This window comes from Stenotrophomonas sp. RIT-551 (genome assembly GCF_026241915.1).
Classification (GTDB): Bacteria; Pseudomonadota; Gammaproteobacteria; order Xanthomonadales; family Xanthomonadaceae; genus Stenotrophomonas; species Stenotrophomonas bentonitica_A.
The window spans coordinates 227,948-339,061 of record NZ_JAPJIU010000004.1 but is presented as its reverse complement, the minus strand read 5'-3'; the positions used below and the strand labels follow the sequence as shown (position 1 = coordinate 339,061).

The 111,114-nt window shown below is 66.3% G+C and carries 112 protein-coding genes and 11 tRNA genes (1 of these 123 running past the window's edge); 93 read left to right on the top strand and 30 right to left on the bottom strand.

Annotation, left to right across the window (positions count from 1 at the left end):
• From ORK51_RS07860 to ORK51_RS07845, 4 genes are all read left to right on the top strand, one after another.
• A protein-coding gene (locus ORK51_RS07860) for a cytochrome b (RefSeq protein WP_019186260.1) crosses the window boundary here: on the top strand, nucleotides 1–734 show its 3' portion. It extends 526 nt beyond the left edge of the window; only the last 734 of its 1,260 coding nucleotides appear in the window; the start codon falls outside the window, past its left edge; it ends in the stop codon at nucleotides 732–734.
• A gap of 37 nt (nucleotides 735–771) precedes the next feature.
• Complete coding sequence (locus ORK51_RS07855; RefSeq protein ID WP_390328394.1) at nucleotides 772–1,473, top strand: cytochrome c1; 702 nt, start codon at nucleotides 772–774, stop codon at nucleotides 1,471–1,473.
• Nucleotides 1,474–1,633: 160 nt separating this feature from the next.
• Nucleotides 1,634–2,269 carry a glutathione S-transferase N-terminal domain-containing protein gene (locus ORK51_RS07850; RefSeq protein WP_019186262.1) on the top strand — a complete coding sequence of 212 codons (636 nt, stop codon included), beginning with the start codon at nucleotides 1,634–1,636 and terminating at the stop codon, nucleotides 2,267–2,269.
• A 152-nt stretch (nucleotides 2,270–2,421) separates the two neighbouring features.
• Nucleotides 2,422–2,865, top strand: coding sequence for a ClpXP protease specificity-enhancing factor (locus ORK51_RS07845; RefSeq protein ID WP_019186263.1), 444 nt, complete (start codon nucleotides 2,422–2,424; stop codon nucleotides 2,863–2,865).
• 232 nt (nucleotides 2,866–3,097) lie between these two features.
• On the opposite strand, the gene ORK51_RS07840 is transcribed toward ORK51_RS07845, so the two are convergent.
• The 4 genes from ORK51_RS07840 to ORK51_RS07825 all read right to left on the bottom strand — a co-directional run bounded on the left by ORK51_RS07840 (nucleotide 3,098) and on the right by ORK51_RS07825 (nucleotide 5,807).
• Nucleotides 3,098–3,454, bottom strand: a complete 357-nt coding sequence (locus ORK51_RS07840) for a DUF3301 domain-containing protein (RefSeq protein ID WP_019186192.1) — start codon at nucleotides 3,452–3,454, stop codon at nucleotides 3,098–3,100.
• A gap of 84 nt (nucleotides 3,455–3,538) precedes the next feature.
• Nucleotides 3,539–4,588: a DUF2272 domain-containing protein gene (locus ORK51_RS07835; RefSeq protein ID WP_070426999.1), complete on the bottom strand. Its 1,050-nt coding sequence runs from the start codon at nucleotides 4,586–4,588 to the stop codon at nucleotides 3,539–3,541.
• 95 nt (nucleotides 4,589–4,683) lie between these two features.
• Complete coding sequence (gene nadC / locus ORK51_RS07830) at nucleotides 4,684–5,541, bottom strand: carboxylating nicotinate-nucleotide diphosphorylase (protein ID WP_266084675.1); 858 nt, start codon at nucleotides 5,539–5,541, stop codon at nucleotides 4,684–4,686.
• The gene (locus tag ORK51_RS07825; RefSeq protein WP_019186189.1) at nucleotides 5,538–5,807 is read right to left on the bottom strand and encodes a Trm112 family protein; all 270 of its coding nucleotides are present in this window, start codon (nucleotides 5,805–5,807) and stop codon (nucleotides 5,538–5,540) included. Before ORK51_RS07825 ends, nadC begins: the two co-directional genes overlap by 4 nt.
• Nucleotides 5,808–5,866: 59 nt before the next feature.
• Here ORK51_RS07825 and purE point away from each other — a divergent pair, with 59 nt between their 5' ends.
• Together purE and ORK51_RS07815 are read left to right on the top strand one after the other, a co-directional pair.
• Complete coding sequence (gene purE / locus ORK51_RS07820; RefSeq protein WP_019186188.1) at nucleotides 5,867–6,370, top strand: 5-(carboxyamino)imidazole ribonucleotide mutase; 504 nt, start codon at nucleotides 5,867–5,869, stop codon at nucleotides 6,368–6,370.
• Nucleotides 6,367–7,515 (top strand): 5-(carboxyamino)imidazole ribonucleotide synthase, encoded by a 1,149-nt coding sequence (locus ORK51_RS07815; RefSeq protein ID WP_266084674.1) that lies wholly within the window; start codon nucleotides 6,367–6,369, stop codon nucleotides 7,513–7,515. The genes purE and ORK51_RS07815 overlap by 4 nt, the downstream gene beginning before the upstream one ends.
• Before the next feature lie 129 nt (nucleotides 7,516–7,644).
• Here the strand turns inward: ORK51_RS07815 and ORK51_RS07810 are convergent, their stop codons facing one another.
• Nucleotides 7,645–8,226 (bottom strand): superoxide dismutase, encoded by a 582-nt coding sequence (locus tag ORK51_RS07810; protein WP_261997345.1) that lies wholly within the window; start codon nucleotides 8,224–8,226, stop codon nucleotides 7,645–7,647.
• Between the two features lie 162 nt (nucleotides 8,227–8,388).
• On the opposite strand from ORK51_RS07810, the gene grxD reads away from it, so the two are divergent.
• The 11 genes from grxD to ORK51_RS07755 all read left to right on the top strand — a co-directional run bounded on the left by grxD (nucleotide 8,389) and on the right by ORK51_RS07755 (nucleotide 21,996).
• A complete protein-coding gene (gene grxD / locus ORK51_RS07805; protein WP_019186185.1) occupies nucleotides 8,389–8,709 on the top strand; it encodes a Grx4 family monothiol glutaredoxin in 321 nt (106 codons plus the stop codon).
• Nucleotides 8,706–9,446: an SDR family NAD(P)-dependent oxidoreductase gene (locus ORK51_RS07800; RefSeq protein WP_070470683.1), complete on the top strand. Its 741-nt coding sequence runs from the start codon at nucleotides 8,706–8,708 to the stop codon at nucleotides 9,444–9,446. Before grxD ends, ORK51_RS07800 begins: the two co-directional genes overlap by 4 nt.
• A gap of 405 nt (nucleotides 9,447–9,851) precedes the next feature.
• Nucleotides 9,852–13,034: a TonB-dependent receptor gene (locus ORK51_RS07795; protein WP_266084673.1), complete on the top strand. Its 3,183-nt coding sequence runs from the start codon at nucleotides 9,852–9,854 to the stop codon at nucleotides 13,032–13,034.
• A gap of 298 nt (nucleotides 13,035–13,332) precedes the next feature.
• The gene (gene ppnN, locus ORK51_RS07790; protein WP_026070247.1) at nucleotides 13,333–14,721 is read left to right on the top strand and encodes a nucleotide 5'-monophosphate nucleosidase PpnN; all 1,389 of its coding nucleotides are present in this window, start codon (nucleotides 13,333–13,335) and stop codon (nucleotides 14,719–14,721) included.
• A 161-nt stretch (nucleotides 14,722–14,882) separates the two neighbouring features.
• Nucleotides 14,883–15,398, top strand: coding sequence for a GspH/FimT family pseudopilin (locus ORK51_RS07785; RefSeq protein ID WP_261997347.1), 516 nt, complete (start codon nucleotides 14,883–14,885; stop codon nucleotides 15,396–15,398).
• Nucleotides 15,395–15,877, top strand: a complete 483-nt coding sequence (pilV, locus tag ORK51_RS07780; protein ID WP_070427004.1) for a type IV pilus modification protein PilV — start codon at nucleotides 15,395–15,397, stop codon at nucleotides 15,875–15,877. The genes ORK51_RS07785 and pilV overlap by 4 nt, the downstream gene beginning before the upstream one ends.
• Complete coding sequence (locus ORK51_RS07775) at nucleotides 15,874–17,043, top strand: PilW family protein (RefSeq protein WP_070427005.1); 1,170 nt, start codon at nucleotides 15,874–15,876, stop codon at nucleotides 17,041–17,043. Before pilV ends, ORK51_RS07775 begins: the two co-directional genes overlap by 4 nt.
• Before the next feature lies 1 nt (nucleotide 17,044).
• Nucleotides 17,045–17,563, top strand: coding sequence for a pilus assembly PilX family protein (locus ORK51_RS07770; RefSeq protein ID WP_266084672.1), 519 nt, complete (start codon nucleotides 17,045–17,047; stop codon nucleotides 17,561–17,563).
• 10 nt (nucleotides 17,564–17,573) lie between these two features.
• Complete coding sequence (locus tag ORK51_RS07765) at nucleotides 17,574–21,389, top strand: pilus assembly protein (RefSeq protein ID WP_266084671.1); 3,816 nt, start codon at nucleotides 17,574–17,576, stop codon at nucleotides 21,387–21,389.
• The gene (locus ORK51_RS07760) at nucleotides 21,386–21,841 is read left to right on the top strand and encodes a type IV pilin protein (protein ID WP_429000630.1); all 456 of its coding nucleotides are present in this window, start codon (nucleotides 21,386–21,388) and stop codon (nucleotides 21,839–21,841) included. Before ORK51_RS07765 ends, ORK51_RS07760 begins: the two co-directional genes overlap by 4 nt.
• Nucleotides 21,842–21,919: 78 nt before the next feature.
• Nucleotides 21,920–21,996: transfer RNA gene (locus ORK51_RS07755), tRNA-Asn, on the top strand.
• A 69-nt stretch (nucleotides 21,997–22,065) separates the two neighbouring features.
• Here the strand turns inward: ORK51_RS07755 and ORK51_RS07750 are convergent.
• A complete protein-coding gene (locus ORK51_RS07750) occupies nucleotides 22,066–22,596 on the bottom strand; it encodes a GspH/FimT family pseudopilin (RefSeq protein ID WP_266084670.1) in 531 nt (176 codons plus the stop codon).
• A 154-nt stretch (nucleotides 22,597–22,750) separates the two neighbouring features.
• Here ORK51_RS07750 and uvrB point away from each other — a divergent pair, with 154 nt between their 5' ends.
• Nucleotides 22,751–24,781: an excinuclease ABC subunit UvrB gene (gene uvrB, locus ORK51_RS07745; protein WP_266084669.1), complete on the top strand. Its 2,031-nt coding sequence runs from the start codon at nucleotides 22,751–22,753 to the stop codon at nucleotides 24,779–24,781.
• Between the two features lie 107 nt (nucleotides 24,782–24,888).
• Nucleotides 24,889–24,963: transfer RNA gene (locus ORK51_RS07740), tRNA-Val, on the top strand.
• A gap of 84 nt (nucleotides 24,964–25,047) precedes the next feature.
• On the opposite strand, the gene ORK51_RS07735 is transcribed toward ORK51_RS07740, so the two are convergent.
• Nucleotides 25,048–26,511 (bottom strand): MASE1 domain-containing protein, encoded by a 1,464-nt coding sequence (locus tag ORK51_RS07735; RefSeq protein ID WP_266084668.1) that lies wholly within the window; start codon nucleotides 26,509–26,511, stop codon nucleotides 25,048–25,050.
• Between the two features lie 224 nt (nucleotides 26,512–26,735).
• On the opposite strand from ORK51_RS07735, the gene ORK51_RS07730 reads away from it, so the two are divergent.
• The 11 genes from ORK51_RS07730 (at nucleotide 26,736) to ORK51_RS07680 (ending at nucleotide 38,411) form a co-directional block, all read left to right on the top strand.
• Nucleotides 26,736–29,144 (top strand): DNA internalization-related competence protein ComEC/Rec2, encoded by a 2,409-nt coding sequence (locus ORK51_RS07730; RefSeq protein WP_266084667.1) that lies wholly within the window; start codon nucleotides 26,736–26,738, stop codon nucleotides 29,142–29,144.
• 3 nt (nucleotides 29,145–29,147) lie between these two features.
• A complete protein-coding gene (locus ORK51_RS07725) occupies nucleotides 29,148–29,822 on the top strand; it encodes a MotA/TolQ/ExbB proton channel family protein (RefSeq protein ID WP_070427010.1) in 675 nt (224 codons plus the stop codon).
• Between the two features lie 3 nt (nucleotides 29,823–29,825).
• Nucleotides 29,826–30,248, top strand: a complete 423-nt coding sequence (locus ORK51_RS07720; protein WP_019183376.1) for an ExbD/TolR family protein — start codon at nucleotides 29,826–29,828, stop codon at nucleotides 30,246–30,248.
• Nucleotides 30,245–31,993, top strand: a complete 1,749-nt coding sequence (msbA, locus tag ORK51_RS07715; protein WP_070470672.1) for a lipid A export permease/ATP-binding protein MsbA — start codon at nucleotides 30,245–30,247, stop codon at nucleotides 31,991–31,993. The genes ORK51_RS07720 and msbA overlap by 4 nt, the downstream gene beginning before the upstream one ends.
• On the top strand, nucleotides 31,993–33,015 hold the full coding sequence (gene lpxK, locus ORK51_RS07710) for a tetraacyldisaccharide 4'-kinase (protein WP_019183374.1): 1,023 nt from the start codon (nucleotides 31,993–31,995) through the stop codon (nucleotides 33,013–33,015). Before msbA ends, lpxK begins: the two co-directional genes overlap by 1 nt.
• 66 nt (nucleotides 33,016–33,081) lie before the next feature.
• Nucleotides 33,082–33,855: a 3-deoxy-manno-octulosonate cytidylyltransferase gene (gene kdsB / locus ORK51_RS07705; RefSeq protein ID WP_266084666.1), complete on the top strand. Its 774-nt coding sequence runs from the start codon at nucleotides 33,082–33,084 to the stop codon at nucleotides 33,853–33,855.
• A gap of 46 nt (nucleotides 33,856–33,901) precedes the next feature.
• Nucleotides 33,902–35,317 carry a hypothetical protein gene (locus tag ORK51_RS07700; protein WP_266084665.1) on the top strand — a complete coding sequence of 472 codons (1,416 nt, stop codon included), beginning with the start codon at nucleotides 33,902–33,904 and terminating at the stop codon, nucleotides 35,315–35,317.
• Complete coding sequence (gene uvrC, locus ORK51_RS07695; RefSeq protein WP_266084664.1) at nucleotides 35,314–37,161, top strand: excinuclease ABC subunit UvrC; 1,848 nt, start codon at nucleotides 35,314–35,316, stop codon at nucleotides 37,159–37,161. The genes ORK51_RS07700 and uvrC overlap by 4 nt, the downstream gene beginning before the upstream one ends.
• A gap of 9 nt (nucleotides 37,162–37,170) precedes the next feature.
• Nucleotides 37,171–37,794: a CDP-diacylglycerol--glycerol-3-phosphate 3-phosphatidyltransferase gene (pgsA, locus tag ORK51_RS07690; protein WP_019183370.1), complete on the top strand. Its 624-nt coding sequence runs from the start codon at nucleotides 37,171–37,173 to the stop codon at nucleotides 37,792–37,794.
• A gap of 46 nt (nucleotides 37,795–37,840) precedes the next feature.
• Nucleotides 37,841–37,916: transfer RNA gene (locus ORK51_RS07685), tRNA-Gly, on the top strand.
• A 228-nt stretch (nucleotides 37,917–38,144) separates the two neighbouring features.
• The gene (locus ORK51_RS07680; protein ID WP_266084663.1) at nucleotides 38,145–38,411 is read left to right on the top strand and encodes an Arm DNA-binding domain-containing protein; all 267 of its coding nucleotides are present in this window, start codon (nucleotides 38,145–38,147) and stop codon (nucleotides 38,409–38,411) included.
• Nucleotides 38,412–38,453: 42 nt separating this feature from the next.
• On the opposite strand, the gene ORK51_RS07675 is transcribed toward ORK51_RS07680, so the two are convergent.
• Together ORK51_RS07675 and ORK51_RS17920 are read right to left on the bottom strand one after the other, a co-directional pair.
• A complete protein-coding gene (locus tag ORK51_RS07675) occupies nucleotides 38,454–38,897 on the bottom strand; it encodes an SMI1/KNR4 family protein (protein WP_266084662.1) in 444 nt (147 codons plus the stop codon).
• A 262-nt stretch (nucleotides 38,898–39,159) separates the two neighbouring features.
• Nucleotides 39,160–39,558: an RHS repeat-associated core domain-containing protein gene (locus tag ORK51_RS17920; RefSeq protein WP_429000633.1), complete on the bottom strand. Its 399-nt coding sequence runs from the start codon at nucleotides 39,556–39,558 to the stop codon at nucleotides 39,160–39,162.
• Between the two features lie 380 nt (nucleotides 39,559–39,938).
• Here ORK51_RS17920 and ORK51_RS07670 point away from each other — a divergent pair, with 380 nt between their 5' ends.
• The 14 genes from ORK51_RS07670 to ORK51_RS07610 all read left to right on the top strand — a co-directional run bounded on the left by ORK51_RS07670 (nucleotide 39,939) and on the right by ORK51_RS07610 (nucleotide 48,960).
• Complete coding sequence (locus ORK51_RS07670) at nucleotides 39,939–40,241, top strand: contractile injection system protein, VgrG/Pvc8 family (RefSeq protein WP_266084661.1); 303 nt, start codon at nucleotides 39,939–39,941, stop codon at nucleotides 40,239–40,241.
• Nucleotides 40,242–40,249: 8 nt separating this feature from the next.
• Complete coding sequence (locus tag ORK51_RS07665; RefSeq protein ID WP_323053986.1) at nucleotides 40,250–40,867, top strand: PAAR domain-containing protein; 618 nt, start codon at nucleotides 40,250–40,252, stop codon at nucleotides 40,865–40,867.
• Nucleotides 40,762–41,058: a DUF6402 family protein gene (locus tag ORK51_RS17915; RefSeq protein ID WP_429000629.1), complete on the top strand. Its 297-nt coding sequence runs from the start codon at nucleotides 40,762–40,764 to the stop codon at nucleotides 41,056–41,058. Before ORK51_RS07665 ends, ORK51_RS17915 begins: the two co-directional genes overlap by 106 nt.
• Nucleotides 41,059–41,068: 10 nt before the next feature.
• Nucleotides 41,069–41,479 carry a hypothetical protein gene (locus ORK51_RS07660; protein WP_266084659.1) on the top strand — a complete coding sequence of 137 codons (411 nt, stop codon included), beginning with the start codon at nucleotides 41,069–41,071 and terminating at the stop codon, nucleotides 41,477–41,479.
• A gap of 146 nt (nucleotides 41,480–41,625) precedes the next feature.
• A complete protein-coding gene (locus tag ORK51_RS07655; protein WP_266084658.1) occupies nucleotides 41,626–42,042 on the top strand; it encodes a hypothetical protein in 417 nt (138 codons plus the stop codon).
• A gap of 7 nt (nucleotides 42,043–42,049) precedes the next feature.
• A complete protein-coding gene (locus tag ORK51_RS07650) occupies nucleotides 42,050–42,256 on the top strand; it encodes a type VI secretion system baseplate subunit TssF (RefSeq protein WP_266084657.1) in 207 nt (68 codons plus the stop codon).
• 938 nt (nucleotides 42,257–43,194) lie between these two features.
• Nucleotides 43,195–43,521: a hypothetical protein gene (locus tag ORK51_RS07645; protein WP_266084656.1), complete on the top strand. Its 327-nt coding sequence runs from the start codon at nucleotides 43,195–43,197 to the stop codon at nucleotides 43,519–43,521.
• Nucleotides 43,522–43,693: 172 nt separating this feature from the next.
• Nucleotides 43,694–43,769 (top strand) — tRNA-Gly (locus tag ORK51_RS07640).
• Nucleotides 43,770–43,915: 146 nt separating this feature from the next.
• Nucleotides 43,916–43,991 (top strand) — tRNA-Gly (locus ORK51_RS07635).
• 77 nt (nucleotides 43,992–44,068) lie between these two features.
• Nucleotides 44,069–44,142 (top strand) — tRNA-Cys (locus ORK51_RS07630).
• A gap of 132 nt (nucleotides 44,143–44,274) precedes the next feature.
• Entirely contained in the window at nucleotides 44,275–45,774 is a 1,500-nt protein-coding gene (locus tag ORK51_RS07625; protein WP_070427071.1) for a DUF7125 family protein, read from the top strand.
• Nucleotides 45,764–47,818, top strand: coding sequence for a hybrid sensor histidine kinase/response regulator (locus tag ORK51_RS07620; RefSeq protein WP_266084655.1), 2,055 nt, complete (start codon nucleotides 45,764–45,766; stop codon nucleotides 47,816–47,818). The genes ORK51_RS07625 and ORK51_RS07620 overlap by 11 nt, the downstream gene beginning before the upstream one ends.
• A 151-nt stretch (nucleotides 47,819–47,969) precedes the next feature.
• On the top strand, nucleotides 47,970–48,431 hold the full coding sequence (locus tag ORK51_RS07615; RefSeq protein ID WP_266084654.1) for a BLUF domain-containing protein: 462 nt from the start codon (nucleotides 47,970–47,972) through the stop codon (nucleotides 48,429–48,431).
• Between the two features lie 280 nt (nucleotides 48,432–48,711).
• Nucleotides 48,712–48,960 (top strand): hypothetical protein, encoded by a 249-nt coding sequence (locus ORK51_RS07610; protein WP_019183363.1) that lies wholly within the window; start codon nucleotides 48,712–48,714, stop codon nucleotides 48,958–48,960.
• Nucleotides 48,961–49,014: 54 nt separating this feature from the next.
• On the opposite strand, the gene ORK51_RS07605 is transcribed toward ORK51_RS07610, so the two are convergent.
• Nucleotides 49,015–50,100: a 4Fe-4S dicluster domain-containing protein gene (locus tag ORK51_RS07605; RefSeq protein WP_266084653.1), complete on the bottom strand. Its 1,086-nt coding sequence runs from the start codon at nucleotides 50,098–50,100 to the stop codon at nucleotides 49,015–49,017.
• A 2-nt stretch (nucleotides 50,101–50,102) separates the two neighbouring features.
• On the bottom strand, nucleotides 50,103–50,396 hold the full coding sequence (locus ORK51_RS07600) for a hypothetical protein (RefSeq protein ID WP_070427074.1): 294 nt from the start codon (nucleotides 50,394–50,396) through the stop codon (nucleotides 50,103–50,105).
• Nucleotides 50,397–50,578: 182 nt separating this feature from the next.
• On the opposite strand from ORK51_RS07600, the gene ORK51_RS07595 reads away from it, so the two are divergent.
• The 8 genes from ORK51_RS07595 (at nucleotide 50,579) to ORK51_RS07560 (ending at nucleotide 58,154) form a co-directional block, all read left to right on the top strand.
• The gene (locus tag ORK51_RS07595) at nucleotides 50,579–51,022 is read left to right on the top strand and encodes a group III truncated hemoglobin (protein WP_019183360.1); all 444 of its coding nucleotides are present in this window, start codon (nucleotides 50,579–50,581) and stop codon (nucleotides 51,020–51,022) included.
• 44 nt (nucleotides 51,023–51,066) lie between these two features.
• Nucleotides 51,067–52,476: an oxygen-independent coproporphyrinogen III oxidase gene (hemN, locus tag ORK51_RS07590; RefSeq protein ID WP_070470663.1), complete on the top strand. Its 1,410-nt coding sequence runs from the start codon at nucleotides 51,067–51,069 to the stop codon at nucleotides 52,474–52,476.
• A gap of 66 nt (nucleotides 52,477–52,542) precedes the next feature.
• Nucleotides 52,543–52,629, top strand: a tRNA-Leu gene (locus ORK51_RS07585).
• A 184-nt stretch (nucleotides 52,630–52,813) separates the two neighbouring features.
• The gene (locus ORK51_RS07580) at nucleotides 52,814–53,869 is read left to right on the top strand and encodes a TraB/GumN family protein (protein ID WP_266084652.1); all 1,056 of its coding nucleotides are present in this window, start codon (nucleotides 52,814–52,816) and stop codon (nucleotides 53,867–53,869) included.
• A 109-nt stretch (nucleotides 53,870–53,978) separates the two neighbouring features.
• Nucleotides 53,979–54,434: a BLUF domain-containing protein gene (locus ORK51_RS07575; protein ID WP_070427077.1), complete on the top strand. Its 456-nt coding sequence runs from the start codon at nucleotides 53,979–53,981 to the stop codon at nucleotides 54,432–54,434.
• Nucleotides 54,435–54,737: 303 nt separating this feature from the next.
• Nucleotides 54,738–56,024: a nucleotide sugar dehydrogenase gene (locus ORK51_RS07570; protein WP_266084651.1), complete on the top strand. Its 1,287-nt coding sequence runs from the start codon at nucleotides 54,738–54,740 to the stop codon at nucleotides 56,022–56,024.
• Nucleotides 56,025–56,055: 31 nt separating this feature from the next.
• Nucleotides 56,056–57,678 carry an FMN-binding glutamate synthase family protein gene (locus tag ORK51_RS07565; protein WP_266084650.1) on the top strand — a complete coding sequence of 541 codons (1,623 nt, stop codon included), beginning with the start codon at nucleotides 56,056–56,058 and terminating at the stop codon, nucleotides 57,676–57,678.
• 14 nt (nucleotides 57,679–57,692) lie between these two features.
• A complete protein-coding gene (locus ORK51_RS07560) occupies nucleotides 57,693–58,154 on the top strand; it encodes a GNAT family N-acetyltransferase (protein WP_070427579.1) in 462 nt (153 codons plus the stop codon).
• Between the two features lie 104 nt (nucleotides 58,155–58,258).
• Here ORK51_RS07560 and ORK51_RS07555 read toward each other — a convergent pair whose 3' ends face one another.
• Together ORK51_RS07555 and ORK51_RS07550 are read right to left on the bottom strand one after the other, a co-directional pair.
• Nucleotides 58,259–59,506, bottom strand: a complete 1,248-nt coding sequence (locus ORK51_RS07555; RefSeq protein WP_266084649.1) for a TIGR03862 family flavoprotein — start codon at nucleotides 59,504–59,506, stop codon at nucleotides 58,259–58,261.
• 10 nt (nucleotides 59,507–59,516) lie between these two features.
• Entirely contained in the window at nucleotides 59,517–59,957 is a 441-nt protein-coding gene (locus ORK51_RS07550) for an FKBP-type peptidyl-prolyl cis-trans isomerase (RefSeq protein WP_019183352.1), read from the bottom strand.
• Between the two features lie 67 nt (nucleotides 59,958–60,024).
• On the opposite strand from ORK51_RS07550, the gene ORK51_RS07545 reads away from it, so the two are divergent.
• From ORK51_RS07545 to ORK51_RS07530, 4 genes are all read left to right on the top strand, one after another.
• Entirely contained in the window at nucleotides 60,025–60,390 is a 366-nt protein-coding gene (locus tag ORK51_RS07545) for a DUF6164 family protein (RefSeq protein WP_019183351.1), read from the top strand.
• A gap of 49 nt (nucleotides 60,391–60,439) precedes the next feature.
• Nucleotides 60,440–61,192 (top strand): sulfurtransferase, encoded by a 753-nt coding sequence (locus ORK51_RS07540; protein ID WP_046273691.1) that lies wholly within the window; start codon nucleotides 60,440–60,442, stop codon nucleotides 61,190–61,192.
• A 138-nt stretch (nucleotides 61,193–61,330) separates the two neighbouring features.
• The gene (locus ORK51_RS07535) at nucleotides 61,331–62,323 is read left to right on the top strand and encodes an LLM class flavin-dependent oxidoreductase (RefSeq protein WP_266084648.1); all 993 of its coding nucleotides are present in this window, start codon (nucleotides 61,331–61,333) and stop codon (nucleotides 62,321–62,323) included.
• Nucleotides 62,324–62,421: 98 nt separating this feature from the next.
• Nucleotides 62,422–62,931: a pyridoxamine 5'-phosphate oxidase family protein gene (locus ORK51_RS07530; RefSeq protein WP_261997354.1), complete on the top strand. Its 510-nt coding sequence runs from the start codon at nucleotides 62,422–62,424 to the stop codon at nucleotides 62,929–62,931.
• Nucleotides 62,932–63,029: 98 nt separating this feature from the next.
• On the opposite strand, the gene ORK51_RS07525 is transcribed toward ORK51_RS07530, so the two are convergent.
• Nucleotides 63,030–63,689 carry an exopolysaccharide biosynthesis protein gene (locus ORK51_RS07525; RefSeq protein WP_019183347.1) on the bottom strand — a complete coding sequence of 220 codons (660 nt, stop codon included), beginning with the start codon at nucleotides 63,687–63,689 and terminating at the stop codon, nucleotides 63,030–63,032.
• Entirely contained in the window at nucleotides 63,673–64,983 is a 1,311-nt protein-coding gene (locus tag ORK51_RS07520) for a hemolysin family protein (RefSeq protein WP_026069803.1), read from the bottom strand. The genes ORK51_RS07525 and ORK51_RS07520 overlap by 17 nt, the downstream gene beginning before the upstream one ends.
• A gap of 282 nt (nucleotides 64,984–65,265) precedes the next feature.
• On the opposite strand from ORK51_RS07520, the gene ORK51_RS07515 reads away from it, so the two are divergent.
• Together ORK51_RS07515 and ORK51_RS07510 are read left to right on the top strand one after the other, a co-directional pair.
• On the top strand, nucleotides 65,266–65,892 hold the full coding sequence (locus tag ORK51_RS07515) for a DUF47 domain-containing protein (protein ID WP_019183345.1): 627 nt from the start codon (nucleotides 65,266–65,268) through the stop codon (nucleotides 65,890–65,892).
• Between the two features lie 13 nt (nucleotides 65,893–65,905).
• Nucleotides 65,906–67,027 (top strand): inorganic phosphate transporter, encoded by a 1,122-nt coding sequence (locus tag ORK51_RS07510; protein ID WP_019183344.1) that lies wholly within the window; start codon nucleotides 65,906–65,908, stop codon nucleotides 67,025–67,027.
• A gap of 117 nt (nucleotides 67,028–67,144) precedes the next feature.
• Here ORK51_RS07510 and ORK51_RS07505 read toward each other — a convergent pair whose 3' ends face one another.
• Nucleotides 67,145–67,717 (bottom strand): GNAT family N-acetyltransferase, encoded by a 573-nt coding sequence (locus tag ORK51_RS07505; protein ID WP_266084647.1) that lies wholly within the window; start codon nucleotides 67,715–67,717, stop codon nucleotides 67,145–67,147.
• Nucleotides 67,718–67,840: 123 nt separating this feature from the next.
• Nucleotides 67,841–69,730 carry a DNA topoisomerase IV subunit B gene (parE, locus tag ORK51_RS07500; RefSeq protein WP_046273688.1) on the bottom strand — a complete coding sequence of 630 codons (1,890 nt, stop codon included), beginning with the start codon at nucleotides 69,728–69,730 and terminating at the stop codon, nucleotides 67,841–67,843.
• Between the two features lie 163 nt (nucleotides 69,731–69,893).
• Here parE and ORK51_RS07495 point away from each other — a divergent pair, with 163 nt between their 5' ends.
• The 10 genes from ORK51_RS07495 to truD all read left to right on the top strand — a co-directional run bounded on the left by ORK51_RS07495 (nucleotide 69,894) and on the right by truD (nucleotide 77,509).
• Entirely contained in the window at nucleotides 69,894–70,133 is a 240-nt protein-coding gene (locus ORK51_RS07495; protein WP_176989627.1) for a hypothetical protein, read from the top strand.
• A gap of 121 nt (nucleotides 70,134–70,254) precedes the next feature.
• Nucleotides 70,255–70,515: a hypothetical protein gene (locus ORK51_RS07490; RefSeq protein WP_261997356.1), complete on the top strand. Its 261-nt coding sequence runs from the start codon at nucleotides 70,255–70,257 to the stop codon at nucleotides 70,513–70,515.
• On the top strand, nucleotides 70,512–72,176 hold the full coding sequence (gene pyrG / locus ORK51_RS07485; RefSeq protein WP_070427084.1) for a CTP synthase: 1,665 nt from the start codon (nucleotides 70,512–70,514) through the stop codon (nucleotides 72,174–72,176). Before ORK51_RS07490 ends, pyrG begins: the two co-directional genes overlap by 4 nt.
• Nucleotides 72,177–72,281: 105 nt before the next feature.
• A complete protein-coding gene (gene kdsA / locus ORK51_RS07480; RefSeq protein WP_019183338.1) occupies nucleotides 72,282–73,112 on the top strand; it encodes a 3-deoxy-8-phosphooctulonate synthase in 831 nt (276 codons plus the stop codon).
• Nucleotides 73,112–73,525, top strand: a complete 414-nt coding sequence (locus ORK51_RS07475; protein ID WP_019183337.1) for a hypothetical protein — start codon at nucleotides 73,112–73,114, stop codon at nucleotides 73,523–73,525. Before kdsA ends, ORK51_RS07475 begins: the two co-directional genes overlap by 1 nt.
• Before the next feature lie 69 nt (nucleotides 73,526–73,594).
• A complete protein-coding gene (gene eno / locus ORK51_RS07470) occupies nucleotides 73,595–74,881 on the top strand; it encodes a phosphopyruvate hydratase (protein ID WP_019183336.1) in 1,287 nt (428 codons plus the stop codon).
• Between the two features lie 4 nt (nucleotides 74,882–74,885).
• Nucleotides 74,886–75,236 (top strand): cell division protein FtsB, encoded by a 351-nt coding sequence (gene ftsB / locus ORK51_RS07465; protein ID WP_019183335.1) that lies wholly within the window; start codon nucleotides 74,886–74,888, stop codon nucleotides 75,234–75,236.
• Complete coding sequence (gene ispD, locus ORK51_RS07460) at nucleotides 75,233–75,931, top strand: 2-C-methyl-D-erythritol 4-phosphate cytidylyltransferase (protein ID WP_026069800.1); 699 nt, start codon at nucleotides 75,233–75,235, stop codon at nucleotides 75,929–75,931. Before ftsB ends, ispD begins: the two co-directional genes overlap by 4 nt.
• Nucleotides 75,932–75,968: 37 nt before the next feature.
• Nucleotides 75,969–76,466 (top strand): 2-C-methyl-D-erythritol 2,4-cyclodiphosphate synthase, encoded by a 498-nt coding sequence (gene ispF, locus ORK51_RS07455; protein ID WP_019183333.1) that lies wholly within the window; start codon nucleotides 75,969–75,971, stop codon nucleotides 76,464–76,466.
• Complete coding sequence (gene truD / locus ORK51_RS07450; RefSeq protein ID WP_070427086.1) at nucleotides 76,463–77,509, top strand: tRNA pseudouridine(13) synthase TruD; 1,047 nt, start codon at nucleotides 76,463–76,465, stop codon at nucleotides 77,507–77,509. The genes ispF and truD overlap by 4 nt, the downstream gene beginning before the upstream one ends.
• A 127-nt stretch (nucleotides 77,510–77,636) precedes the next feature.
• On the opposite strand, the gene ORK51_RS07445 is transcribed toward truD, so the two are convergent.
• Nucleotides 77,637–78,176 carry a Smr/MutS family protein gene (locus ORK51_RS07445; RefSeq protein ID WP_266084646.1) on the bottom strand — a complete coding sequence of 180 codons (540 nt, stop codon included), beginning with the start codon at nucleotides 78,174–78,176 and terminating at the stop codon, nucleotides 77,637–77,639.
• A gap of 186 nt (nucleotides 78,177–78,362) precedes the next feature.
• Here ORK51_RS07445 and surE point away from each other — a divergent pair, with 186 nt between their 5' ends.
• The 4 genes from surE to ORK51_RS07425 are packed head-to-tail and all read left to right on the top strand — an operon-like array spanning nucleotide 78,363 to nucleotide 81,226.
• Nucleotides 78,363–79,142: a 5'/3'-nucleotidase SurE gene (gene surE / locus ORK51_RS07440; RefSeq protein ID WP_019183330.1), complete on the top strand. Its 780-nt coding sequence runs from the start codon at nucleotides 78,363–78,365 to the stop codon at nucleotides 79,140–79,142.
• Nucleotides 79,139–79,816, top strand: coding sequence for a protein-L-isoaspartate(D-aspartate) O-methyltransferase (locus tag ORK51_RS07435; protein WP_070427088.1), 678 nt, complete (start codon nucleotides 79,139–79,141; stop codon nucleotides 79,814–79,816). Before surE ends, ORK51_RS07435 begins: the two co-directional genes overlap by 4 nt.
• 19 nt (nucleotides 79,817–79,835) lie before the next feature.
• Entirely contained in the window at nucleotides 79,836–80,450 is a 615-nt protein-coding gene (locus ORK51_RS07430; protein ID WP_070427089.1) for a YqaA family protein, read from the top strand.
• On the top strand, nucleotides 80,447–81,226 hold the full coding sequence (locus tag ORK51_RS07425) for a peptidoglycan DD-metalloendopeptidase family protein (RefSeq protein ID WP_070427090.1): 780 nt from the start codon (nucleotides 80,447–80,449) through the stop codon (nucleotides 81,224–81,226). The genes ORK51_RS07430 and ORK51_RS07425 overlap by 4 nt, the downstream gene beginning before the upstream one ends.
• 144 nt (nucleotides 81,227–81,370) lie before the next feature.
• Here the strand turns inward: ORK51_RS07425 and ORK51_RS07420 are convergent, their stop codons facing one another.
• Together ORK51_RS07420 and yhbY are read right to left on the bottom strand one after the other, a co-directional pair.
• Nucleotides 81,371–81,745: an Mth938-like domain-containing protein gene (locus ORK51_RS07420; protein ID WP_019183326.1), complete on the bottom strand. Its 375-nt coding sequence runs from the start codon at nucleotides 81,743–81,745 to the stop codon at nucleotides 81,371–81,373.
• Nucleotides 81,746–81,758: 13 nt separating this feature from the next.
• Entirely contained in the window at nucleotides 81,759–82,064 is a 306-nt protein-coding gene (yhbY, locus tag ORK51_RS07415; protein ID WP_019183325.1) for a ribosome assembly RNA-binding protein YhbY, read from the bottom strand.
• A 65-nt stretch (nucleotides 82,065–82,129) separates the two neighbouring features.
• Here yhbY and rlmE point away from each other — a divergent pair, with 65 nt between their 5' ends.
• The 19 genes from rlmE (at nucleotide 82,130) to ORK51_RS07320 (ending at nucleotide 102,565) form a co-directional block, all read left to right on the top strand.
• Nucleotides 82,130–82,762, top strand: coding sequence for a 23S rRNA (uridine(2552)-2'-O)-methyltransferase RlmE (gene rlmE / locus ORK51_RS07410; RefSeq protein WP_019183324.1), 633 nt, complete (start codon nucleotides 82,130–82,132; stop codon nucleotides 82,760–82,762).
• 53 nt (nucleotides 82,763–82,815) lie between these two features.
• Complete coding sequence (ftsH, locus tag ORK51_RS07405; protein WP_019183323.1) at nucleotides 82,816–84,756, top strand: ATP-dependent zinc metalloprotease FtsH; 1,941 nt, start codon at nucleotides 82,816–82,818, stop codon at nucleotides 84,754–84,756.
• A gap of 100 nt (nucleotides 84,757–84,856) precedes the next feature.
• A complete protein-coding gene (locus tag ORK51_RS07400) occupies nucleotides 84,857–85,042 on the top strand; it encodes a hypothetical protein (protein ID WP_019183322.1) in 186 nt (61 codons plus the stop codon).
• 107 nt (nucleotides 85,043–85,149) lie between these two features.
• Nucleotides 85,150–85,653 carry a hypothetical protein gene (locus ORK51_RS07395; RefSeq protein WP_156785769.1) on the top strand — a complete coding sequence of 168 codons (504 nt, stop codon included), beginning with the start codon at nucleotides 85,150–85,152 and terminating at the stop codon, nucleotides 85,651–85,653.
• Between the two features lie 57 nt (nucleotides 85,654–85,710).
• Nucleotides 85,711–86,610 (top strand): dihydropteroate synthase, encoded by a 900-nt coding sequence (folP, locus tag ORK51_RS07390; protein WP_266084645.1) that lies wholly within the window; start codon nucleotides 85,711–85,713, stop codon nucleotides 86,608–86,610.
• Complete coding sequence (gene miaA, locus ORK51_RS07385; protein WP_266084644.1) at nucleotides 86,610–87,563, top strand: tRNA (adenosine(37)-N6)-dimethylallyltransferase MiaA; 954 nt, start codon at nucleotides 86,610–86,612, stop codon at nucleotides 87,561–87,563. Before folP ends, miaA begins: the two co-directional genes overlap by 1 nt.
• Before the next feature lie 107 nt (nucleotides 87,564–87,670).
• A complete protein-coding gene (gene hfq, locus ORK51_RS07380; RefSeq protein WP_019183319.1) occupies nucleotides 87,671–87,952 on the top strand; it encodes an RNA chaperone Hfq in 282 nt (93 codons plus the stop codon).
• 26 nt (nucleotides 87,953–87,978) lie between these two features.
• On the top strand, nucleotides 87,979–89,289 hold the full coding sequence (gene hflX, locus ORK51_RS07375; protein WP_070427094.1) for a ribosome rescue GTPase HflX: 1,311 nt from the start codon (nucleotides 87,979–87,981) through the stop codon (nucleotides 89,287–89,289).
• A 138-nt stretch (nucleotides 89,290–89,427) separates the two neighbouring features.
• The gene (locus ORK51_RS07370; protein WP_019183317.1) at nucleotides 89,428–89,922 is read left to right on the top strand and encodes a CinA family protein; all 495 of its coding nucleotides are present in this window, start codon (nucleotides 89,428–89,430) and stop codon (nucleotides 89,920–89,922) included.
• Between the two features lie 36 nt (nucleotides 89,923–89,958).
• Nucleotides 89,959–91,638 carry a 2-polyprenylphenol 6-hydroxylase gene (ubiB, locus tag ORK51_RS07365; RefSeq protein ID WP_019183316.1) on the top strand — a complete coding sequence of 560 codons (1,680 nt, stop codon included), beginning with the start codon at nucleotides 89,959–89,961 and terminating at the stop codon, nucleotides 91,636–91,638.
• A gap of 476 nt (nucleotides 91,639–92,114) precedes the next feature.
• The gene (gene lexA, locus ORK51_RS07360; RefSeq protein WP_019183315.1) at nucleotides 92,115–92,765 is read left to right on the top strand and encodes a transcriptional repressor LexA; all 651 of its coding nucleotides are present in this window, start codon (nucleotides 92,115–92,117) and stop codon (nucleotides 92,763–92,765) included.
• 203 nt (nucleotides 92,766–92,968) lie between these two features.
• Complete coding sequence (recA, locus tag ORK51_RS07355) at nucleotides 92,969–94,009, top strand: recombinase RecA (RefSeq protein WP_026069798.1); 1,041 nt, start codon at nucleotides 92,969–92,971, stop codon at nucleotides 94,007–94,009.
• Nucleotides 94,010–94,119: 110 nt separating this feature from the next.
• Complete coding sequence (recX, locus tag ORK51_RS07350) at nucleotides 94,120–94,611, top strand: recombination regulator RecX (RefSeq protein ID WP_019183313.1); 492 nt, start codon at nucleotides 94,120–94,122, stop codon at nucleotides 94,609–94,611.
• Nucleotides 94,612–94,718: 107 nt separating this feature from the next.
• Nucleotides 94,719–97,367 carry an alanine--tRNA ligase gene (gene alaS / locus ORK51_RS07345; protein ID WP_070427095.1) on the top strand — a complete coding sequence of 883 codons (2,649 nt, stop codon included), beginning with the start codon at nucleotides 94,719–94,721 and terminating at the stop codon, nucleotides 97,365–97,367.
• A 144-nt stretch (nucleotides 97,368–97,511) separates the two neighbouring features.
• Nucleotides 97,512–97,715, top strand: coding sequence for a carbon storage regulator CsrA (gene csrA, locus ORK51_RS07340; protein ID WP_019183311.1), 204 nt, complete (start codon nucleotides 97,512–97,514; stop codon nucleotides 97,713–97,715).
• Nucleotides 97,716–97,796: 81 nt separating this feature from the next.
• Nucleotides 97,797–97,889, top strand: a tRNA-Ser gene (locus ORK51_RS07335).
• Between the two features lie 301 nt (nucleotides 97,890–98,190).
• A complete protein-coding gene (locus ORK51_RS07330; protein ID WP_266084643.1) occupies nucleotides 98,191–98,871 on the top strand; it encodes an ankyrin repeat domain-containing protein in 681 nt (226 codons plus the stop codon).
• Nucleotides 98,872–98,985: 114 nt separating this feature from the next.
• Entirely contained in the window at nucleotides 98,986–100,134 is a 1,149-nt protein-coding gene (locus ORK51_RS07325; protein ID WP_266084642.1) for an aldo/keto reductase, read from the top strand.
• Nucleotides 100,135–100,435: 301 nt separating this feature from the next.
• On the top strand, nucleotides 100,436–102,565 hold the full coding sequence (locus ORK51_RS07320) for a TonB-dependent siderophore receptor (RefSeq protein WP_490723228.1): 2,130 nt from the start codon (nucleotides 100,436–100,438) through the stop codon (nucleotides 102,563–102,565).
• 74 nt (nucleotides 102,566–102,639) lie between these two features.
• Here the strand turns inward: ORK51_RS07320 and ORK51_RS07315 are convergent, their stop codons facing one another.
• The gene (locus ORK51_RS07315; RefSeq protein ID WP_070427099.1) at nucleotides 102,640–103,341 is read right to left on the bottom strand and encodes a pirin family protein; all 702 of its coding nucleotides are present in this window, start codon (nucleotides 103,339–103,341) and stop codon (nucleotides 102,640–102,642) included.
• Between the two features lie 140 nt (nucleotides 103,342–103,481).
• On the opposite strand from ORK51_RS07315, the gene ORK51_RS07310 reads away from it, so the two are divergent.
• Both ORK51_RS07310 and ORK51_RS07305 read left to right on the top strand, forming a co-directional pair.
• Nucleotides 103,482–104,408, top strand: coding sequence for a LysR family transcriptional regulator (locus ORK51_RS07310; RefSeq protein WP_266084641.1), 927 nt, complete (start codon nucleotides 103,482–103,484; stop codon nucleotides 104,406–104,408).
• 155 nt (nucleotides 104,409–104,563) lie between these two features.
• Nucleotides 104,564–105,712 carry an alpha/beta fold hydrolase gene (locus ORK51_RS07305; RefSeq protein WP_266084640.1) on the top strand — a complete coding sequence of 383 codons (1,149 nt, stop codon included), beginning with the start codon at nucleotides 104,564–104,566 and terminating at the stop codon, nucleotides 105,710–105,712.
• A 59-nt stretch (nucleotides 105,713–105,771) separates the two neighbouring features.
• Here the strand turns inward: ORK51_RS07305 and ORK51_RS07300 are convergent.
• The 9 genes from ORK51_RS07300 to ORK51_RS07260 all read right to left on the bottom strand — a co-directional run bounded on the left by ORK51_RS07300 (nucleotide 105,772) and on the right by ORK51_RS07260 (nucleotide 111,053).
• Nucleotides 105,772–105,848, bottom strand: a tRNA-Arg gene (locus ORK51_RS07300).
• Nucleotides 105,849–105,930: 82 nt separating this feature from the next.
• Nucleotides 105,931–106,007, bottom strand: a tRNA-Arg gene (locus tag ORK51_RS07295).
• Nucleotides 106,008–106,061: 54 nt separating this feature from the next.
• Nucleotides 106,062–106,138 (bottom strand) — tRNA-Arg (locus tag ORK51_RS07290).
• Between the two features lie 62 nt (nucleotides 106,139–106,200).
• Complete coding sequence (locus tag ORK51_RS07285; protein ID WP_266084639.1) at nucleotides 106,201–107,040, bottom strand: alpha/beta hydrolase family protein; 840 nt, start codon at nucleotides 107,038–107,040, stop codon at nucleotides 106,201–106,203.
• Complete coding sequence (gene thiD / locus ORK51_RS07280) at nucleotides 107,037–107,846, bottom strand: bifunctional hydroxymethylpyrimidine kinase/phosphomethylpyrimidine kinase (RefSeq protein ID WP_019183302.1); 810 nt, start codon at nucleotides 107,844–107,846, stop codon at nucleotides 107,037–107,039. Before thiD ends, ORK51_RS07285 begins: the two co-directional genes overlap by 4 nt.
• Before the next feature lie 43 nt (nucleotides 107,847–107,889).
• Nucleotides 107,890–108,561: a YoaK family protein gene (locus ORK51_RS07275; RefSeq protein WP_019183301.1), complete on the bottom strand. Its 672-nt coding sequence runs from the start codon at nucleotides 108,559–108,561 to the stop codon at nucleotides 107,890–107,892.
• A 30-nt stretch (nucleotides 108,562–108,591) separates the two neighbouring features.
• Nucleotides 108,592–109,098, bottom strand: coding sequence for a hypothetical protein (locus tag ORK51_RS07270; protein ID WP_429000626.1), 507 nt, complete (start codon nucleotides 109,096–109,098; stop codon nucleotides 108,592–108,594).
• Complete coding sequence (locus tag ORK51_RS07265; protein WP_019183299.1) at nucleotides 109,095–110,492, bottom strand: PhoH family protein; 1,398 nt, start codon at nucleotides 110,490–110,492, stop codon at nucleotides 109,095–109,097. The genes ORK51_RS07270 and ORK51_RS07265 overlap by 4 nt, the downstream gene beginning before the upstream one ends.
• An 81-nt stretch (nucleotides 110,493–110,573) precedes the next feature.
• Entirely contained in the window at nucleotides 110,574–111,053 is a 480-nt protein-coding gene (locus tag ORK51_RS07260; RefSeq protein ID WP_019183298.1) for a peroxiredoxin, read from the bottom strand.
• Between the last annotated feature and the right edge of the window lie 61 nt (nucleotides 111,054–111,114).

Here is a 111,114-nt window from a genome sequence, read left to right as displayed (position 1 = left end):
CCGAATGGATCATGGGCGACTACCTGCCCAGCGACGCCACCCTCAACCGCTTCTTCGCCCTGCACGTGATCGCCCTGCCGCTGGTGCTGTTGCTGCTGGTGGTGCTGCACCTGGGCGCGCTGCACGAGGTGGGCTCCAACAACCCGGACGGCGTGGAGATCAAGAAGGGACCGAAGGGCAACCGCTGGTCGGCCATCGCGCCTACCGACGGCATTCCCTTCCACCCGTACTACACGCTCAAGGATGCGGTCGGCGCCGGCTTCCTGCTGATCATCGCCGCCTTCATCATCTTCTTCGCGCCGGCCTTCGGCGGCCTGTTCCTGGAGCACGACAACTTCACCGAGGCCAACCGCCTGGTGACACCCGAGCACATCAAGCCGGTCTGGTACTACACCCCGTACTACGCGATGTTGCGCGTGGTGCCCAACAAACTCGGCGGCGTGATCGTGATGTTCTCGGCGATCGCCATCCTGTTCCTGGTGCCGTGGCTGGATCGCGCGCGGGTGAAGTCCTACCGCTACCGCGGCCTGCTCTCGCGCGGTCTGCTGGGCATGTTCGCGGTGTGCTTCGTGTGGCTGGGCGTGATCGGCTCCGGCCCCGGTACGGATGCGCACGAGACCTACATCGGGCGCGTGCTGACCTTCCTGTACTTTGCCTTCTTCATCACCATGCCGCTATGGACCAAGCTGGACAGGACCAAGCCGGTACCGGACCGGGTGACCACGCATGACTGACCACTGGATTGTCCGGCTGGCCTGCGCGGCCGCCCTGATGCTCGGTGTTGCGGTGGCCGATGCCGCCGAGGGCGCCAAGACCCTGCAGGCCGGCAACGACCTCAGCGACCGTGCGTCGCTTCAGCGTGGCGCACAGCTCTACATGAACTACTGCTCCGGCTGCCACGCGCTCAAATACCTGCGCTACTCGCGCATGGCCGCCGATCTCGGGCTGAGCGAAGAAGAGGTCATGAACAACCTCAACTTCACCGGTACGCCGGTCGGTGAGCCGATCCCGGTGACGATGCCCAAGGCGCAGGCGGAAAAGTGGTTCGGCAAGATGCCGCCGGACCTGAGCCTGATCTCGCGGGTGCGGGGCAGTGACTGGGTCTACACCTACCTCAAGTCGTTCTACCTCGATCCCACGCGTCCGCTGGGGTGGAACAACACCGTGTTCCCGAATGCCTCCATGCCCAACCCGCTGTGGGAAATGCAGGGGCTCCAGCACGCCGTGCACGGCAAGCCGGAGAATCCCGGCGAAGACCCGCCGGTGGTCGGCCTGAAGATCGAACAGCCCGGCAACATCGATGCCGGCCAATACGACCAGGCGGTGCGCGACATCACCAATTTCCTGGAGTATGCCGGTGAGCCGGCCGCCCTGAAGCGGCAGAAGCTGGGGGTATGGGTGATCCTGTTCCTGGCACTGCTGACCTTCCTGGCCTATCTGCTCAAGAAGGAATACTGGAAGGACGTCCACTGAGCGGTCCGGCGCCTTCCCGCGGCGATCGTTCCCCACGTGGGACGATCGACCTATTGGCTTTTGTGATGTGCGGTTGCACACTCGGGTACTGTGACGACCGTCAGCAATGGGCTGGCGGCGCCGATACGACCGGCGGTTACCGGACGTTGGAGAGCCTTTGATGGCGGCGAGCGTACGCATGCGGAATACCCTGACGCTGTTTTCCTCGAACGACGATGTCCTGTGCCATCGCGTACGGCTGGTACTGGCGGCCAAGGGCGTCACTTATGACTCCGTGCCGGTCGACCCGCAGAACCCGCCCGAAGATCTCATCGATCTCAATCCGTATCACTCCGTGCCCACCCTGGTGGAACGCGAGCTGGTGCTGTACGCGGCCTCGGTGGTCAGCGAGTACCTGGACGAGCGCTATCCGCACCCGCCGCTGATGCCGGTCGATCCGCTCTCGCGGGCCCGCATCCGCCTGGCGATGCTGCGCATCGAACACGACTGGGTGCCGCAGGTGCAGGCCATCCAGCTGGGCAACAAGACCCAGGCCGAGGCCGGGCGCAAACGTCTCAAGGAACTGCTGACCAGCGCGGTGCCGCTGTTCAAGGCCAGCAAGTTCTTCCTCAATCCGGAAATGAGCCTGGCCGACTGCGCGATGGCGCCGATCATCTGGCGGCTGCAGGCGCTGGACGTGCCGTTGCCGAAGGATGGCAAATCGATCGAAGACTACGGCAACCGCATTTTCCGGCACCCGGGCTTCATCCGCAGCCTGACCGATCAGGAAAAGAAGCTGCGCGATCTGCCGGTCTGATCGGCAGTGGCGAGTGCCGCGTGCGGCACGGCTGTACTGAACGAAATCGCGGTGCCGGTACGCGCCATGGCTGACCTGCGGGTGGGCGGGCGCGTACACTTGCATCAGGCAATCCGGATCAAGAGCAGCCGAGCACGGCTCGGCTCTACCACATGACAGAAGACACTTTTCGCATGACCAGCCACCGCCCGTACCTGTTGCGGGCCCTGGTGGAATGGATCAATGACAACGACCTGACGCCGCACATCCTGGTCGACGCCGGCATGCCCGGCGTGCAGGTTCCGCAGAGCGCGGTCAAGGACGGTCGCGTCGTGCTGAACATCGCCGAGCGCGCCGTGGTACGCCTGCATATCGACAATGAGAGCGTGAGCTTCTCGGCCCGTTTCTCCGGCACCAGTTACCCGGTGCAGGTGCCGATCTCGGCCGTGCTGGCGGTGTATGCCCGCGAGACCGGGCAGGGCATGGCGCTGCCCGATGACATCCCCGGCCATGAGCCGGGCCCGGACGACGAGCTGCCGCCGGACGATTCACCGACCCCGCCGGACGACGCACCGCCCAAGCCCAGCGGTCGCCCGCATCTGCGGGTGGTCAAATAAGACACACGATGGCCGCCGCAAGGCGGCCATTTTCATGGGTAAAGCCGACCGTTGGTCGGCTGCTCTCCGCAGCCATCGGCGGCAACGCCCCGGTAGAGCCGACCGTTGGTCGGCTGCTCTTCACGCCCATTGACGGCGACGGCCTAGTAGAGCCGACCGTTGGTCGGCTGCTCTCCACGCCCATTGACGGCGACGGCCAACCGCAGCCGACCAACGGTCGGCTCTACCGGGGTCAGACGTCTTCGGCGTCGCGGGTATCGATGTCGCGCCGGATCTCGCTGATCCGCGCCGCCGACGGCCCCACGAAGGTGATCAGCTGATCGCCGCGCAGCACCATGCGCCCGCTGTGGCGGTCCACGCCATCGTGCGAGTACTCGAACTTGAAGGTGCGCTCCCAGCCCAGCCAGCCATTGTCCTTGCGGCATACGCGCAGGCCGGTGGCATGCACGCTCTGGTCCAGCCACTGCACGTCGGCTGCGCGGCAGGCGTTGCGCCCGAGTACGCCGGCGCGTTCGGCGGCGGCACGCGAGGAATTCCAGAAGGCGTAGGCGAACGCGCCGGCAATCATCAACAGGATCAAACTGGGCATCGGTGACTCGGCGCGGTCAGGGAGGTCGGTGACTCCAAGATGGCGACGAACGCGGCGCGGATCAAGCCATGCGCCTGATCAAGATCAGGGTGTGCGGGGTGGCGGGACCGGCGGGCGGGGCGGCACCACGGTGGGAGCCCGCATCGGTGCCTGGGAAGCCGGCGATGCCATCGGCGGTGCCGTGGCACCAGTACCGGCAGCGGGCGGGGTCACCGGGTCCGGGGTGACCGTCGGCATCGGCGCGGGCGCGGTGGCCACCAGTTTCAGCAGGGCGGCCCAATCCTGGCGATTGAAGCTGCACTCCTCTTCGCGGCCGGGCGTGCAACCCAGGTCCATGCCGTCGCTCGCCGTGGCTTTGGCCGGCGGCAGCTCGATCCGGCCACTGCGGTCCAGCGAGAGCTTGCGCATCGCCACGGTGTTCATGACGTTGCCGCCGATCAGATACAGCGTGCGGTCACCGCCCATGTTGGCCGCGATGACCACTTCGCAGTGCGATTTCCAGTGCGTGACCGAGCCGTTGGACAGCGACTGGACCAGGCCGCTGTAGCTCAGCGTTTCGCGCCGGTCGCGGAGGTAGCACAGCAGGTCGCCCGGTGCAGGCTTCTCCTGCGCGGGATCGGCCATGCGGTACGGGCCGCTGTTCTGGAAGGCGGCCCGGATATAGTCGATGTGTCGGGGCGAACGGGTGAAGCCGGGTACCGAGGCGCGGGTCATGACCCATGAGATGAAGGCCGCCGACCATGGGTTGTCGATCAGGAAAGCACGGCAATCGGTATCGGTATAGCGCGTACCCGGCGGGGCCATGCAGCTCGATGCGCCGGGCTGGCTCCCCATCGGCGACAACGTGCCGCTCTGCCGCCAGTACCCGACCACGCGCTGCCAGGCGACCAGGCCGTTGTCGGCCAGGTGGACGTCCTCGGCTTCAGTGACGCTCAGGCTGGCCGCGCGTCCATCGCGGTCGATGAAGGGCCGATACCAGAGGCGATGTTCAGTGCAGGCGGTCCGGACGATGTTGATCGCCACCGGGCTGAGCCCGAAGCGCGGGGGCACATCGCAGACCTCGGCTGCGGATGCCTGGCGCGGCAGCAGCGCGAGCAGGGGAGACAGGCAGGCGAGAAGCGGCAGGCAGCGCATGCGTGCATTCCAGATGGGGGCAGACGCAGCCTCGCAGACCGCATCTGCCCATACCGTGAAAGCGGGGAGGCATCGCCCGTGGATCGGCACGCGCTTCAGCCGGGGGGCGGGCCCAGTTTCAACGACAGGTCGATCGCCTGCACGTGCTTGGTCAACCCGCCGATGGAGATGCAGTCCACGCCGTCCTCGGCGATCGCGCGCAGCCCGTCCAGGCCGACGCTGCCGGAGACTTCCAGCGGAATCCGCCCGGCCGCGATGCGCACGGCCTCGCGCCGGGTGGCGGCATCGAAGTCATCGATCAGGATGCGGGTGCAGCCCACCTCCAGCGCCTCGCGCAGCTGGTTCAGGTCTTCAACCTCGACCACCAGCGGCAACGCCGGCCACTGCACGCGCGCTGCCTGCACCGCCGCGGTCAGCGAGCCGGCCGCGCGGATGTGGTTTTCCTTGAGCATGACCGTGTCGAACAGGCCCAGGCGGTGGTTGTCACCGCCGCCACAGCGCACCGCGTACTTCTGCGCGACGCGCAGGCCGGGCAGCGTCTTGCGGGTGTCCAGGATCCGCGCGCCGGTGCCGGCCACCGCCGCGACGTACTGCGCGGTGGTGGTCGCCGTGCCCGACAGGGTCTGCAGGAAATTCAGCGAGGTGCGTTCGGCGCTCACCAGGCTGCGGTTGCGGCCCTGCAGGAGGGCCAGCACGGTGCCGGCGGCGACACGGTCGCCCTCGGCCACGCGCCAGTCGATCCGCACCTGCGGATCCAGCGCCTTGTGGGTCGCATCGAACCAGGGGCGGCCGGCGATCACCGCGTCCTGCTTGCACAGCAGGTAGGCAGTGTCGGGGCGGTCCGGAAGCAGGGCGGCGGTGACATCACCGCTGCCGATGTCCTCGGCCAGTGCACGGGCCACATCGGCGGCCACCAGGGCGGCCTCGGGGGCCGGCACGGGGAGGTGGCTCATTTTTCCGGGAAATCGGCGATCTGGGCGGTGGCAATGGCCTCTTCGGCCAGCAGCACCGGGATGCCATCGTCCACGCGGAACACCTGCTTGCGGTCGCGGGTCAGCAGGGCCTCGCGCAGCGTCTGCGCCTGCGGGCTGCCATCGGCCTTGAGCACGGCGCCGCTGCCGATCGCGCGGTTGAGCGCGTCCAGACCGGTGGCATCGAGCAGGGACAGGGGCTGGCGCGTATCGGGCGAGCACAGGAGGTCGAGCAGCTTGCGATCCATGGATTCTTCGTCTTGCGTGGAAGACGGCTAGAATACGTCTTTAAGGCAGGTGACGGCCAATGACCCTCAACCAAACCGCGCCGCTCGTCGGCATCGTCATGGGTTCCCGCTCGGATTGGGAAACCATGCAGCACGCCGCCCAGAAGCTGGATTCGCTGGGTGTTCCCTATGAAGTGAAAGTGGTCTCGGCGCACCGCACGCCGGACGTGCTGTTCACCTACGCCGAGCAGGCGGGCCAGCGTGGCCTGCGCGCGATCATCGCCGGTGCCGGCGGGGCCGCGCACCTGCCGGGCATGATCGCCGCCAAGACCGCCGTGCCGGTGCTGGGCGTGCCGGTGCAGTCCAAGGCCCTGAACGGCATGGATTCGCTGCTCTCGATCGTGCAGATGCCGGCCGGCATCCCGGTCGCCACCTTCGCCATCGGCAACGCCGGCGCTTCCAACGCGGCGCTGTTCGCCGCGGCGATGCTGGCCTCGGACCAGCCGGCGATCGGCGAGGCGCTGGAGGCCTTCCGCGCCCGCCAGACCGAAGACGTCATGGCCCACGACGACCCGCGTCAATGAGCGTCAGGACCGTTGGCATTCTGGGCGGCGGTCAGCTGGCCCGCATGATGGTCCTGGCCGGTGCGCCGATGGGGCTGCGCTTCGAGCTGTTCGACCCCGCCGCCGATGCCTGTGGCGGCCAGGTCGCGCCACTGCAGGTGGCCGCGTTCGAGGATGAGGCGGCCCTGGCCGCGTTCGCCGCCCGCGTGGACGTGGTGACCTTCGATTTCGAGAACGTGCCGGCGCGCAGCGCCAAGTTCCTGGCCGAGCGCGTACCGGTGCATCCCCATCCGGATGCGCTGGCCGTGGCCCAGGACCGGCTCAGCGAGAAGACCCTGTTCCAGTCGCTGGGCATCCCGCTGCCAGCCTTCGCCGATATCCGCAGCCGTGACGAACTGGCCGCCAAGGTCGCCGAGTTCGGCATGCCCTGCATCGTCAAGACCCGCCGCCTGGGCTATGACGGCAAGGGCCAGTTCCGGATCCGCAGCGCCGCCGATATCGACGCGGCCTGGGACACCCTCGGCAGCCAGGTCGACAAGACCGGGTTGATCCTGGAGGGTTTCGTCGCCTTCGATCGCGAGGTCAGCGTGGTGGCGGTACGGGCGCAGGACGGCGAGTTCCGCGCCTGGCCGATCACCGGCAACTGGCACGTCAATGGCGTGCTCTCGGCCAGCCTGGCCCCGGCGCAGCTGTCAGCGGCGCAGCACGAGGCGGCCATCGGCTACGCACGCACCCTGGCCGAGCGGCTGGACTATGTCGGCGTGTTCGCGCTGGAGCTGTTCTGCCGTGGCGATGAGCTGCTGGCCAACGAGATGGCCCCGCGCGTGCACAACTCCGGCCACTGGACCATCGAAGGCAGCGAGACCTCGCAGTTCGAAAACCACCTGCGCGCCGTGCTGGGCCTGCCGCTGGGCGATACGCGCATGCTGGGTCATGCCTGCATGCTCAACTGGATCGGGCAGATGCCGGAGGCCAACGCCGTGCTCGCCCAGGCCAGCGGCCATTGGCACGATTACGGCAAGCAGGCCCGGGACGGCCGCAAGGTTGGCCATGCCACGCTGCGTGATGACGATGCGGCGGTGCTGGCCGATGCATTGGAACGTGTCGGTGGGCAGCTTGATCGCGGCGAGCAGGTCGCGCGGGTGATCGAGATCCTGCGCGGTTAGAGGTCCGGTGGTGCCGGCCGCTGGCCGGCTCCCGCGGTGCAAGGTACAAGGGGAGCCGGCCAGCGGCCGGCACTACCTGCCAGGGCGCATGACCGGGACGCACGACCAACGGCCGTGCGCTGCCGGGCATCAGTCGCGCAGCTGCGCGGTAACGAAGTCCCAGTTCACCAGTTTCCAGAACGCCTCCAGATAGCGCGCGCGCTCATTCTGGTAGTCGGGGTAATACGCGTGCTCCCACACATCGCAGGCCAGCAGCGGGGTGCTCTCGCCGGTAAGGGGCGTGCCCGCATTGCGCGTCACCTGGATCGCCAGCGCGCCGTTGGGATGCTGTACCAGCCACACCCAGCCTGAGCCGAACAGGCTCAACGCCGCCCGGTCGAACGCCTCGCGCAGCCGTTTGGCATCGCCGAAATGACGGGTCACCAGTTCGCCCAGCCGACCCTGCGGCTCGCCACCGGCGCGCGGGTGCAGGCAGTGGAAATAGAACTGGTGGTTCCAGGCTTGGGCCGCGGCATCGAACAGGCTGCCTTGGCTCTGGCGGACGATGTCCTCCAGTGGCAGCTCGGCCAGTTCCGTGCCTTCGATACGTGCGTTGACCGTGTCCAGATAGCCGCGCAGGTGCCGCCCGTGATGCAGGTCCAGCGTCTGCGCCGACAGGTGGGGTTGCAGGGCGGTGCGGTCGTAGGGGAGGCGAGGCAGTTCGAGGGGCATGGGCACGACAGATTGGGAAGGGAAAGCGCCGCGCGATCGCGGATCGGCATCAGTGTGGCCGATGGCAGGGTGCCCACCACGCGAAGGTAGGGCATACAATGGCGGCCAGGGAAGTCTATCCGACCGGTGAGGCCGGGTTGTCCCATTGGAGGGAGAGTCGTTGTGGCGGTGATGCAGCAGATCCAGTCCGAAGTCGAACGTTACCCCCTCGTGTTGTTCATGAAGGGCACTCCGCAATATCCCATGTGCGGCTTTTCCAGCCGTGCCATCCAGGCATTGATGGCCGCCGGCGCGATCGCGCTGCGCACGGTCAACGTGCTGGAAGAACCCGAGATCCGCGCCAACCTGCCGCGCTTCTCCAACCTGCCGACCTTCCCGCAGCTGTTCATCCACGGCGAGCTGATCGGTGGCTGCGACATCGTGCTGGAGCTGTTCGAATCCGGCGAGCTCAAGCGGATCGTCGAAGAGGCCTCCCAGCCGTGAGCGCGGTCCCGTCCGTGGTGGTCGGGACCGGATCGCTCGCCGATCGCGTGATTCTCATCGCCGGGGCCGGGGGAGGCTTTGGCAGTGCCGCAGCCGTGGCCTGCGCGCAGGCCGGGGCAACCGTGGTCCTGCTGGGGCGCAAACCGCGCCGCCTGGACCGGGTCTATGCCGCCGTCGAGGCGGCCGGTCCCGAGCCGCTGCTGTATCCGCTGGATCTGGAAGGGGCTACCCCCGACGATTACGCGACCCTGGCCGAGCGCCTGCAATCCGAACTTGGCCACCTGGATGGGGTGCTCTACTGCGCGGCCGATTTCGCCGGGCTGACCCCGTTCGAGCTGGCTGACCCGGCCGCCTTCGCCCGCGCCGTGCACGTGAACCTGACCGCGCCGGCCTGGCTGGCCCAGGCCTGCCTGCCGCTGCTGCGCCAGAGCGACGATGCCGCGCTGGTGTTCACCGTGGACGATCCGGCACGGGTGGGGCAGGCCTATTGGGGGGGCTACGGCGCCGCCCAGCACGGCCTTCGTGGGCTGATCGCCTCGCTGCATGACGAACTCGGCCGCAGCCCGGTCCGGGTCAGTGGCCTGCAGCCGGGCCCGATGCGCACGGCCCTGCGCGCCCGTGCGTTCTCGCTGGATGAGGACCGCACCGCCCGTGACCCGGCCGAGTGTGCCGCCGCCGCGGTCCTGCTGTTGTCCGCTGCCGGCGCGGCGTATCGCGGCCAGATTCTCGACGCCTGAGCGCGGCAAAGGCGTCACCGCTGGCGCGAACGTGCCCCGGGCCTCCTCAACGTGCCCAGAGCCTCCTGAATGTGTCCCGGGCCTAGTAGGTAGTGCCGGCCGCTGGCCGGCTCCCCAGCCAACCCGCAGAACGCCAACCAAACACCGGTGAGGCCCTCGGTAGCCCGCATTCAGCCGGTCACAATCAAATGTGAAGATGGCGTCATGATCCCGTTGTGATGGCGTGTGTTTTGTCGCCAAACCGTCACAATCCGAGGCTATCGTGTTAATCTAGTGTTAACCGTTGCGGCTGAAACCAGCTCGCGGCTAGGGAACCCAGATAAAAGTCCAGTCAGCCGCCAGCAAGGCTGCTTGGGCGCGTTTTTTTCTCCGCCATCGCCAATCTCGCATCGAGGCTACTCCCCAATGACCCACTCCCGTTGTCTCCGGATGTCCAAGCTCACGCTTGGTCTCGTGGCTGCACTTGCCGCCGCTCCCGCCTTCGCCCAGAGCACCTCTTCCGGTGTGGGCGGTCAGGTCACGTCGGCTGCAGGCGCGCCTGTCGTCGGTGCAGAAGTCACCATCACGCACACCGAGTCGGGCACCGTCAGCCGCGCCACGACCGATGCATCGGGTCGTTACAACGCGCGCGGCCTGCGCGTGGGTGGTCCGTACACCATCACCATCAACAAGCCGGGTGAAGGCACCAAGACGGAAGAGGGTGTGTACCTCGGCGTCAACCAGATCGGTACCGTCAATGCGGCACTGACCGGCGACCTCGCTGCAACGAACCTCGATGCCGTGCAGGTCACCGCCGTGGCCGCAGGCTCGGAAGTGTTCAGCGCCACCAAGATGGGCTCGGGCACGTCGATCAGCCAGGAAACGATCGAAGCCATGCCGTCCGTCGGCGGCAACATCCAGGACATGATGCGCCTGGACCCGCGCGTCGCTTTCGTTGACCGTGCTTCGGGCAGCATCAGCGCCGGCGGCCAGAACCCGCGCTACAACGCCGTCCGTATCGATGGCGTGTCCGCCAGCGACACCTTTGGCCTGGAAGGCAACAGCTTCCCGACCCGTCGCCAGCCGGTTTCGATGGAAGCCATCGAAGCCATCAACGTCGACCTGTCCAGCTACGACATCACCATCACCGGCGCCACCGGCGCTGTGGTTGATGCCGTGACCAAGTCGGGTACCAATGAGTTCCACGGCTCGGTCTACGGCTACATGCGTGACGGCAGCTGGTTCGGTGACAACCCGGGTGGCGGCAAGTTCAACGGTTTCGAAGACGAGAAGACCTACGGCTTCACGCTGGGTGGCCCGCTGGTGAAGGACAAGCTGTTCTTCTTCGCCAACTATGAGAAGTTCGAGCAGTCCGCCCCGGGCGCCGACATCGCCGGCAGCGCCATCGGCGCCGGCACCATCACCGATGCCCAGATCGCGCAGGCCCAGCAGATCTTCCAGGAGCGCTATGGCGTGTCGGCGGGCAGCTACGACGCCGCTTCGGACACCAACCTCGAAGAGTACGCGCTGAAGCTGGACTGGAACATCACCGACAATCAGCGTGCGAGCTTCCGCTACAGCAAGCTGGAGCAGGACAAGCTGCGCATCAACGGCTACGGCCAGACCACCGGTGCCTCGATCAGCTCGTACTGGTACCAGCACGACAAGAAGATCGAGTCCTACGTCGGCCAGCTGTTCAGCGACTGGAGCGACAACTTCTCGACCGAAATCAAGGCCAGCTACCGCGATTACTCGGCCATCCGTAATCCGTCGGCTCCGGGTACTCCGGCGATCCTGATCGGTTTCGGCGGTCTGAACTCGAACCGTGAGTCGGTCGCCAACCCGACCCTGTACCTGGGTACCGAAGCCAACACCCAGTACAACGAGCTGTACACCAAGACCTGGAACTACTTCGCCTCCGGCACGCTCACCCTGGGCGACCATGACGTGAAGTTCGGTGCGGATTACAGCAAGAACGAAATCTACAACCTGTACGCACCGAACATTGACGGTTACCTGGTCTACAGCGGCATCGAAGGCTTCCGTAACAACACGCCGGTGGTCAGCACCTGGCGCAACCCGGTGGACGGTGGCGTGGAGAGCCTTGCGGCCGACTACGACTACACCACCCTGGGCCTGTTCGTGCAGGACACGTGGTACGTCAACAACAACCTGACCCTGACCCTGGGCGTGCGTGCGGACAAGTACGACACCAACAAGGACACGGCCTACAACCAGCGCGCCAGCGAGTTCTTCGGTTACGACAACCGTTCGATCGGCGACAACGGCTTCCTGGTGCAGCCGCGCGTGGGCTTCAACTACACCTTCGACAGCGATCGCCCGACGCAGCTGCGCGGTGGCGTTGGCCTCTTCCGTGGTGAAGCGCCGCAGGTGTGGCTGGGCAACATCTACGCCAACAACGGCGTGAACTTCACCCAGGGCACCGATTACCCGTACAACAACCGCAACCGTCCGGCACAGCAGGTCGTGAACTTCGTCTCCGACGATTTCCGCACCCCGTCCGTGTACAAGGCCAATCTGGCGTTCGATCACGAACTGCCGTGGAACGGTCTGGTCGCATCGGCCGAGCTGCTGGTGACCAAGGTCAAGGATGGTCTGTACTTCAAGCGCCTGGAACTGATGCAGCCGAGCTACACCGGCGGTCCGGACGGTCGCAACTTCTACTGGGGCAACGTTGCCAACGCCTCGACCTCCAAGTCGACCACCCCGAGCTGGGTGAGCGATGCCGTGCTGCTGGACAACACCGACAAGGGCCGCACCGCGCAGTTCACCGTGTCCCTGGCCAAGCCGTTCAGCCCGGACAGTGACTGGGCCTGGAACCTGGGCTACACCTATACCGATGCGAAGGAAGTTGCCAGCAACACCTCCTCGGTGGCGACCTCGAACTGGAACAACAACTACATCTTCCAGGCCAACGAGAACGCGCTTGCGCGCTCGCGTTACGAGATCCGCAACCGCATCTCGGGTTCGGTGAACTGGAAGCATGCGTTCTTCGGTGACTACGAGACCCAGGTCGGCATGTTCTATGAAGGCCGTACCGGTCGTCCGTACAGCTTCGTGTACTCCAACGACATGAACGGCGACGGCCGCACCTACAACGACCTGTTCTATGTGCCGAAGGGTCGTGGCGACGTGCTGTTCACCGGCGGTGCCGCCATGGAAGAAGCCTTCTTCGCATGGATGGAGAACAATGCACAGCTGAACCGTTACGCCGGCCAGGTGACCCCGCAGAACTCGGCTCGCGCCGGTTGGGTCAACACCTTTGACGTGCGTATCACCCAGCAGTTGCCGGGCTTCATGAAGGGCCACAAGTCCGAAATCTGGCTCGATATCCAGAACGTGGGCAACCTGCTCAACAAGAAGTGGGGTCGCATCGACGACTTCGGCTTCTATGCTGACCAGGGCATCGCCAACTTCCGCGGCATCGACCCGACCACTGGCAAGTACCTGTACGAGTTCCGTGCAGAGCGCCAGGGCAACACGAGCGCCACCGTGACCGACAGCGCCTTCGCCAACGCGGACGCCGACGGTTTCAACACCGGTGTGTCGCAGTGGTCGCTGCAGCTGGGCTTCCGCTACAAGTTCTGATGCGTCGGACCTAGTGGATGATTGAAAAGCGGCCGGGGTAACCCGGTCGCTTTTTTTTGTCTGTCAGGACGGGGGCGGCTGGAGCGCCCCAGTCTCCATCGGCCGCCCCACTGAGTGTTGTGCTGGGTAGTGCATGCCTGTATATTCAGTTGGTTGCGCGGAAATCAGTGCAATTGCGACGGCCCAGTGCCCCTGTCGCGGTCAGGACACATCCAAACGGTCGGGTTTCCCGGCCGTTTTGCTTTTTAAGGGGGCAGCGGTACAGTCGGTAACCTTGAGGAAAGCGAACAAGATGGACATGACGATCAACGAAAAGCCGGCGCGTACGCTGCCGGTGCAGGACGCGCGGATCTACCCGCGCGGTGGGCTGGATGTGTTGTCGCGCGCTGAAGTGGCACGCCTGCGCGACGCCTCCGGCGGCGGCATGCACGAGCTGCTGCGCCGTTGCGCGCTGGCCGTGCTGACCAGCGGCAGCGCCTCGGACGATCCGCGCGCGGCGCGCGATCTGTATCCCGATTTCGATATCCAGGTGGCGCAGCAGGACCGCGGCGTGCGCATCGATCTGGTCAACGCCCCGGCGATGGCCTTCGTCGATGGCGAGATCATCCGCGGCGTTGCCGAGCTGCTGTTCGCCGTGGTCCGCGACCTGGCCTACATGGCCATCGAGATGGGCCCGGCCTACGCGGCCGAGCTGGAATCGTCCGAGGGCATCACCAATGCGGTGTTCGGGCTGCTGCGCAATGCGCGCATCCTCAACCCCGGCGACCCGAATCTGGTCGTCTGCTGGGGCGGTCATTCCATTGGCCGCGATGAGTATCTGTACACCAAGCAGGTCGGCTACGAGCTGGGCCTGCGCGGGCTGGATATCTGCACCGGCTGCGGTCCGGGCGCGATGAAGGGCCCGATGAAGGGCGCCACCATCGCCCATGCCAAGCAGCGCAAGACCACCACGCGCTACATCGGCCTGACCGAGCCGGGCATCATCGCCGCCGAGTCGCCGAACCCGATCGTGAACCATCTGGTGATCATGCCGGACATCGAGAAGCGTCTGGAAGCGTTCGTGCGCATCGGCCACGGCATCATCGTGTTCGCCGGTGGCGTCGGCACCGCCGAGGAGATCCTGTACCTGCTGGGCATCCTGCTGCGCGAAGAGAACAAGGACCTGCCGTTCCCGCTGATCCTGACCGGCCCGACCGTGGCCGCGCCGTACTTCGAGCAGATCGACCGCTTCATCCGCCTCACGCTGGGTGAAGAGGCCGCCAGCCGCTACGAGATCATCATCGGCGACCCGGTCAACGTCGCCCGCAAGATGGCCCAGGGCATCAAGCGCGTGCGCGAGCACCGCCTGGCGCAGAAGGATTCGTTCTTCTTCAACTGGTCCATCGAGATTCCGTGGGAGTACCAGCAGCCGTTCGTGCCGACCCACGAGGCGATGGCGTCGCTGGACCTGCACCACGGCCGTCCGCCACATGCCCTGGCGGCCGACCTGCGCCGCGCGTTCTCCGGCATCGTGGCCGGCAACGTGAAGGAAGACGGCATGCGCCGCATCGAGCAGTTCGGCCCGTTCGAAATCCACGGCGATGCGGACATGATGCAGGCCCTGGATGAACTGCTGCGCGCCTTCGTCGAGCAGCGCCGGATGAAGATCTCCGGCGAGTACCAACCCTGCTACAAGGTCATGGCCTGAGGGCCTGACCTGGCCGGCGGCGGGCAGGGGCCGCTGCCGGTTCTCGATCTGCGTCAACCCATTGACGCCTGTCGCCTCCGGGCGACCGTTCGTCCTGCCGCCGCTTGCTGATCGGCGGCGGGGCGTTCATCTTCTGTGTCATCAACGCTGGGGAGCGTTTCATGTCTTTGCGCCGGTCCAACGGCTTCACACTGATTGAGCTCATGGTGACCATGGCGGTGCTTGCCGTGCTGGTCGCGGTGGGGTTCCCGAATTTCCTGAGCGTGATCCGTTCCAACCGGGTGGTCGCGGCCAACAATGAAGCGCTGGGCCTGCTGTCGCTCGCGCGCAGCGAGGCGATCCGCAACAACAAGGGCGGCGGTGTCTGTGGCAGCGCCACCGGCACCAGCTGCGACGGGGACTGGAACAGCGGCATCCTCGCCTTCGCCGACCCCGACGGCAGCGGTACCCTGGAAACCGGCGAAACGGTCCTGCGCTACAGCCAGGGCCACCCCAGGCTGGTGGTGGACGGGCCGGACAACGTGGCCATCAGTTTCGACGGGCGAGGTCGCCGCCAGGCGCCTGCCGACCAGACGCTGACCCTGCGGCCGGACGAATGCAGCGGCCAACCGATGCAGCGCACCGTGACCATCAATTCCTCCGGCCAGGCACGCAGTGCCCAGGGAGCGTGCCAATGAAGCGCAAGCATCCTCGCCGCCTGCGCGCAGCGCCGGGTGGCTTCACGTTGATCGAGGTGCTGGTCGCCATTGTCGTGCTTGCTTTCGGCCTGCTCGGCTTCGCGCTGCTGCAGACCATGAGTGTGCGCTTCACCCAGAGCGCCAACTACCGCACCCAGGCGACCAACCTGGCGTACGACCTGATCGATCAGATGCGCGCCAATCGCTATCAGGCGGCCTGGTACAGCACGGCATCGTTCTCGCCCGGGACGGTGGCTGTTGCCGGGGCCTGCGGCCGCCCGACCGGCAATGCGGTCACCATCCAGCAGAACGTCGCGCGGTGGCAGTGCCAGGTGGCCAAGGCATTGGGCGAGACCGCCAGTGCCAACGTGGCCTACGAAGATGGCAGCGTCACCGTCCAGATCGCCTGGGGTGACCAGCGCTGGGACAAGGACAAACCCGATGAAAAGACCACCTTCACCGTGACATCGCAGCTATGAGCCCTTTCCCGAATACACGGCGCAGGCAGTCGGGTCTGTCGCTGATCGAGCTGATGGTCGCGGTGGTGATCGGCACCGTGCTGATGCTGGGCGTCATCCAGGTCTTCATCGCCTCGCGCACCGCCTCGAGGTTGGCTGAAGGCGTGGCACGCACCCAGGAAAACGCCCGGTTTGCGATCGATTTCCTCGAGCGCGACATCCGCATGGCCGGCCACTACGGCTGCGTCAACGATCAGGCGCATTTCATCAAGGACGAGGGCGACCCGCGCCATCATTTCACCGCTGCGTCCGGGGCCGGCAGTCCGCTGGATTTTTCGGTGGCGGTGCAGGGCTATGAAGCGGGGGGTACCGCGCCGGGCGATACCCTGACCCTGGGCGAGGCCTGGAGTGACGCAGGCAACCTGCCGTCCGAGATCGTCGGGCTGAATCCACTGGGGGGCAGCGATGTGCTGGTACTGCGCTTCCTGGCCGGTGAAGGCGTTCCGGTCACGGCCATTACCGCGGACAGCGGCGGCAGTGAATTGACGGTGGACACCGAGCGCGCCGCCCGGTTGAGCCAGGGCACGCCCGCTGCGCCGACCATGTTCGGCATCGCCGATTGTGCCCACGTCGACATTTTCCCGGGAAGCGTCGCCGGGGGCACCGTCACGGCGACCAACGCGGACCTGTCCAGGTATGCGCCGCCCAATGGGCAGACGCTGGTCTACCGCGCCGAGTCCATCGTGTACTACATCGGGGCCGGCGCGTCCGGCGAGCCAGCGTTGCGCCGTGCCCGCGCCAATGCGGCCGGCGCGTACCCGGCCGAGCTCAATGAGGAGCTGGTGGAAGGCATCGAAAACCTGCAGGTTCTGTTCGGCCTGGATTCGACCCCGGACATCAGTGTCGATGCCTCGCCCATCGGCAACATCACCGTGCAGGCAACCGCCAGTGGCGTCTCCACGGGCACCGATGCGGCCGCGGCCGGGCAGTGGCGACGCGTGGGCCTGGTGCAGGTCGGCGTGCTGGCGCGCAGCCCGCAGCCGGCCGATGCGCTGCAGGCCCAGCAGAAGGTGGCTCGCCAGGGCGCACTGGGCGTGGAGTTCGCGCCGTCCGATACCCGTGATACCCGCTACCGGGCCAGCTATGAAGTATCGGTGGCCTTGCGCAATCGACTCTATGGGAACTGACATGCACGCCTCCGTCCGCCCCGTCGTTCGTTCTCCGGCCCCACATCGCCAGCGTGGCGCCGCGCTGTATGTGGCGCTGGTGATGTTGATCCTGCTGGCGCTGATCGGTATCGCGGGCATGCAGGTCGCCGGCATGCAGGAGAAGATGTCGGCCAACTATCGTGCGAGCAATCTGTCCTTCCAGAACACCGAAGCGACCGTGCGCACTGCCGAGCATCTGGTGGAGAAAATCGCCAATCGTCAGGAGCTGCCCGATGGCAGCCTGATCGTCGCCGGCGACATCGATGCCGGCTGCGATGCTGCCTTCGACCCGTCAGAGTGGGGCAGCGAGCAGAGTTCCGATGCGGTTCCAGCGGTAACGGTCAGGCAGATCGATACCTGCGTGCCCTTCGGCACCGGCGTGGGCCTGGGCGGGCCGCGCGATACCCCCATTCCGATCTATCAGATCACCGGCTATGCCGCCGATGATGAAGAACATCCCACCTCTTCGACCGTGATCGACACGGTTTTCAAGCTCTGAGGACGCGCACATGGTATCGCGCAGGACCACACTCATTTCCGCGTCGGTACTGGCCGTTCTGGTCGGCGGCGGGGTGCTGACCTATCAGCTGATCGCCGCGCAGGGGCAGGGGACGCTGTCCCAGGTGCCGTTGAACAACCAGGTGCAGGCGCAGCCGGCCTTCATCATGACGGTCGACAACTCCGGCTCGATGACCTTCCAGACCCAGTTCCCCGGGGCGGATGGCCAGGCCTGCTGGAATACGTCGGCCAAGAGTTTCTTCAGCAGCACCAAGACGCTCAGTACTACGGGTACCTGCGCCTTCTATTACGTGCTGCCGGGCACGCGCATTTCCGGCGCGTATTACGGCATTGCACCGTTCGACAAGTTCGGCTTCGCACGCTCCCCGACCTACAACCCGGCCTTCTACAACCCCACGATCAAGTATGAGCCGTGGATGCGCTATGACACCAACCAGGAAAAGGTGGTCGATTACGCTCAGGCAGCCACGTCCAAGACCCTGATAGATCCACGTCTGGCGGCGAACGCGGCCAACACGGTGGATCTGACCGCGGCCACCACCGGTGTGTTCAACATGGTCGATGGAATGGTGGTGCCCCAGGGCACTGTCTTCGCGGCGAACGGGAAGGACGGAACGCCCTACGCGGCGAACAAGGACTACACGTGGAAGACCACCGATTTCTACGTGGCGGGCAGGAATCAAACCCAGCCAACCCGGTACGACGCGACCTTCACCTACGTTCCAGCGACGTTCTTTCTTCCGTTCACGGGGAAGAGTGATTCGGTTCCGGAGTTGGCCGGGAGCCCTGGCGCCTACACGGCGGTAGCGCGCACGGAGGCCGCCAATGCCTGTGGCACGGGTTGCACGATGTGGAAGTACACGATCAAGAGCACCGACGGCGTTGCGTTGCAGAACTTCGCCAACTGGTTCTCCTACTACGGCAACCGCAACCGCTCCATGATCGCCGGCATGACCCGATCCATGGCGACGGTGGACAACCTGCGCGTGGGCTATTTCAAGATCAACGACAACGCCGACTACGACATGAGCGACAAGGGTGCGGCGTTGCCCATCCGCGATCTGGGTACCAAGGACGACAAGCGTGCGTTGTACGCCGACATGATCGCGTTGAACGCCTCGGGCAGTACACCCAATCGCCAGGCGGTGAAGGCGGCGGCCACCCAGTTCACCCGGACCGATGATCAGGCGCCGGTGCAGCTGGCTTGCCAGAAAAACGCCGTCATGCTGTTCACCGATGGCTACAGCAACCTTGATGGCCCGGAGGTCGCCAATGCCAATGGCGACGGCAACATGGGCATCCCGTTCAAGGATAGCCACGACAATACGATGGCTGATATCGCCGCTTCGTACTACATCAACAAGGATGGCAAATCCCCACTGCGTCCGGAACTCGCGCCCGGGCTGGTGCCGGTGCCGGAGGCCTGCAATACGGCCAACCCGGATCCGCGCCTGGATTGCCAGAAGAACCTGCACGTCAATTTCTACGGCATCACCCTGGGCGGGCGCGGCAAGCTGTTCAATCCCGATATCGTCCAGGACCCGTATACCAACGCGGCCATCTACAACAACTGGCCAAAGCGCGAGAACGGTGCGATCAGCACCATCGATGACATCTGGCATGCCGCCGTCAACACGCGTGGCGAGTTCATCAACGCGCGTACCCCGGCCGACATCACCCAGGCCATGCGCCGCGTGCTGTCGTCGGTGACGGCCGGTGCATCTTCCTCGGGCAGCTACGCGCAGTCGGGCGCGCGCATCGGCACCGGCTCGATGGCGGTGGCGCCGTACTACGAGATCGCCAACGAATCGACCGACTGGTTCAGCCGCCTCACTGCGAGCCAGATCACCGTGGACCAGGCCACGCGCAAAGCGGTCTACACCACCGCGTGGGAAGCCAGCGCCAAGATGCCGCAGCCGACCGCGCGCAAGGTGTTCTTCGGTACGAACACCGACGTGCTTCCTTTCAGCAGCAACAGTGTCACGCTGGAGTCGTTGTGTGACCTGTCCCCGTCGTTGTACCCGGGCATGGCCCGGTGTTCGGCTGGTGAGCTGACCGATCTCGGCGCGACGCGCGCAAACGCAGTCAGCTACCTGCTGGGCGAAAGGAGTCTGGAAACGCGGCAAGGGGGGCGCTTCCGCGACCGCACCACGGTGCTTGGCGACATCATCAATTCGTCGCCGGTCATCAGTGCCCCCATCGATGACTACGGTTATCGCGGGCTGGATCAAGGCCTGGGCGCGAGCTACGCCACCTACCTGGAGACCAAGCGCAGTGGGCGTTACATGGTCTATGTCGGCGCCAACGACGGCATGCTGCATGCCTTTGATGGCGGCATGGGTGTAAGCGGTACGATGGATAGTAGCGGCGGCGCGGAAACGTTCGCCTACATTCCCGCCACCTCCATGGGGCACATGGGCAACCTGCTGTTCCCGCTCGATCCGAACAATCAGGCCTTCCAGAAGTTTTCTCATCGCTACTATGTTGATGGTCCGGTCGCCGTGTCCGATGCGCGTATCGGCACCAGCTGGGGCACCGTACTGGTCGGCAGTACCGGCGCGGGCGGCCGCGGCGTGTTCGCACTGGATGTGACCAAGCCGGGTAGCTTCGGCACCGGCAGCCGCCTGTGGGAAATCAACGACCTCAGCGGCTCTGAAGGCGTGAAGGCCAATATCGGCCACGTGCTGGGCAAGCCGGTCATCGTTCCGTTCAAGGACGCGAGCGGAACCGTGACCTGGAAGGCCATCTTCGGCAATGGTTATGGCAGTGCCAGTGGCAAGGTGGTGCTGTTCATGGTGGACATCGGCACCGGCTCCCCCAACATCACGATGATCGAAGCGTCCGAGACGGCAGGAAGCCCGCCGGCTGGCAAGAATGGCCTGGGCAACATCCTGGTGGTCGACCGTTGGACCGGCAGCGGCCGCAATGCGCGCGGCCGTGACGGTTATGCCGATACGGTGTACGCGGCCGACCAGAAGGGCGCGGTATGGAAGTTCGATCTGCGCGATACCAGTGCGAGGGTTTCCACGCCGCTGTTCACCACGCAGACCAGCACCAGGAATGGTTTGACCTACCGTCAGCCGATCACCGGCGGCATCAACGCCACCAATGGTGACCGCGGTGGTGTGATGCTGTTCTTCGGCACGGGCAGTTTCGTCTTCAACGAAGATGTCCGTGACGAATCGATCCAATCCCTGTACGCGGTCTTGGATGCCTCCGACGAAACGCCTTCCCTGACGATGACCGCGGCCGATCTGCGGCCGTATACCGTGTCTGCCTCGGGTGATGTGCGGACGATGACGCCGGGCACGATCCCCGCCGATTCGCGCGGCTGGCATGTCGACCTGCCGGCGGGCGAGCGCTTCCTCGCGTATCCCGCGCTGGCGTCCGGTGTGGTCTTCATGCCCACCTATGTGCCCAATCCAACCACCAAGAGCTGTGCGTCGGATGGCTCCAACTGGCTGTTCGGGCTGAGTGCGCAGTCCGGTGCGCCGGCATTGTCGAAAATGCGCGCCGGGTCGCCGACCGGCACCAAGTTCGGCGCTGGCACGGCCGCGGTTCCGCTGTCGACCGGCGGCAACGCCCCGGTGAAGGATGTCGGGGTGCAGGTACTGCCGCGCCAGCAGCCACCCGGCAAGATTTCCGGCGACAGCCCAGGCGGCGGTGGACCGGGTTCACCTGGCGGAACGCCACCCCCGGTGGACCCGCCCGCCGAGCCCTGCCAGATGCTGGTCACCGCGGCAGGCGGCGTCCCCATGTACGTGCCGTATCCCTGTGGACGCCAGTCCTGGAGGCAGTTGCAATGAGTCGTTCGTTTCCCACCCTGGCCCGCGCCGGACGCGTGCCGGCTGTCCCCGCCCGCGCGATGGGGGGATTCACGCTGATCGAGTTGATGTTGGTGGTGATCGTCATGGCGATTCTGGCCGGTATCGCATACCCCAGTTACGTCGAGCAGACGCGCAAGTCCAAGCGCGGGCAGGTCAAGGCCGACCTGGTCGAGTACGCGCAACTGGCCGAGCGGTTCCACACCACGCAGAACACCTATGAAGGGTTCACGCTGCCCGGCGGTGGGAACTCGGTCAGCTCGCCGCGCGAAGGGGGTACGGCCGCCTACAGTGTCGGGTTTGTCGGCACCCAGTCCACGTTCACGCTGACCGCGACCGCACAGGGAAACCAGGCCAAGGACAAGTGTGGCGACCTCGGCATCAACCAGGCCAACGTCAAGACCAGTGGGGGCACGCTCTCCGAGTGCTGGTGACGTGACGTGACGTGACGGGCGGCGGCATGCACAAGGGTGTTGCCCTCCGCGCGAGTGCCCCGTACAATGCGCCTCCCCGCCCGAATAGCTCAGCCGGTTAGAGCACTTGACTGTTAATCAGGGGGTCGTTGGTTCGAGTCCAACTTCGGGCGCCAGATTCTGCAGAAGCCGCGAGCAATCGCGGCTTTTGTCGTTTTCGTGCCGGCATTTCCGGCGGTCCTGCATCAGCAGGGCGCGCGGTCGCGCAGTCGCTCCGAGCGGGCGCGCCCGGCATTGTTGACAACCACCTTGCTGTGTCTTTGTCCTCGGGTGCAGATGGTGACCGTCAGGTTGACGCCCATGCTGCTGCCATCCGGACGAAACCGCAGCCGAGGGCGCCCGGCAGAGGCCGGAGCCCGCAGGGTCAGGCCGGTCTGCCCCGGGTAGTACTGGAGGATGTCTGCCTCGGCCGGTTGTGGCTGGCGACGGGGATCGCGATACGTCAGCCACCCCGTGCTCCATTCCGACGCGCAGCGCCGGCCATCGTCACTGGGGCAGATGGTGACGATCTCGCGCCGTGTCACCGCGGCCATGCGAGCGCCGGCGAATGCCGAGTTCAGTTGCAGCCGCAGGGCATCGGCGCGCAGGCTGGAGACGGTCTCGACCAGGTTGGGTGCCGCCACGGCGACCACCAGCGCGAGGATCGCCAGGGTGGCCATCAGCTCCATCAGGGTGAGGCCAGCGCTTCGGTCACGCGGGCTGGGCCGGAGGCGCATGGGGCAGGTCATCCGTCAGCGGGGAGCCCTGAGCTTGCCCGCCGGTGCCGACGCTGAATATCAGCCTGACCAGGCCCCAGGCATCGGTGGATTCCTCAACAGGCCGTCACCAACCCGGCCGTTATACTGAAGGCTTCCCGGCAGTGGCGGCACCATGAGCGATCGTTTCCAACTTGTATCCCCGTATTCGCCGGCGGGCGACCAACCGGCGGCCATCGAGAAACTGACCGCCAACTTCGAGGCGGGCATCGCCAAGCAGACCCTGCTCGGCGTCACCGGTTCCGGCAAGACCTACACGATCGCCAACGTGATCCAGCAGGTGCAGAAGCCGACCCTGGTGATGGCGCCGAACAAGACGCTGGCGGCGCAGCTGTACGGCGAGTTCAAATCGTTCTTCCCGCACAACGCGGTGGAGTACTTCGTCAGCTATTACGATTACTACCAGCCCGAGGCCTATGTGCCGTCGTCGGATACCTTCATCGAGAAGGACAGTTCGATCAACGAGCACATCGAGCAGATGCGGTTGGCGGCGACCAAGACGCTGCTGTCGCGCCCGGATGCGATCGTGGTGGCGACCGTCTCGGCGATCTACGGCCTCGGCGCGCCCGAGGACTATCTGTCGATGCGCCTGATCCTCTCCACCGGCGAGCGGATCGACCAGCGCGACCTGATCAAGCACCTGACCCAGCTGCAGTACACGCGCAACGAGTTCGAGCTGCATCGCGGCACGTTCCGCGTGCGTGGCGAAGTGGTGGACGTGTTCCCGGCCGAATCGGACAGCGAAGCGGTGCGCATCGAGCTGTTCGAAGGCGAGGTCGAGCAGATCAGCATGTTCGATCCGCTCACCGGTGAAAGCCTGCGCAAGATGATGCGCTACACGATCTACCCCAAGACCCACTACGCCACCACGCGCGAGCGCGTGCTGTCGGCCGTGGATACGATCAAGGCGGAACTGAAGGTGCGCCTGGAGCAGCTGTACGAGCAGAACAAGCTGGTGGAAGCGCAGCGCCTGGCGCAGCGCACCCAGTTCGATCTGGAAATGATGGCCGAGGTGGGTTACTGCAACGGCATCGAGAACTACTCCCGGCATCTCACCGGCAAGAACGCCGGCGATCCGCCGCCGACGCTGTTCGACTACCTGCCGCCGGATGCATTGCTGGTGATCGACGAATCGCATGTCACCATTCCGCAGATCGGCGCGATGTTCAAAGGCGACCGGTCGCGCAAGGAAACGCTGGTCGAGTTTGGCTTCCGCCTGCCGTCGGCGCTGGACAACCGCCCGCTGCGTTTTGAAGAGTGGGAAGAGCGCTGCCCTCGCAGCATCTATGTTTCGGCCACGCCGGGTCCGTATGAGCTGCGCGAGACCGAAGGCGAGATCACCGAACTGGTGGTGCGCCCGACCGGCCTGATCGATCCGGTGGTCGAGATCCGCCCGGTCGGCACCCAGGTCGATGACCTGATGAGCGAGGTCAACGAGCGCATCAAGCTCGGCGATCGTGTGTTGGTCACCACGTTGACCAAGCGCATGGCCGAGAACCTCACCGAATACCTGGCCGAACACGGCATCCGCGTGCGTTACCTGCACTCGGATATCGATACCGTCGAGCGCGTGGAGATCATCCGCGATCTGCGCCTGGGCAAGTTCGACGTGCTGGTCGGCATCAACCTGCTGCGCGAAGGCCTGGACATGCCCGAGGTCTCGCTGGTGGCGATCCTGGATGCGGACAAGGAGGGCTTCCTGCGCTCCACCGGCTCGCTGATCCAGACCATCGGCCGCGCCGCACGCAACCTGCGCGGCAAGGCGATCCTGTACGCGGACAAGATGACCCGTTCGATGCAGGCTGCGATCGACGAGACCGACCGCCGTCGTTCCAAGCAGGTCGAGTACAACGAGCTGCATGGCATCGTGCCCAAGTCGGTCCTGCGTCCGATCACCGATGTGCTCGAAGGTGCGCGTTCGGAAGCGGCCGAGAAGGAGGCGCGCGGCAAAGGGAAGGGCAAGGGCAAGGGCGGTCGCGTGGCCGAAGAGGCGACCGATTACCGCACCATGGACCCGGCCCAGATCGCCAAGCGCCTGCAGGCGCTGGAGCAGCAGATGTACCAGCACGCACGTGATCTGGAGTTCGAAGATGCGGCCCGGGTACGCGACCAGATCCGCCAGTTGAAGGAGGCCAGTCTGGGCTGAACAACACATCGTGAAATATCTTCACAAAAGTGTTGCGCTTTCCGGGGGGCATCCGTAATATACGCGGCCTGCACCGACGCATTCGCAGCGGGGCAGGGAAGCAAAACGGGCGGTTAGCTCAGCGGTAGAGCACTACCTTGACATGGTAGGGGTCACAGGTTCGAACCCTGTACCGCCCACCACTTCAGTACCTGGGAAACCACGGGAACAGGTGGAATAAGACGAAGCCGGCCAATGGGCCGGCTTTTTCGTTTTCTGGCGCCCAGTCAGAAGAAGCTCACGTTGCTGCGTGGAAGCGCAGGTGTTCTTGGCGCGCTGGCGTGTCGCTCTGCCTGGCAGCCACGAGTCTCCCTCAACACCAGGCGGATCCGGTTGCCTCGGCACTGCACGTTGCCCTGATAGGCCAGCGCGCGGGCACCGAGCGCCTGCCTGGCGAGCTCCACAGTACCGGGTGCCAGCGTCCGGTGGGGATCCAGAAGCCCGGCGATCACCACGATGCCCTGCTGTCCTCCACGTTGAATCGTGCGTGCGCGAAGACGTAGAGATCCTTTTTCTGCCGTCAGCAGGACCGCGACGACGTCTGCCATGCTCCGGAACGCTGCCAACTGCAGATCAAGGCTCAGATCACACGGGTCGCCCATCAAATGCGCGGGCAGGACGCGATCCGTCTGTGCCCAGGCATCGGCGATCGCGCCGGCCCGGAGAGCTACGTACAGGCCCGCGGATTCTATTTCGACGGGGTAAACCAAGTTCGCCTGCACTCGTAACGCACCCGATTGTGCGGCATGCAAGCGCTGGAGCTCCAAGGCCAAGCCGTCCTGGCCCTTTGCCGTGAGCGTATTTGCGATTTTCTGCAGGGACCGGTCGATGTCATCGCCGACATTCCGCAGGTACCAAGCGCGCTCGCGCCTGTCCTGTTCGCCGGCGACAAGCGTGGTCCTGGTCATGGCGATGGCGCGGCGCCCCAGCCACTCGTTCTGTCGGAAACGATGATAGTAGTGCGAGGTGGTCGCGCCGAGCAGGAGCAGTACAGTTCCAGTTGCTGCAAGAATCTGCTGTGCGGTGAATGCGGCGGGGTCATGGGAGCCTGGCAGGCCAGTACTATCCATGCGGAGCAGGACCATCAAGTTGACGCCGATCACTACCAGAGAAACTACAGCTGCCAGTGTCCAGCCACGCATTGATTCGGCAGCCATGCGCCTGCGTCGCCACATGACGACCAAGGGCGCGATCAACAGAATGCCTAGATAGTCCCCCACGGCATATCGCGCAGCGCCTTCCCAGGAGACGGCCACGTGCTGCGTGGGCATGAGTAGATACGCAAGGCCCTGATTCAGGGCGGTGACCACGATTGCCGCGAGCAGTGCGACCGATAGCAGCCACGTGTCATTGCTCGACGCCATCCAGCGTCGATGCGTGTGCACGATCCCTGCGACGGCGGGCATGAGGCTGGCCGAAGCGACCACGGCCCAGGCAAGGCCATACTGCGGGATCAGCGGGTACCGCGCTAGGGCGAAGAAGGCGTACTCGCCCGCAATCAGGTAGACCCAGTAGCGCGGTGGGCAAAGCAGCAGGGCGGCAACGCGCAGGCCCGCAGGAAGATAGAGCTGGTCGACCGAAACATTGCGAGCTGCCCAGAAGGCAACGGCATAGCTCAGCGCCAGCAGCACGCCACCAGGATGAAGGCGTACGTGCAGATGGATGTCGCGGCTCAACCAGTCGAACGCCACGGTCGCCTCCTGTCGGGGGGCTGGATACCAGTCACCAGCACTGCTCGGACACTATCGGCGAATACAGGCTGCTGCAATGGCAGGTCACGCCTCCCGCACATGGCCAGGCCAAGGCTCTTCCCTGTCCCGTGAGTCTCCAAGTTTCCGACAGACGGGCAGGTCCGGCGCCGATGGGCACACGCTGTGGGAACAAGCACAGTATGGTTTTCAGTGGGGCGTTGCGCATGTCGCGGGTGCTCGACAGTGCCGATCACGCCACCGATGACGCCTTCCCGATCTTCGGCAAAGCGTGTGTCGTTTCGCTGTTGGCAGGCATCTGCGCGATCATCTTCTCGCCCCGGCTGCTGCCGATGGAATGGGGCGTTGCTGCGGCGGCGGTCGGTCTTCTGATCTGGATCCTGCCCTCCCGCCTGCGCCTCCTCGGCGCGGCCCTCTTCGGTCTCGGCTGGGCGGCCTTCCACGGCCACGCCGGGCTCGCCCAGCAGCTGACACCCGGCAGCGCCGCCGTCGACCACGTGCTGCACGGGCGGGTGGTCAGCCTCCCCGACCACGGCCCCGGGGGAACCCGCTTCCGCTTCCGGGTTGACGAAGATCCGGCGATGCCCGCTGGACTCCGCGGTCGCGACCTGGCGCTGGGCTGGTACGACGGATTCCGTGGCGCCGCCGATGATCGCCGGCGCACGCTGCGGGCCGGCGAGCGCTGGTCGCTCAGCGTGCGGGTCCGGCCGCCGCGTGGCCTGGTGAACCCGGGCGGGTTCGACGCCGAGGGCTATGCATTGCGGCAGCGGGTGGCGGGCAGTGGGCACGTGCGCGAGCCCGCCCGGGCACATCCACTGGGCGAGCCGGCGGGCTTGCCGGCGTGGCGCGAGCGGATGGCCGACGCGATCGCCCGCGCGGTCCAGGACGACGGCCGCCGCTTCGTCCAGGCGCTGGCACTGGGCGATACCCGTGGCCTTGGCCAGGCCGATTGGGACGACCTGCGTGCGCTGGGGGTGACCCACCTGGTAGCGATTTCGGGTTTCCATGTCGGCGTCGTGGCTGGCGTGGCCGCACTGCTGGCAGGCGGGCTGTGGCGGTGCCTGCCGATGATGGGCCTTTACCTGCCGCGCCCGATGGGCGCCGCAGCCGCGGCGGTCGCAGGTGCGGCGCTGTACGCAGCAGCGGCCGGTTTCGCGCTGCCGACGGTGCGCACCGTGCTGATGATCGCGGTGGTGGCAACGGCGCGTTGCAGCCGGCGACGGGCGCCGGTCGCCCAGTCGCTGTCGCTGGCGGCGCTGGCGATGCTGTTGTTCGATCCGCTTGCGGTTCTGGCCCCTGGCTTCTGGCTGAGCTTTGCCGGCGTGCTGTGGCTGATCTGGTGCCTGCCGGGGCGCGAGCAGGGCTGGCTGCGGGGATTCTTGAGTGCCCAGGGCGTGGCCACCGTGGCGTTGCTGCCGCTGACCGTGGCGCTGTTCGGGCAGGCTTCGCGCGCCGGTCCGCTGGTGAACCTGGTGGCGATTCCGTGGTGGACCATGGTGGTGGTGCCGCTGGCACTGCTCGGTACCGCGCTTGAGGCGCTGATCGAGGGGGCGGGGCGCTGGCCCTGGCAGCTGGCGGCATGGTGCTTCGACGCGAGCTGGTGGCTGTTCGGGTATGCCGCGCGCAGCGAGCTGTCGCTGTGGTGGCTGCCACAGGCCAACCGCTGGGCATTGCTGGCGGCGGTGTCCGGCGTGTTCTGGCTGTTGTTGCCGCGCGGCAGTGGCGGCCGGGTGGCGGCGCTGCTGTTGTGCCTGCCGCTGCTATGGCCGGCGCGTCACGGGCCTGGCGAGGGCGAGGTGGAGCTGCTGGTGATGGATGTGGGGCAAGGCCTGGCGGTGGTCGTGCGCACGCGCCGCCACACGCTGCTGTACGACACCGGCCCCGGGACCGACGATGGCTTCGATGCCGGTGAGCGGATCGTGGTGCCCACGCTGCGTGCGCTGGGCCAGGGGCGGCTGGACCGGATCATGATCAGCCACGACCACCGCGACCACACCGGTGGCCTGCGCGGGGTGCGCCGCAGCTTCCCCGATGCGGTCGTGCAGGCACCGCAGGGCGCCCTGCGTGGCCGCGCATCGGCTTGCCATGCCGGACAATCCTGGGCGTGGGACGGGGTCACGTTCCGGGTGCTGCATCCTCTTCCCGGCGATGCCGGGTCGGTCAACGACAGCAGTTGCGTGCTGCGGCTGGAAACCGCCCGGGGGGCGATTTTGCTGGCCGGCGACATCGAAAAAGGCAGCGAAGCGCGGCTGCTCCAGCAGGCAGGTGCGCTGCTGGCGGCCGAAGCCGTGGTGGTGCCGCACCATGGCAGTGCCAGCTCGTCCACCCCGGCCTGGGTGGATGCCGTCGCGCCGCGCCTGGCGATCGTCTCGGCTGGCCATCGCAATCGCTTCGGCCACCCGCGCGCCGAGGTGGTGTCGCGCTGGCAGGCGGTGGGGGCGGAGGTGCTCAACACGGCCGAGAGCGGCGCGGTCCGTATCTGGCTCGGGCGTGAAGGCCTGCAGGTGCGTGAACAACGGGTTTTCGAGCGGCGTTGGTGGGATGCCGCGGAGCGGAGCCGGTCGGCTGCTATCCTATCGGCGATCAAACAGGCGGCCGCTGGGCCGGAGGATTGAAACGTGTGGGAACTGGTCAAGGCCGGTGGCTGGCCGATGCTGCCGCTGCTGCTGTTGGGCGTACTGGCTTTGGCAATTGTCCTGGAGCGTTTCTGGACCCTGCGCCGCAATGAAGTCCTGCCCCCGGGGCTGGGGCAGGAAGTGCGCAACTGGGCCGCGCGCGGCAAGCTCGACCCGAGCCACATCCAGTCGCTGCGCGGCAACTCGCCGCTGGGCGCGCTGCTTGCCACCGCGCTGGAAGCGCGCAATCGCCCGCGCGACCAGATCCGCGAGCGCATTGAAGACGCCGGCCGGCACCTGGTTCACCGCATGGAGCGGTTCCTGAATGCCCTGGGCACGATTGCCTCCGCCGGCCCGCTGCTGGGCCTGCTCGGCACGGTGGTCGGCATGATCCAGATGTTCATGGGCATCCTCGACCACGGCGTGGGCGATGTGAACCAGCTGGCCGGCGGTATCGGCAAGGCACTGGTGTGCACCGCCACCGGCATGATCGTGGCGATCCCCGCGCTGATGTTCCATCGCTACTTCAAGGGCCGCATCGCCGGCTACGTGATCGAGATGGAGCAGGAAGCTTCGGCCCTGCTGGACGCGCTGGATGGCCGCCCGGGCGTGATGAACACTGCCCCGCGTGCCGCTGGTGCCCCCGCCGGCGCCACACCCGTCACGGTCAAGGGCTGACGGATGCGTATCCGCAATGACCGGATCCAGGACGAACCGCATATCGATCTGGTCCCGCTGATCGATGTGATCCTCGTCCTGATCATCTTCTTCGTGGTCACCACCACCTTCGACGCGCGCTCGACGCTGCAGTTGCAGTTGCCGACCGCCAGCCAGCAGGACACCACCGAGCCGCCGCGCTCGCTGAGCGTGCTGGTCAATGCCGAGGGGCGTTACTTCATCAACGATCAGGAAGTGCTGCGCACCGACGTCGAGTCGGTCAAGCAGACGATTGCCGCCGTCGCCGGCAGTGATCGGGAACAGACCGTGCTGTTGCGCGCCGACGCGCGTACGCCTTACCAGGCCGTGGTCACGGCCCAGGATGCCCTGGGCCAGCTGGGCTTCCGCCGCATCGCCATCGCTACCGCGCCGGAGGTGCGTCCATGAGCAAGAAACATTCTTCCGTCTGGCCGATCTACAAGCGGCTGCTCGGGTACACCGGGGCGTACTGGGTGTTCATGGTCGCGGCCGTGATCGCGATGGTGGTCGAGGCGCTGGCCGGCTACAGCTTCACCAAGCTGATGGAGCCGCTGGTCAACCGGGGGTTCGTCAACCCGGAGCCGCGCATGGCGGTGATCCTGCCGCTGACCATCCTCGGGTTGTTCATGATGCGCAGCCTGGCCACGCTGGTCAGCGACTACGCGCTGGCCCGCACCGGGCGCAGCGTGGTGCGCGACCTGCGTGAGCAGGTGCTGGAGAAGTACCTGCACCTGCCGTCCTCGCACTTCGATGCCGAGGCCACGCCGGTGATGGTCAGCCGTCTGAACTTCGATACCGAACAGGTCACCCAGGCCAGTGCCGATGCGCTCAAGACCCTGGTGGCCGATACCCTCACCATCATCGCCATGCTGGTGGTGATGCTGCAGATGAGCGTCAAGGTCACCATGGCGATGCTGGTGGTGGTGCCGTTGATCGGCGTGATCGTCTCGATCGTCGGCAAGCGTTACCGCCGGATCAGCCGGGGCATCCAGGACGGCATGGGCGGCATGGCGCAGACCGCCGAACAGTCGTTGGCCGCGCAGCAGGAAGTGAAGGTGCATGGCACCCAGGCGCACGAGATTTCGCGCTATTCCCGGCTGGCCAACCGCATGCTCGGCCTGAACATGAAGGTCGAAACCACGCGCGCACTGGCCTCCAGCACGGTGCAGTTCCTGGCGGCATTGGCGCTGGCGGTGATCGTGTGGGTGTCCACCCGCGAGGCGCTGGCCGGCAAGCTCAATGCAGGCCAGTTCATGGGCCTGATGACCTCGATGATGGCGATCATTCCCTCGCTGCGTCGCCTGACCAGCGTGCAGACCTCGATCTCGCGTGGTGTCGCTGCGGCCGAGCGCCTGTTCGGGATTCTGGACATGCCGGTCGAGCGCGACGAAGGCCTCCAGCGCATCGGCCGCGCGCGCGGCGAGCTCGCGTTCGAGCACGTGATGCTGCGCTATCGCGAGGACACCGGCATCGCGCTGGACGACATCAGTTTCGTGGCCAGGCCGGGCACGGTGACGGCGATCGTCGGCCGCTCCGGCAGCGGCAAGACCAGCCTCATCCGCCTGGTGCCGCGCTTCTACGAGCCCAGCGGCGGCCGCATCACGCTCGATGGCGTGGCCCTGGACGACTACCCGCTGGCCGACCTGCGTCGCCAGGTGGCGATGGTCGGGCAGAAGGTCATGCTGTTCGATGACACCGTGGGCGCCAACATCGCCTACGGCATGGATGCCACCGAAGACCAGATCCGCGCGGCGGCCGAAGCGGCCAATGCGTGGGAGTTCATCGCGCGCATGCCGCAGCAGCTGCAGACGCCGGTTGGTGAGAATGGCGCGTTGCTCTCCGGTGGCCAGCGCCAGCGCTTGGCGATCGCCCGCGCGATCCTGCGCGACGCGCCGATCCTGATCCTGGATGAAGCCACCGCTGCGCTCGACAACGAATCCGAACGCCTGGTGCAGGACGCCCTGCAGCGCCTGATGCCCGAGCGGACCACGCTGGTGATCGCGCACCGCCTGTCCACCATCGAACATGCTGATCAGGTGCTGGTGATGGACCACGGCCGAATCGTTGAACGTGGCACGCACAACGAACTGCTGGCGCTGGGTGGCCTGTACGAGCACCTGCACAGGATGCAGTTCCGCGAAAGGCAGCCTTGATGGCAGGCAAGGGCACGCAGACGCCGTCGTATTGGTATGACGGCAGCACCATTCCGTTCCTGGCGCGCCTGGCGTCACCGCTGTATGGCGCGGCGATCGCGCTGCGGCGGATGGCCTATCGCCGCCGTTGGCTGAAGCGGCATTCGCTGCCGGTGCCGGTGGTGGTGGTCGGCAACGTCACCGCCGGCGGCACCGGCAAGACCCCGCTGACGATTGCCCTGGTCAACCGCCTGCGCGACGCGGGCTGGAAGCCGGGGGTCGCCAGCCGTGGCTATGGCCGCGAGGAGGCGGGCACGCCGCGCTGGGTGCTGGCCAGTACCGATACCTCGGTCGGCGGCGACGAGCCGGTGCTGATCGCCTGGAAAACCGGCGTGCCGGTGCGGGTCGATGCGGACCGCGTCGCGGCGGGCAAGGCGCTGGTCGAGGCGGGCTGCGACATCATCGTCTGCGATGACGGCCTGCAGCATTACCGGCTGGCGCGCGACATCGAAATCGAAGTGGTCGATGCCCAGCGCCGCTACGGCAACGGCCGCCTGATTCCCGCCGGTCCGCTGCGCGAGCCGGCCAGCCGTGCGCGCGACTGCGATTTCCGCGTGGTCAACATGGGCCAGGCCAGTGACGGTACCGAAGCGCAGACCGCCTGCGGCTTCGGCGAATGGCCGATGCAGCTTCGCATCGACAGTGCGCAGCCGCTGCAGGGCGGCCGTGCGCGGCGCCTCTCGCATTTCCAGGGGCAGCGGGTGCATGCCGTGGCCGGCATCGCCAACCCGCAGCGCTTCTTCGACATGCTGCGCGCGCACCGCATCGGCGTGGTGCCGCATGCCTTCGCCGATCACCATGCCTACCAGCCCGCGGACCTCCGCTTCGGCAGCGAGTTGCCGGTGCTGATGACCGAGAAGGATGCGGTCAAGTGCAAGGCCTTCGCGACCGAGTGGCACTTCGCGGTGCCGCTGTCGGCGGAGTTGCCGGCCGCGTTCTGGATCAGCCTGCTGGATCGCGTCGAGAAGCTCGGCAAGCGTTGACGCCTCCGGTGCCGCTTGCGGCACACTGAGGCCCTGATTGCCTTCCTTTCGTACAGGTCATCCCCCATGAGCGCTTCCGTCGAGTTCGTCGTCGCCATTCCCGCCCGTTACGCCGCCTCGCGGCTGCCGGGCAAGCCACTGCGCCTGCTGGGCGGCGAACCGCTGGTGCTGCGCGTGGCGCAACGCGCGCTGCTCGCCGGCGCTCGCGAAGTGTGGGTGGCCACGGATGACCAGCGCATCGCCGATGCGTTGCAGGGCCTGGCCGAGGTGCGTGTGGCGATGACCTCCAGCGATCATGCTTCCGGCACCGATCGCCTGGCCGAGTGCGCCGCACAGGCGGGCTGGTCGGACGACACCCTGGTGGTGAACCTGCAGGGCGATGAGCCGTTCGCCCCGGCCGAGGGCATCCGTGCCGTGGCCGAAGCGCTGGTCTACAGCGGTGCGGAGATGTCCACGCTGGCCACCCCGGTGGAAGACGCCGAAACGCTGTTCGACCCGAACGTGGTCAAGGTGGTGCGCAAGCAGAATCTGGACGCGCTGTACTTCAGTCGCGCGCCGATTCCGTGGCACCGCGACGCCTTCGCGCGCTCGCGCGACACGCTCGCCGGCCCACACTGGCTGCGCCACATCGGCATCTACGGCTACCGCGCCGGCTTCCTGCGCCGGTTCGCCGCGCTGCCGCCGGGCACGCTGGAGCAGTTGGAGTCGCTGGAGCAGCTGCGCGTGCTGGAAGCAGGGCACCGCATCAGCGTGGCCCTGACCCCGGCCGAGTTCCCGCCCGGCATCGACACCCCGGACGATCTGGCGCGCGCCGAGGCCTGGTGGGCCGCCCACCCGTGACCGTGGCACGACGGCTGCATGACGCGTCCTCCGGCATAATCGGGGCATGAACGTCCAGCCCGTCCAGGATCTGCCCGAATTCGCCACCTGGCTCAACGCCACGCCCACCACGCTGGGCGAGCTGCAGGGGCGGCCCGTGGTGCTGGCCTTCGTCAACGCAGCCTCGGTGTGGTGCGCGCAGCGGCTGGCCGAGCTGGCCCAGTGGCAATCGCGCAACCCCGGCAAGGTGCAGCTGCTGGTGCTGCAGGTGCCGCGTTTCGATGGTGAGCGCGATCCTGCCCAGTCCCTGAAACTGCTGCGCCGCCAAGGGCTTAACGCCCCGGCCCTGCTGGATGCGGACTGGGATGGCTGGCGCCGGTTCGGCGTGACCGCATGGCCGACCCTGGTGCTGCTCGATGCGCAGGGACGCGAGCGTGAGCGGCTGATCGGTCTCGGCGGGGAGCTGGAGCGTTCGCTCACGGCGCTGTGCGAGGGCAGTTCGCGCCCATCCGATGAAGACCTGCACGGCGCACGCGAGCTGAGCCCCGAGCCCCGCCTGGCGCTGCGCTTCCCGACCGGGTTGGCGGTGACCACCGAGCGCCTGTACATCGCCGACACCGGTCACCACCGCGTGCTCGAGTGCAGCCATGGTGGCCGCGTGCTGCGCCAGTTCGGCATGGGCACCGCCGATTTCATGGATGGCGACCAGGCCCAGGCGGCCTTCCATCATCCCCAGGGCCTCGCGCTGGAGCGCGAATGGCTTTACGTGGCCGATACCGGCAATCACGCGCTGCGCCGGATCCATCTGCTCTCCGGGCAGGTCGACACGCTGTGCGGCACCGGCCGCCCTGGCGAGCCGGTCGAAGGGCCGATCGCCGAGCCGCGCCGTACCGCACTGAACCACCCGCAGGGGCTGGCGGTCGCTGACAACCAGGTCCACATCGCCATGGCCGGCGACAACCGGATCTGGAGCTACCACCTCGGCCAGCGCAGCCTGCAGTGGCGCGCCGGCAGTGGCGCCATCGACGAACGCGACGGCAGTGGTCATATGGCCGCCTTCGCGCAGCCGTGCTCGGTCGCCGCGGTCCAGCAGGTGCTGTACGTCTGCGACGCGCTGGGCTCGTCGATCCGCGCCATGCAACTGCGTGGCGATCTGGTCCAGACACTGGTCGGGCAGGGGCTGTGGAGCTTCGGCGACCAGGACGGGCCGCGCGCCTCGGCACTGCTGCAGTACCCGCAGGCGATCGCGCTGAGTCCGGATGCGCCGCTGTTGTGGATCGCCGATGCCGGCAACGGCCGCCTGCGCACCCTGCGCCTGGGCGGTGGTGAACTGAGCACGCTGGAGCTGCCGCGGCGCCTGCATGGTCCGGCCGGCCTGGCGCTGGGCGGTGGTGCGGTCTGGATCGCCGAGACCGATGCCCATGCCGTGCTGCGGTTCGACCCCGTCAGTGGTGTCCTGAGCGACGTGCCGATCAACGAATGACTGTTTCTTCCGCCCCCGCCTTCGATGGCAAGGCATTTGCGGCCCACCTGAGCACCGCACCCGGCGTGTACCGCATGTACGCCGCTGACGACACGCTGCTGTACGTCGGCAAGGCGCGCGCGCTGCGCAACCGCGTGGGCAGCTATTTCAACGGCACGCCCAAGACCACCCGGATCATGTCGATGCTGTCGCAGGTCGCGCGCATGGACGTGACCGTGACCCGCTCGGAGGCCGAGGCGCTGCTGCTGGAAAACCAGCTGATCAAGTCGCTCTCGCCGCGCTACAACGTCTCCCTGCGCGACGACAAGACTTACCCGCACGTGCTGCTGACCCGCGAGCAATGGCCGCGGATCGCGTTGCACCGCGGCCCGCGTGCGGTGCCGGGGCGTTACTTCGGTCCGTACCCGGGCGTCACCGCCGTGCGCGAGACGCTCAACCTGATGCACAAGCTGTTCAAGCTGCGCAGCTGCGAAGACAGCGTGTTCCGCAACCGCTCGCGGCCCTGCCTGCAGTACCAGATCGGTCGCTGCAGCGCGCCCTGCGTGGATCTGGTGGCACCGGAGGATTACGCCGAATCGGTGCGCCGCGCCTCGATGTTCCTGGAGGGCAAGAGTGACCAGCTCGCCCGTGAGCTTGGCACCCAGATGCAGACCGCCAGCGAAGCGCTGGAGTTCGAGCAGGCCGCGCGCCTGCGCGATCTGATCGCCTCGCTGCGCAGCATGCAGACCCGCCAGTATGTGGATGGCCGCGCGGCGGACTTGGACGTGCTCGCCTGCGCCACCCAGGGCGCCAGTGCCTGCGTGCTGCTGCTGGCCTTCCGTGACGGCCGCAACATGGGCACGCGCCCGTTCTTCCCGCGCACCAATGGCGAAGAAAGCGCCGATGAAGTGCTGGGTGCATTCGTCTCGCAGTACTACGCCGAGCACGCCCCGCCGCGCGAGATCCTGCTCGACCGCGAAATTCCCGACGCGAGCCTGATCGAGTCGGCGCTCAGTGCCTCGGCCGAGCACAAGGTGCAGTTGCGATGGAACGTGCGCGGCGAGCGCGCCGGCTATGTCGAGCTCGCTGCACGCAACGCGCAGATCACCCTGGTCACCGAGCTGGGCAGCCGCAGCGCGCAGCACGCCCGCAGCGAGGACCTGCGGCAGATGCTGGGCCTTGCCGAACAGGTCAAGCGCGTGGAGTGCTTCGATATCAGCCACACCATGGGCGAAGCCACCGTGGCCTCGTGCGTGGTGTTTGATGCGGCCGGTCCGGTGCGCAGCCAGTACCGCCGCTTCAACATCAGTGGCATCGAGCCCGGCGATGACTACGCGGCCATGCACCAGGCGATCGAACGGCGCTTCCGCCGCGCGGTCGAGGAAGACGGCGTGCTGCCGGACCTGCTGCTGATCGATGGCGGTGCCGGCCAGTTGGCCCAGGCGCAATCGGCGCTGGCCGACCTGGGCGTGGAAGGGGTGATGCTGGTCGGTGTGGCCAAGGGCGTGGAGCGCAGGGCAGGGCATGAAGCCCTGGTGCTGCCGGATGGTCGCGAGCTGCGCCCGGGCGCTGCCTCGCCCGCCCTGCAGTTCATCCAGCAGGTGCGTGACGAGGCCCACCGCTTCGCCATCACCGGCCACCGCGGGCGCCGCCAGAAGGCCCGGATGACCAGCAAGCTCGAAGATATTCCCGGCATCGGACCGCGCCGGCGGGCCAGCCTGCTCAAGCATTTCGGCGGCCTGGTCGGCCTGAAAGCCGCTGGCGAAGCGGAAATCGCGAAAGTGGACGGCATCAATGACGCCCTCGCTGCGCGTATCTACGCTAACCTTCATGGACTGCCTACGCCCGATGCGGCGGGCGAGTAGAGAGACGCAATGAAGTTGACCCTCCCCACCTGGCTGACCCTGCTGCGGATCGTGATGATCCCCGTCCTGGTGCTGGTGTTCTATCTCCCCTACAAGTGGACCAATTTCGCTTCCGCGGCGATCTTCGGCCTGGCCGCGCTCACCGACTGGCTCGACGGCTGGATCGCCCGCCGTTACGACCTGCAGTCCGCGTTCGGCGCCTTCCTCGATCCGGTCGCGGACAAGCTGATGGTGGCCGTGGCACTGTTCCTGATCGTGCAGGGCCATCCCACTGCGTGGATGGCGGTGTGGGCGGCGGTGATCGTCGGCCGCGAGATCGCCGTATCGGCACTGCGCGAATGGATGGCCGAAATCGGCCAACGTGCGAAGGTGCGCGTGGCGGTGATCGGCAAGGTGAAAACCACCGCGCAGATGATCGCGCTGCTGTGCCTGCTGTACTCGGTGGCGCCGCACACCCCGATGCAGGACATCTGGATGGGTACCCAGGTCTTCCATATCGGTGACTGGACCCTGGCCATCGCCTCGATTCTCACGCTGTGGTCGGGCCTGCAGTACCTGCACGCGGCGTGGCCGAGCCTGCGCGAGGACGAGCGCCTTGCGCGTGAGAACGCCAAAGCGAAAAAGAATGCATGAGGGCTGTTGACAGCCCCTCGTTTGGCTGTAGAATTTCGCCTCCCAAGCGGGAATAGCTCAGTTGGTAGAGCGCAACCTTGCCAAGGTTGAGGTCGCGAGTTCGAGTCTCGTTTCCCGCTCCAGATATCGATCTGCAGACTTCCGTGAAGTCTGTAGGTCTTTGAAAATAGACGCTTCGGCGTCTTTTTTCGTTTCAGTGCAGTGTCCCTGAATCCACCAGCAGCCACGAAATTTAAGTACATTTTTAAGTACAGCGTTTCCGGGTAGTTGGCGTAGCGGATTGATGGCTAAGCTGGGCCTTGGGCATCGATATACATCTCCTCGACCTTGCGAGACCGGGAGATGTGCACATGCCATTGACCGATACTGCTGTCCGCCAGGCAAAGCCCACTGGCAAGAACTACACCCTCAAAGACACCGCTGGCCTTGCACTGTTCGTCGGTGCCAACGGCGCCAAGCAGTGGCACTTTCGTTTCTATTGGTTGGGCAAGCAGGCCCGGATCTCGATGGGCGTCTGCCCGGCCGTCAGGCTCAAGGAAGCAAGGGAGGCGCGGGACCAAGCGCGTGCATTGGTGGCCCAGGGTGTCGATCCCCGCGTCAGGAGCCGCCAAGTGTAGAGAATTTTGTTAGCTCTCAGTTTGCTCGTTGAGAGGTGGACTTTATTCGTTGTTATTGAGTGCTGTAGAGGCCAGGAATGCGAAAAGATTAGAGTATTCTGTTCTGTGCCATTCCTCCAGCTCGTGGTCCCAAAAAAATACTCCAGAGGAGCATTTTTTCTCTGACACCTGAAATCCATAGTGGTCGCCGGACCCGTTTTCAGAAAATATTATGTAATTCTTCCGTATGCCTTGGTTGTTGAAGTTTGTCTTTTCTAGTGGGAAGTTGCTGTCGGGGTTAGGGGAGTAGACGGCGCTGAAAGCAAAGTATCCGCTACCGAATTTTGTTACGAACTGCCTATATTCATCCGGTAGCTGCGCATCAATGTTGGCTTCTAACTGATAAATTTCCTCCTTACTACTAGGTGCATCTCCCTCCAGTTGAAACCAGATAGGATTTGAACGCTTTTTTTCGGCGATAAGTTTTGAGAATTCTTCAAAATTCATTTCTATCTCTCAGTTGACGTGGGTCCACCCTGGAAGTGTTTGGTCTGCGCCTTGCTCTGTCGCACGGTACCACCAGTGCAGTTTTTGTCTTGATCCCTCATTTGAGGTGTGACGCCTTGATTGTCTTTGTTCTGAGCAAGTGCTTTGTTTCCTCTGTGCTCAGCGGGCAGGATTTCATGAATCGCTGGGCCGGGCATTTGATCTGCGTGGTGTAGATCAGGACGACCTAATCCCTTGGGTGGATGACCCAAGAGGGACTGTTTCATGTCGTTTGCTGACCATTCGCCTTGAATCCTTGCAGGTGGATCGCTGGGGCCATAGCCCGTGGGATTGGGGCAGGAGGCTCGCTCGTGGATGCTGCACTATGGGTTACACTATTTTTGCAGTCGGGGTCATTGCAGGGAGTTACTTGAAGCCCCAACGGATCCACCCACCCCGTCGGGTTCGGCACATACCGATAGCTGTTCAATGCCCCCGCCAGCTTGATCTGATCCGCCGTCAGGTACCGTCCAGTGTTTGGATTGTAGTAGCGATGCCGGTTGTAATGCAGCCTCGTTTCCGCATCTAAGTAATGGCCCTGAAACCGCAGCGGGTTGTCGATCTCTTCGATCTCGAGCCTGGCCACGATACCGTATGCCTTGTACCGCGCCGACCAGCAGATCCCGCCTTGTGCCGAGGTCAGCTCCTACGGGGTCCCCAGGTGGCCAAGCTGGTAGCAGTAGGGGCGGACATTCTCCGGCCCATCGCCATCCACCATCACCAACGGACGAAAGGACCCCGGCTCGGGCACATAACTGCGGCTACGCCCAGGCGACCACTGGCTGATCAACCGCTCACCCTCCAGAAGAACTCGGTCACAGCTCCGGCAACATCTTTCTCTATCCGCCTGTCAAATGCGTCGTACCGATACTTGGCCACCTGCCCATTGGGCAGCAGTACTTCACTCAACCGGTGCTGGCAGTCATAGCGATACTGGGCAACCAGCTACTGCCCGGCCCCACGCCGTTTGCGCACTAGGTTGCCGAACACGTCATAGTCAAAATGCGCATCGCCCTGCGTCAGCAGGCGGTTGCCCTGAACGTTGACCTGCTTAAGATCAAGCTGCGCCGACTGGGCGAGCATGTCGCCAGCGGGGTCAGCGACCATAGCACCGAGCACGCCCCGGACCTCGAAGACTACGATTACCCCGGCTACTTCACCGACCGCGAGCGCGACAGGCTGCTGGCCACTCGCGCCTTACAGCGCCACCGCGCCGACTACCACGTGGCCGAGGGCCGTAGTGACGTGACTTGGTTGGTCAGCGGGCAGTTCCTGCCCCTGGCCGGACACAGCCGAGTCGCGTAGAACGACCTGTGGCTGCCGACCGCTATCCACCACGAGGGCAAGCAACCCCAGGTGCTGGAAGAGGTCCTGTCCGGTGCCACGAGCAACAGCAAGGACCCCTTCGCCATCGAAGGCTGGCTGCAAGTGGAGAGGGGGGGGGGGGGCTCGTTCACCGCCCACCTCGATGGCAGCGGCAACGTCAAGGTTCGATAAGGAGTTTCGACATGGGCAAACCTGCCGCACGGGTCAGCGACCCCACCGCCTGCCCGATCCCCGGGCATGGCACCAATCCCATCGCGGCCGGCTCGCCGGACGTGATCATCGAAGGCCTGGCCGCCGCCCGCAAGGGTGACGCCAGCGCCTGTGGCGGCGCCATCGTTGGTGGCGTGTCGGCCACCGTCACGATCAACGGCATGAACGCCGCCACCGTCGGTTCGGTGGGCAGCCACGGCAACAGCGTCACCGCCGGTTCCGGCACGGTGATCATTGGCGATGCGCACAGTCCGGCCGCGGTCGTGGCGCCGGTTCCGGTGGACATCCAGTGGGCGTTGGGTCGGATCAGTTCCTGGGTTATTGGAACGAAAGTAATGTTCGGGACGGTACAAACCGTATCACACGGCCATTTACCCGTTTTTTTGATGCGGTGACGCGAAGCGCTGAAAGTCTTGAAGATGACGGTGTTACGTATTATCGGGTGACCAATGACAGTTTCAATCGGTATCGAGAGAGCTTCAACAAAGGCGGTGACTTCCTGATTTTTTCCACGGTCTACAAAGTGAATGTGGATATCAGCATTCCTATTGGTAAGTCCGATATCCTGGAGTTCATTGACAGGTAGATGAAATGACATGTTGAAGGCTCTCGTGCGCTGGTTATTTCTACCCGTGGGCTCATTGATCTTGCTGCTGTTCCTGGCGTGGTTCGGCATGCGCCAGTATGCAAGCGATCAGGCGCACGTAACCGACAGCATTGCCAGCGGGTCTGGCAAATGCCTGTTGAAAACTTACAGGCGCGACTACTCTGCTTTCGGCGTGGCAGGGCGGATGGCATCGGCTTTCGGCAGCCGCTACTTCTACCGCGTTTACAACAATGCCGGGGACCAGCTCGCCACATCCGAATGGAACTTCAGTGAGGATGAGGTGAACACCTTTGCCACTGAGTGGCTGGGCCAGATGGCGATGTATCCAACCCGGCACGGCTGGGCGAGTTTTGAGATGAGAGAGTGCGCGGCAGCGTCTGCGCAACCGTTGAAGGACTGAACGCCACATATGTATGACTACCCGCGCTCCAGATACGGGGCTGCGCCGACCGAAAGCGAAGTATTCGCCGGCTTGGCGCTATTGAGCCTGTGCATGCCGCTGCTGCATGCAGTGGGTAGCTGGTACCTCAACCAGAGGGAGGCGACATGAGTCCATGGGTACTGGGCGGCCAACGCGCGTTGGCGGGGCTGCCATGGCTGGGCAGGGCCTGTGGCCACCTGCTGGCCTGTGTGCTGTGGACCCTGGCGGTCAGCGTGTTCAGCGAGCACTACCATGCGCCACGCCGTGTCGGGGTGAGCGTCGGCCTGGCCCTGTATTACCTGTTCCACCTGTTTGTGCTGGTCAACCTGGCACTGATTTTCGTGAGCAGTGTGAAAGCCCGCTGCGCCGTGGCCATCGCACTGGCGACGCTGGTGTTCGTGTATTTGGCGGTGGGCAGCTCCAGCCACCCGCTGCGCGGCACGCTGCTCACCGGCCTGTTCGCCAGCCTGATGTTCCTGGCCGTACTTGTCGACGTCGCCTACCGCGCATGCCTGCGCCCCATCGCGCCTCAACCAAGGTAACCAAGCCGTGTCGTTCAACCACTACTACCAGAGCGAACTCACCGCCTTGCGCCAGTTGGGCCGGCGTTTCGCCGAGCGCAGCCCGGCGCTGGCGCCGTACCTGGGCCAGAGCGGGCGCGACCCGGATGTCGAGCGCCTGCTCGAAGGCTTTGCCTTCCTCACCGGGCGCCTGCGCCAGAAGCGAGGATATGGGATATCGACGGACCAGAGATAAAGTTGTCAGGTATTAGCTTGCTCTGTCGAACTTGATGGTTGACTCTCCGGGGCTATGATTAGGTCTGTCACTAGGATCCAAAGGCTGTCTGGTACTTCGTTGTGGCAGATGAGACCAAGATCAGTGATGCATGCGGTGAATTCGACTAGTACCCGGCTGCCGAGTTTGTGTCTAGGAAGGCTGGACTCATTCTCTTGCGCTATAACCGTTCCGGCCTGTCCGATGAGCTTCCAGTAATTTTCGGAGGCGCGCGTGGGTTGGCTTGGAGTGCTTGTGCCAAAGAAGGTGCGAAGTTCTACCCTTTTCCCGTTAGTGATTTTCATTTATGTCCAGTTGTTTTGCTGGGTAGGTGAGAGGGGTTCCTTGAAAATGTCTATGGCGCAGACGTCCCGCTTATCGTGTTCGTTAAAGTCGTCAAGGCTTAATTTCTCCCCGACGTTTATGCTCGGAACTGGATGGGTCGTAATCCTGCATTCGTGAGACTCCCCGTTGGAGAAGTAGATGGCGTCCTTGATTGGAAGTAATTCTTGTTCCCACAATTTCGCTATTGTGTTTTTCATGAGGGCTGGGCTTATGGGTAACGTCGTTCTGTTCCTTGCAACTTCGTCCTCCAGCTATCCAGCTTGTTCGTCCATGACAAAGATGAATTCATTGGAGTGATCCGTTGCTCTGCTCGCGTATTAGGTCATGGAGGCGTCTCCAGTAGGCATCAAAGGAGATTCCCTGTAGCTGATTCCAGCTCGGTTCCTTCCATTGCCGCCCGGGCTGGTGGCGCCAAATGCAGCGCCATGGTTGCTACGGCAGACCTGCGTTTCAACTGAGGATGTGCCAGACCCTGCGGCCAAGCCATGCAACGAGTTGCAATGTTCAGACGCGTCGCAGGTTCGGCTTAATCCCCACTCGGGCATCTGCCTTAGTGCGACCGAGTGCCATGTGGAGTGCGCGATGGGCCGATCACCGGCCCGGGCGTGATCCTCAGGCGACGCGGCCGGGATGTGTTGCCCCGCTCGGCCGGCGGCATCCATTCGTCCTGGCGGCACGGCTGGGCGGTCGGCGATGCGGTCGCCCTGCCATTGCGCGACGAGGGGCGGCCGGCCGAAGCCGCAGTGGCGCGGGTGGCGCCCAGGTTCCGGTCCAGACGCGCGTTGCGCTGGGCGATGGAGCACCTGCAGGTGGAGTGGCCGATCAACTTGATGCTGCAGTTCGGCGCGATGCAGCGGATCGCCGAACAGAGCTATTTCCACCGGCAGGGGATGCGGGTGTAGCCGGGGTGGATCCCTTGGCTCGCACGGCCCGGGGCAACGCACGGAAATGCAGCAAAAAGGATGTTGACGACGTGAAGGAATTCCGACAGAATAGCGCTCCTTCGACGCAGGTCGAGGGGCCGACAGCCTCCAGCACCCTAGGGTGCGGTGCCGTCGGGGCAAGCGAAAGTCTGCGGGAATAGCTCAGTTGGTAGAGCGCAACCTTGCCAAGGTTGAGGTCGCGAGTTCGAGTCTCGTTTCCCGCTCCAGATTTCGACAGGGCCCCCTCGGGGCCTTGTTTTTCTCCGCGGTGGCACGCGGGCATCCCGTCCGGAAGCATTGGCCGGGATGTGAAAAAAAGTGTGAAAAAGCTGGTGTGTTTCGAGTGGTTTCGGTAACATGCACGCTTGATTTTGCGGGAATAGCTCAGTTGGTAGAGCGCAACCTTGCCAAGGTTGAGGTCGCGAGTTCGAGTCTCGTTTCCCGCTCCAAATCCTGACCAGGCCCCGTTCTCGGGGTCTTGTTCTATCGGGGCATGCAACACGCCTCCGATGATCGTAGGGTCACCGGCCTGGTGGCAGAGTGGTCATGCAGCGGACTGCAAATCCGCGTACGCCGGTTCAATTCCGACCCAGGCCTCCAAATAGAAAGTAGCCCAGAGCCCGCGCATGCGGGCTTTGTGCGTTGTGGGCCTCCATTCAGTTTCGCAGGCGAGAGCCGACAGGGCCTACACAACCCGCTTCGTATGCTGCGCCCGTCCATATTGGCAGCCTTATGCAGACACAAAAAGCACGCGTAGCGACGGGTATCGAAGGCCTCGACAGCATCCTGGGCGGGGGCTTCCCGCAGGGGCGGCTGTATCTGCTCGAGGGTCCGCCCGGCTCAGGCAAGACCACGCTGTCCCTGCAGTTCCTGCTGCACGGGTTGAGCAAGGGGGAGCGCTGCCTGTACATCACGCTCTCCGAGACGGCTGACGAACTCCGGGAAGTCGCCAATGCCCACGGCTGGTCGCTGGACGGGCTGGACCTGTTCGAGCTGGCCTCGGCCGAGGAAGCACTGGGCGATGGCCGCATGCAGTCGGTCCTGCACTCCTGGGAGGTCGAGCTGGATGAGACGGTCAAGCTGATCCTGGGCGAGGTGGAGCGCATCAAGCCGCACCGGGTGGTGTTCGACTCGCTCTCCGAGCTGCGATTGCTCTCGCAGGATCCGCTGCGCTATCGCCGTCAGATTCTGTCGCTCAAGCAGTTCTTCGCGCCGAAGAGCGCAACCGTGGTGCTGGTCGATGACATGACCGCCTCCGGCGAGGAGCGTGATGGCCAGCTGCACAGCCTGTGTCATGGCGTGGTGTCGCTGGAACGACTGACGCTGGATTTCGGCCCGGCCCGCCGGCGCATGCATGTGCAGAAACTGCGCGGGGTGAACTTCACTGCCGGCTACCACGACATGACCATCCGCGAGGGCGGTCTGGAGGTGTTCCCGCGACTGATCGCCTCGGACCATCACGCCAAATTCAACGGTACCCCGATCAGCAGCGGGGTGGGCGAGATCGACAGCCTGCTCGGTGGTGGACCGCTGCGGGGCACCAGCACGTTGCTGACCGGCCCGGCCGGCAGCGGCAAGACCAACGTGGCGCTGCAGTATGTGTGGGCCGCGTGCGAGCGCGGTGAGCATTGCTGCATCTTCGAATTCGATGAGCGCATCGGCACCTTGCTGGCCCGCGCGGAGTCATTGGACATCGATCTCAGCAAACATCTGGAGACGGGGCTGCTGGAGATCCAGCAGGTGGACCCGGCCGAGATCTCGCCGGGCGAGTTCGCCTGGAACATGCAGCGTGCGGTGGAAGAACGTCAGTGCCGCCTGCTGGTGATCGACAGCCTCAACGGCTACGTCACGGCGATGCCGCAGGAAAAGCAGCTGATGCTCCAGCTGCACGAGATGCTCTCCTATCTCAACCAGAGGGGCGTGGCGACCATCCTGATCAATCCGCAGCATGGCCTGGTCGGCACCATGTCCACGGGCAATCTCAACGTGTCCTACATCGCCGACTCGGTCGTACTGTTCCGTTTCTTCGAGTCGCAGGGGCGGATCCGCAAGGCGATCTCGGTGATCAAGAACCGCGGCGGTGCGCACGAAAACACGATCCGCGAGCTGAACATCGACGGCAAGGGCATTTCGCTCAGTGCGCCCCTCAACGAGTTCAAGGGGATCCTGACCGGCACGCCGGAATTCGTGGGCAATACGGCGCATCTGCTCGGCCACACCCGTGCAGACTGACGCCACGTCCGGCGTGGTGCACATCGTTGCACCGTTCGGGCGTGATGCGCCGAGCATCGCTGCCGTGCTCAACGCCGCCGGGTTGCGGACCACGATCCAGGAAAGCCTGGCGCGGTTGGCCGATGCGCTCGATGACGAGGTGGGCGCGGTGGTGGTCACCGAGGAGGCCGTGGCGAAAGGCACGGCTGCCCTGCTCGAGCCCCTGGCCCGGCAACCGACCTGGTCGGATATTCCCTTCATCCTGCTGCGGTCCCCGCGCTCGCAGAAGCGGCCATTGGCCGACGCGGGCCTGCAGCTGGCGATCAACATCATCGAACTGGACCGGCCACTGGGCAGCAGCTCGCTGCTGAGTTCGGTGCGCAGTGCGCTGCGCGCGCGCGACAAGCAGTTCCTGGTGCGTGACCAGATGCGGGCGCTGGCCGATGGGCGTGCCGCGCTGGAGCGCAGCGAAGCCGAACTGCGCCTGGTGGCCGACGCGATGCCGGTGCTGATCGCCTTCATCGACCGTGACCTGAATTACCGCTTCGCCAACAAGGCGTATGAAGCCTGGTTCGAGCGGCCGGTTTCGGACGTGATCGGCAGGCGCGTGCCCGACGTGTTCGGGCAGGAAGTGTGGACCAGTCGCCGGCCGTTGATCGAACGTGCGCTGGCCGGCGAGCACATCGTGTTCGAGGCGAACTGGCCGTTCAGCGATGGCCGGCGGCGCGACAGTGAGATCCGCTACTCGCCACGCGTTGATGCGGATGGCACGCCGGACGGGTTCCATGTGTTCGTCACCGACATCACCGCCTCCAAATTGGCCCTGGAGACCAGCCAGCAGCACGCGCTGGACCTGGAGGCGATGGTGGCCGAGCGCACTGCCGAACTGGAACACCAGATGGCCGCGCGCGAAGCCAGCGAAGCCGCACTGCGCCAGTCGCAGAAGATGGATGCGATCGGCCAGCTCACCGGCGGCATCGCGCATGACTTCAACAACATGCTGACCGGCATCCTGTCCTCGCTGGACATCATGCGCATGCGCGTGGAGATGGGGCGCATGGAAGGGTTGGAACGGTTCCTGGATGCCGCCACCGCCTCCAGCCAGCGTGCGGCCGCGTTGACCCAGCGCCTGCTGGCGTTCTCGCGCCGGCAATCGCTGGATTCGAAAACCGTCGAACTCAACGCACTGGTGGGGTCGGTCCAGCACCTGCTGCGCAGCACCCTGGGGGAAACGATCCGCATCCAGATGGTGACCAGCGATACCCCGCTGCGCGCGAACCTGGACAGCAACCAGTTTGAAAGCGCGCTGCTCAACCTGGCGATCAATGCACGCGATGCCATGCCCGATGGTGGAGAGTTGCGCCTGCGCACCTCGCATGTGCATGTCGCCGAGGCGGAGGTGCCGACCATCCCGGCCGGCGAGTACGCCGTGGTGGCCGTGTCCGATACCGGCACCGGCATGCCGCCGGAGGTGGTCGAACGGATCTTCGAGCCGTTCTTCACCACCAAGCCGATCGGCAAGGGCACCGGGCTGGGCATGTCGATGATCTACGGCTTCATGCAGCAGTCCGGGGGCCACATCACCGTGGACTCCGCGCCGGGGCAGGGCACGACGGTGTCGTTGTTCATGCCGGTGGTGCACGACCCGGCCGAGGATGAGGACACGCCGAACGCACAGGCGGTATCGCTTGGCGCCGGGCAGTCGATCCTGGTGGTGGAGGACGACGAGCAGGTGCGGATGCTGGTGACGGTGGTGCTTGAGGATCTCGGGTATACCGCCGAGGTGGTCGGCGACGCCGATGGCGCCATTCCCATCCTCGGCTCGTCGAAGAAGATCGACCTGCTGATCACCGATGTCGGGCTGCCCGGTCTCAATGGACGGCAACTGGCGGAAATCGCGCGGCAGACGCGGCCATCCCTGCCGGTGCTGTTCATGACCGGCTACGCGGAGAAGGCGCAGGAACGCTCGGCGTTCCTCGACAACGGCATGGCGATGATCGCCAAGCCGTTCCTGCTCGATGCGTTCAGTGAGGCAGTACGTAGTTCGATCGCCACGCGGCAGTGAGTGCGCGCGGCTGCCTGCGGCGGCCTGGGTGACGAAACCACCGCGCGATCGAAACTTTCGTTTGCGGCGGCATCTGAATGCTTCAGCCAGCGGCTTTATTTAGATACCTGAAAGTGCCAGCATAGTGCTTTGAGAATGTCGGAGTTTACCCATGCCCTTATGCGCGATCGCGTATGTCAGCGACGTTGCGGGCCCGCTGGCTGCGGCGCATCTTGACGCCCTTGTCGAGGATGCCATCCGCTTCAACAGCCTGGCGGGGGTGACCGGCGTACTGCTGTGCGACGGCAGTCGTTTCCTGCAGTACTTTGAAGGTCCCGATGACGGGGTGTCGGCGGTGCATGAGCGGGTGTTGCAGGCGCGGAGCCATCGCGCCATCCACAAGCTCGGCCACGCGCGCGTACCGCAGCGCTTTTTCCCGTACTGGAGCATGCGCTGGCTGGGCGTGGAGCCTGCCTTGATCGAGATGCTCTCGGCAGGTGACTGGGAGGCTTTCGCAGACCGTATCGCCGGCGGCGCGCCGGCGGGCAGCGGAATGGAGCGGCTGCTGCAGTTCGTCGCCCCGCACCTGCCCGGGCAGGCCGCGTCGCAGCCGGTGCGCTCGGCAGCGGAATGAGATGACCCCTGCAGCGTTTACCCGCAGGGGCTGATACCAGGGGGAGCCGGCCAGAGGCGGAGTATCCGCCGCCACGCTGACATGCTGCTGTCAATATGCGCCCTGCATGATGCAGATACGGGCGCAGGCGCGAGATGAACCATTCATCAGGGGCGTCGCCTTTGGCCGTGTGGTAATTGACTTAATGCAAAGGAAGTGCAAATTTTAAGTGAACCCGAAGTGAATCCGCCCCTGAGGGGGTTTTGTCGTCCCTGAAGCAAGCAAGTCCCACGGAGGTCGTATGGAATACGGCGAACATGACTTGGCTGACGGAGTGCGAACCGAGCTGGAAGCCAGCTACGTGAAACATGGCTGCGGCCCGGAATTCTGGTCCACCTACCAGCGCGTGCTGGAGCGACTGGTCCCACCGGCGCAGGGCACCGCGCGAACCCGTGTCACCAATGAACTGGCGTTGATCATCGAACAGTTGGGGATCGTGCGGCGCGCCCAGTTGGTGCCCCCACGCAGTGCGCGACCGCGCGCTCGCTGAAACCGGGTCGGGGGACCGGGAATCGGGACGGGGACAACTGCCAGCGCGGCGCCACTACAGGTAATGGAGACCGATGCCCAGCAGGGCCAGCAGCGTGCTGGCCGCGGCAAGCGTGCGCGGGCGGATCCAGCGTGGCGGGCGTTGCTGCATGGCTGACGGGCTGGCACGGCGGATCAGACCGGTCGGGAACTGCCAGGCACGCATGCGCGCATCGCAGGCGTCCTGGCAGTCGCCACAGCCGATGCAATCGGCATGCGGCCCGGCGCGCACGTCCAGCGCCATCGGGCAGACGGTGACGCAGTCCCCGCAATCCAGGCAATCGCCGAGCCGATCGGCGCTGAAGTGCGGCATGGGGCCGGCGATGTCCTCATGCGCGGCGCGGAACGCGTAATCGCTGGCGCTGGTGGGGTCGAGCAGTCCGCGGCCGCGGGCCTGCACGCCACCCAGCCCTGCCACGCGCGGGCCACGCGGTTCACCGCGGCGCGCGTGATAGTGCATGCGCGGCGTGTCGCTGTCGCAGAACACGCCGTGGACGCGCGCATACGGGCACAACTCGCGACAGACATGTTCACGCAGGAAGCCCGCATTGCCCCAGGTGGCGGCGGCATAGAACAGGATCCAGAACGTTTCCCAGCCGCTCCAGGCCGGCGGCCACGACGTGCCGACCAGACCGTGGATCGGGCTGAAAAAGCCCACGAAGGTGATGCCGGTCCACGCGGCCACCAGCAGCCACAGCAGATGCTTGGCCGCGCGCGCCGGTGCGGCCGGCAGGCAGTGCGCGGCGGCCTGTTCGATCCAGCGGAACAACCGGCTCCACAAGGTCTGCGGGCAGGCATGGCCGCACCAGACCCGGCCAGCCAGGTTGGTCAGCAGCACCAGAGTGGTGGCCAGCACGGCGGCCAGCCCCAGCAGGATGCCCACGTCCTGCGGCCAGAGGGTCCAGCCGAACAGATCGAAACGGCGCGCGGTCAGGTCGAACAAAACTGCCTGGCGGCCCTCCCAGCGCAGCCACGGCAGGGCATAGAAGCCGGCCAGCAGCAGCGCCGACAGCAGCGGCCGCCAGCGCAGTGGCGCGCGGCGAACGGTGGGCGGCGGTGCCGGTGGGGGATCGACAAGATGCAGGGTGAGGCGGTCTGTCATGGTCACCCCAGCGGCAGATCGTCGTCGTCGCCGGGCATCGGCCGCAGCAGGTACCAGGTGATCGTGCTGGCGGCGGCGGTGATCGCCCAGAACATGAAGAACCCCAGTGTGTAGCCCAGTTCGCGGCTGATCTCGTGTTGCGGGAAGGTGATGTCGCGCAGGCGCAGCGGGTCGACGAACGCGAAGAACACCACGCTGGCCAGGCCGGCTGCGACGAAACTGGGCCACAGGATGGCGCCCCATTGCTGGATCAGCCGTCGGCGGCTGCCGTCGGGCGGGTCGTGCAGGTCGTTCATTGCGGCCACGGTCAGGAGGAGGGGGCAGGGCACGGCTATACTTCGCGCCGACCGGGGGCCGGGATCGCGGGTGCGCGCTTCCTGTCGAGCTCCCAGACTAGAAGGCTTCGCGACGGCCTTCATTGATTCTGATCAAGGCAGCGGCACGCGCTGCCGCCGATGCTGGGCGTTGCCGCCCGAGGATGTTCATGGCCGACCCCACCGACAACGCGCTGCCTCTCCCTGCGCCGGACCTGTGCAGCGAAGAGGAGGTCACCCGGCTGGTGCATGACTTCTATGCGCGCGTCCGCGAGGAGCCGCGGCTGGGGCCGGTCTTCGCGGCACGGATTCACGACTGGGATGCGCACCTGGCCCAGCTGGTCGATTTCTGGTCGGCGATGCTGCGCGGCACGCGCCGCTTCAAAGGCGCGCCGATGCCCAAGCACATGGCCATGGATGAGCTCGACCGCGATCTGTTCGACCGCTGGCTGGCCCTGTTCCGGCAGACCACCGCCGAATGTGGCAATCCGCCGATGCAGCGGCTGGCCGATGACGTTGCCGGGCGGATCGCCGATACGTTCTGGCGTCGCTTCCAGATGCTGCGATGGCCCAGCCTGCCGCTGGTCGGCCGCCAGGGCCTGAATTGATCTGACGCAATGCGTGCGTGCCCGCGCGCGTGCACGCTGGCGGCATGGATACTTTCTCGCCTGCCGCCGCCGGGCTTGCCTGGCACTTCGACCCCGAGCTGCTGCGCCGCCACGACCGGCCCGGGCCGCGCTACACCTCCTATCCGACCGCGCCGCACTTCCATGACGGGTATGGCGAGCTGGCCCTGCGCGAGGCCATCGCCGGCAGCAACCGGCTCGGCCGGCCGCTGTCGCTGTATGTGCACGTGCCTTACTGCAGCAGCCCATGCTTCTACTGCGGCTGCAACCGTGTCATCACCCGCGACCACAGCAAGGGCATCAGCTACGTCGCCCGCGTGCTGAGCGAGGCGGACCTGATGGCGCCGCAGTTCGATCCGGCCCGCGAAGTGATCCAGCTGCACCTCGGTGGCGGCACGCCGAACTTCCTCGCGCCAGCTCAGATGCGCGAGCTGCTCGAGGGGCTGCGCGAGCGCTTCAATTTCAGCACGGCGGCCGCACGCGATTTCTCCATCGAACTGGACCCGCGCTTCGTCACCCGCGCCGACATCGCCGGCTTGGCCGCGCTGGGCTTCAACCGCGCCAGCCTGGGCGTGCAGGATTTCGATCCGGACGTTCAGAAGGCGATCAACCGCGAGCAGGGCGTGGAGGCCACCCTGGACATCCTGCGCGCGTGCCGCGAGTACGGGCTGCGCTCGGTCAATGTCGACCTGATCTATGGCCTGCCGAAGCAGACGCTGGCCGGCTTCGCGCAGACACTGGAAACAGTATTGCGTGAGCGCCCAGATCGCCTGGCGGTTTACGGCTATGCCCACCTGCCGCACCTGTTCCGCGCGCAGCGCCAGATCGCCGATGCGGATCTGCCCGGTCCCGACCAGAAGCTCGCCCTGCTCGGCCTGGCGGTGCAACGGCTTTCCGAGGCGGGCTATCAGTACATCGGCATGGACCACTTCGCATTGCCGGAGGAGGATCTGTCGCGGGCACAACGCGCGGGCCAGCTGCACCGCAACTTCATGGGCTACACCACGCATGCCGATACCGATCTGGTCGGCCTGGGCGCCAGCGCGATCAGCCACATCGGCGACACCTACAGCCAGAACCCGCGCGAGCTGCCGGCCTGGGAGGCGGCCGTCGATGCAGGGCGCCTGCCGGTCTGGCGTGGCCTGCAGCTGGACGAAGACGACGTACTGCGCGCCGAGCTGATCGGCCAGCTGATGTGCCAGGGCGAAGTGGATGGCGCCGCGCTGGCGGCGCGGCATGGCGTGGACTTCGAGGCGTATTTCGCCGACGGGCTGCGCGCGCTGGCCACGCTGCAGGCCGACGGCCTGGCCGACTACGCGCAGGGCGTGGTGCGCGCCAGCGAACGCGGGCGCCCGCTGCTGCGGCTGCTGGCGATGTGCTTCGACCGTTATCTGGCGCAGCCGGACCAGCCGGTGCGGTATTCCAGGGCGATCTGAGTGCCATCGCCCCGGCGTGCGTGCATTCCAAAACCGGGCGCGATCAGGCACCCTATGCGCGCCGTTGCCCGGGTGGCGAAACTGGTAGACGCATCGGACTTAAAATCCGCCGGGGGCGACCCCATGCCGGTTCGATTCCGGCCCCGGGCACCAAGGCTTCCCCTTGGCGTGGGTTCTGATCGCGCTGCGATCGACGCACGCCGGTGATGATTCCACGCGAGGGCAGCCAACCGGCTGCCCTTGTTCGTTGCAGCCGGCGTTCCGGTGCAACGCAAACTTTACGCAGCCGGCCGCGCGCCGCCGTACGCTGCGCAGCAACTCACTTCGGAAAGGTCACATGGCCAACGCAGGACGTGCAGGGAACGCACTGGTGTGGGGCATGGCGGTGCTGCTCGGCGGCGCGGTCCATGCCAATGCCCAGGTCCATGCGCCGGCGCAGGAACCGGTACCGGTACCGGCGCCGACGGCGGGCGAGGTGATCGACCTTGCCCCGGTGCTGGTCTCCGGCGTGCAGCCGGGGCCGGGCATGTGGCAGGTCCGCAACAGCCAGGGGCACACACTGTGGATTCTCGGCACCGTCTCGCCGCTGCCGGCCAAGCTGGACTGGCGCGCCGACGAGGTGCAGGCGGTGATCGCCAGTGCCCAGGAGGTGCTCGGCTCGCCCGGCTGGAGACTGGATGCCGATGTGGGGTTCTTCCGCCGCCTGACCCTGGCGCCCGCGGCGATGAAGGCGGCGCGCGATCCGGACGGACGCACGCTGCGCGAGGTCCTGCCGCCCGATCTCTATGCACGCTGGGCGCTGCTCAAGCAGCGTCACATCGGGCGCGACAATGGCATCGAGAAAGACCGCCCGCTGGTGGCGGCCACGCAGTTGTACGCCGCCGCCCTCAAGGATGTGGGGCTGGGCCGATCCTCGCCGGTCTCCAGGATCATCGAGAAGGCCAGCAAGACACACGGCCTCAAGCCGGTGTCGACCCAGGTCACCATCAAGATCGCCGACCCGCGGCAGGCGTTGAAGGAAGTGCGCGGGACGGCCCTGCAGGACGTGGAATGCTTCCGTCGCACGCTGGAGGTGATCGAGCACGGGCTGCCGCTGCTGGCCGAGCGGGCCAATGCCTGGGCCGTGGGTGATATCCAGGCGCTGCAGCGCCTTGCAGTGAAAGGGCAGTACGTGGCCTGCGTGGATGCGGTGGCCAACAGTGACTTCGGGCGCCGCCGCGGCCTGACCGACGTCGATGCCCAGGCTCACCGCAAATGGATCTCCATGGCCAGCGACGCGCTGGCACGCAACGCGGTGACCTTCGCGACGGTGCCGGTGACCTCGCTGGTCACGCCCGGCGGCTACATCGATCAGCTGCGCGAGCGTGGATTCGAGGTGCAGATCCCGGAATGACGCATGCGCCGACGCGCTTTTCCGGAACGCGATGCCAGACACAGTCGATGTCTACCCAGTGCGAATACTTCATGGCATAGTCAGCTTCAGTTCATTCCGGAAATCCTTCATGCCGCTGCATGCGGTCGCTTATGTCAGCGACGCTGTCGATGGAATCGAAACGTCTGATATCGATCAGATCCTGCGCGCGGCATCCGGATTCAATAAAGTGGCCGGCGTTACCGGCGTGCTGATGTTCGACGGGCGTCGGTTCCTGCAGTATTTCGAAGGTCCGGAGGATGGCGTGGATTCGGTATTCCAGCGGGTGTTCAACGCGCGCATCCATACCAATCTGCGCGAGCTTGCGCGCGGGTCGGTCGGTGCCCGCCACTTCCCCCGCTGGACGATGGCCTCCGCAGCAGTGGAGCCCGAAGCACTGGCGCGCATCATTGATGCGCCTTGGCACGGATTTCTGGCCGTCCTGCCCGCAGTGGGCGACGCGCCCACGGGGTTTGGCTGTCTGCTTGCGGCGTGGACCGGTGTCTCCGGCGAGTTGGAACCGGCTGCGGTGACGCTGGGTTCGTAACGCAGAACAACGCTGGCCGTAACACAATGATCACGGTTGCCCGCCTATCCTCTTCCTACCAGCTGTGACCAGTCTTGCGGGGTTTGCCCTTGGAGGCTGTCTGAAAGGGTAGTAACCGCAGCTGGACCATTATTCCTTTGGCCGTCGTCCGTACTCTCCGCGGGCGGCGGCTTTGTTCTTTGTGGGGCAGGGGCTGGCGCGTTAGGCTTGCATGACCTGTATCCCGGCTCCGTATCGCATGACGTATCCCCTGATGACGCCCCGCCTGCTGGCCGGCCCGGTTCCGCGATGCGGAGCCGAGCGATGACCCAGGCCATTTCCGCCGTGGCTGCGCCGCGCATCGGCGTCATCGGGCTCGGCTATGTCGGGCTGCCGTTGACGGTGACCTTCGGCCGGCAGCAGGCCACGGTGGGCTACGACATCGATACCGCGCGGGTCGCCGAGCTGCAGCGTGGCCTGGACCACACGCTGGAACTGGAGGCCGATGAGCTCGCTGCCGCTGTGCATGCGCGTTACAGCGCCGATCCCGCCGATCTGGCCGCCTGCAATGTGTACATCGTGACCGTGCCAACCCCGATCGATGCGCATGAGCAGCCCGATCTGGGGCCGCTGCGCAGCGCCAGTACCTTGATTGCCGGCCTGCTCAAGCGCGGCGACATCGTGATCTATGAATCCACGGTCTATCCCGGTACCACCGAGGAAGTCTGCGTCCCCCTGCTCGAGGAAGGGTCGGGGCTGCGCTTCAACGAGGATTTCTATTGCGGTTACAGCCCGGAGCGGATCAACCCGGGCGACCGCGAGCGGCGGCTGCCGGACATCCGCAAGATCACCTCCGGCTCGACGCCCGAGGTCGCCGCGGTGGTCGATGCCCTGTACAAGAGCATCATCACCGCAGGCACGTGGCCGGCACCGTCGATCCGCGTGGCCGAAGCCGCCAAGGTGATCGAGAACATCCAGCGCGACGTCAACATCGCCCTGGTCAACGAGCTGGCGCTGATCTTCGATCGGCTCGGCATCGATACCCAGGATGTGCTGGACGCGGCCGGCAGCAAGTGGAACTTCCTGCCGTTCCGGCCCGGCCTGGTCGGCGGCCACTGCATCGGCGTGGATCCGTACTACCTGCTGCACAAATCCGAGAGCGTGGGTTATCACCCCGATCTGATCCACACCGCGCGCCAGGTCAACAACCGGGTCGGCGAGCACGTCGCGCAACGCGTGCTGGCGCTGCTGGCATCGCGCCGCATCGATGTCGCCCAGGCCCGTGTGTTGGTGCTGGGCGTCACCTTCAAGGAGAACTGCCCGGACCTGCGCAACAGCCGTGCGCTGGAACTGGCGCAGCGCCTGCAGGCCAGTGGGGCCCGGGTGGACGTGCAGGACCCGTGGGTCGGTCCGGCGGCACTGGCCGATGCCGGCGTGCGTTGGGTCGACGCCCCGGATGCGGGCGGGTATGACGCCGTCGTGCTCGCCGTGGCGCACGATCGTTTCCGTGCCCTGGATGCGGCGCAGGTGCGCGCGCTGTTGGCACCGGGCGGCGTGGTGTACGACGTCAAATCCGTATGGCCCCGGGAAGTGGTGGACGACCGCCTGTAGACTCGTTGGCAGCTATTGATTGAGGAAAGCCATGCACCGCTATCTCGCGTATCTGCTCGCCATCCTGCTGTTCCCGGTCTGCCTGTGGTTGGCCACGATCTGGCCCGCCTGGTACTGGGGCGTGGGGGTGACGGCCCTGCTGGTGGTGCTGGGCACGTGGGACATGCTGCAGAAGCGCAGCACGCTGCGGCGCAACTACCCGGTGATGGCGCACTTCCGCTACGGGCTGGAATCGATCGGGCCGGAGATCCGCCAGTACTTCGTGCAGAGCGATCTGGAAGACGTGCCGTTCTCGCGCCAGCAGCGTGCCCTGATCTACCAGCGCTCCAAGAATGAAATGGACGTGGTGCCATTCGGTACGCTGCGCAGCACGTATGCGGTGGATTACGAATGGATCAACCACTCGCTGGCGCCGACCGAGATCGGCCACCACGATTTCCGCATCCAGATCGGGCCCAACTGTGCCAAGCCGTACTCGGCCAGCGTGTTCAATATCTCTGCGATGAGCTTCGGCTCGTTGTCGGCCAACGCGATCCGCGCACTGAACGAAGGCGCGCGCCGCGGCAGCTTCTACCACGACACCGGCGAAGGGTCGATTTCTCCCTATCACCGCGAAATGGGCGGTGACCTGGTCTGGGAAATCGGCTCGGGCTACTTCGGTTGTCGTGACGAGGCCGGCGGCTTCAGTGAAGAGAAGTTCGTCGCCAACGCGAACGATGATCAGGTCAAGATGATCGAGATCAAGCTCTCGCAGGGCGCCAAGCCTGGCCACGGCGGCGTCTTGCCGGCGGCCAAGGTCAGCGAAGAGATCTCGATCACCCGTGGCGTGCCGATGGGCGTGGATTGCGTGTCGCCCTCCAGGCACAGCGCGTTCAATACCCCGGTCGAGCTGCTGCAGTTCGTCGCGCGGCTGCGCGAGTTGTCCGGCGGCAAGCCGGTCGGCTTCAAGCTGGCCATCGGCCACCCGTGGGAGTGGTTCGGCATTGCCAAGGCGATGCAGGAAACCGGGCTGCTGCCGGACTTCATCGTCGTTGACGGCGCCGAGGGCGGGACCGGCGCCGCACCGGCCGAGTTCATCGATCATGTTGGCGTGCCGATGCACGAAGCCCTGCTGCTGGTACACAACACCCTGGTCGGGCTGGACCTGCGCGACCGCATCCGCGTGGGTGCGGCCGGCAAGGTGACCAGCGCGTTCGAGATCGCGCGCACCATCGCGCTGGGCGCGGACTGGTGCAACGCCGGCCGTGGTTTCATGTTCGCGCTGGGCTGCATCCAGTCGTTGAGCTGCCACAGCGACAAGTGCCCGACCGGCATCGCCACCCAGAACCCCAATCGCTGGCGGCACCTGGATGCGGCCGACAAGGCCACGCGCGTGCACAGCTACCACGAGAACACGCTGCGCGCGTTGCGCGACCTGCTGTGCGCGGCCGGACTCAACGATCCCTCCGAGCTGGGGCCGGAGCACATCCTGCGCCGGGTCTCGCCGGTGGAAATCCGTTCGCTGGCCTCGTTGTATCGCTATCTTGCGCCCGGTGAACTGCTGCGCAAGGTGCCGGACCACGCGGTCTTCCACGATTACTGGGCCGATGCGCGCAGCGACTCGTTCCAGCCACCAGCGCGCATCCAGGCGCTGCGCGCGAGCAAATCGCGATGACGGGCGATCGTGCAGTGCGCTTGCGGGTCGGCCGCGCCGACGAGGCGGACCGGCTGTGGGTACTGCGCACGCGCTGCGTCCGCGAGGTGTGCAGTACGGCGTATCCGCCGGAGGTGATTGCCCCATGGTCGGCCTCGCCGCCGCCGCAACATTACCGCGCGCTGCTCGCCGCCGGTGGCGGTGTGATTGCCGAAGACGCCGAGGGTGCGCTGCTGGGCTACGGCGTGATCGATCTGGCCGGCAACGAGATCGATGCGTTGTTCGTCGATCCCGACTGCGGCGGCCGTGGCATCGGCCTGACCCTGATGCAGGCGATGGAGGCGTTGGCCGACCCTGCGCGGCCGCTGGTGCTCTCGGCCTCGCTCAATGCGGTGCCGTTCTACCAGCGGTGTGGTTTTGAGGCGCTGCGCGAGGAGAGCTACCCGCACCCCAGCGGCGTCGCACTCGCGTCGGTGCGGATGCAGCGCACGCGTTGATGCCGGCCAGTGGCCGGCACTACCCGGATGCCGCGCTGAGCCGCGCCGAGCGCCTGTCAGGGCACGTCACTGGTAGTGCCGGCCGCTGGCCGGCACCTCACGATCTATCCCTGCGCCAGCCACGCCACCACGCCACGCCCGGCGCGCAGCCCGCTGGCGTAGCACGCGGTGAGCAGGTAGCCGCCGGTCGGTGCTTCCCAGTCCAGCATCTCGCCCGCACAGAACGTGCCCGGCCGTGCGCGCAGCATCAACTGCGTATCCAGTGCCTCCAAGCGCACGCCACCGGCGGTGCTGATCACTTCATCGATCGGACGCGGTCGTTCCAGGGCCAGTGGCAGCCGCTTGAGCGCGTGCGCGATCTGCGCCAGCGGCAGCTGCCCGGCCTCGCGGCCCAGCACCTCGAACAGCAGGGCCGACTTCACCCCGCCCAGCCCGAGCTGGCGACGCAGGACCTCGCCGAAACTGCGGCCCTGGCGCGGCTTGCCCAGCTTCTCCAGCACCTGCGCTTCGGTCTGGCCCGGCAGCAGGTCCAGCTGTAGTTCCACCTGGCCGTCGCGGGCCAGGCTGTCGCGCAGATCGGCCGACAGCGCGTAGATGAGGCTGCCTTCGATGCCGGTCGCCGTGATCACGCACTCGCCCTGCAGTGAGCGCGGTTCGCCCTTCAGGTCGGTCCAGTGCGCCACCACCGGCTTGAGCGGGGCGCCGGCCTGGCGTTCGCTGAAGTAGGGCGTCCAACCGATGTCGAAGCCACAGTTGGCTGGCTGCAGCGGGGCGATGTCGATGCCGGTGGCGACCATCGGCGCCACCCACGCGCCATCCGAGCCCAGTTCCGGCCAGCTGCCGCCGCCGAGCGCGAACACTACCGCGTCGGCCGTCACCGTCGTTTCGCCATCGGGCGTCTGGAAGCGCAGCGCGCCCGCGTCATCCCAGCCGGTCCAGCGATGCTGCACGTGGAAGCGCACGCCCTGTTCCTTCAGCCGGCGCACCCAGCCGCGCAGCAGCGGCGCGGCCTTGCGGTCGACCGGGAACACACGGCCGGAACTGCCCACGTAGGTCTCCACGCCGAAGTCCAACGCCCAGGCGCGCAGCGCCTCGGCATTGAAATCGGCCAGCCACCCGCCCACCGCCTCCGCGCGCTCGCGGTAGCGCGAAACGAACACGTCAGGCGCGTCGGAGTGGGTCAGGTTGAGGCCGCCTTTGCCGGCGATCAGGAACTTGCGACCGGGCGAGCCCTTGGCCTCGTACAGATCGACGGCGTGGCCGGCAGCGCGCACGGTTTCAGCCGCCATCAGACCGGCGGGGCCGCCGCCGATGATCGCGACCCGGCGTGGGGTGGTCAGGGCAATGCTCATGCAGGCAGGATCAACGCGGCTTGACGTCGAGCAGCTCGACATCGAACACCAGCGAGGAGTTCGGCGCGATCGGGCCGGCGCGACGGGCGCCATAGCCGTACTCGGCCGGAATCATCAGCGTGCGCTTGCCGCCCACCTTCATGCCGGCGAAGCCTTCGTCCCAGCCCTTGATGACCTGGCCCTGGCCCAGGTCGAAGCTGAAGGGCTCGCCACGGTCCACCGAGCTGTCGAACTTGTCACCGTGCTTGTCGGCGGTGCGCTCGTCGTAGATCCACCCGGTGTAGTGCACCGTGACCTTGCTGCCCGGCGTGGCCTCGGCGCCGGTGCCCGGCTGGGTGTCGATCTTCTCGAACTGCGCGATGCTTCCACCGGGCGGCGGGCCGGGCGGGGTGCAGGCGGCCAGCAGCGACAGCATCAGGGGGGCGAGCAGGTAACGCGGCAGACGGCGCATGGGCGGGCTCCGGATCCAAAAAACGGGGACGCAAGGGTAGCGCATCGCCGGGCGCTATCATGGGCGCATGTCGAAACTGCTGCTCAACCTGCGCAATGTCGCGGACGATGAAATCCAGGATGTCACCGCCCTGCTGGACAAGGCGGGCATCGCCCATTACCGCACCGAGCCCAGCCCGTGGGGCATCTCCTTCGGCGGCATCTGGGTGCGCGACAACGAGGATCACCCGCGGGCCAAGGCCTTGATGGCCGACTACCAGCAGGCGCGCGGTGAGCGCGTGCGCGGCGAGCGTGAGGCCGCGCTGCGCGAGGGCACGGCCGAGACCTTCGGCAGCCTGATCCGGCGCCGCCCGGTGTTCGTGGTCACGGTGCTGGTCGGGATGGCCGTCGCCGCCGCCTTGGTGCTGCTGCCGTTCGTGCTGCTGCGCGGCTGATTCCGGCGCGGCTCAGGCGTCGCGGCCGCCCAGCGGCTAAAATAACGGGATGATCGCCAATACCGCCGCCTACCACTTCACCCCCGTCGCCGACCCGGACGCGCTGTGCGCGACCCTGCTGGAGCGGGCCACCGCCGCGCAGCTGCGCGGCACCATCCTGGTAGCGGGCGAGGGCATCAACCTGTTCCTGGCCGGGGCAGAGCAGGCAATCGATGGCTTCTACACCGCCCTGCGGGCCGATGCCCGGTTTGCCGGGCTGCGGGTGAAGACCAGCTACAGCCACATGCAGCCCTTTGCCCGGCTCAAGGCCAAGGTCAAGCCGGAGATCATCAGCTTCCGCATCGACGACGGCCAGCCGCTGGCCTACCCGCGCGCCCCGTCGATCGACCCGGCCACGGTGCAGCGCTGGCTGCGCCAGGGGCATGACGACGCCGGCAAGCCGGTGGTGATGCTGGACACCCGCAACACCCAGGAGATCGAGTACGGCACCTTCCAGGACGCGCTGGTGCTGCCGATCACCAAGTTCACCGATCTGCCCGATGCGCTGGCCCCGCACCGTGAGGCGCTGAAGGACAGCACCGTGGTCAGCTTCTGCACCGGCGGCATCCGCTGCGAGAAGGCGGCCCTGTGGATGCGCAATGACGGCATGGACAACGTGCTGCAGCTGGACGGCGGCATCCTGGGCTATTTCGAGGCCGTGGGCGGCGAGGGATACGACGGCCGCTGCTTCGTCTTCGACGAGCGCGTGGCGCTGGACGCGGCCCTGCAGCCGCTGGTGGACCAGGACGCTGACGCCGCCTGAGCCGTCTTCACGGCGTTGATTGTCCTGAATCGTCGCGAGACGGAAATCAGCGTCTTGCCACCCGTGCCTTGTGGGCGGTGGCAAACAGCGCGGACAGCCCCATCTCAGTGAGATATCTCCTGGTTGGAACGAGCATTCATGATGCAGCTGTCGATTCTTGATCTGGCGCCGGTCTGCGAAGGCAGCGACACCACGCAGGCCTTCGCCAACATGCTGGACCTGGCCCAGCACGCCGAAGGCTGGGGTTTCCACCGCTATTGGCTGGCCGAGCACCACAACATGCCCGGCATCGCCAGCGCCGCCACTGCCGTGCTGATCGGCCATGTGGCCGGGGGCACCAAGCGCATCCGTGTCGGTGCCGGCGGCATCATGCTGCCCAACCACTCGCCGCTGCAGGTGGCCGAGCAGTTCGGCACGCTGGCTTCGCTGTACCCGGACCGCATCGATCTGGGCCTGGGCCGCGCGCCCGGCACCGACCAGCCGACCGCGCGCGCGCTGCGCCGCTACTTCGACAGCGCCGACCAGTTCCCGCAGGACGTGCGCGAGCTGCTGCATTACTTCGAACCGGCCCAGAAGGGCCAGGCCGTGCGCGCCGTGCCCGGCGCCGGCATTCCGGTGCCGGTGTGGCTGCTGGGCTCGAGCCTGTTCAGTGCGCGCCTGTCGGCGGCGATGGGCCTGCCGTTCGCCTTCGCCTCGCACTTCGCCCCCGACGCGATGGATGAAGCCTTGGCGGTCTACCGCCGAGAATTCCGTGCCTCGCAGTATCTGCAGGCGCCGTATGCGGTGCTGGGCCTGAACGTGGTGGCCAGCGATTCGGAAGCTGACGCCAAGCGGCTGTTCACTACCCAGCAGCAGAGTTTCGTCAATCTGCGCCGTGGCCTGCCGGGCCTGATTCCGCCGCCGATCGACGACATCGAAGCGTTCTGGCAGCCGCACGAAAAGGCCGGCGTGCAGAACGCGCTGGCCTGCGCAGTGGTCGGTGACGTGAAGCAGGTGCAGGAAGGGCTGGCCGCGTTCGTGGCGCGGCACAAGCCAGACGAAGTGCTGGTCACCGCCAACATCTACGACCATGCCGCGCGCAAGCGCTCGTTCGGCCTGGCGATGCAGGCATGGCGCGCACTGCAGGCGTAATGCACACGGCGCATGCGAAGAAGGTGTGACCGCGCGGTTCACGTCGCCGTAGCCGCCGATCGGCTGTGATGGTGGCTCCCCCTTGCAGGAGCCACCCCATGGCCGAACACGATCGTCAGCAGCACATCAAACAACTGGCCGAACTGATCCGCGGCGTCGATATCGCGATGTTCACCACGGTCGGTGCGGACGGACGCTTGTTCAGTCGTCCGCTGGGCACGCAGGAAGTCGAGTTCGATGGCGACCTGTGGTTCGCCACCGGCGCCGACAGCCCGAAGATCGCGGAAATCACCGCCAACCCGCGCGTCAACGTGGCCTACGCCTCACCCTCGGGCAATACCTATGTCTCGGTCTCGGGCATCGCCCGTGTCGTGAACGATCGGGCCAAGATCGACGAACTCTGGTCGCCGGCGATGAAGATCTTCTTCCCAGGCGGCAAGGACGACCCGAACCTGCGCCTGATCCACGTCAGCGCCGAATCGGCCGAATACTGGGATGGCCCAGGTGGCCTGCTCGGCAAGGCCCTGTATTTCGTGCTGTCGGCCGTGACCGATGACCCGGGCGCGATGTCCGACACCGGCACGGTGGATCTCAAGCCCGGCGCGTAACCGGGCTCACAGGGCCGGCCCTGCGCCGGCCATTGTGGTGCTGAAGCCGGCCGCGGGGTCGGCTTTTTTCATGGCGCGTTGCGTGAAGGGGGGCGGCCTCAGCCGAACCAGCGTTGGAACAGGTCCACCGTGTAGCCCACCAGGTGGCCCGAACTGAAGCCGAAGAACAGCACGGCAGCCACCGCCCCGACCCAGTTGACCAGCATCAGCACGCCGTCGCGTTCCAGCAGCGCCAGCGCGAACAGCAGCAACTGGAAGCCGAACAGATAGTTGGTGAGCGGGATCGGCAGCGACAACAGCACGCCGATCAGGATCAGCAGCAGGCCGCTGAAGGCATGGGCGGGCAGCGGCACCAGCAGTCCGGCCATCCGCGGTTTGAGCAGGCGGTCCAAGCGCCGCAGCGGGCCGTCGATGCGCTCCAGGAAGCGATGCATGGTGCCGCGCTTGGGCCCACGGTTGCGGATGAAGCCCGGCAGCCACGGCCGGCGCATGCCGCACAGCATCTGCGCACCGATCAGGACCACCAGCGGCCCACTGACCGCGCCGCCGATCCCGGGAATCGGAATGAAGGCCGGCAGGATCGCCACGAACAGGAACACGCCGAACGCGCTCTGCTGCAGATCCTGCAGGATCTGGCCCAGCAGCAGCCGTTCCTCCGGGTCACCGTGGTCGAACATCGCCAGGAGGGTACGGATACCCTCGTTGCGGTACTGCGGCCGCGTCGGATCCGGCGGCGTCGGCTCAGCCGGTGATGTCATCGGTTTCGTCTTCGCTCAGGGTGCGCAGCAGCAGCTTGTCGACACGTGCACCGTCGAGATCGACGATCTCGATGCGCCAGCCGGCCCAATCGAAGTACTCGCCCGCATGCGGGATGCGGCCGAAATAATGGATGCACATGCCGGCCAGCGTGTAGTAATCGCCATCGTCGGCATCGGGCAGCTCGGCGTTGCCCATCAGTTCGCGCAGGTCCTCGATCGACAGCGAGCCATCGACCAGGAACGAGCCGTCCTCACGGGTCACGACCAGTGCGTCCTCGTCCACGTTCTCCACCGACTGCAGGCGGCCGACCACCGCGCCCATCAGGTCGCTGATGGTGACCAGGCCCTGGATCTCGCCGTACTCGTCCACCACCAGCGCCATCGACTGCTGCTCCTCGCGGAAGATCTCCAGCAGCTTCATCGCGTGGGTGGACTCGGAGACGTACAGCGGCTCGCGCAGGTTCTGGAACAGCGAATGGTCATCGCGCACCAGGCGCGTCACCAGGCTTTTGACTTCCAGCACCCCGACAATGTCCTGGTCGTTGTCGCGGAACACCGGGTAACGGGAGAACTCGTTCTCGCGCATGGTGGCGATGTTCTTCTCCGGCGCGGCCTGCGTATCCAGCCAGGCGATCCGGTTGCGCGGGGTCATCAGGCTGTCGGCGGTGCGGTCGCCCAGGCGCATGACGCGGTTCATCATGTCGCGCTCGTGGGCGTCGATCACGCCGGCTTCGTGGCTCTCGGCCACCAGCATGCGGATCTCTTCTTCGGTGACCGAGGCGGCCTCATCCTTGCCCAGGCCGAGCACGCGCAGCACCAGCCGGGTGCTGTGGGAGAGCAGCCACACGAACGGGAAAGCGATCCGGGACAGCCAGCCCATCGGCCAGGCGACCAGCCCGGCGATGTCTTCCGAACGGGTGATGGCCAGTCGTTTGGGGACCAGTTCACCGAAGATCAGCGTCAGGAAGGTGATCAGGGCAACCGCCAGCGCCTTGCCCACTTCACTGGAGTAGGCGAAGGCCGGGACGATGCCGTGCAGCCACTCGGCGATGGCCAGGCCGATCGCCTCACCGCCGAACACACCGGTCAGGATGCCGATCAGGGTGATGCCGATCTGGACCGTGGACAGGAAGCTCTCGGGCTTTTCAGACAGTTCAAGCGCGCGCTCGGCGCGTTTGCTGGTGGCGGCCATCTGCTTGAGGCGGCTCTTGCGCGAAGTCATGACCGACATTTCGGACATGGCGAAGAAGCCGTTGAGCAGGATCAGGGCAAGGACGATAAGCAGTTCAAACACGGGCTTCATCCCCGGTTGGTGGCAGGGAGGGCGTGTTCAAGCGATGTCGGCTACCGGAGGGCGCGTAAGCGCGGCGGTGCGGCGGGGGGTAAGGGTCGTCGTCCATAGAGTGCACCCGAAGGTGCCCGCGCATCTTAACAAAAGGCCGGGGCAGGGATGCAATCAGGGTCGTTCAGGCAGGGCCGTGGGAGCGTGAAGATGACAGGGAGTACCCGGATTGGACATCAAACCGTCATAATTCCGCCCGGTGCCGTCCTTCCTCGACGGCGAATAGGTTTCTCAATGTTCTCTCTGCAGACCATTTTTGGCTCCGGCAAACAGTTCTACACCCTGCTGGACGAGGCTGCCCAGGCCGCCCAGGACAGCGCCAAGGCGCTGCACGCGATGCTGCGCGAAGCGGACCGCCAGCCGGCGCTGGACGCCTTCAAGCTGGCCCGCCTGCGCGAGCGCGCCGCCTCGGACAAGATCAGCCAGGCGCTGGTCGACAGCTTCATGACCCCGATCGAGCGCGAAGACATCGAAGCGCTGGGCTCGGCGCTGTACAAGATTCCCAAGCAGATCGAGAAGTTCGCCGATCGCTATTCGCTGGCCACCCAGCACCTGGAACACATCGATTTCGCGCCGCGCGCGGCGATGCTGGAGCAGGCCGCCAGCGTGGTGGTGGAGATGGTGGGCGACCTGCGCCACATGAACCTGGACCGGATGACCGCGCTCAACGAGAAGCTGCGCTCGCTGGAGAACGAAGCCGACCGCCTGATGCTCGAGCTGTACCGCGACATCTATTCCGGCCGCCTGGACAGCCTGCAGATGTTCCTGCTCAAGGAGTTCTTCGAGATCCTGGAAAAGGCCATCGATCGTTGCCGCGAGGCCGGCGTGGTCGCCTACCAGATCGTCTTGAAGAACAGCTGACGGACGCCACAGCATGCTGACCCTTGTCCTGGTGGTGATCCTGGCCGCGCTCGTCTTCGAGTTCATCAACGGCTTCCACGATACCGCCAACTCCATCGCCACCGTGGTGGCGACCAAAGTGCTCTCGCCCGGCTGGGCGGTGATGCTCGCCGCGTTCATGAACTTGATCGGCGCGCTGACCGGCACCGCCGTCGCGCTGACCATCGCCTCGGGCCTGCTCAACACCAACGTGGTCGATGTGACCCCGCAGGTGATCCTGTGCGCGCTGCTGGGCGGCATCATCTGGAACCTGATCACGTGGTGGAAGGGACTGCCGTCCTCGTCCTCGCACGCCCTGATCGGCGGCCTGTGCGGCGCCGGCCTGGCCGCGGCCCATAACAACTGGGACGCGCTGATCTGGTCCGAGCGCATCGGCACCTGGGCCCAGAACAAGGGCCTGCTGTGGAAGGTGTTCCTGCCGATGATCACCTCGCCGATCGCCGGCTTCCTGCTCGGCATCGCGGTGATGCTGCTGCTGTGGGCGATCATCGCGGGCATGGCCAAGGTCGGCGGGTTCATCGGCCGGCTGGCGCGCCCGCGCATCGTCAATGCGTTCTTCGGCAAGGCCCAGATCGCCTCGGCGGCCTACATGGGCTTCGCCCACGGCCACAACGATGCGCAGAAGACCATGGGCATCATCGCCATGACGCTGATCGGTGCCGAAGCCACCGGTGCCCTGAACGACCTGCCGTCCTGGCTGGCCTTCATGCACCCGGACGCGAGCGCCGGCGACGGCATCGCCATGTGGATCGTGCTGACCTGCGCCGTGGTGATGGCCGCCGGTACCGCCTCGGGCGGCTGGAAGATCATCAAGACCCTGGGCCACAAGATGGTCAAGCTGCACCCGATCCACGGCTTCGCCGCGGAAACCAGCTCGGCCACCATCCTGACCCTGGCCGCGCACTTCGGCATGCCGGTCTCGACCACCCACAGCATCTCCACCGCGATCATGGGCGTGGGCTTTGCCAAGAACCCGCGTTCGCTGCGCTTCGGCGTGATCGAGCGCATCGTGTGGGCGTGGATCCTGACGATCCCGGCCGCCGGCGGTTGTGCGTACCTGATCCTGCGCCTGTTCGAACTGTTCGGCTGGGCCTGACCGGTCTGCACGTTTGAGCATCGAAAAGCCCGCCGCAAGGCGGGCTTTTTCGTGGGAGGGCGCGTGCCCGACAGGGTGAGGCGAGGCCGGTACACGCAGGATGGCGCCGCGCCGGTTCTAACGCGGCGCCGGGTCGGCCCGATCCTGCCACTCGCGTGCCAGCAGGCCGTAGACGGCTGAATCGGAGACCTCGCCGGCAACCCGCCAGCGCTCCCGCAGCAATCCTTCGCGCTGGAACCCGATCCGCTCCAGCACCTTCGCCGAAGGGGCGTTGCGCGGATCGATCTCCGCTTCCAGCCGACGCAGGCGCAGTTCATCGAACAGGTAGGCCGTGAACCGTGACAGCGCCTCGTGCATGTAGCCCTTGCCCTGTGCCGACGGCGCCAGGTGATACCCGATCTCCGCGCGCCTGGACGTCTCGTCGATCGCGAACACGACCACGATGCCCAGCAGCGGTCCGTCCACGTGCTCACGGATCGCCAGTTTCAGTTGCGTGCCTGCCTCCAGCGCGGCGAGATCGTCGAGGATCTGTACGTAGGCCTGCTTGAGGTCGGTCCACGCCGGATGGTTCCAGTAGCGCATGCCCGCACGGTCGGACTGGATCACGAACAAGGCCTGCGCGTCCGTGGCGCGGATCGGTGTCAGCACCAGGCGCGTGGTTTCCAGCATCAGGGTCGGGTCGAACGGCATGCGGGTTCCTGCCAAGGCGGTGACGCCACGGTAATCCTTCCCGCTGCATGCATCCATGCCTGGTGGCACAGGCAAGAAAAAACCCGCCGGAAGGCGGGTTCTTTCAGTGCCACACGAGGCGGATCAGACCTCCAGCGAGGCCAGGTCGCCCTTCTTTTCCAGCCAGCCCTTGCGGTCGCTGGCGCGCTTCTTGGCCAGCAGCATGTCCATCAGCGAATGGGTCTGCTCGCCATCATCGATGGTCAGCTGCACCAGGCGACGGGTATCGGGATGGATGGTGGACTCGCGCAGCTGCTGCGGGTTCATTTCACCCAGGCCCTTGAAGCGGGTCACGCTGACCTGGCCCTTGATCTTCTCGCGCTCGATCTTGTCCAGCATCGTGCGCTTCTCTTCCTCGTCCAGGGCGTAGAACACCTGCTTGCCCACGTCGACACGGAACAGCGGCGGCATCGCCACGAACACGTGGCCGGCATCGACCAGTGCCGGGAAGTGCTTGAGGAACAGCGCGGTCAGCAGGGTCGCGATGTGCAGGCCGTCCGAGTCGGCGTCGGCCAGGATGACGACCTTGCCGTAGCGCAGCCCGGCGATGTCTTCCTTGCCCGGGTCGCAGCCGATCGCGATGGCCAGGTTGTGCACTTCCTCGGAGGCCAGCACGCTGCCCGAGGACACTTCCCAGGTGTTGAGGATCTTGCCGCGCAGCGGCAGGATCGCCTGGAAGTCCTTGTCGCGGGCCTGCTTTGCACTGCCGCCGGCGGAGTCGCCTTCGACCAGGAACAGCTCGGTGCGCGACAGGTCCTGGCTGATGCAGTCGGCCAGCTTGCCGGGCAGGGCAGGCCCCTGGGTGACCTTCTTGCGGGTCACCAGCTTCTCGGTCTTCAGGCGCGCACTGGCGCGCTCGATGGCCAGCTGGGCGATCTGCTCGCCCAATGCGACGTTCTGGTTCAGCAGCAGGCTGAAGGCATCATGCGCTGCGCCCTCGACGAAGCCGGCGGCCTGGCGCGAGGACAGGCGTTCCTTGGTCTGGCCGCTGAACTGCGGGTCGGTCATCTTCAGCGACAGCACGAACGACACGCGGTCCCAGACGTCTTCCGGGGCCAGCTTGACGCCACGAGGCAGCAGGTTGCGGAAGTCGCAGAACTCGCGCAGCGCCTCGGTCAGGCCGGTGCGCAGGCCGTTGGCGTGGGTGCCGTGCTGGGCGGTCGGGATCAGGTTGACGTAGCTTTCCTGGACCAGCTCGCCTTCGGGGATCCAGGCCAGGGCCCAGTCCACCACCTCGTTTTCTTTCTTCAGGTGGCCCACGAACAGGTCGGCCGGCAGCATCTCGCGCTCGCCGAGCTCGGCCTTGAGGTAATCGCTCAGGCCGTCTTCGTAGTACCAGGTGTCCTGCTCGCCAGTGGCTTCGTCGTGGAGCTTCACGGTCAGGCCCGGGCACAGCACGGCCTTGGCACGCAGCAGGTGGCGCAGCGCGCGCAGGTTGTACTTGGGCGTGTCGAAGTACTTCGGGTCGGCCCAGAAGCGCACGCGGGTACCGGTGTTCTTCTTGCCGACGCTGCCGACCACTTCCAGCGGGGTGGCGCGGTCGCCGTTGCGGAAGGTGATGCGGTGTTCGCTGCCGTCGCGCTTGATATGCACTTCGACCAGGGTGGACAACGCGTTGACCACGCTCACGCCAACGCCATGCAGGCCGCCGGAGAAGGTGTAGTTCTTGTTGTTGAACTTGCCGCCCGCGTGCAGGCGGGTCAGGATCAGTTCGACGCCGGGGATCTTCTCCTCGGGGTGGATGTCCACGGGCATGCCGCGGCCGTCATCGCTGACTTCGCAGCTGCCGTCCTTGAACAGCGTGACTTCGACCGTGTGGGCGTGTCCGGCCAGGGCTTCGTCGACGGCATTGTCGATGACTTCCTGCGCCAGATGGTTCGGGCGCGCGGTGTCGGTGTACATGCCGGGGCGGCGCTTGACCGGGTCCAGGCCGGACAGGACTTCAATATCGGCGGCGTTATAGCGGGCGTTCATCTGTCTTCATAAAGCGCAATGCGACGGCGAAGTTTGCGGTCTGGACGGGTTTTTTGCACGCCACACGTTCAGGGGGCGGCCGACCGGGGCGCGATAGACTGTGCTGGATGGGAAACCGGAGCCTCCGGCGTCCCATTCCATGCCATACCGCGAGGAGCACCCCATGAAGAAGTTGCTGACCATCGTTGCCATCGCCGCCGCCGTGGTGGCCGTGCCCATGGCACTGGCCCAGAACGCCGGACAGGGCCAGCCCACGCCGCAGCAGGGCGAACAGGCCGACAAGGCGCAGGCCGAGGCGGACGCCAAGGCCAAGCGCCGCGCGGCCGCCACGGCCGAAATGAAGGCCAGGGGCGAGCAGGCCCCGCAGAAGGAGGAAGAGGAAGAAGCGCGGAAGAAGCGCTGATTCCTGTTGTCTGATTACCGACGCCCCGGCCTGGCCGGGGCGTTTTTTATGTGAAGACCGGCATCCGCCCCTTGGGCTGGAGGCCGTCAATCTGTAAACTATGGCTTTCCGGGAGTAGTGCGTGTCATCCATCAGCGAATGGACTGGCCTGATCGTGCGCGATCGCCAGCAGGGTAGGCAGGAGGTGACGGTCCAGACAGCGGCCGGCACGGCTGACCCGACGTCGCTGACCCACTCCCGCACCGTATCCCCCCTGATCCCGTTCCTGGCGCGTGAAGATGCCGCCGCCAGCCGGATCGTCCCGATTTCCCCCTTTACGTCGTCCGTCGCCCCGCGCGCCGGCGCCGTTTCCCCCTTCCTGACAGGACACCCCCAGCCATGACTCCCTTGATCTTCGTAACCGGCGGCGTAGTGTCCTCGCTCGGCAAAGGCATTGCCGCCGCGTCGCTTGCCGCCATCCTCGAGGCCCGCGGCCTGCGGGTGACGATGATGAAGCTCGATCCGTACATCAACGTCGACCCGGGCACCATGAGCCCGTTCCAGCACGGTGAGGTCTACGTCACCGATGACGGCGCCGAGACCGATCTGGACCTGGGCCATTACGAGCGCTTCGTGCGCACCCGCCTGAGCCGCAAGAACTCGGTCACCACCGGCCGCATCTACGAGAACGTGATCCGCAAGGAGCGCCGCGGCGACTACCTGGGCGCCACCGTGCAGGTCATTCCGCACATCACCGATGAGATCCGCCGCTGCATGGACGAGGCCACCGAAGGCTTCGACGTGGCGCTGGTGGAGATCGGCGGTACGGTGGGCGACATCGAGTCGCTGCCGTTCCTGGAGGCGATCCGCCAGGTGCGCACCGAGCGCGGCCCGGAGAAGGCGCTGTTCATGCACCTGACCCTGGTGCCGTACATCGCCGCCGCCGGCGAGCTGAAGACCAAGCCGACCCAGCACTCGGTCAAGGAGCTGCGCTCGATCGGCATCCAGCCGGACGTGCTGCTGTGCCGTTCCGAGCAGGTCGTGCCGGATTCGGAGCGCCGCAAGATCGCCCAGTTCACCAACGTCTCCGAGCGCGCCGTGATCAGCGTGCCGGACGTGGACGTGCTGTACCGCATTCCAATGGGCCTGCACGCGCAGGGCCTGGATGACATCGTCATCAACCAGCTCAAGCTCGGCGACAAGGCCGGCCCGGCTGACCTGCACGAGTGGGAAGCGGCGGTGGACGCCACCCTGCACCCGCTGGACGAGGTCACCATCGCGGTGGTCGGCAAGTACGTCGACCACCAGGACGCCTACAAGTCGGTCGGCGAAGCGCTCAAGCACGGCGGCCTGCGCCAGCGCACCAAGGTCAACCTGAAGTGGCTCGAAGCGCAGGAGCTGGAAGACAGCGACCTGGCCGCGCTGAAGGATGTCGACGGCATCCTGGTGCCGGGCGGCTTCGGCGACCGTGGTTTCGAAGGCAAGGTGCTGAGCTCGCAGTTCGCCCGTGAGCAGCAGGTGCCGTACTTCGGCATCTGCTACGGCATGCAGGCCGCGGTGGTCGATTTCGCCCGCCACGTGGCCGGCCTGGAAGGTGCCAACAGCACCGAGAACGATCGCCAGTCGCCGAACCCGGTGATCGGCCTGATCACCGAATGGCGCACCGCCACCGGCGATGTCGAGAAGCGTGACGACAAGAGCGACCTGGGCGGCACCATGCGCCTGGGCCTGCAGGAGCAGCGCCTGAAGCCGGGCACGCTGGCCCGCGAGCTGTACGGCAAGGACGTGGTCGCCGAGCGTCACCGCCACCGTTACGAGTTCAACAACCGTTACCGCACCCAGCTGGAAGATGCCGGCCTGGTGATCGCCGGCAAATCGATGGATGACACCCTGGTGGAAGTCATCGAGCTGCCGCGCGACCAGCACCCGTGGTTCCTGGCCTGCCAGGCGCACCCGGAGTTCCTGTCGACCCCGCGCGACGGCCACCCGCTGTTCATCGGCTTCATCCGTGCCGCGCGCGAGCGCAAGGCCGGTGGCAAGCTGGCCCAGGACGCAGCTGCCTGATCGGCACGCCGCACTTGCAGTGGGGGCCGCGTGCCCCCATTGCAGAGCGCTAATCACCCACGGCGGCTGGCCTGGCCAGTGTTCGCCGGACAACAAGGAAACGCCATGAAACTGTGTGGATTCGACGTCGGGCTGGACCAGCCCCTGTTCCTGATCGCCGGCCCGTGTGTGATCGAGTCGATGCAGCTGCAGCTGGACGTGGCTGGCAAGTTGAAGGAAATCACCGATCGCCTCGGCATCAACTTCATCTTCAAGTCGAGCTTCGACAAAGCCAACCGCACCTCGGGTACCGCCTTCCGCGGCCCGGGCATGGAAGAGGGCCTGAAGGTCCTGGCTGAGGTGAAGAAGCAGATCGGCGTGCCGGTGCTGACCGACGTGCACGAATACACCCCGATGGACGAAGTGGCCTCGGTGGTGGACGTGCTGCAGACGCCGGCGTTCCTGGTGCGTCAGACCGATTTCATCACCAAGGTGTGTGCGGCCGGCAAGCCGGTCAACATCAAGAAGGGTCAGTTCCTGTCGCCGTGGGACATGAAGCCTGTCGTGGAGAAGGCCAAGGCCACCGGCAACCAGGACATCATGGTCTGCGAGCGCGGCGCCAGCTTCGGCTACAACAACCTGGTCAGCGACATGCGTTCGCTGTCGGTGATGCGCGATACCGGTTGCCCGGTCGTGTTCGATGCCACCCATTCGGTGCAGCTGCCGGGCGGGCAGGGCAACAGCTCCGGCGGCCAGCGCGAGTTCGTGCCGGTGCTGGCGCGTGCGGCGGTCGCTGTGGGGGTGTCGGGCCTGTTCGCCGAGACCCACCCGGATCCGTCCAAGGCGCTGTCCGATGGCCCCAACGCGTGGCCGCTGGACCGCATGGAAGAACTGCTCGAAACCCTGATGGAACTCGACGCGGTCACCAAGAAGCACGGGTTCTCGCGCTTCGCATGATGGCCGACGTGCCGGCGTCACCCGCGGTGCGCCGCGGCTGGCGTGGTTGGGCCTGGGGCTGGATCGCGCTGGGTGCGGCGATGACCGCCTGGGGCGGTGTGTTCGTGCTGGTGCTGCTGGTATTCGCCAGCGTCGGCTCGCCGGGCGATGGCGACAACGCGCTGCGCTCGGTGCGCCCGCTGCTGCTGGTGACGCTGTCGCTGACCGGGACCGTCGCGCTGGTCTGTGTCACTGCCAGCGTGCTCGCATTCCGGCTGCGCCGGCAGGCGGCTGGCGGCGGTGGCGCACTGCTCCTGCTGGCCCTGTTGATGCTGGTGTTGTTGATCCCATCGCTGGTCTCGCGCCAGGCCACCGTGGCCGGGGTGCTGCCGTCGGCCACGCCGATTTGGCAAGTGACGGGTGTGCAGGGATAATCACGCGGCATGTTTTTTTCGGCGCTGCATTGGCGGCGCCTCCCCTCTCTGACTGGTAACCGGCCCGCTATGACCACGATCCGCAGCATCCACGCCCGTGAAATCCTCGACAGCCGTGGCAACCCCACGCTGGAAGCCGAAGTCATCCTCGAGGACGGCTCGTTCGGTCGTGCCGCGGTGCCGTCGGGCGCCTCGACCGGCACCAAGGAAGCCGTGGAACTGCGTGACGGCGACAAGACCCGTTACCTGGGCAAGGGCGTGCGCAACGCCGTGTCCAACGTCAACACCACGATTGCCACCGCGCTGAAGGGCTTCGATGCCGCCGACCAGGAAGGCCTGGACCGCCGCCTGATCGATCTGGACGGCACCGAGAACAAGGGCCGCCTGGGCGCGAACGCGCTGCTGGGAGTTTCGCTGGCCAATGCCCACGCCGTGGCCGCCTCGAAGAAGCAGGCGCTGTGGCAGCACCTGGCCAATGGCCGCGACGTGACCCTGCCGGTCCCGATGATGAACATCATCAACGGCGGCGCACATGCCGACAACAACGTCGACTTCCAGGAGTTCATGGTGCTGCCGGTCGGCTTCACCTCGTTCTCCGAGTCGCTGCGTGCCGGCACCGAGATCTTCCATTCGCTCAAGTCGGTGCTCAAGGGCCATGGCCTGAGCACGGCGGTGGGCGATGAAGGCGGCTTCGCACCGGACTTCCGCAGCAACGTCGAAGCGCTGGACACCATCCTGGAAGCCATCGGCAAGGCCGGCTACACCGCCGGTGAAGACGTGCTGCTGGGCCTGGACGTGGCCTCCAGCGAGTTCTACGAGAACGGCAAGTACAACCTGGTCGGCGAGAACAAGCGCCTGACCTCCGAGCAGTTCGTCGACTTCCTGGCCGACTGGGCCGCGCAGTACCCGATCATCACCATCGAAGACGGCCTGGCCGAGAACGACTGGGCCGGCTGGAAGCTGCTGACCGACCGCATCGGCAACAAGGTGCAGCTGGTCGGTGACGATCTGTTCGTCACCAACCCGAAGATCTTCAAGGAAGGCATCGAGTCCGGCACCGCCAACGCGATCCTGATCAAGGTCAACCAGATCGGCACCCTGACCGAGACCCTGGAAGCGATCGCCATGGCGCACGCGGCCAACTACGCCTCGATCGTCTCGCACCGTTCGGGCGAAACCGAAGACACCACCATCGCCGACATCGCCGTGGCCACCACCGCCACCCAGATCAAGACCGGCTCGCTGTGCCGCAGCGATCGCGTGGCCAAGTACAACCAGCTGCTGCGGATCGAGGAAGCCCTCGGTGCCGGCGCGCGTTACGCTGGTCGTGACGCGTTCGTGTCGCTGAAGCGCTGATCGCATGCGCAACTGGCGCTGGCTGCTGCTGGTGCTCGCGCTGCTGCTCGCGTGGCTGCAGTACCGCTTCTGGTTTGGACCGGGCAACTCGGGCGAGGTGATGATGCTCGAAGCCCAGGTCGAGAACCAGAAGCGGGACAACGCCGGCCTGCAGCAGCGCAATGACGCGCTGGCTGCCGAGGTCAAGGACCTCAAGGAAGGCGAGGCAGCCATCGAAGAACGCGCGCGCAGCGAGCTGGGCATGATCAAGCCCGGCGAGAAGTTCTACCGCGTGGTCGAAGACGCGCCGGTGCCGCCGCCGCGTGCACCGACGGCCGTTCCCGATCCGGACGCGCCGCACCAGGACGTGCCCTGATGGCCGGCATCTGGGCGGTGGTGCCCGCCGCTGGACGTGGCACCCGCTTCGGCGGGCCCACGCCCAAGCAGTATCTGCTGGCCGGCGACCGCGTGTTGCTGGCCCATACCCTCCAGGCGCTGCTCTCGCACCCGGTCGTGGCCGGGGTGATGGTGGTGGTCGCCGAGGATGACGCCGACTGGCCGGGCTGGCAGTCGCTGGCGGACAAACCCATCCTGACCTGCATCGGCGGGGCGACCCGTGCCGGCTCGGTACTGGCCGGCCTGCATGCCTTGCCCGATGACGTGCGGGCCGATGATTTCGTGCTGGTCCACGATGCCGCCCGCCCCAACCTGGCCGCTGCCGATCTGGGCCGCCTGCTGGAAGTGGGGCGTGCCGACCCGGTCGGCGCGATCCTGGCCGCCCCCGTGCGCGACACCCTCAAGCGTGCCGGCGACGACGGCGGCATCGATGCCACCGAGCCGCGTGAGCGCCTGTGGCGCGCGCTGACCCCGCAGCTGTTCCGCCGCCACCAGCTGGCGCGCGCGCTGCAGGAGGCGGCCGATGCCGGCGTGGAGGTCACCGACGAGGCCATGGCCATGGAGCGCCAGGGGCTGCGCCCGCTGCTGGTGGAAGGCAGCGAAGACAACTTCAAGGTCACCACCCCGGCTGATCTGTCCCGTTTTGAATTCGTGTTGTCGCGTCGCGAACCCTGACGTCCGCACGCGCCACACCCAACCGCAGGTTCTTGCAATGACCACGCCACAGTTCCCTCCCTTCCGCATCGGACAGGGCTACGACGTCCATGCCTTCGGCGAGGGCGACCACATCATGCTCGGTGGCATCCGGGTCGAACACAGCTGTGGCGTGCTCGCGCACAGCGATGGCGATGTGATCCTGCACGCCCTGTGTGATGCGATGCTCGGCGCGCTGGCGCTGGGTGACATCGGCGTGCATTTCCCGCCGACGGACATGCGCTGGAAGGGCGCGGACAGCGCGCACCTGCTTGCGCATTGCAACGGCCTGCTGCGCGAGCGCGGCTGGCAGGTCGGCAACACCGACATCACCGTGATCTGCGAGCGGCCGAAGGTCGGCCCGCACGCCTTGGCCATGCGTGAGCGCATCGCCACCGTGCTGGGCATCGCGCTGGACTGCGTGAGCGTCAAGGCGACCACGTCGGAGAAACTGGGCTTCACCGGCCGCAGTGAGGGCATTGCTGCCCAGGCCAGCGTGCTGTTGGTGGCGCTGTGATCCCGTTGCCGCTGGCGTTCGGTGCGCCGCTGCTCACCGCGAAGATCCGCACCACGCCGGAGGATTTCCAGGTCGACGAACTGCCGGCGTTCGAGCCGAGCGGCGAGGGCGAGCACCTGCTGCTGACGATCCGCAAGCGTGGCGCGAACACCGTGCACGTCGCCAAGGTGCTGGCCAAATGGGCCGGGCTGCCGGACATGGCGGTCAGCTACGCCGGCATGAAAGACCGCCATGCGGTCACCACGCAGCGCTTCAGCGTGCACCTGCCCAAGCGCGTGGCGCCGGATCCGGCGCTGCTGGCTTCCGATGAGATCGAGGTGGTCGAGTCGACCTGGCACAACCGCAAGCTGCAGCGCGGTGCGTTGGCCGGCAACCGCTTCAAGCTGGTCCTGCGCGATGTGCAGGGGGATGCTGCGGCCATCGAAGAGCGACTTTCCCATATCGCCTCGCGTGGCCTGCCGAACTGGTTCGGTGAGCAGCGTTTCGGTCGCGATGGCGGCAATGTGCCGGCGGCGCTGGCGATGTTCGGTGGCCGCCGCATGCGTCCGGACCAGCGCTCGCTGCTGCTCTCGGCCGCCCGTTCGGCGCTGTTCAACCAGGTGTTGGCGGCGCGCGTGGAGCAGGGCAACTGGGACGCGCCGCTGGACGGCGAAGTCTGGATGCTCGATGGCAGCCGCAGCGTGTTCGGCCCGGAGCCGTGGACGGATCTGCTGGCCGATCGTCTCGGCCGCTTCGACATTCATCCCAGCGGCCCGTTGTGGGGCGAGGGCGAACTGCGCAGCACCGGTGCCGCTGCCGAGCTGGAGCTGGGCGCGGTTGCCGATGCGCAATCACTCGCACTGCGCGCCGGCCTGGAAAGCGCCCGCCTGAAGCAGGAGCGCCGCGCGCTGCGCCTGCGCCCGGCGATGCTGCAGCACCAGTGGCTGGCTCCCGAGGTGCTGGAACTGAGCTTCGCGCTGCCGCCCGGCTGCTACGCCACCGCGGTGCTGCATGAGCTGGGGCCGGTAGAAGACGCCAGCCAGTCCGACACCCAGGCCGCGTAGAGCCGACCGTTGGTCGGCTGCCGTCCGTCCCGGCGCCGCAAATTACGTAGAGCCGACCGTTGGTCGGCTGCCTTCCTCAGCCGACCAACGGTCGGCTCTACCCCGCGCGTGGGGGCCGGGGCCGGCGTTACCGGTTGCTCAGCAGCACCAGCACTGCGCCGGTGCCGCCCTGGCCGGCGGGCGCGGAATGAAACGCGAGTACGTCGTTGCGCAGGCGCAGCAGACGATCCACCAGATTCTTCAGCACCGGTGCGCCGCCATCGGATTGCAGTCCCTTGCCGTGGATGATGCGCACGCAGCCGTACTCATGGGCATGCGCTTCCACCAGGAACTGGCGCACCAGTGTCTCGGCCTGGGCCACCGTCGCGCCATGCAGGTCCAGTTCGTCCTGCACGGAGTACTGCCCGCGCTTGAGCCGCTGGAACATCCGCGGCGGCAGATTCTCGCGCCGGTAGCTGGCGGCATCGCCGGCCTCCAGCGGGCTGCTGTCGCGCAGCAGCCGGGCGAATTCCCCGCGGGCCTCCTGTTCATCCTGTTCGGCCATGCGCGCACGCGGCTTGGGCCGCGGCGTGGCCGGCGGCGGGGTGACCACCTTGCGCAGCGGCTTGACCTCGCCGATGGCGGCCCGGAACAGGGCCGCGGGATCTTCGTCTTCAGAATGTGACATGCGTACAGCCTAATGGGCGGGAGGGGCGATGCCTACCGTTATCGGGGTAGGACGATCTGTCCGCTTGCGGCACAATAGCTGACGCACTTGCGCGGTCGTCGCGCTCCGGAAGGGGCAGGGCCACCGCCGCCAACAGTGGGAAGTGATGGAATCGAAGTCTTGAAAAATCAAGCGGTTAAATCGCAGATGCGGATTCTGGTCAGCAACGACGACGGTGTCGATGCGCCGGGCATCAAGATGCTCGCCACGGTATTGCGTGACGCAGGTCATGAAGTGACCGTGGTCGCCCCCGATCGCGATCGCTCAGGCGCCAGCAATTCGCTGACCCTGGACTTGCCGATCCGCATGAAGCGCATCGACCACTACACCTGCTCGGTGGCCGGCACGCCGACCGACTGCGTGCATCTGGCCCTCACCGGCATGCTCGAGTACGAGCCGGATATCGTCGTCTCGGGCATCAACAACGCCGCCAACCTCGGCGACGACGTGATCTATTCCGGCACCGTCTCGGCGGCGATGGAAGGGCGCTTCCTGGGTCTGCCCGCCGTGGCGATGTCGCTGGTCACGCACAACCACGAGCCCCGCAACTTCGAAACGGCCGCTCGCGCTGCGGTGGAGATCGTCACCCGGCTCAAGGCCGATCCGCTGCCCGCCGACACCATCCTCAACGTCAACGTGCCGGACCTGCCGTGGAGCGAAGTGCGCGGCTTCGAAGTGACCCGCCTGGGCAACCGTCACCGCGCCGAAGGCTGCATTGCCCAGCGCGACCCGCGCGGCAACCAGGTGTACTGGATCGGCCCGGCCGGGCGCGAACAGGACTCCGGCCCGGGCACGGATTTCCACGCGGTGCGCAACGGCTATATCTCGATCACCCCGATCCAGGTCGACCTCACCCGCTACCAGGCGCTGGAGAAGGTGGCCAGCTGGGTCGGCGGGCTGACCGCCGCGCTGGATCGGCCGGCATGAGCCCACGCCTGCGCCTGCAGCCCGAAGCGGTCGGCATCGGCATGACCTCCCAGCGCGTCCGCGACCGCCTTGTCGACCGCCTGCGCGATGCCGGCATCGCCGACGAAGCCACCCTCAATGCCATCCGCGTGGTGCCGCGCCATCTGTTCATCGATGAAGCACTGGCCTCGCGTGCCTACGAAGACACCGCCCTGCCGATCGGCCACGGCCAGACCATTTCGCAACCCTGGGTGGTTGCGCGCATGACCGAAGCGGTGCTGCAGTCGGCGCCGACGAAGGTGCTGGAAGTCGGCACCGGCTCGGGTTACCAGGCCGCCGTGCTGGGGGCGATCGGGCTGGAGGTCTACACGGTCGAGCGCATCGGCGATCTGCTGCGCCAGGCGCGCAAGCGCTTCCGAGCGCTGGGCATGAACATCCGCAGCAAGCATGACGACGGGCGCGTCGGCTGGGCCGAACACGGCCCTTACGATGCAATCGTGGTGACGGCGGCCGCACCGGCGCTGGTCGATGCGCTGGTCGAGCAGCTGGCCGTGGGTGGGCGCCTGGTGGCGCCGGTGGGCGGCCCGGGCGCGCAGTCGCTGATCCAGTTGACCCGTCGCGATGACGGCAGTGTCGAACAGCAGGTACTGGCACCGGTCACGTTCGTACCGCTGCTGTCTGGCATGCTGGACTGATTCCAAGGAGCGTTGCGTCATGAAGATTTTTGGTCCGCTGTACGAGCGGGCAATGAAGTGGGCCGCGCACGAGCGCGCCCCGACCTATCTGACGGTGTTGAGCTTCATCGAAGCGATCATCTTCCCGGTGATGCCCGAGGTGATGCTGGCGCCGATGTGCGTGGCCCAGCCCAAGCGCGGCTGGTGGTTCGCCACGCTCAGCCTGGCCGGCTCGATGGTCGGTGCGCTGGTCGGCTATGCGCTGGGCCACTTCGCCTTTGAAGCGCTCAAGCCGGTATTCGCCGCGCTGGGCATGCTGGGCAGCATCGAGGGCGGTATCGCCATCGTGCAGGCCAAGATGGCCGAGTCGCCGTGGGCAGTGTTCACCTTCCTGGTGCTGGGCGGCTTCATGCCGATCCCGATGAAGGTCTTCACATGGGCATCGGGTATCGTCGGCGTGCCGTTGCCGCAGTATTTCCTGAGCATGTTGATCGGCCGTGGCAAGCGCGTGTACGTGCTGGCGGCGGTCATTCGTATTGGCGGGCCGCGCGCGGAAGCTGCGCTGCGCCGTTGGATTGAACCGCTGGGCTGGATCGCGACCGCGCTGGTGGTCGTGCTGGTCGCCTGGCTTGTATGGAGGTCGAAGTTCGCATGAGTGCTGATCGTTTGAGCAAGGGAGTGCGCAGCGGCGCGCTGCTGTTGGTGGTGTCGGCGCTGAGCGCCTGCGGCACTGCCACCGTGGTGCGGCCCTCGGGCTCGGGCGGCGGCGTAGCCCACAGCACGCCGCAGACCTCGGTGGCCAAGCCCGGCCAGACTGCGGTCGTCCGTCGTGGCGACACGCTGTATGCACTGGCCCGCATCCACAACATCACCCCGCGTGATCTGGCTGCCTGGAACGGGCTGGCCGAGCCGTACACGATCTATCCCGGCCAGTCGCTGCGCCTGTACCCGGGCGGCAGTGGCAGCCCCGGCCGCGCCCCGACCACCGTGGTCACCGCGCCGCGTCCGGGCAGCACCGCGCCGGCGGCCACCCCGGCCCCGACCACCGCCATCAAGAGCAACATCAGCTGGCGCTGGCCGGCCGATGGCGCGATCGTTGGCCGCTTCGTCGCCGGCGAGGCGACCAAGCAGGGCGTGGACATCGCCGGCACCAGCGGCCAGCCGGTCCGTGCGACCGCCGCCGGCGTGGTGGTGTACTCCGGTGCCGGCCTGGTCGGTTTCGGCGAGCTGATCATCATCAAGCACAGCGACCAGTGGCTGTCGGCGTATGGCCACAACCGCAAGCGCCTGGTCAGCGAAGGGCAGAGCGTGAAGGCCGGCGAGCAGATCGCCGAAATGGGCCGCACCGGCGCTGCGCGCGACATGCTGCACTTCGAGATCCGCTACAACGGCAAGCCGGTCGATCCGCTGCTGTACCTGCCGCCGCGGTAATCAATGCAGCCGACCAACGGTCGGCTCTACCCCGCACAGCCCACCGGGTAGTAGAGCGACGCCATGCGTCGCTGTCGAGGACCGGGACGCAGGCACAAAAAAGGCCGCCCCAGGGGCGGCCTTTTCTGAACGGAAATTCCGGTCTCACCCCTTCAGGATGAACGCCGCCGCCACCTTGCGACCCTCGCTGGCGAGGATGTTGAAGGTCCGTGCGGCCGCCGGGTTGTTCATCACTTCCAGGCCGATCCCCCGGGTCAGGCATGCGGCCATGACCGCAGCGGGCGGGAACACCTGGGTATCGCCGGTGCCCAGCACCACCAGTGCGGGGTTCAGCGCCAGCACCGGCGCCAGGTCTTCCGGGGTCAGGCGGGCGATATCGGCCACCGGCCAGGCTTCGATCAGCGTGTCCGGGGCCAGGATGAAACTGGCGGCCAGGGTCCGGTCATTCACCTTCGCGCTGCGGCCATCGGCGGCACGCAGGGCGTAGGCGTAATCGGGGATTTCGTGGCTCAGCTGCATGGGCGTTCCGGGATCAGCCGCGCGGCAGGACGATCTGGCGCTGTTCCTTGCTCGGGCGGTACAGCACGGCCACGTGGCCGATGCGCTGCACCAGCGCGCTTTCACTGGCACTGACCAGCTCGGCGATGAGGGCGTCGCGGGCCTCGCGGTCTTCGGCGGCGACCTTGACCTTGATCAGCTCGTGGCGTTCCAGCACCTCTTCCAGTTCAGCCAGGAAGGCCGGTGTCACCCCCTTGCCGCCGATCTGGAGCAGGGCTTTCAGATCATGCGCGTGGCCGCGGAGGAAACGGGTTTGGGAAGACGTCAGGGCGATAGCCATTCAGGAACAAGCGGTTAACTGGGGCGATCAGGGTATCATGACCTCCCCATCGGACCCGCATCTCAATGGCAACCCGCAGCAAAAGCAGTCAACGTTGGTTGAAAGAGCACTTCGCCGACCCCTTCGTGAAGAAGGCCCAGGCCGAGGGCATGCGCTCGCGCGCGGCCTACAAACTGGAGGAGCTGCTGGAGCGGGATCGGCTGCTGAAGCCGCACATGGTCGTGGTCGACCTGGGTGCCGCGCCGGGCGGCTGGTCCCAGCAGGTCCGCCGTCAGATCGGCGACACCGGGCGGGTCCTGGCGCTGGACATCCTGGAGATGCCGCCGCTGGCCGGCGTGGAGTTCCTTCACGGTGACTTCAGGGAACAGGCCGTCCTATCGGAGTTCGAAGCCATGCTGGGGGATCAGCCGGTAGACCTTGTGCTCTCGGATATGGCCCCCAATAAGAGTGGAATGGACGCGGTGGACCAACCGCGGATGATGCACCTGGCGGAGTTGGCGTTGGAGTTTGCCGACAACCATCTCAAGCCCGGTGGCGCGTTCCTGATCAAGCTGTTCCAGGGCGTGGGCTTTGACGACTACGTGCGCGAAATGCGCCGCCGGTACGACAAAGTGGTGATCCGCAAGCCTGAAGCGTCCCGTAAGCGCTCGCCCGAGGTGTACGCCTTGGGGCAGGGAAAACGCGCGCAGATCAAGTAAGCTCAACCATACGAATCGCGTCAGGAATTAGAGGAACACCGGAGCCAATGAGGATGAACGACTTGACCAAGAACCTCCTGCTATGGGTGGTCGTCGCCGTCGTGCTGATGGTGGTCTTCCAGAGCTTCTCGCCGAAGAGCAGCGGAGCCGGCGCGCAGGGTGCGACGTATTCGCAGTTCCTCGACCAGGTGGACAGCGGCAACATCCAGAAAGTAGTGCTGGGCGAAATGCGCGGCGGTGCCAATGATGTGACCTACACCACCCGCAGCGGCCAGACCAGCACCATCACCGCGCCCTACGATCGTGACCTGATCAACGTGCTGCGCGGCAAGAAGGTGGAATTCGAGCAGGCGCCGCCCTCCAGCGGCATCTCGCTGGGCGCGATCCTGATGAACTTCCTCCCGGTGATCCTGATCATCGGCTTCTGGATCTTCATCATGCGCCAGATGCAGGGCGGTGGCGGCGGGGCCAAGGGCGCGATGTCCTTCGGCAAGTCGCGCGCCAAGCTGCAGGGCGAAGACCAGATCAAGGTCACCTTCGCCGATGTCGCCGGCTGCGACGAGGCCAAGGAAGAGGTCGGCGAACTGGTCGACTTCCTGCGTGACCCGACCAAGTTCACCAAGCTGGGCGGCAAGATTCCGCGCGGCGTGCTGATGGTCGGCCCGCCGGGTACCGGCAAGACCCTGCTGGCCCGCGCCATTGCGGGTGAGGCCAAGGTCCCGTTCTTCTCGATCTCCGGTTCGGATTTCGTGGAAATGTTCGTCGGCGTCGGCGCCAGCCGCGTGCGCGACATGTTCGAGCAGGCCAAGAAGCAGGCCCCGTGCATCATCTTCATCGATGAAATCGACGCCGTCGGTCGTCACCGTGGTGCCGGCCTTGGCGGCGGTCACGACGAGCGCGAGCAGACCCTGAACCAGCTGCTGGTCGAAATGGACGGTTTCGAGGGAGGCGAGGGCGTGATCGTCATCGCCGCCACCAACCGTCCGGACGTGCTGGATCCGGCGCTGCTGCGCCCGGGCCGTTTCGACCGCCAGGTCGTGGTCGGCCTGCCGGACGTCAAGGGCCGCGAGCAGATCCTCAAGGTGCACATGCGCAAGCTGCCGCTGGCCGACGATGTCGAGCCGATGGTGATCGCGCGCGGTACCCCGGGCTTCTCCGGTGCGGACCTGGCCAACCTGGCCAACGAAGCAGCGCTGTTTGCCGCACGTGGCGGTGAGAAGGAAGTCCGCATGGACCACTTCGACCGTGCCCGCGACAAGATCCTGATGGGTGCCGAGCGCCGTTCGATGGCGATGAGCGAAGAAGAAAAGACGCTCACCGCGTATCACGAAGCCGGCCATGCCATCGTCGGCCGCCTGGTGCCCGAGCACGATCCGGTCTACAAGGTCACCATCATTCCGCGCGGCCGCGCGCTGGGTGTGACGATGTACCTGCCGGAAGGCGACAAGTACTCGATGAACCGCGTGGCGATCGAATCGCAGCTGTGCTCGCTGTACGGCGGCCGTGTGGCCGAGGAGCTGATCTTCGGCACCGACAAGGTCACCACCGGTGCCTCCAACGATATCGAGCGCGCCACCAAGATGGCCCGCAACATGGTCACCAAGTGGGGCCTGTCCGACGAGCTCGGCCCGATCGCCTACGGTGAAGAGGACGATGAAGTGTTCCTCGGCCGTTCGGTGACGCAGCACAAGAGCGTGTCCGACGACACCGCGCGCCGCATCGACGAAGTGGTTCGCAGCATCCTGGACAAGGCCTACGCCCGTACCACCGAGCTGCTGACCGCCAACCTCGACAAGCTGCACACGATGTCCCAGCTGCTGCTGCAGTACGAGACCATCGATGCGCCGCAGATCAACGCCGTGATGGAAGGGCGCGATCCGCCGCCGCCGGCGGGCTGGGGCAAGTCGGCCAGCAACAAGGATGGCGGCAACAACGACAAGGGCGGCGATGCCCGTCCGGTCGCCCCGATCGCCGGCCCTGCCGAACAGATCTGAGTGTTGCCCACGTAAGTGGTGAAGGCCGGGGAAACCCGGCCTTCGTCGTTTCCGGCAGGTCATAATGAGGGCCTGTCTTCGTTCCCGTTCTGGAGCCGCCATGTCCGCCCCCCCGCCGCAGCCGATCTCGCACACCACTGAAATGGTGATCGCCACGATCATTGGCGTGGCCATCGGCCTGACCCGCGACAACTTCCTGCTCGGCGCCGGCATCGGCATCGCCGTCGGTGTGCTGATGAGCATCGCCAAGACGGTCTACGTGGAGCGCAAGCGACGCCAGCGCTGAGGGCTTGCGCGCGCGGGCGGCAGTGGGCAGGATGCGCTTGCCCGCGCCGCATGCCGCGGCCGGGCATGGCCGGGGGATCGGCCGACACACTTTCCAGGGGGACGTTCATGCGTCATTCGATGCGCGCAGCCGCTGCTGCGCTGTTGTGCTGTGCCACGCCGGTCATGGCCGCCGAGATCCACGTGCAGGATCCGGTGCCGTTCAACGAGTCGGCGATCATCGCCGAGAACATCAAGGCCGAGTGCCGGATGGGCGCACAGCTGGCGACCGCGCTGGGCAAGAATGCCCCGGCGCATGGCAATACCATCGTCTTCGGCAGTGACCCGGTGAACACCGGCAGCGGACACGCGTTGAAGCTGGAGCTTGTGGAGGCGCAGAGTGCCGGCAATGCGTTCACCGGCCACTTCAAGTCGGCGGCCGTGCGCGGCGTGCTGTTCGAGAACGGCCAGCAGGTGGCCACGGTCACCGCACGCCGCGTGTCGCGCGGTGGCGCGTTTGCCGGCTTCAAGGGCTCGTGCGATGTGCTTGAGCGCACGGTCAATGCGATCGGCAGCGATCTGGCGATCTGGCTGGCCAAGCCGGTCGATGGGGCCCGCCTCGGCGACCTCTGACGGCCGGTCCGGTGCGCCAGCGTAAACTACGCGCTGGCGTACTTCGTGGATCTGCCCATGTTCGACATTTCTCCCCAGCTCGATTGCGGCGGCCGCCTGCTGCGGCTGGATCGCCCGCGGGTCATGGGCATCGTCAATGTCACCCCGGATTCGTTCTCCGACGGCGGTGAGCACGACAGCGTCGAGGCCGCGGTCGCACACGGCCTGCAGCTGGTGGCCGAAGGTGCCGACCTGCTCGACATCGGCGGCGAGTCGACGCGGCCTGGCAGTGCGCCGGTGCCGCTGGACGAAGAACTGCGCCGGGTCATCCCGGTGATCGAGCGCCTGGCGCGCGAGACTTCCGTGCCGATCAGCATCGACACGTTCAAGCCCGAGGTGATGCGTGCCGCCGTCGCCGCCGGTGCCGGCCTGATCAATGACATCCATGCGCTGCGCCAGCCGGGTGCGCTGGAGGCTGCCGCCGAGCTCGGCGTGCCGGTGGTGTTGATGCACATGCAGGGCGAGCCGGGCAGCATGCAGGACACCCCGCACTACGACGATGTCGTCGCCGAGGTGCACCGTTTCCTGACCGAGCGCATGTTCCAGGCCGAGATGGCCGGCGTCGCCAAGAAGCACCTGATCATCGATCTGGGCTTCGGCTTCGGCAAGACCACCGAACACAACATGATCCTGCTGGCGCGCTCGGACCGTTTCCTTGAACTCGGTGTCCCGATGCTGGCGGGTCTGTCGCGCAAGCGCAGCATCGGTGAGCTGACCGGTCGTGAACAGCCGCGTGACCGCGTGTCCGGTTCGGTCGCCGCGCACCTGATCGCCGCCCAGCGCGGCGCAATGCTGCTGCGCGTGCACGATGTCGCGGCCACGGTCGATGCCCTGAAGGTGTGGGCGGCGGTGGATGCCGTGCCGATGCCGCGGGTCTCGGCCGCACCGGCGATGCCGCGCTGGCCGGACGAGGACTGATGGCCGTCGACCAACGCCCGCTTGCGATCGCGGTGATGGGGCCGACCGCGTCGGGCAAGACCGCCACCGCGATCGCGCTGGCCCAGCAGTTGGACGGTGAGATCGTCAGCGTCGATTCGGCCCTGGTCTACCGCGGCCTGGATATCGGTTCGGCCAAACCCGACGCCGCCGAGCGCGCCCAGGCCCCGCATCATCTGCTCGATGTGCGCGACCCGTGGCAGACCTATTCGGCGGCAGACTTCGCCGGCGACGCCGCCCGGGCCGTGCGCGACATCATTGCGCGCGGCCGCATGCCGATTCTGGCCGGTGGCACCGGGCTGTACTTTCGTGCCCTGCTGCAGGGCCTGTCGCCGATGCCTGAAGCCGATCCGGCGGTGCGCGCGCAGATCGCGGCCGAGGCGGCCGGGCAGGGCTGGGCGGCGATGCACGCCCAGCTCACCGGCATCGATCCGGCAGCGGCGAAGCGCATTCACGCGACCGATCCACAGCGCATCCAGCGGGCGCTGGAAGTCCATCGGCTGACCGGCACCCCGATCAGCGAATGGCAGAAGCTGCCTGGTGTGGACCGGCTGCCGGTGCGGGCGCTCAAGCTGGTGTTGGCGCCCCGCGAGCGCAAGGTGCTGCACCAGCGCATCGAAACCCGGTTCGACGCGATGCTGGATCACGGTTTCCTGGACGAAGTCCGCGCGCTGCGCGCCCTGCCGGCCATGGCCGGGGTGGCCGCGCCGCTGGATCTGCCGGCCGTACGCGCGGTCGGGTACCGGCAGGCATGGGAATACCTGGACGGGCAGGGGACGGCCGCCGAGTTCCGTGAGCGGGGTATCCAGGCCACCCGGCAGCTGGCCAAGCGGCAGCTGACCTGGTTGCGCGGGGAGCTTGATGCGCGCTGGTTCGATCCCCATTTAGAGAAGGCTTCCCTGGCGGATGCGGTGTCGACCTTCGTCGCACGCTGAGTCCACGCCGCCACCCACCCGCCCCGTGTACCATCAAGGGTTCCGGCGGGCGGCGGGGGCCGTGGCAACTGCCGGAAGACCATAAAAACAATAATGAGGAGTGTGCAATGTCCAAGGGGCAATCGCTGCAGGATCCGTTTCTGAATGCACTTCGGCGCGAACGTGTGCCGGTGTCGGTGTATCTGGTCAATGGCATCAAGCTGCAGGGGACGATTGAATCGTTCGACCAGTTCGTGGTGCTGCTGCGTAACACGGTGAGCCAGATGGTGTACAAGCACGCCATTTCGACCGTGGTACCGGCGCGCAATGTGAAGGTCGGGCCCGGTGGTGGCTATGTGCAGTCCAATGATGGCGCCGAAGGCGTCCAAGGTGATGACGACGTTGAGTGACAGTGTGAAAAATTCTGGAGAACTGCGTGTTTGACCGTTCCAAGCGAGGCGAACACGCACTCCTGATCCAGCCGCATGCCGGCCGGCTCGAAGATGACGTGCTTGAAGAGTTCACCGATCTGGCCCGCTCCGCCGGGGCCAGCATCGCGGCCACGTTGACCGCGCGCATCGATCGGCCCAATCCGTCGATCCTGATCGGCAGCGGCAAGCTGGACGAGGTCAAGGCCGCGGCCGAGGCCACCGGCGCTGACCTGATTCTGGTCAACCACGCCCTGTCGCCGGGGCAGGAGCGCAACCTGGAGCGGTTCCTGGAGCGGCGCGTGATCGACCGCACCGGGCTGATCCTGGATATCTTCGCCCAGCGTGCGCGCAGCCATGAAGGCAAGCTGCAGGTGGAACTGGCGCAGTTGCGCCACATGTCCACGCGGCTGGTCCGCGGCTGGACCCATCTGGAGCGCCAGCGCGGTGGTTCCATCGGCCTGCGTGGCCCGGGTGAAACCCAGCTGGAAACCGATCGCCGCCTGCTGCAGAAGCGGGTGGAGCAGCTGCAGAAGAAACTGGAAAAGGTGGAAGTGCAGCGCACCCAGATGCGCCGTGCCCGCCTGCGCAGCGAACTGCCGCGCGTCGCCCTGGTGGGTTACACCAACGCCGGCAAGTCGACGCTGTTCAACGCATTGACCGGCGCCGAGGCTTACGCGGCGGACCAGCTGTTCGCGACGCTGGACCCGACGGTGCGCCGCATCGCGCTGCCCGGTGGCAGCGTCGTGCTTGCCGATACCGTCGGTTTCGTCCGCGACCTGCCGCATGACCTGGTGGCTGCGTTCCGCTCGACCTTGTCTGAAGCCCGCGAAGCGGACTTCCTGCTGCACCTGGTCGATGCCGCCGATCCGCACCGTGAGGAGCGCATCGCGCAGGTCGATGAGGTGCTGACTGCCATCGGCGCGGGCGATCTGCCGCAGCTGCTGGTGTTCAACAAGATCGACCGCATCGACGGGGCCGAGGTGCGCCACGATGGCCAGGACGGCATCCCCGACAGCGCCCGTCGCGAACGGGTCTGGATTTCCGCCCGCGACAACGTGGGCCTGCCGCTGCTGCAGTCCGTGCTGGGCAAGCGCCTGGGCCTGCAGCACGTCAGTGGCGAGCTGCGGCTGCCGCCAAGTGCCGGTCGCCTGCGGTCGCGTCTGCACCAGCTGGAGGTCGTGCGCAGCGAAGCAACCGATGAAGACGGTTGGCTGCTGCAGGTTGAGATTCCGATCGCCGAGGCCGAGAAGCTGGCGGCCGGCGAGGACGGCGCACCGATCCGCGCCATGCTCCCGGAAAAACTTCCGGAGTGGTGAGGGGTGCGCCGGCCGCTGGCCGGCATCCCATGATGCTGAGGGTGCGCGACCCTACGTCGCACCCGGCGACACACGACATCACCCACGATTTCGGCTAAAACTGGGGGCGTTCGTTCCCCCGTTGATCCAGGATTCCCCATGACCGTTCCTTCCGACGCCGAGCTCGGCGCCCTCGCCAGTGACGTGGGGCAGCGGCTTCAGCAGGCCTCGCTGCAACTGGTGACCGCCGAGAGCTGCAGTGGCGGCTGGATCGCCAAGGCGATGACGGATATCGCCGGTTCCTCGGCGTTCTTCGACTGCGGCATGGTGGTGTACAGCTACGAAGCCAAGCAGCGTCTGCTTGGCGTGCGTGCGCAGACGCTGGAGCAGTTCGGCGCGGTCAGCCGCGAGACCGTGCTGGAGATGGTCTCCGGCGCGTTGATCAATTCCGGGGCGGGCATCGCCGTGGCGGTGACCGGGATCGCCGGGCCGGGCGGCGGAAGCGAGGACAAGCCGGTCGGCAGCGTCTGGATCGGCTGGAAGGGCCGGGGCGGCTACGCCCGTGCGCAGTTGTTCCAGTTCGACGGCGACCGCGAAGCCATACGGCGGCAGACCGTACAGCAGGCGCTGACGGGAATCTTCCCCCTGTTGTGACATCCTGACCGCGTGTGCTGACAGGAGAGTGGGCCGATGTGGGAAACGCTGGGTACCGTGCGTGACCTGGGGCGATTGCAGGAAATCGCGTCGGTCCTGATCCGCTATGGCTTCGGCGATCTGGTGCGCCGGATCGGCTTGGCCGATGTGCTTGAGCGTGCCGGCCGCCTGCTGCACTGGAACGACACCCAGCAGATGCTGCGGATGACCGCGCCGGTGCGCGTGCGCCGCGCGATGGAGGATCTGGGTCCGACCTTCGTCAAACTCGGCCAGGTGCTGGCCACCCGCGTGGACCTGTTCCCGCCGGACTGGATCGCTGAATTTTCCGAACTCCAGAACGCGGTACCGGCGCTGCCGTACGCGCAGGTGCGCGACCAGCTGGAGCGCGACCTGGGCGCGCCGGCGACGGAGGTGTTCGCGTGGCTGGATGAAACCCCGATGGCCGCCGCCTCGCTGGCACAGGCCCATCGCGCGACCCTGCATGACGGCACTGCCGTGGTGCTGAAGATCCGCCGTCCCGGTATCCGCGACGTGATTGAAGCCGACCTGCGCCTGCTGGCGCGCCTTGCCGAGATCGTCGAGGCGCGGCTGCCCGATCTCCAGCGCTACCGGCCGGCCGAGGTGGTGCAGCAGTTCCAGGTGTCACTGCGCCGCGAGCTGGATTTCGCTGCCGAATGCCGCAACGCCGAACGGATCGCGCGCAACTTCCAGGGCCGCAACGACATCCTGATTCCCAACGTGCACTGGCAGTGGACCTGCGAAAGCCTCAACGTGCAGGACTTCGTCGATGGCATTCCCGGCCGCGACCTGGCCGGTGTCGATGCAGCCGGCCTGGACCGCGTGCAGCTGGCCCGGACCGGGGCGCGCATCGTGCTCAAGATGGTGCTCGAGGATGGCTGTTTCCACGCCGACCCGCACCCGGGCAACATCATCTACCTGCGCGACGGCCGGATCGGCGTGATCGATTTCGGCATGGTCGGCGCGATTTCCGAACAGCGCCGCTTCCAGGTCGCCCAGCTCCTGCACGGCCTGGTCACGCAGGAGCCCGAGCAGGTGGCCGACGTCCTGCTGGACTGGGCCGGTGGGGTGGAGGTGGACGAATCGCGGCTGCAGCAGGACATCAGCACCTTCGTCGACCAGTACCGCGGGGTGCCGCTCAAGGACCTGCACATGGGCCTGATGCTGGGCAACATCACCCAGCTGCTGCGCCAGTACGCGCTGACCCTGCCGGCCGATCTGGCCCTGATGATCAAGACCTTCCTGACCCTGGAAGGGATGGGCCGCCAGCTTGACCCGCAGTTCGACATGGCCAGTGCCGCGCGTCCGTACCTGGAACGGGTGATGTGGCAGCGTTACTCGCCCGGCGCCATGCTCAAGCGCGGCAAGCGCAGCCTGGTGGGGGTGATGGACCTGGTCGGCGACCTGCCTCGCGATGTCCGCCGACTGCTGCAGATGGCGCGCCGCGGGCGGCTCCAGCTCAAGGTCGAGACCACCGCACTGCAGGGCTTCGGCGACCAGGTCAACCGCGCCGCCAATCGGCTGGTGATGGGCATCGTGACCGCTGCGCTGATCATCGGCTCCTCCATCGTCATGCACAGTGTCGGCGGCGTCTCCAGCCGCTGGCTGCTGGCGCTGGGCGTAGCCGGGTTCATCGGTGCCGGCTTCTGCGGCGTGTGGATACTGTTCTCGATCTGGCGCAGCGGCAAGAACCCCTAGGGTTCTTGCCGCTGGGATCCGCAGGATCCCCGCAACGTGCCGCCAACGCCGCACATTGCGCGTAGAGCCGACCGTTGGTCGGCTGCTCTTGGCGGGTTAGCTGGCTGGGCCGGTCATCGTTTGCCCCGGGTAGCGCCCCGCCATGCGTGTCTTCTTCTGTTTGCCACGTAGTGCCACGCCATGCGTGTCTTCTTCTGTTTGCCACGTAGTGCCACGCCATGCGTGGCTGCTCCCCATCCGGCGCCAGGAATGCCCGACCCAGGAGATGGCAGAGGCTCAACGCCGGAGGGATGGCCGCAAGCGGCACGTGTCCGCAGCGTCAGGCATGGCCGCGCTGCGCGCGGTCACCGACCAACGGTCGGTGGCTACAGGCGTTGCTGGCGGCTTCGGCCGGGGCCCGGACTGCCGTCCTTTGTAATGGCTCTTGCTCTGCGGGCACTTGCGTGCCCGCATTGTTAGTAGTAATACTACTAACCATGGACCTGACCGATACCCAGCAGGCGATCCTGCAGTTGATCGCCGAGCGTATAGAGACCGATGGCGCACCGCCGTCGCAGACGGAAATCGCCCGCGCGTTCGGCTTCAAGGGCGTCCGCGCGGCCCAGTACCATCTGGAAGCGCTGGAGCAGGCCGGGGCGATCCGCCGCATTCCGGGCCAGGCCCGCGGCATCCGCCTGGTCCAGGCACCCGCGCTGCAGAGCGGCCTGCCCGAATCGCTGCCCGCCTCGGCGCTGCCGGACCACGTCCTGCGCCTGCCGGTGCTGGGCCGGGTCGCGGCCGGTCTGCCGATCGGTGCGGACATCGGCTCGGATGACTTCGTGGTCCTGGACCGGGTGTTCTTCTCGCCCGCGCCCGACTACCTGCTGAAAGTGCAGGGCGATTCGATGATCGACGAGGGCATCTTCGACGGCGACCTGATCGGCGTGCACCGCACCCGTGACGCGCGCTCCGGCCAGATCGTGGTGGCCCGCATCGATGACGAGATCACGGTCAAGCTGCTGAAGATGGGCAAGGACCGGATCCGCCTGCTGCCACGCAATCCCGATTACAAACCGATCGAAGTGCTGCCGGACCAGGACTTCGCGATCGAAGGCCTCTATTGCGGGTTGCTGCGGCCCAACCGCTGACCCTGTTCCCCCTGAATCACGCGCGGTCTTTTGTGGCACATCTCTGGTTTTGCTGAGGTTGGTACGGATGTCCGATAATTTTTTTCCGAACGCCGGGCAGAATCTCAGCCCGTGCGATACGCCAGCCTTAAAGTGAACCCATGGCCAAGAAGACTTCCAAAGACAGCACCTCCACCGATACGACCTCTGCAAGGACCACTCCGATGGACGAAAACAAAAAGCGCGCCCTCACCGCCGCGCTGAGCCAGATCGAAAAGCAGTTCGGCAAGGGCGCCGTGATGCGCATGGGCGACCGTGTCGTCGAGGCGGTCGAGGTCATCCCTACCGGTTCGCTGATGCTGGATATCGCACTCGGCATCGGCGGCCTGCCCAAGGGCCGTGTGGTGGAGATCTACGGTCCGGAATCGTCGGGCAAGACCACCCTGACCCTGCAGGCGATCGCCGAATGCCAGAAGAAGGGCGGTACCGCCGCCTTCATCGATGCCGAGCACGCGCTGGACCCGATCTACGCCGCCAAGCTGGGCGTCAACGTGGACGACCTGCTGCTGTCGCAGCCGGATACCGGTGAGCAGGCGCTGGAAATCGCCGACATGCTGGTGCGCTCCAGCTCGGTGGACATCGTGGTGGTCGACTCGGTCGCCGCGCTGACCCCGAAGGCTGAAATCGAAGGCGAAATGGGCGACCAGCTGCCGGGCCTGCAGGCCCGCCTGATGAGCCAGGCGCTGCGCAAGCTGACCGGCAACATCAAGCGCTCCAACACCCTGGTGGTCTTCATCAACCAGCTGCGCATGAAGATCGGCGTGATGATGCCGGGCCAGAGCCCGGAAGTGACCACCGGCGGCAACGCGCTGAAGTTCTACGCCTCGGTCCGCCTGGACATCCGCCGTATCGGCGCGATCAAGAAGGGCGACGAGATCATCGGCAACCAGACCAAGATCAAGGTGGTCAAGAACAAGCTGGCGCCGCCGTTCAAGCAGGTGATCACCGAAATTCTGTACGGCGAAGGCATCAGCCGCGAAGGCGAGCTGATCGACATGGGCGTGGAAGCCAAGCTCGTCGAGAAGGCAGGCGCCTGGTACAGCTACGGCGAAGAGCGCATCGGCCAGGGCAAGGACAACGCCCGCGGCTATCTGCGCGACAACCCGCAGGTTGCCCAGCGTCTGGAAGCCGAGCTGCGCGAGAAGTTCCAGCCGGAAGAAGCCGTGCGTGAAGGCGGCGACGACGCCGAAGACGACGCCGAGTGAGTTTCCTGCGGGGCAGGGCGGCGCCGTCAGTGACGCCTGCCCTGGCCCGCAGTTCCACGAATCCCCGACGGGATGGCGCCAAGGATGGCGCACTGTAATGATAGGCGGCCATGCACGATTCCGATCCCCCCGCACCCCGGCGCAAGCGCCGTGTCCAGGAACAGACGCCGGTCCAGCGGGCGTTGGGGTTGTTGGTGCGCCGCGAGCATTCGCGTAAAGAGCTGACCCGCAAGCTGCAGGCCCGGGGCATCGAGAACGAGGCCGCCGAAGCGGCCGTCAGCAAGCTGGCCGAGGCCGGCTGGCAGGACGACACCCGCTTTGCCGAGAATCTGGTCCGGATCCGGGCCAATACCGGCTATGGGCCGATCCACATCCGCGCCGAACTGGGCACGCATGGCCTGGATAGTGATCAGATCGCTGCCGCCATGGATACTTTCGAAGGCGACTGGACCGAGAACGCCCGCGACCTGGTCTGCCGCCGTTTCGGCGAGGCCGGCCCGCAGGAACTGCCACAGCGGCGCAAAGCGGCCGATCTGCTGGCCCGCCGCGGCTTCCCCGGCGACAGCATCCGCCAGGCCACCCGTTACGACCCTGAGGACTGAGCGGCCCGGGCCTGATACCCTTTGTGGTTTCGGCGGTCCTGCAGTTGACACCCGGCCATTGGGGCTGCGTGCCAGGGACTGACCGGCCCGCACAAAGCCAGCCCCCCATGAACGCATCCGTCAAATTCACTACCTCCCAGATCCGCAGCGATTTCCTTGAGTTCTTCAAGGGCAAGGGTCATACGATCGTGCCGTCGGCGCCGTTGGTGCCGGGCAATGATCCGACCCTGCTGTTCACCAATTCCGGCATGGTGCAGTTCAAGGACGTGTTCCTTGGCGCCGAGAAGCGCAGCTACGTGCGCGCGGCCGACGTCCAGCGCTGCCTGCGCGCCGGTGGCAAGCACAACGACCTGGACCAGGTCGGTTACACCGCGCGCCATCACACCTTCTTTGAAATGCTGGGCAACTGGTCCTTCGGCGATTACTTCAAGAAGGATGCCATCGCCTGGGCATGGGAGCTGCTGACCCAGGTCTGGAAGCTGCCGGCCGAGCGCCTGCTGGTCACCGTCTACCAGACCGATGACGAGGCCTACGCGCTGTGGCGCGACATGGTCGGCATTCCGGAATCGCGCATCGTGCGCATCGGCGACAACAAGGGTGCGCCGTTCGCCTCGGACAACTTCTGGCAGATGGCCGAGACCGGCCCGTGCGGTCCGTGCACCGAGATCTTCTATGACCACGGCGACCACATCGCCGGCGGCCCCCCGGGTTCGCCCGACGAAGACGGCGATCGCTTCATCGAGATCTGGAACCTGGTCTTCATGCAGTTCGACCGCCAGCCCGACGGCACCCTGGTGCCGCTGCCGGCGCCGTGCGTGGATACCGGCATGGGCCTGGAGCGTCTGGCCGCGATCCTGCAGCACGTCCATACCAATTATGAAATCGACCTGTTCCAGGCGCTGATCCGCAAGGCCAGCGAGCTGACCGGCATGGCCGATCTGGAGAACAAGTCGCTGCGCGTGATCGCCGATCACATCCGCGCGTGTTCGTTCCTGATCGTCGATGGCGTGCTGCCGTCCAACGAAGGCCGCGGCTACGTGCTGCGCCGTATCATCCGCCGCGCGCTGCGCCATGGCTGGATGCTCGGCGTGCGCCAGCCGTTCTTCAGCAAGCTGGTGCCGACCCTGGTCGAGCAGATGGGCGTGGCCTATCCGGAACTGCCGGCCCAGGTCGACACCGTCGTGCGCGCCCTGCAGGCCGAAGAAGAGCGTTTCGCTGAAACGCTGGATTCGGGCATGAAGATTTTCGACGACGTCGCGGCCAAGGTCAGCAACGGCGTGATCCCGGGCGTGGATGCGTTCCGCCTGTACGACACCTACGGCTTCCCGCTCGATCTCACCCAGGACATCGCGCGCGAGCGTGACCTGACCGTGGACATCGACGGCTTCAACGCCGCGATGGAGACCCAGCGCGAGACCGCGCGCGCGGCCGGCAAGTTCGGCGGCGGCGTGACCCTGTCGGCCGATCTGGTCGCCACGCTCAAGCCGACCGTGTTCCTCGGCTACGACCGCCTGCAGGCCGACGACCTCACCGTGGTCGCCATCCTCAAAGACGGCCGCCCGGCGCAGACCGCCCAGGCCGGTGACGACGTCATCGTGCTGACCAACCAGACTCCCTTCTACGCCGAATCCGGCGGCCAGGTCGGCGACAACGGCACCCTGACCGGCGCGGGCGTGCAGGTGGACATCCGCGACACGCAGAAGTTCGCCGGCCAGTTCCATGGCCATGTGGGCACGCTCACCCAGGGAAGCCTGAAGGTGGGCGACGTGCTGTCCGGCCAGGTGGATGGCCAGCGCCGCGGCGCCACCATCCTCAACCACTCGGCCACCCACCTGCTGCATGCCGCCCTGCGCGAAGTGCTGGGCACCCACGTGCAGCAGAAGGGCTCGCTGGTCGCGCCTGATCGCCTGCGCTTCGACTTCTCGCACTTCGCGCCGATCAGCGCCGAGGACCTGGCGATCATCGAGCGCAAGGTCAACGAACAGGTGCGTGCCAACAACGCGGCCGAAGTCCACAACATGGGCATGCAGGAAGCGCTCGACTTCGGCGCGATGGCACTGTTCGGCGAGAAGTACGGCGAGCACGTGCGCGTGCTGAAGATGGGCGACTACTCCACCGAACTGTGTGGCGGTACGCATGTCTCGCGCACCGGCGACATCGGTCTGTTCAAGATCACCTCCGAAGGCGGCGTGTCCTCGGGCGTGCGCCGTATCGAAGCGGTCACCGGGCAGGGCGCCCTGGATTACGTGGCCCATGAAGAAGCCCAGCTGAGTGAAGCGGCCGCACTGCTCGGCGGTAACGCCGGTGACGTGGTCGACAAGATCCGCCAGCTCGGCGAGCGCCAGAAGAAGCTCGAGCGCGAACTCGACGCACTCAAGGCCAAACAGGCCGCCGGCGCGACCGCCGATCTTGGCGCCGGCGCAGTGGAGGTCAAGGGCGTCAAGATCCTGGCCGCGCGCCTGGAAGGCTTCGACGCCAAGGCCCTGCGCGATGCCATCGACCGCCTCAAGCAGCAGCTCGGTGATGCGGTGATCGTGCTGGCCGGCACCCAGGACGGCAAGGCCGCCCTGGTCGCGGGCGTGAACGGCAGCGCAATGGGCAAGGTCAAGGCCGGGGAACTGTTGGCCCATATCGCCAGTCAGATCGGGGGCAAGGGCGGCGGCCGCCCGGACCTCGCCCAGGGTGGTGGTGAGGACGGGCCCGCCCTTGCTTCTGCACTGGCCGCCGTCGTCGACTGGGTCACCCCCCGTATCTGAACAACCTGACGGTTCCTGCTCCTTGAAGGGGCGGGAGCCCTGACGGTACTATGGCGAATCTTTTCCCGTTGTCGTGGGGCGCTCTTGCCGGGGCGCCAAGCCGGTGGGGAAATGCCACCACCGGTTCCCTGGAGACTTGAACAAATGTTGATCCTGACTCGCCGCGTAGGCGAAACCCTGATGATCGGTGACTCGGTCAGCGTGACCGTGCTCGGCGTCAAGGGCAACCAGGTGCGTATCGGTATCACCGCTCCGAAGGACGTGGCCGTGCACCGCGAAGAGATTTACCAGCGCATCCAGCGCGGTGATGAGCCGAATGCATCCGGAAGTGAAAATTCTTCGGATTAAGGCTTTACCTGAGGGCGCGGAAAACGTTATTATTCGCGCCCCCGCTGAGATGATTCATCGCAGCGGCGGACCAAGAACACTGGAGCGGTGCCCGAGTGGCTGAAGGGGCTCCCCTGCTAAGGGAGTATAGGGCTTAAAACTCTATCGAGGGTTCGAATCCCTCCCGCTCCGCCAGTTGTAGAAAAGGCCTTCGTACGCAAGTACGGAGGCCTTTTTCTTTGTGCGATCCGGTTGCGCGATCTGATTCACTCCACCGACTTGCAGACCGCTTCGATGCGATGCCCGTCCGGGTCGATCAGGAAGGCGGCGTAGTAGTGATTGCCATACGCATGAAACCGGCGGAGCGCGCGTCGGCCGACGCATTCGGATGGCGAATGCACTCGATCCCCAATCTTCATTGGTGCCGGCGCGGCGGCTCGGCTACGGTCGTTCTCCAGCGGCGCCCACCGGGCGCCCCCGTGGAAGGAGCAGGAACATGTCGATGGGAAGGAGGTCGCTACGCGGCTGGGTGGTCATGAGCCTGCTGATGGGCATGGTCATGCCGGCCGGTGCCGCTTCGTTGGATGAGCGGCTGCATCGGGCGGCGGAGAAGGGCGATGCCACTGCAGTGCGTACGCTGCTGGGGCAGGGCGCCAGGGTGGATGCGCGCGGCGTGGCGAAGGCGACACCGTTGCTGGTTGCGACCCACCACAATCACGTGGAGGCCGCGCTTGCGCTGATCCAGGCGGGTGCCGACGTCAATGCCAAGGATGCGATCCAGGACAGCCCCTATCTCTACGCCGGTGCCCGCGGGCATCTCGAGATCCTGCGCGCGACCCTGGCGGCCGGTGCCGACCTGAAAAGCACCAACCGCTACGGTGGCACTGCACTCATTCCGGCGGCCGAACGCGGGCACGTGGAGACCGTGGCGACGCTGATCGCTGCCGGCGTGGAGGTGGATCATGTCAACAACCTGCAGTGGACCGCGCTGCTGGAGGCGATCATCCTCGCCGATGGCGGCCCGCGGCATGTCGAGATCGTCCGTCAGCTCATCGCGGCGGGCGCGGATGTGAACCTGCCCGACGGTGAAGGCGTAAGCCCGCTGCAGCATGCACGCCAGCGCGCGTACCGCGCGATCGAGACGCTGCTTCTCGCCGCCGGCGCTGCCCAGGGCTGAGCATCCGCACGGCGGCGGGGGAGTAATGTTGCCGCTGCCTTGACGCGGCAACGGCATGCTCTGCACCACCGTTCTGCGACGCTGTGCGCTTCCCCCGCAGAATCAGGAGTCGCCGTGAACGCACGTCGCCACTTCCTCTCCGTTGCCGCCGCCGGCACCGCCGCCTTCGCCGCTTCACCGTTGATGGCGCAGTCGTCCGGCCCGGGCAGCGTCCTGCCCACCCGCGGCCAGGCCTCGACGAAACCCTTGCCCGGCAATCCGGCGCAGCAGGGCAGGCGCTATCGTCCGCAGACCCGCCTGGGCCTGGGCGGTGTCGCGATCGGCAATGGCTTCGCGGCCGCCAGCGACGCACAGAGTGAAGCCACGCTGGCAGCGGCCTATGCGGCAGGCGTGCGCTATTACGACACGTCACCCTGGTACGGGCTCGGCCTGAGCGAGCGCCGCTACGGCCATCACCTGCACAACCACCCGGCGCGCGAGTACACGCTGTCGACCAAGGTCGGCCGGTTGCTGACCGCGACCGCCGGTGAACTGCAGGAGGTGATGTGGAAGGATCCCTCGCCGTTCCATTACCGCTATGACTACTCCGCCGATGGCACGCGGCGCTCGGTGGAGGACAGCCTCAACCGGCTCGGGGTGTCGCAACTGGACGTGGTCTTCATTCATGACCTCTCGCCGGACAACGAGAAAGACCTCGGCATGCCGTGGGAGCAGCGCTTCGCAGAGGCCGCGAAAGGCGCGATGCCGGCGCTGACCCGTATGCGCGAGGAGGGGCTTATCAAAGCCTGGGGGTTCGGCGTCAATCGCCCCGAGCCGGCGCTGCGTGCGGTGGCCGAGGCCGACCCGGATATCTTCCTGCTGGCCTGCCAGTACTCGCTGCTGGATCACGAGCAGGCCTTGCATGACACCTTCCCGAAGATCGCCGCGCATGGCGCGTCGGTCGTAGTCGGGTCGCCGCTGTTGGCGGGCTACCTGGCCGGGCGGGACCGGTACCTCTATGACGGCAAGGTGCCGTCCTGGGCGCCGGAAAAGCGTGCCGGGGTGCAGGCTATCTGCGATCGCCATGGTGTGGACCTGCGCACGGCGGCGCTGCAGTTCGCCGATGCACCCGAGGTGGTATCGGCGGTCATTCCGGGCGCGCGCACGCCCGAACAGGTGCTGGCCAACGTCGCTTCCATGTCCGTGGCGGTGCCGGGGGCCTTCTGGGCCGAGCTCAAGCAGGAAAAGCTGATTGCCTCGGATGCGCCGGTGCCGCGTGGTTGATCCGGTGGGTGGACCGGCGGATCACCTGACGTGATTGCTACCAGCCAATGACCTGTGGCGCCCCGGCTGCAGCCGGAGCGTCGCCTGTCTGCGGGGCTCTCCACCCGCTCGCTTGCTGCGATAGCCTTTCGCTATAGGCCCGGATGCGGCATCATGCCGCCCATTCGTTCCCTCCAGCCGCCGCCAGAGGAGTCCCTTCCTGCCTGGAGGCATTGCCGTGTCCGTCGTTCCGTTCCGTGTTGCCCCGATCCATTCGGGTCGCCGTCGTACTGTTCCCTCGATCTCCCCGCTGATGCAGGCGATGGGCTGCGTGCTGGGCCTGGCCCTGTCCGCGTCTGCCGTGCAGGCCGAAGAGGCGCCGGCGGGCGAGGCACCTGCCAAGGACGGCGCACAGACCCTGCAGACCGTGCAGGTCACCGCCAACCAGCTCGGCACCGTGACCGAGGGCAGTGATTCGTACACGCCCGGCACGATCGCCACCGCGACCCGCCTGGTGCTCAGTCCGCGCCAGACGCCGCAGTCGATCAGCGTGATCACCCGTCAGGAAATGAACGACTTCGGCCTCAATGGCATCGATGACGTCATGAAGGTCACGCCCGGCGTGAGCATCGTTACCTACGACAGCGAGCGCACCGAGTATTACGCGCGCGGCTTTGCGGTACAGAACTTCCAGTACGACGGCATCCCGATGGCGCGCGACTCGGCCTACTCGGCCGGCAACACGCTGAGCGACATGGCCATCTATGACCGCGTCGAAGTGCTCAAGGGCGCCACCGGCCTGCTGACCGGCATGGGCGATCCGGGCGCGACCATCAACCTGGTGCGCAAGAAGCCGACCCGCGAACTGGCTGGCAGCGCCACGCTGGGCGTGGGCTCGTGGGACAGCTATCGCGCCGAGGTCGATGTCGGCGGACCGCTCACTGAAAGTGGCCGCGTGCGCGGCCGCGTCGTGGGCGCCTACCAGGACAAGCATTCCAATGCCGACCACTACCAGCGCAGCAATGAAGTCTTCTACGGCATTCTCGAGGCCGACATCGGCGAGAGCACCCTGCTGACTGTCGGTGCCGATTACCAGGACAGCGATCCGGAAGGGTCCAGCTGGGGTGGCATTCCGCTGCTGGACAGCGAGGGCAACTTCAACAAGATGCCGCGCTCGTTCAACAACGGCGCACGCTGGAGCCGCTGGGGCCAGTACGCCCGTACCGGCTTCGCCACGCTGGAGCACACCTTCGCCAATGACTGGGTCGCCAAGTTGCAGCTCAATCACCAGGTCAACGGGTATGACGCCTCGCTGGGCGCGGCGGCCGGTGGCAATCCCGATCCGGTCACCGGTGAGGGCGTGAGCATGTGGCTGGGCCAGTACATCGGCAAGACCACCAGCAATGCGGCCGATCTGTACGTCAGCGGCAAGTTCGAGTGGTTCGGCCGGCAGCACGAGCTGGTGGTCGGTGGCAGCGTGTCGCGCAAGCGCTGGGTCAACAACGGCTACTCGCCGCAGCCGGGCTATGTCAGCAGCGTTGCCGACTACTACGCCTGGACCGGCGATGTGCCCGAGCCGGATTGGCAGTGGGGCTACGGTGACAACCAGGTCACCCGCGAAAGCGGTGCCTACGTGGTGGGCCGTTTCGACCTGGCCGATCCGCTCAAGCTGATCCTCGGCAGCCGCATCGCCAACTACAAGTCTCCGGATACCGACGAGAGTGGCGTGGTCGTGCCGTATGCCGGCCTGGTGTACGACCTCAATCGCAACGTCTCGGTGTTCGCCAGCTACAGCACCATCTTCAAACCGCAGGGCAACCAGGACGAGCAGGGCCGGGTGCTGGATCCGCTGGAAGGGCGCAGCTACGAAGCCGGCCTGAAAGCGGAGTTCTACGACGGCCGACTCAATGCCAGTGCGGCGGTGTTCCAGCTGGAACAGGACAACTACGCGCAGCCGACCGGCGGCAGGACGCCGAGTGGCGGGATCGCCTATGAAGGCCTGATGGGGGTGCGCACCAAGGGCTACGAGCTGGAGGTGTCCGGTCAGCTGGCGCCGGGCTGGCAGGTCCAGGGCGGCTACGCGCACAAGATCGCGCGCCAGCAGTCCACCAAGGTCTCCACGCTGGAGCCGGAAGACCAGTTCAGCGTGCACACCAGCTACCGGCTCACCGGTGCGGCCGATGGCTGGAGCCTCGGCGGTGGCGCGCGCTGGCAGGGCAGCACCTTCGGCACCATCGCCAACCCGGCCACCGGCGGAAGCCAGGTCCATCGCACCGAGCCCTATTGGCTGCTCGATGCCATGGCGCGTTACCAGTTCAATGACCAGCTCTCGGCGACGCTCAACGTCAACAACCTGCTGGACAAGCACTACTACACGATCTTCAGCTGGTACAGCACCTACACCTGGGGTGAGCCGCGCAACGTCCGGCTGACGCTGAACTACAGATTCTGATCCACGCAACGACTGATCCACGCAACGAACGACACCCCGGGCAACCGGGGTGTCTGCGTTTCCGCGCCTGGTGATTACAGCGCGACGTCGAACACGATGACTTCCGCATCATTGGCGTTCTCCAGCGTCAGCTGCGCCTCGTCGCTGACCTGCAGCGCATCGCCGGTTTCCAGGGTGATGCCGTTGACCTGCAGCTGCCCGCGGGCCACCTGTACATAGGCGCCGCGGCCCGGGGCCAGCGGCAGGTGGACGCGGTCGTCACCGTCCAGGATCGTGGCGTAGAGGTTCGCGTCCTGGTGGATCAACAGCGAGCCGTCACGGCCATCGCGCGAAGCGATCAGGCGCAGCTGGCCGCGCTTGGTCTCCGGCGCGAAGTGGGTCTCCTGGTAGCTCGGGGTGATGTTCTCCTGATCGGGGAACAGCCAGATCTGCAGGAAGTGCACCGCCTCGTCGGCCGAGTGGTTGAACTCGCTGTGGCTGACGCCGCTGCCGGCGCTCATGCGCTGCACATCGCCGTAGCGCAGCACCGAACCGGTACCCATCGAGTCCTTGTGCTCCAGCGCGCCGCCGAGCACGTAGGAGACGATCTCCATGTTGCTGTGGCTGTGGGTGCCGAAACCCTGGCCGCCCTGCACGCGGTCTTCGTTGATCACCCGCAGCGGGCCGAAGCTGACGTAGCGCGGGTCGTAGTAGTTGGCGAAGGAGAAGGTGTGCATGGAGTTCAGCCAGCCATGGTCGGCCTTGCCACGGGTGTTGCTCTTGCGGATCTGCAGCATGGGAATCTCCTGGGTGTTCGATGGTTTCGATGGCGGTCCGGGGTGGTCGCTGCCGTTCCCTTTCCTGTTGCGGCCAGTATCCGCTTGCTCCGGCCGCTTGAAAAACGGATAGTTTCGCAAGCCATCATCGAAAATTTCGAATGCTCAAGCTCAGCCTCGACGCCCTGCAGATCCTGGACGCCATCGACCGCCGTGGCTCGTTCGCCGCGGCCGGCAAGGCCCTGCACAAGGTGCCCTCGACCATCTCCTACACGGTCGCCAAGCTGGAAGAAGACCTGGGCGTTCAGCTGTTCGACCGGGTCGGGCCGCGCGCGCACCTGACCCCGGCCGGGGAGGCGCTGCTGGAGGAGGGGCGCCATCTGCTGCGGGCCGCCCGCGAGCTGGAGATGCGGGTGCGGCGCGTCGCCTCCGGCTGGGAAGCCGAGCTGACCGTGGCGGTCGATTCGATGTTCGTACCGGCGCTGCTGGCCGAGGACGTACGAGCCTTCAATGCGGTGGCCGAACAGACCCGGATGCGGCTGGTCACTGAATCGCTCTCGGGCACGTGGGAGGCATTGCTGGACCGGCGCGCGGACCTGCTGGTCGGCGCGGCGGGTGAGGGGCCCAGTGGCGGCGGCTATGTAGTCGAGCCGATGGGCGTGGTGCGCTTCGTGTTCGCCGTCTCGCCCTCCCATCCATTGGCGGCCGCGCCCGAACCGTTGGGCCGTGAGCAGCTGGCCACCCACTGCGCGATCGCCGTGGCCGATTCGGCACGGCGGCTGCTGCCGCGTACGGTGGGCCTGCTGATGGGGCAGGAAACGGTCACCGTGCCGGACATGGTCAGCAAGTTCCGCCTGCAGTGCGCCGGGCTCGGTTTCGGTTTCCTGCCCGAGCCGTATGTGCAGCAGGCGGTGCGGGAAGGCCGGCTGGTGATCAAACAGGTCGAGGAACCCAAACCGGACGAGACGTTCTGGCTGGCCTGGCGCACCGGCGAGGAGGGGGCCGCATTACGCTGGTGGCGGGAGCGGATGCAGCGCCCGGAGGTGCTGGCGGGCTGGTGGCCCACCATGGAACGCTGGCTGGGCTGATCGCAGGCCGGGCAGGGGCCTGCGGCGATGCCGCTGCCCGTCCGTTCAAGCTGAATGTTGGCTTGGCTGTCATCGGATGGTCATCTGGATGCGATAGAGCGCCGTCGGCGTGATCGGTACCCTGCGCGACTCGTCTGGTTTTTCCGATTCCGCCCATGAAGCGCTTGCTGCTGTTGCTGCTGGCCGGGGCTGGCCTGTGGCTGGCTGCCTGCTCTTCCTTGACCTCCACCGCTGCCTCGACCTCGTTGAGTGATCGCCTGATCGCGCCCGGCGGCGTATCCACGCTGCTGGACATGCCGCGCATCGCCGAAGCGGTGGAGAGCGTGCCCAACCGGCATGGCCGGGTGACCGGGCGCGCGGGCGTGCCGATCTTCTGGCGTGCGTTCGACCCTGGTCAGTACGGGTTGCATTACCAGTACCTGGCCCAGCAGCACGACAATGGCGAGCCGCTGCGCACCGGCATGGCGCTGGACCTGCCGCACCCGTTCCGTGCGCAGGCACCGCGCGGCACGGTGGTGCTGCTGCACGGCTGGATGATGAACGGTGATGCGATGCTGCCGTGGTCGCTGCAGCTGGCGCAGTCCGGCTACCGCGTGGTCACCATCGACCTGCGCAACCACGGCCATTCGGGTGCGGGACCGTCGGGCTACGGCACCTTCGAATCGGATGACGTGGTCGATGTCATCGCGGCGCTGAAGGCGCGTGGTGAAGTGGTCGGGCCGTTGTACCTGTTCGGGGTGTCCTATGGCGCTGCCACTGCGCTGTTCACCGCGGACAAGCTCGGCGACCAGGTCACCGGCGTGGTGGCGATGGAGTCTTTCGCCAATGCCGGCGATGCCATCCGCAGCATGATCCCGCACCTGATGTCACTGCAGCCGACGGCATGGAAAGCGCAGGCGATGGCCGCCTACGGACGTTGGCGCTATGGCGGTCAGGATGTCGACCAGGTGATCGCCGCCGCCAGCCAGCGGCTGGACCTGGATCTGGACCGCGTCGATGTCACCCGCGCGCTGGCCGACAGCCGCGCCTGCGTGCTGCTGCTGCATGGCCAGGACGACCAGCACGTGCCGGTCGGGCAGGGGCGCCGCCTGGCGGCCGCCAGCCCGCGCGTGCACTACATCGAGCTGCGTGGCGAAGACCACATCACGCTGCCGCTGCGCGTGGATCTGCTGGGCAGTGTGGTGGATGACTGGCTGGCGCATGATGGCCACGCCGGTGGGGCGTGCCCCGCGCCGGAACTGCCGGGTGAAGCCGACCTGATGGCGATGCAGGCGGCACAGGCGCACGCCCCGCCGCAGGGGTGACAGCTGGGGACAACGCAAAAAAAAACAGCAACCGATGGCTGCTGTTTTCGTCGATGCAATGGTGCGCCCGGAGAGATTCGAACTCCCGACCGCCTGGTTCGTAGCCAGGTACTCTATCCAACTGAGCTACGGGCGCATTTGCATTGTCTGGTTGTGTGTCCTGCCGCGCGTGTTGCCACGTTCGACGGGAAGGCAGGCAAGCCTGCCATTCGATGTAATGGTGCGCCCGGAGAGATTCGAACTCCCGACCGCCTGGTTCGTAGCCAGGTACTCTATCCAACTGAGCTACGGGCGCATTTACATCGAATTTTCATTACTGATACCGACGGCGAAATCGATACCCTGTTGATGGTGCGCCCGGAGAGATTCGAACTCCCGACCGCCTGGTTCGTAGCCAGGTACTCTATCCAACTGAGCTACGGGCGCGTCAACAGGAGCGGAATTATGCGGATCGGCGTCGCATTCGTCAACGGTTTTTGTGAAGGTCTTCATTCAAATGAATGAAAAAGGCGCTCCACCACGGCTTCCGGCGTTTTCATCCAGGCGAAGTGATCGGCACGCGTGCCCAGCGCCTGCGCACTCAACACGCTGAGCTGCGCACGCATGCCGGGCATCTTGGCCAGCAGGGCCTGCATCGAGGAAGGCGGTGCCAGCCAGTCGTGATCCATCACCACGGCAGTGGCCTGGCCCTGCAGGGTGCGCATGCCGGCCTCCAGATCGGTCGCCATGCCCGCCGCCGCATAGTGGTTGTTGAGGCCCACGCGTGACCAGTCGCGGATCAGGCCGCGCGCTTCCGTGCCGCCGAAGCCGAGCTTCTTGCCGTGCAGGACCCCTTGGCGCTGGGCCAGCCAGGGCAGGAAGCGGTACACCAGCGGCAGCGCCCAGCCGCGCGGGGCGGGGAAGGTGCGCCAGTACGGCGTGCCGCTGGCGACCAGCCACACCCGTGCGAAGCGCTGCGGGTGCAACCCGCCGAAGCAGCAGGCCAGCTGACCGCCGAGGCTGTGGCCGCCGATGATCAGGGGCGTTACCGCGTCTTCGGGCATCTGGGCCAGGCTGGCCGGCAGGTCGTGTTCGAGGATCTCGCGATACCCCCAATCCTGCGTGCGCGACGGCCGCAGGCGGCTGCTGCCGTTGCCGCGCCACTCATGCAGGTACACCGCGATGCCACGCGCCGCGAGCGCATCGGCGTAGGGCAGGTAGTGGCGCGCGGCCACGCCCAGCGCCGGCAGCCACAGCAGGCGTGCGCGTGGCTGCGTGGGCACGCGTGCCAGCAGTTCGAAGCGATGGCCATCGCCGGTCTGCACGGGCAGGGGAGAGGCGTCGATCATGCCGGGCGTGCCGCGCCGAAGTGGTCGATCACCAGCACCTCGCTGCGGCCCGGGTAGTAACCGCTCTGCAGGCCACGCGCGACGTAGTCGATGGCCGCTTCGCAGGCGTTCGGCAACGACAACCCCTGGCACAGCTGCGCGGCGATCGCCGAGGCCAACGTGCAGCCGGTGCCGTGCGCATCCACCGGCAACCGGGCGTGGATGAACTCGTCGCGGGTGACGCCGTCGAAGTAGCGATCGATCACGCGGCTGCCTTCATCCAGATGGCCGCCCTTGAGCAGTACCGCGCCGGCACCCAGCTCGAGCAGCGCGTCGGCGGCATCTTCGGCGTCTTCGGCGGTGACAATGCGGCGGCCGAGCAGCAGCTCGGCTTCCGGCGTGTTGGGCGTGAGCAGCGTGGCCAGTGGAACCAGGCGCGTGCGCATGGCCTCCAGGGCGGCGTCTTCAAGCAGTTTGGCACCGCTGGTGGCGACCATCACCGGATCCAGCACGACATGCGGCGGGCGGTGCTTTTCCAGCGCGTCGGCCACCAGGCCGATCACCTCGGCATTGGCGAGCATGCCCAGCTTCACCGCATGGATATCGAAATCGGCGAAGCAGGCGTCGATCTGCGCCTGCAGGAACTCCAGTGGCGGCACGTGCACGGCGGTGACGCCGCGGGTGTTCTGTGCGGTCAGCGCGGCAATCGCCGAAAGGCCATGTACGCGATGGGCGGCGAAGGCCTTCAGGTCGGCCTGGATGCCTGCGCCACCGCCGGAATCGGAGCCGGCGATGGTCAGGGCGGAAACGGGGCTGGAAGGCGTCATGCCTGGATTGTGCAATGTTTGCCGCCGTATTGCTGCCGCGCCGTCAGCGCGCCCGCAGCAGCGCCCACTGCCGGTACAGCACGTAGCCCAGCCCGGTGCCGCCGGTCAGCAGGGCAGGCGCCAGCAGCGCGTCATAACCGAAGCGCAGGAACAACCCGGCGCCGATCACGCCGCCAGCCAGGAAACCGCTGACGATCAGGCCGCTCAGGGTCAGCCGCCGGATCGGCAGTGGCAGGCCGCGCAGCAGGTGACCCAGGCCGATGCCCAGGTCGGTGAACATGCCGCTGAGATGGGTGGTGCGCACCACCGCCCCGCTGAACGTGGTCGCCATCGCGTTCTGCAGGCCGCAGGCCATCGCCGCCGCGAGCGCGCCCCAGATCTGCTGCTGTTTGAACAGCGGGATCGCGATCAGCAGCAACAGCGATTCCAGCGCCAGCACCACGCCATAGCGGCGGCCCAGCTGCAGGCCGCTGTCCTGGATGATCACGCCGCTGAGCGTGGCACCCACGCAGAAGGCGATCAGCAGTCCCCACAGATGCCCGACCACGCGCCAGTCGCGCTGGGCCAGCGCCATGCCGAGCTGGCTGGTGGTGCCGGTCATGTGGCTGACCGCCTGGTGCTCGAAGCCGAGGAAGCCGACCACGTTGACCATTCCGGCCACGCAGGACAGCGCGATCGCGCCGATCCAGACCCAGGTGGGCAGCCGGATGCTCATCCGGCGCGTGTGGTCGGGGTCACGGCACGATCAACGGCCCGCAGGCGGGCCGTTGAACTGCACATCCGAGAAACTGCCGCTGGCCGGATCGAACAGAGCGCCCCAGAACTGCGCGCCGCCATCGCAGACCCGGATGGCATCGCGCGCCGGGTCGATATCGGCATCGTCGGGCAGATGGAAGGCGTTGAGATAGATCAGCTGGCGGCCGTCCATTTCGATGCCCACGTATTGGCGGTCGAAATCGGCCGCCTTGGGCACCTGCGCCTCCAGCGACGGCAACTGGGCTTCCAGCTGTTCGACCTGTTGGCGGCTGGGGGCCCAGTAGCCGGTGACGCGCCCCGGCTCGCGGCCGGGGCTGGAGCGTGAGCAGGTATCCAGGACCTGGGCGGCGACGACCGGTCGCGTCACCACCCAGGACTGGCCGGTCTTGACCGCGGTCGGGACGCTGGCGCCCGGCCGTGTATTGGCAGGCGTGCAGGCGGCCGCCAGCGCAGCAAGCGCCAGCGGCAGGACCGCACGGGACAGGAAGCGGCTCACAACACCTCCGAAGCGTAATCGGCCAGGCGCGAACGCTCGCCACGGCGCAGCGTGATGTGCGCGCTGTGCGGCCAGTTCTTGAAGCGATCCACCGCGTAGGTCAGGCCCGAGGTGGTCTCGGTCAGGTACGGGGTATCGATCTGTTCCACGTTGCCCAGGCACACGATCTTGGTGCCGGGGCCGGCACGGGTGATCAGGGTCTTCATCTGCTTGGGAGTGAGGTTCTGCGCTTCATCCAGGATCAGATAACGCGACAGGAAGGTGCGGCCACGCATGAAGTTCAGCGAGCGGATCTTGATCCGGCTGGCGATCAGGTCGTTGGTCGCCGCCCGGCCCCACGCGCCGCCTTCCTGGGTATGCGTTAGCACTTCCAGGTTGTCGGTCAGCGCGCCCATCCACGGCGTCATCTTTTCTTCCTCGGTACCGGGCAGGAAGCCGATGTCCTCGCCAACGCTGACCGTGGCGCGGGTCATGATGATCTCGCGGTAGCGCTGCTGGTCCATGGTCTGGGCCAGGCCGGCGGCCAGCGCGAGCAGCGTCTTGCCGGTACCGGCGGTGCCGAGCAGGGTGACGAAATCGATCTCCGGGTCCATCAGCGCGTTGAGCGCGAAGTTCTGCTCGCGGTTGCGCGCGCTGATGCCCCAGACCGCGTGGCTGCCATGGCGGAAATCGTTGACCAGCGACAGCGTGATCTTCTCACCGTCTACCTTGGCCACGCGCAGTTCGACTTCATCATCGCCGGGCAGGTAGGCGTACTGGTTGGGATGCCAGTTCTCGTCTTCGCTGGCGATGATTTCGTAACTGGTGCGTCCCTTGTCGCTCCAGCTGCGCAGGTTGTCGGTATGCTTCTTCCAGAAGTCTTCCGGCAGCTCGGTGGCACCGGTGTAGAGCAGGCTGAAATCGTCGAGCGCGCGGTCGTTTTCGTAGTCTTCGGAGACGATGCCGGCAATGGCCGCCTTGATCCGCAGGTTGATGTCCTTGGAAACGAACACCACCGGAATCTCCGGCACCTGCTCCTTCAGGGCCAGGATCGCGCCGAGGATGGCGTTATCGGGAATGACCGCGCCGAAGCTCTTGCCGGCGTCGAAGTGGCTGGTCTGGAAGCGCAGCAGGCCCACGCTCTGCTTGCCGCGCAGCTGCAGCCCGTTCGGGCGCTGCAGTGGAATGCCGTCGGCCAGGTTCTCCAGGCCCGAAGCCTGCACCAGTTCATTGAGGAAACGGCTGACCTGGCGCGCGTTGCGGCTGGCCTCGGTGGTGCCCTTCTTGCCGTTGTCCAGCTCTTCGATCACCTGCATCGGCAGGTAGACATCATGCTCCTCGAACTTGAACAGCGCGGTCGGATCGTGCATGAGCACGTTGGTATCCAGTACGTAGATGCGCTTGCCTCGGGTCATCGTCAATTCCTGGTGGCAGAACAGGGACAAGCCATCACGACCTGCGGGGCAGGGTGATGGCCATTGGGGGTGCCGGGGTGGTCACTGGGTTTTCGCGGCCTTCAGGGCTTCAAGGACGGTGTCTGCGTGGCCGGCCACTTTGACCTTGCGCCACGCCTGCACGATACGACTGTCCGGCGAAATGAGGAAGGTGCTGCGCTCGATGCCGCGCACCTGCTTGCCGTACATGTTCTTCAGCTTGATCACGTCGAACGCGGTGCACAGTGCTTCATCGCCATCGCTGATCAGCGGGAAGGCGAAGCCCTGCTTGGCGCAGAAGTTGTCGTGGGATTTGACCGAATCGCGGGAAACGCCGAACACGCGGGCGCCGGCCTGGGTGAACTGCGGGAGCAGTGCGTTGAAATCGATGCCCTCGGTGGTGCAGCCCGGGGTGCTGTCCTTGGGGTAGAAGTACAGTACCAGCCACTGGCCGGCCAGATCGCCGAGGGTGGTGGTCTCGCCGCCGGACAAGGCCAGCGGCAGTGCGAGGGTGGTGCTGTCCAGGGTGTCGCCGTCGTTCATGGGTTCCTTTCCGGATCCTGGGGTAGATCTACTACAACTGCATGAAACCCCGCGCGCCCGT

Coding starts and splice junctions, on each gene's coding strand:
- surE (WP_019183330.1), top strand. CDS start 78,363: ATGCGGATTCTGGTCAGCAACGACGACGGTGTCGATGCGCCGGGCATC.
- ORK51_RS07570 (WP_266084651.1), top strand. CDS start 54,738: ATGACCCAGGCCATTTCCGCCGTGGCTGCGCCGCGCATCGGCGTCATC.
- ORK51_RS07400 (WP_019183322.1), top strand. CDS start 84,857: ATGTCCGCCCCCCCGCCGCAGCCGATCTCGCACACCACTGAAATGGTG.
- ORK51_RS07720 (WP_019183376.1), top strand. CDS start 29,826: ATGCGTATCCGCAATGACCGGATCCAGGACGAACCGCATATCGATCTG.
- ORK51_RS07825 (WP_019186189.1), bottom strand. CDS start 5,807: ATGGATCGCAAGCTGCTCGACCTCCTGTGCTCGCCCGATACGCGCCAG.
- ORK51_RS07850 (WP_019186262.1), top strand. CDS start 1,634: ATGGCGGCGAGCGTACGCATGCGGAATACCCTGACGCTGTTTTCCTCG.
- ORK51_RS07425 (WP_070427090.1), top strand. CDS start 80,447: ATGAGTGCTGATCGTTTGAGCAAGGGAGTGCGCAGCGGCGCGCTGCTG.
- ORK51_RS07545 (WP_019183351.1), top strand. CDS start 60,025: ATGTCGAAACTGCTGCTCAACCTGCGCAATGTCGCGGACGATGAAATC.
- yhbY (WP_019183325.1), bottom strand. CDS start 82,064: ATGGCTATCGCCCTGACGTCTTCCCAAACCCGTTTCCTCCGCGGCCAC.
- ORK51_RS07395 (WP_156785769.1), top strand. CDS start 85,150: ATGCGTCATTCGATGCGCGCAGCCGCTGCTGCGCTGTTGTGCTGTGCC.
- recA (WP_026069798.1), top strand. CDS start 92,969: ATGGACGAAAACAAAAAGCGCGCCCTCACCGCCGCGCTGAGCCAGATC.
- ORK51_RS07610 (WP_019183363.1), top strand. CDS start 48,712: ATGGAATACGGCGAACATGACTTGGCTGACGGAGTGCGAACCGAGCTG.
- ORK51_RS07525 (WP_019183347.1), bottom strand. CDS start 63,689: ATGACATCACCGGCTGAGCCGACGCCGCCGGATCCGACGCGGCCGCAG.
- ORK51_RS07575 (WP_070427077.1), top strand. CDS start 53,979: ATGCCGCTGCATGCGGTCGCTTATGTCAGCGACGCTGTCGATGGAATC.
- ORK51_RS07810 (WP_261997345.1), bottom strand. CDS start 8,226: ATGCCCCTCGAACTGCCTCGCCTCCCCTACGACCGCACCGCCCTGCAA.
- ORK51_RS07475 (WP_019183337.1), top strand. CDS start 73,112: ATGGCCGACGTGCCGGCGTCACCCGCGGTGCGCCGCGGCTGGCGTGGT.
- recX (WP_019183313.1), top strand. CDS start 94,120: ATGCACGATTCCGATCCCCCCGCACCCCGGCGCAAGCGCCGTGTCCAG.
- thiD (WP_019183302.1), bottom strand. CDS start 107,846: ATGACGCCTTCCAGCCCCGTTTCCGCCCTGACCATCGCCGGCTCCGAT.
- ORK51_RS07595 (WP_019183360.1), top strand. CDS start 50,579: ATGTTCATGGCCGACCCCACCGACAACGCGCTGCCTCTCCCTGCGCCG.
- ORK51_RS07445 (WP_266084646.1), bottom strand. CDS start 78,176: ATGTCACATTCTGAAGACGAAGATCCCGCGGCCCTGTTCCGGGCCGCC.
- ispF (WP_019183333.1), top strand. CDS start 75,969: ATGACCACGCCACAGTTCCCTCCCTTCCGCATCGGACAGGGCTACGAC.
- ORK51_RS07530 (WP_261997354.1), top strand. CDS start 62,422: ATGGCCGAACACGATCGTCAGCAGCACATCAAACAACTGGCCGAACTG.
- uvrB (WP_266084669.1), top strand. CDS start 22,751: ATGAGCGATCGTTTCCAACTTGTATCCCCGTATTCGCCGGCGGGCGAC.
- ORK51_RS07265 (WP_019183299.1), bottom strand. CDS start 110,492: ATGACCCGAGGCAAGCGCATCTACGTACTGGATACCAACGTGCTCATG.
- ubiB (WP_019183316.1), top strand. CDS start 89,959: ATGTGGGAAACGCTGGGTACCGTGCGTGACCTGGGGCGATTGCAGGAA.
- ORK51_RS07515 (WP_019183345.1), top strand. CDS start 65,266: ATGTTCTCTCTGCAGACCATTTTTGGCTCCGGCAAACAGTTCTACACC.
- folP (WP_266084645.1), top strand. CDS start 85,711: ATGTTCGACATTTCTCCCCAGCTCGATTGCGGCGGCCGCCTGCTGCGG.
- lpxK (WP_019183374.1), top strand. CDS start 31,993: ATGGCAGGCAAGGGCACGCAGACGCCGTCGTATTGGTATGACGGCAGC.
- ppnN (WP_026070247.1), top strand. CDS start 13,333: ATGACGATCAACGAAAAGCCGGCGCGTACGCTGCCGGTGCAGGACGCG.
- ORK51_RS07315 (WP_070427099.1), bottom strand. CDS start 103,341: ATGCTGCAGATCCGCAAGAGCAACACCCGTGGCAAGGCCGACCATGGC.
- ORK51_RS07275 (WP_019183301.1), bottom strand. CDS start 108,561: ATGAGCATCCGGCTGCCCACCTGGGTCTGGATCGGCGCGATCGCGCTG.
- ORK51_RS07310 (WP_266084641.1), top strand. CDS start 103,482: ATGCTCAAGCTCAGCCTCGACGCCCTGCAGATCCTGGACGCCATCGAC.
- ftsB (WP_019183335.1), top strand. CDS start 74,886: ATGCGCAACTGGCGCTGGCTGCTGCTGGTGCTCGCGCTGCTGCTCGCG.
- ORK51_RS07320 (WP_490723228.1), top strand. CDS start 100,436: ATGGGCTGCGTGCTGGGCCTGGCCCTGTCCGCGTCTGCCGTGCAGGCC.
- ORK51_RS07535 (WP_266084648.1), top strand. CDS start 61,331: ATGATGCAGCTGTCGATTCTTGATCTGGCGCCGGTCTGCGAAGGCAGC.
- ORK51_RS07815 (WP_266084674.1), top strand. CDS start 6,367: ATGAGCGTCAGGACCGTTGGCATTCTGGGCGGCGGTCAGCTGGCCCGC.
- parE (WP_046273688.1), bottom strand. CDS start 69,730: ATGAACGCCCGCTATAACGCCGCCGATATTGAAGTCCTGTCCGGCCTG.
- ORK51_RS07615 (WP_266084654.1), top strand. CDS start 47,970: ATGCCCTTATGCGCGATCGCGTATGTCAGCGACGTTGCGGGCCCGCTG.
- ORK51_RS07795 (WP_266084673.1), top strand. CDS start 9,852: ATGACCCACTCCCGTTGTCTCCGGATGTCCAAGCTCACGCTTGGTCTC.
- ORK51_RS07505 (WP_266084647.1), bottom strand. CDS start 67,717: ATGCCGTTCGACCCGACCCTGATGCTGGAAACCACGCGCCTGGTGCTG.
- ORK51_RS07840 (WP_019186192.1), bottom strand. CDS start 3,454: ATGCCCAGTTTGATCCTGTTGATGATTGCCGGCGCGTTCGCCTACGCC.
- ORK51_RS07655 (WP_266084658.1), top strand. CDS start 41,626: ATGAGTCCATGGGTACTGGGCGGCCAACGCGCGTTGGCGGGGCTGCCA.
- ORK51_RS07420 (WP_019183326.1), bottom strand. CDS start 81,745: ATGCAGCTGAGCCACGAAATCCCCGATTACGCCTACGCCCTGCGTGCC.
- miaA (WP_266084644.1), top strand. CDS start 86,610: ATGGCCGTCGACCAACGCCCGCTTGCGATCGCGGTGATGGGGCCGACC.
- pgsA (WP_019183370.1), top strand. CDS start 37,171: ATGAAGTTGACCCTCCCCACCTGGCTGACCCTGCTGCGGATCGTGATG.
- ORK51_RS07775 (WP_070427005.1), top strand. CDS start 15,874: ATGAGCCCTTTCCCGAATACACGGCGCAGGCAGTCGGGTCTGTCGCTG.
- ORK51_RS07750 (WP_266084670.1), bottom strand. CDS start 22,596: ATGCGCCTCCGGCCCAGCCCGCGTGACCGAAGCGCTGGCCTCACCCTG.
- ORK51_RS07540 (WP_046273691.1), top strand. CDS start 60,440: ATGATCGCCAATACCGCCGCCTACCACTTCACCCCCGTCGCCGACCCG.
- ORK51_RS07370 (WP_019183317.1), top strand. CDS start 89,428: ATGACCGTTCCTTCCGACGCCGAGCTCGGCGCCCTCGCCAGTGACGTG.
- ORK51_RS07765 (WP_266084671.1), top strand. CDS start 17,574: ATGGTATCGCGCAGGACCACACTCATTTCCGCGTCGGTACTGGCCGTT.
- ORK51_RS07565 (WP_266084650.1), top strand. CDS start 56,056: ATGCACCGCTATCTCGCGTATCTGCTCGCCATCCTGCTGTTCCCGGTC.
- ORK51_RS07660 (WP_266084659.1), top strand. CDS start 41,069: ATGTTGAAGGCTCTCGTGCGCTGGTTATTTCTACCCGTGGGCTCATTG.
- csrA (WP_019183311.1), top strand. CDS start 97,512: ATGTTGATCCTGACTCGCCGCGTAGGCGAAACCCTGATGATCGGTGAC.
- ORK51_RS07330 (WP_266084643.1), top strand. CDS start 98,191: ATGTCGATGGGAAGGAGGTCGCTACGCGGCTGGGTGGTCATGAGCCTG.
- ORK51_RS07495 (WP_176989627.1), top strand. CDS start 69,894: ATGAAGAAGTTGCTGACCATCGTTGCCATCGCCGCCGCCGTGGTGGCC.
- ORK51_RS07855 (WP_390328394.1), top strand. CDS start 772: ATGCTCGGTGTTGCGGTGGCCGATGCCGCCGAGGGCGCCAAGACCCTG.
- nadC (WP_266084675.1), bottom strand. CDS start 5,541: ATGAGCCACCTCCCCGTGCCGGCCCCCGAGGCCGCCCTGGTGGCCGCC.
- ORK51_RS07760 (WP_429000630.1), top strand. CDS start 21,386: ATGAGTCGTTCGTTTCCCACCCTGGCCCGCGCCGGACGCGTGCCGGCT.
- ORK51_RS07430 (WP_070427089.1), top strand. CDS start 79,836: ATGAAGATTTTTGGTCCGCTGTACGAGCGGGCAATGAAGTGGGCCGCG.
- ORK51_RS07305 (WP_266084640.1), top strand. CDS start 104,564: ATGAAGCGCTTGCTGCTGTTGCTGCTGGCCGGGGCTGGCCTGTGGCTG.
- ORK51_RS07770 (WP_266084672.1), top strand. CDS start 17,045: ATGCACGCCTCCGTCCGCCCCGTCGTTCGTTCTCCGGCCCCACATCGC.
- ORK51_RS07580 (WP_266084652.1), top strand. CDS start 52,814: ATGGCCAACGCAGGACGTGCAGGGAACGCACTGGTGTGGGGCATGGCG.
- purE (WP_019186188.1), top strand. CDS start 5,867: ATGACCCTCAACCAAACCGCGCCGCTCGTCGGCATCGTCATGGGTTCC.
- lexA (WP_019183315.1), top strand. CDS start 92,115: ATGGACCTGACCGATACCCAGCAGGCGATCCTGCAGTTGATCGCCGAG.
- ORK51_RS07605 (WP_266084653.1), bottom strand. CDS start 50,100: ATGACAGACCGCCTCACCCTGCATCTTGTCGATCCCCCACCGGCACCG.
- ORK51_RS07700 (WP_266084665.1), top strand. CDS start 33,902: ATGAACGTCCAGCCCGTCCAGGATCTGCCCGAATTCGCCACCTGGCTC.
- ORK51_RS07555 (WP_266084649.1), bottom strand. CDS start 59,506: ATGAGCATTGCCCTGACCACCCCACGCCGGGTCGCGATCATCGGCGGC.
- alaS (WP_070427095.1), top strand. CDS start 94,719: ATGAACGCATCCGTCAAATTCACTACCTCCCAGATCCGCAGCGATTTC.
- ORK51_RS07260 (WP_019183298.1), bottom strand. CDS start 111,053: ATGAACGACGGCGACACCCTGGACAGCACCACCCTCGCACTGCCGCTG.
- ORK51_RS07675 (WP_266084662.1), bottom strand. CDS start 38,897: ATGAATTTTGAAGAATTCTCAAAACTTATCGCCGAAAAAAAGCGTTCA.
- pilV (WP_070427004.1), top strand. CDS start 15,395: ATGAAGCGCAAGCATCCTCGCCGCCTGCGCGCAGCGCCGGGTGGCTTC.
- ORK51_RS07435 (WP_070427088.1), top strand. CDS start 79,139: ATGAGCCCACGCCTGCGCCTGCAGCCCGAAGCGGTCGGCATCGGCATG.
- ORK51_RS07670 (WP_266084661.1), top strand. CDS start 39,939: ATGCGCATCGCCCTGCGTCAGCAGGCGGTTGCCCTGAACGTTGACCTG.
- ORK51_RS07835 (WP_070426999.1), bottom strand. CDS start 4,588: ATGCGCTGCCTGCCGCTTCTCGCCTGCCTGTCTCCCCTGCTCGCGCTG.
- ORK51_RS07285 (WP_266084639.1), bottom strand. CDS start 107,040: ATGATCGACGCCTCTCCCCTGCCCGTGCAGACCGGCGATGGCCATCGC.
- ORK51_RS07680 (WP_266084663.1), top strand. CDS start 38,145: ATGCCATTGACCGATACTGCTGTCCGCCAGGCAAAGCCCACTGGCAAG.
- uvrC (WP_266084664.1), top strand. CDS start 35,314: ATGACTGTTTCTTCCGCCCCCGCCTTCGATGGCAAGGCATTTGCGGCC.
- ORK51_RS07785 (WP_261997347.1), top strand. CDS start 14,883: ATGTCTTTGCGCCGGTCCAACGGCTTCACACTGATTGAGCTCATGGTG.
- ORK51_RS07510 (WP_019183344.1), top strand. CDS start 65,906: ATGCTGACCCTTGTCCTGGTGGTGATCCTGGCCGCGCTCGTCTTCGAG.
- ORK51_RS07550 (WP_019183352.1), bottom strand. CDS start 59,957: ATGCGCCGTCTGCCGCGTTACCTGCTCGCCCCCCTGATGCTGTCGCTG.
- ORK51_RS07600 (WP_070427074.1), bottom strand. CDS start 50,396: ATGAACGACCTGCACGACCCGCCCGACGGCAGCCGCCGACGGCTGATC.
- ORK51_RS07730 (WP_266084667.1), top strand. CDS start 26,736: ATGTCGCGGGTGCTCGACAGTGCCGATCACGCCACCGATGACGCCTTC.
- kdsB (WP_266084666.1), top strand. CDS start 33,082: ATGAGCGCTTCCGTCGAGTTCGTCGTCGCCATTCCCGCCCGTTACGCC.
- hemN (WP_070470663.1), top strand. CDS start 51,067: ATGGATACTTTCTCGCCTGCCGCCGCCGGGCTTGCCTGGCACTTCGAC.
- rlmE (WP_019183324.1), top strand. CDS start 82,130: ATGGCAACCCGCAGCAAAAGCAGTCAACGTTGGTTGAAAGAGCACTTC.
- eno (WP_019183336.1), top strand. CDS start 73,595: ATGACCACGATCCGCAGCATCCACGCCCGTGAAATCCTCGACAGCCGT.
- ORK51_RS07845 (WP_019186263.1), top strand. CDS start 2,422: ATGACAGAAGACACTTTTCGCATGACCAGCCACCGCCCGTACCTGTTG.
- hfq (WP_019183319.1), top strand. CDS start 87,671: ATGTCCAAGGGGCAATCGCTGCAGGATCCGTTTCTGAATGCACTTCGG.
- ORK51_RS07625 (WP_070427071.1), top strand. CDS start 44,275: ATGCAGACACAAAAAGCACGCGTAGCGACGGGTATCGAAGGCCTCGAC.
- msbA (WP_070470672.1), top strand. CDS start 30,245: ATGAGCAAGAAACATTCTTCCGTCTGGCCGATCTACAAGCGGCTGCTC.
- pyrG (WP_070427084.1), top strand. CDS start 70,512: ATGACTCCCTTGATCTTCGTAACCGGCGGCGTAGTGTCCTCGCTCGGC.
- ftsH (WP_019183323.1), top strand. CDS start 82,816: ATGAACGACTTGACCAAGAACCTCCTGCTATGGGTGGTCGTCGCCGTC.
- kdsA (WP_019183338.1), top strand. CDS start 72,282: ATGAAACTGTGTGGATTCGACGTCGGGCTGGACCAGCCCCTGTTCCTG.